73 protein-coding genes and 2 pseudogenes (2 of these 75 cut by a window edge) are annotated in these 115,343 nt (G+C 61.7%); 26 read left to right on the top strand and 49 right to left on the bottom strand.

Annotated elements, in window-relative coordinates:
- Positions 1-2,331: the 5' portion of an alpha-N-acetylglucosaminidase gene (locus KBB96_RS15540; RefSeq protein ID WP_211630412.1), read on the bottom strand. The gene continues 264 nt to the left of window position 1, outside the view; 2,331 of the gene's 2,595 nt are visible here — the first part of the coding sequence; it begins with the start codon at positions 2,329-2,331; the stop codon falls past the left edge of the window.
- 151 nt (positions 2,332-2,482) lie between these two features.
- Here KBB96_RS15540 and ald point away from each other — a divergent pair, with 151 nt between their 5' ends.
- Positions 2,483-3,592, top strand: a complete 1,110-nt coding sequence (gene ald, locus KBB96_RS15545) for an alanine dehydrogenase (protein WP_211630414.1) — start codon at positions 2,483-2,485, stop codon at positions 3,590-3,592.
- A 96-nt stretch (positions 3,593-3,688) separates the two neighbouring features.
- On the opposite strand, the gene KBB96_RS15550 is transcribed toward ald, so the two are convergent.
- The 7 genes from KBB96_RS15550 to KBB96_RS15580 form a co-directional block, all read right to left on the bottom strand.
- Positions 3,689-6,406 carry a glycosyl hydrolase family 95 catalytic domain-containing protein gene (locus KBB96_RS15550; protein ID WP_211630416.1) on the bottom strand — a complete coding sequence of 906 codons (2,718 nt, stop codon included), beginning with the start codon at positions 6,404-6,406 and terminating at the stop codon, positions 3,689-3,691.
- A gap of 173 nt (positions 6,407-6,579) precedes the next feature.
- Positions 6,580-7,359, bottom strand: a complete 780-nt coding sequence (locus KBB96_RS15555) for a dienelactone hydrolase family protein (protein WP_211630417.1) — start codon at positions 7,357-7,359, stop codon at positions 6,580-6,582.
- Positions 7,360-7,537: 178 nt separating this feature from the next.
- On the bottom strand, positions 7,538-8,047 hold the full coding sequence (locus tag KBB96_RS15560) for a type II secretion system protein GspG (RefSeq protein WP_211630418.1): 510 nt from the start codon (positions 8,045-8,047) through the stop codon (positions 7,538-7,540).
- Positions 8,044-9,615, bottom strand: a complete 1,572-nt coding sequence (locus KBB96_RS15565; protein WP_211630419.1) for a DUF1501 domain-containing protein — start codon at positions 9,613-9,615, stop codon at positions 8,044-8,046. The genes KBB96_RS15560 and KBB96_RS15565 overlap by 4 nt, the downstream gene beginning before the upstream one ends.
- A 16-nt stretch (positions 9,616-9,631) precedes the next feature.
- Positions 9,632-12,868 carry a DUF1800 family protein gene (locus KBB96_RS15570; RefSeq protein WP_211630420.1) on the bottom strand — a complete coding sequence of 1,079 codons (3,237 nt, stop codon included), beginning with the start codon at positions 12,866-12,868 and terminating at the stop codon, positions 9,632-9,634.
- A 140-nt stretch (positions 12,869-13,008) separates the two neighbouring features.
- Positions 13,009-14,082 (bottom strand): winged helix DNA-binding domain-containing protein, encoded by a 1,074-nt coding sequence (locus KBB96_RS15575; RefSeq protein ID WP_211630421.1) that lies wholly within the window; start codon positions 14,080-14,082, stop codon positions 13,009-13,011.
- Positions 14,079-14,585: a GNAT family N-acetyltransferase gene (locus KBB96_RS15580; protein WP_211630422.1), complete on the bottom strand. Its 507-nt coding sequence runs from the start codon at positions 14,583-14,585 to the stop codon at positions 14,079-14,081. The genes KBB96_RS15575 and KBB96_RS15580 overlap by 4 nt, the downstream gene beginning before the upstream one ends.
- Before the next feature lie 7 nt (positions 14,586-14,592).
- Here KBB96_RS15580 and KBB96_RS15585 point away from each other — a divergent pair, with 7 nt between their 5' ends.
- Positions 14,593-14,886, top strand: coding sequence for a hypothetical protein (locus tag KBB96_RS15585; RefSeq protein WP_226373556.1), 294 nt, complete (start codon positions 14,593-14,595; stop codon positions 14,884-14,886).
- Between the two features lie 19 nt (positions 14,887-14,905).
- Here KBB96_RS15585 and KBB96_RS15590 read toward each other — a convergent pair whose 3' ends face one another.
- The 4 genes from KBB96_RS15590 to KBB96_RS15605 form a co-directional block, all read right to left on the bottom strand.
- A complete protein-coding gene (locus KBB96_RS15590; protein WP_211630424.1) occupies positions 14,906-15,589 on the bottom strand; it encodes a hypothetical protein in 684 nt (227 codons plus the stop codon).
- A gap of 263 nt (positions 15,590-15,852) precedes the next feature.
- Complete coding sequence (locus KBB96_RS15595) at positions 15,853-18,114, bottom strand: carboxy terminal-processing peptidase (protein ID WP_211630425.1); 2,262 nt, start codon at positions 18,112-18,114, stop codon at positions 15,853-15,855.
- A 138-nt stretch (positions 18,115-18,252) separates the two neighbouring features.
- On the bottom strand, positions 18,253-19,572 hold the full coding sequence (locus tag KBB96_RS15600) for a homoserine dehydrogenase (protein WP_211630426.1): 1,320 nt from the start codon (positions 19,570-19,572) through the stop codon (positions 18,253-18,255).
- 56 nt (positions 19,573-19,628) lie between these two features.
- Entirely contained in the window at positions 19,629-19,907 is a 279-nt protein-coding gene (locus tag KBB96_RS15605) for a hypothetical protein (RefSeq protein ID WP_211630427.1), read from the bottom strand.
- Positions 19,908-19,973: 66 nt separating this feature from the next.
- Here KBB96_RS15605 and KBB96_RS15610 point away from each other — a divergent pair, with 66 nt between their 5' ends.
- Entirely contained in the window at positions 19,974-21,302 is a 1,329-nt protein-coding gene (locus KBB96_RS15610) for an OmpA family protein (RefSeq protein WP_211630428.1), read from the top strand.
- A gap of 48 nt (positions 21,303-21,350) precedes the next feature.
- Positions 21,351-22,148: an HAD family hydrolase gene (locus tag KBB96_RS15615; protein WP_211630429.1), complete on the top strand. Its 798-nt coding sequence runs from the start codon at positions 21,351-21,353 to the stop codon at positions 22,146-22,148.
- 150 nt (positions 22,149-22,298) lie between these two features.
- Here the strand turns inward: KBB96_RS15615 and tnpA (KBB96_RS15620) are convergent, their stop codons facing one another.
- The 3 genes from tnpA (KBB96_RS15620) to purE form a co-directional block, all read right to left on the bottom strand.
- Complete coding sequence (gene tnpA, locus KBB96_RS15620; protein WP_211630430.1) at positions 22,299-22,742, bottom strand: IS200/IS605 family transposase; 444 nt, start codon at positions 22,740-22,742, stop codon at positions 22,299-22,301.
- A 196-nt stretch (positions 22,743-22,938) separates the two neighbouring features.
- Positions 22,939-24,105 carry a 5-(carboxyamino)imidazole ribonucleotide synthase gene (locus tag KBB96_RS15625; protein ID WP_211630431.1) on the bottom strand — a complete coding sequence of 389 codons (1,167 nt, stop codon included), beginning with the start codon at positions 24,103-24,105 and terminating at the stop codon, positions 22,939-22,941.
- On the bottom strand, positions 24,102-24,608 hold the full coding sequence (gene purE / locus KBB96_RS15630) for a 5-(carboxyamino)imidazole ribonucleotide mutase (RefSeq protein ID WP_211630432.1): 507 nt from the start codon (positions 24,606-24,608) through the stop codon (positions 24,102-24,104). Before purE ends, KBB96_RS15625 begins: the two co-directional genes overlap by 4 nt.
- Positions 24,609-24,706: 98 nt before the next feature.
- On the opposite strand from purE, the gene KBB96_RS15635 reads away from it, so the two are divergent.
- The 3 genes from KBB96_RS15635 to KBB96_RS15645 all read left to right on the top strand — a co-directional run bounded on the left by KBB96_RS15635 (position 24,707) and on the right by KBB96_RS15645 (position 29,875).
- Positions 24,707-25,291: an archaemetzincin gene (locus KBB96_RS15635; protein ID WP_211630433.1), complete on the top strand. Its 585-nt coding sequence runs from the start codon at positions 24,707-24,709 to the stop codon at positions 25,289-25,291.
- Between the two features lie 281 nt (positions 25,292-25,572).
- Entirely contained in the window at positions 25,573-26,580 is a 1,008-nt protein-coding gene (locus KBB96_RS15640; RefSeq protein WP_211630434.1) for a ThuA domain-containing protein, read from the top strand.
- A 100-nt stretch (positions 26,581-26,680) separates the two neighbouring features.
- Positions 26,681-29,875 (top strand): PVC-type heme-binding CxxCH protein, encoded by a 3,195-nt coding sequence (locus KBB96_RS15645; protein ID WP_211630435.1) that lies wholly within the window; start codon positions 26,681-26,683, stop codon positions 29,873-29,875.
- A 192-nt stretch (positions 29,876-30,067) separates the two neighbouring features.
- Here the strand turns inward: KBB96_RS15645 and KBB96_RS15650 are convergent, their stop codons facing one another.
- Positions 30,068-30,673, bottom strand: coding sequence for a GNAT family N-acetyltransferase (locus KBB96_RS15650; protein ID WP_211630436.1), 606 nt, complete (start codon positions 30,671-30,673; stop codon positions 30,068-30,070).
- Between the two features lie 220 nt (positions 30,674-30,893).
- On the opposite strand from KBB96_RS15650, the gene KBB96_RS15655 reads away from it, so the two are divergent.
- The gene (locus KBB96_RS15655) at positions 30,894-31,064 is read left to right on the top strand and encodes a DUF1328 domain-containing protein (protein WP_211630437.1); all 171 of its coding nucleotides are present in this window, start codon (positions 30,894-30,896) and stop codon (positions 31,062-31,064) included.
- A gap of 65 nt (positions 31,065-31,129) precedes the next feature.
- On the opposite strand, the gene KBB96_RS15660 is transcribed toward KBB96_RS15655, so the two are convergent.
- From KBB96_RS15660 to KBB96_RS15690, 7 genes are all read right to left on the bottom strand, one after another.
- Positions 31,130-31,486, bottom strand: coding sequence for a hypothetical protein (locus tag KBB96_RS15660; protein WP_211630438.1), 357 nt, complete (start codon positions 31,484-31,486; stop codon positions 31,130-31,132).
- A 168-nt stretch (positions 31,487-31,654) separates the two neighbouring features.
- Entirely contained in the window at positions 31,655-31,846 is a 192-nt protein-coding gene (locus KBB96_RS15665; protein WP_211630439.1) for a CsbD family protein, read from the bottom strand.
- Between the two features lie 35 nt (positions 31,847-31,881).
- On the bottom strand, positions 31,882-32,076 hold the full coding sequence (locus tag KBB96_RS15670; protein ID WP_211630440.1) for a hypothetical protein: 195 nt from the start codon (positions 32,074-32,076) through the stop codon (positions 31,882-31,884).
- 208 nt (positions 32,077-32,284) lie between these two features.
- Positions 32,285-32,878, bottom strand: coding sequence for a response regulator (locus KBB96_RS15675; protein WP_211630441.1), 594 nt, complete (start codon positions 32,876-32,878; stop codon positions 32,285-32,287).
- Complete coding sequence (locus tag KBB96_RS15680; protein WP_211630442.1) at positions 32,871-34,712, bottom strand: sensor histidine kinase; 1,842 nt, start codon at positions 34,710-34,712, stop codon at positions 32,871-32,873. The genes KBB96_RS15675 and KBB96_RS15680 overlap by 8 nt, the downstream gene beginning before the upstream one ends.
- A gap of 15 nt (positions 34,713-34,727) precedes the next feature.
- The gene (locus KBB96_RS15685; RefSeq protein ID WP_211630443.1) at positions 34,728-36,107 is read right to left on the bottom strand and encodes a sigma-54-dependent transcriptional regulator; all 1,380 of its coding nucleotides are present in this window, start codon (positions 36,105-36,107) and stop codon (positions 34,728-34,730) included.
- Between the two features lie 194 nt (positions 36,108-36,301).
- On the bottom strand, positions 36,302-36,793 hold the full coding sequence (locus tag KBB96_RS15690; RefSeq protein WP_211630444.1) for a Dps family protein: 492 nt from the start codon (positions 36,791-36,793) through the stop codon (positions 36,302-36,304).
- A gap of 178 nt (positions 36,794-36,971) precedes the next feature.
- Between KBB96_RS15690 and KBB96_RS15695 the strand changes: the two genes are divergently transcribed.
- From KBB96_RS15695 to KBB96_RS15715, 5 genes are all read left to right on the top strand, one after another.
- The gene (locus KBB96_RS15695) at positions 36,972-37,838 is read left to right on the top strand and encodes a DUF6528 family protein (protein ID WP_211630445.1); all 867 of its coding nucleotides are present in this window, start codon (positions 36,972-36,974) and stop codon (positions 37,836-37,838) included.
- Positions 37,839-38,226: 388 nt separating this feature from the next.
- The gene (locus KBB96_RS15700) at positions 38,227-39,996 is read left to right on the top strand and encodes a hypothetical protein (RefSeq protein WP_211630446.1); all 1,770 of its coding nucleotides are present in this window, start codon (positions 38,227-38,229) and stop codon (positions 39,994-39,996) included.
- A 19-nt stretch (positions 39,997-40,015) separates the two neighbouring features.
- Positions 40,016-42,862 carry a TIM-barrel domain-containing protein gene (locus KBB96_RS15705; RefSeq protein WP_211630447.1) on the top strand — a complete coding sequence of 949 codons (2,847 nt, stop codon included), beginning with the start codon at positions 40,016-40,018 and terminating at the stop codon, positions 42,860-42,862.
- A gap of 7 nt (positions 42,863-42,869) precedes the next feature.
- Positions 42,870-43,598 carry a DUF6209 family protein gene (locus KBB96_RS15710; protein ID WP_211630448.1) on the top strand — a complete coding sequence of 243 codons (729 nt, stop codon included), beginning with the start codon at positions 42,870-42,872 and terminating at the stop codon, positions 43,596-43,598.
- Positions 43,599-43,748: 150 nt separating this feature from the next.
- Positions 43,749-45,164 carry a M60 family metallopeptidase gene (locus KBB96_RS15715; RefSeq protein ID WP_211630449.1) on the top strand — a complete coding sequence of 472 codons (1,416 nt, stop codon included), beginning with the start codon at positions 43,749-43,751 and terminating at the stop codon, positions 45,162-45,164.
- A 141-nt stretch (positions 45,165-45,305) separates the two neighbouring features.
- Here the strand turns inward: KBB96_RS15715 and KBB96_RS15720 are convergent, their stop codons facing one another.
- The 5 genes from KBB96_RS15720 to KBB96_RS15740 all read right to left on the bottom strand — a co-directional run bounded on the left by KBB96_RS15720 (position 45,306) and on the right by KBB96_RS15740 (position 54,338).
- Positions 45,306-47,798, bottom strand: coding sequence for a GcvT family protein (locus KBB96_RS15720; protein ID WP_211630450.1), 2,493 nt, complete (start codon positions 47,796-47,798; stop codon positions 45,306-45,308).
- A gap of 190 nt (positions 47,799-47,988) precedes the next feature.
- The gene (locus KBB96_RS15725) at positions 47,989-49,122 is read right to left on the bottom strand and encodes a 2-aminoethylphosphonate--pyruvate transaminase (RefSeq protein WP_211630451.1); all 1,134 of its coding nucleotides are present in this window, start codon (positions 49,120-49,122) and stop codon (positions 47,989-47,991) included.
- Positions 49,123-49,168: 46 nt separating this feature from the next.
- Entirely contained in the window at positions 49,169-50,644 is a 1,476-nt protein-coding gene (locus KBB96_RS15730) for an aldehyde dehydrogenase family protein (RefSeq protein ID WP_211630452.1), read from the bottom strand.
- A gap of 10 nt (positions 50,645-50,654) precedes the next feature.
- Positions 50,655-51,887 (bottom strand): phosphonoacetate hydrolase, encoded by a 1,233-nt coding sequence (gene phnA, locus KBB96_RS15735; RefSeq protein WP_211630453.1) that lies wholly within the window; start codon positions 51,885-51,887, stop codon positions 50,655-50,657.
- Positions 51,888-52,016: 129 nt separating this feature from the next.
- Complete coding sequence (locus KBB96_RS15740; RefSeq protein WP_211630454.1) at positions 52,017-54,338, bottom strand: beta strand repeat-containing protein; 2,322 nt, start codon at positions 54,336-54,338, stop codon at positions 52,017-52,019.
- 149 nt (positions 54,339-54,487) lie between these two features.
- Between KBB96_RS15740 and KBB96_RS15745 the strand changes: the two genes are divergently transcribed.
- The gene (locus KBB96_RS15745) at positions 54,488-55,681 is read left to right on the top strand and encodes a XylR family transcriptional regulator (RefSeq protein WP_211630455.1); all 1,194 of its coding nucleotides are present in this window, start codon (positions 54,488-54,490) and stop codon (positions 55,679-55,681) included.
- Between the two features lie 24 nt (positions 55,682-55,705).
- Here the strand turns inward: KBB96_RS15745 and KBB96_RS15750 are convergent, their stop codons facing one another.
- A complete protein-coding gene (locus KBB96_RS15750) occupies positions 55,706-60,700 on the bottom strand; it encodes an alkaline phosphatase family protein (protein WP_211630456.1) in 4,995 nt (1,664 codons plus the stop codon).
- Between the two features lie 202 nt (positions 60,701-60,902).
- On the opposite strand from KBB96_RS15750, the gene KBB96_RS15755 reads away from it, so the two are divergent.
- Entirely contained in the window at positions 60,903-62,117 is a 1,215-nt protein-coding gene (locus KBB96_RS15755) for a XylR family transcriptional regulator (RefSeq protein ID WP_211630457.1), read from the top strand.
- 5 nt (positions 62,118-62,122) lie between these two features.
- Here the strand turns inward: KBB96_RS15755 and KBB96_RS15760 are convergent, their stop codons facing one another.
- From KBB96_RS15760 to KBB96_RS15790, 7 genes are all read right to left on the bottom strand, one after another.
- Positions 62,123-62,935, bottom strand: coding sequence for a phosphatase PAP2 family protein (locus KBB96_RS15760; RefSeq protein ID WP_211630458.1), 813 nt, complete (start codon positions 62,933-62,935; stop codon positions 62,123-62,125).
- A 211-nt stretch (positions 62,936-63,146) separates the two neighbouring features.
- A complete protein-coding gene (locus KBB96_RS15765) occupies positions 63,147-66,980 on the bottom strand; it encodes a beta strand repeat-containing protein (RefSeq protein WP_211630459.1) in 3,834 nt (1,277 codons plus the stop codon).
- Positions 66,981-67,092: 112 nt separating this feature from the next.
- A complete protein-coding gene (locus KBB96_RS15770) occupies positions 67,093-68,001 on the bottom strand; it encodes an HAD family hydrolase (RefSeq protein ID WP_211630460.1) in 909 nt (302 codons plus the stop codon).
- A 34-nt stretch (positions 68,002-68,035) separates the two neighbouring features.
- Positions 68,036-68,926 carry an endonuclease/exonuclease/phosphatase family protein gene (locus KBB96_RS15775; protein ID WP_211630461.1) on the bottom strand — a complete coding sequence of 297 codons (891 nt, stop codon included), beginning with the start codon at positions 68,924-68,926 and terminating at the stop codon, positions 68,036-68,038.
- Between the two features lie 60 nt (positions 68,927-68,986).
- Positions 68,987-70,135, bottom strand: a complete 1,149-nt coding sequence (locus KBB96_RS15780; RefSeq protein WP_211630462.1) for an FAD-dependent oxidoreductase — start codon at positions 70,133-70,135, stop codon at positions 68,987-68,989.
- Positions 70,136-70,154: 19 nt separating this feature from the next.
- Positions 70,155-71,168, bottom strand: a complete 1,014-nt coding sequence (locus tag KBB96_RS15785; protein WP_211630463.1) for an alkaline phosphatase family protein — start codon at positions 71,166-71,168, stop codon at positions 70,155-70,157.
- 79 nt (positions 71,169-71,247) lie between these two features.
- Positions 71,248-72,234, bottom strand: coding sequence for an alkaline phosphatase family protein (locus KBB96_RS15790; protein ID WP_211630464.1), 987 nt, complete (start codon positions 72,232-72,234; stop codon positions 71,248-71,250).
- A gap of 258 nt (positions 72,235-72,492) precedes the next feature.
- Here KBB96_RS15790 and KBB96_RS15795 point away from each other — a divergent pair, with 258 nt between their 5' ends.
- Positions 72,493-75,942, top strand: coding sequence for a hypothetical protein (locus KBB96_RS15795; RefSeq protein WP_211630465.1), 3,450 nt, complete (start codon positions 72,493-72,495; stop codon positions 75,940-75,942).
- Positions 75,943-75,945: 3 nt separating this feature from the next.
- The gene (locus KBB96_RS15800) at positions 75,946-76,725 is read left to right on the top strand and encodes a hypothetical protein (protein WP_211630466.1); all 780 of its coding nucleotides are present in this window, start codon (positions 75,946-75,948) and stop codon (positions 76,723-76,725) included.
- A gap of 34 nt (positions 76,726-76,759) precedes the next feature.
- Here KBB96_RS15800 and KBB96_RS15805 read toward each other — a convergent pair whose 3' ends face one another.
- From KBB96_RS15805 to KBB96_RS15825, 5 genes are all read right to left on the bottom strand, one after another.
- Entirely contained in the window at positions 76,760-77,731 is a 972-nt protein-coding gene (locus KBB96_RS15805; RefSeq protein WP_211630467.1) for a metallophosphoesterase family protein, read from the bottom strand.
- 135 nt (positions 77,732-77,866) lie between these two features.
- A complete protein-coding gene (locus tag KBB96_RS15810; RefSeq protein WP_226373557.1) occupies positions 77,867-78,961 on the bottom strand; it encodes a sugar kinase in 1,095 nt (364 codons plus the stop codon).
- Between the two features lie 223 nt (positions 78,962-79,184).
- A complete protein-coding gene (alaS, locus tag KBB96_RS15815) occupies positions 79,185-81,965 on the bottom strand; it encodes an alanine--tRNA ligase (protein WP_211630468.1) in 2,781 nt (926 codons plus the stop codon).
- A gap of 214 nt (positions 81,966-82,179) precedes the next feature.
- Positions 82,180-83,319 (bottom strand): TIR domain-containing protein, encoded by a 1,140-nt coding sequence (locus KBB96_RS15820; protein ID WP_211630469.1) that lies wholly within the window; start codon positions 83,317-83,319, stop codon positions 82,180-82,182.
- A 290-nt stretch (positions 83,320-83,609) separates the two neighbouring features.
- A complete protein-coding gene (locus KBB96_RS15825) occupies positions 83,610-84,398 on the bottom strand; it encodes a DUF1287 domain-containing protein (protein WP_211630470.1) in 789 nt (262 codons plus the stop codon).
- 142 nt (positions 84,399-84,540) lie between these two features.
- On the opposite strand from KBB96_RS15825, the gene KBB96_RS15830 reads away from it, so the two are divergent.
- The 3 genes from KBB96_RS15830 to KBB96_RS15840 are packed head-to-tail and all read left to right on the top strand — an operon-like array spanning position 84,541 to position 86,994.
- Complete coding sequence (locus tag KBB96_RS15830; RefSeq protein ID WP_211630471.1) at positions 84,541-85,143, top strand: DOMON domain-containing protein; 603 nt, start codon at positions 84,541-84,543, stop codon at positions 85,141-85,143.
- Positions 85,140-86,075 carry a hypothetical protein gene (locus KBB96_RS15835; RefSeq protein WP_211630472.1) on the top strand — a complete coding sequence of 312 codons (936 nt, stop codon included), beginning with the start codon at positions 85,140-85,142 and terminating at the stop codon, positions 86,073-86,075. Before KBB96_RS15830 ends, KBB96_RS15835 begins: the two co-directional genes overlap by 4 nt.
- Positions 86,068-86,994 (top strand): glycosyltransferase family 9 protein, encoded by a 927-nt coding sequence (locus tag KBB96_RS15840; protein ID WP_211630473.1) that lies wholly within the window; start codon positions 86,068-86,070, stop codon positions 86,992-86,994. Before KBB96_RS15835 ends, KBB96_RS15840 begins: the two co-directional genes overlap by 8 nt.
- Before the next feature lie 101 nt (positions 86,995-87,095).
- Here KBB96_RS15840 and KBB96_RS15845 read toward each other — a convergent pair whose 3' ends face one another.
- The 3 genes from KBB96_RS15845 to ispG are packed head-to-tail and all read right to left on the bottom strand — an operon-like array spanning position 87,096 to position 90,375.
- Positions 87,096-87,554 carry a DUF2017 family protein gene (locus KBB96_RS15845; RefSeq protein WP_211630474.1) on the bottom strand — a complete coding sequence of 153 codons (459 nt, stop codon included), beginning with the start codon at positions 87,552-87,554 and terminating at the stop codon, positions 87,096-87,098.
- On the bottom strand, positions 87,551-87,829 hold the full coding sequence (gene clpS / locus KBB96_RS15850; RefSeq protein WP_226373558.1) for an ATP-dependent Clp protease adapter ClpS: 279 nt from the start codon (positions 87,827-87,829) through the stop codon (positions 87,551-87,553). The genes KBB96_RS15845 and clpS overlap by 4 nt, the downstream gene beginning before the upstream one ends.
- A gap of 17 nt (positions 87,830-87,846) precedes the next feature.
- The gene (gene ispG, locus KBB96_RS21080) at positions 87,847-90,375 is read right to left on the bottom strand and encodes a (E)-4-hydroxy-3-methylbut-2-enyl-diphosphate synthase (protein ID WP_226373559.1); all 2,529 of its coding nucleotides are present in this window, start codon (positions 90,373-90,375) and stop codon (positions 87,847-87,849) included.
- A 114-nt stretch (positions 90,376-90,489) separates the two neighbouring features.
- Here ispG and KBB96_RS15865 point away from each other — a divergent pair, with 114 nt between their 5' ends.
- The 3 genes from KBB96_RS15865 (at position 90,490) to KBB96_RS15875 (ending at position 94,045) form a co-directional block, all read left to right on the top strand.
- Positions 90,490-91,410, top strand: coding sequence for a TraB/GumN family protein (locus KBB96_RS15865; protein ID WP_211630475.1), 921 nt, complete (start codon positions 90,490-90,492; stop codon positions 91,408-91,410).
- A 132-nt stretch (positions 91,411-91,542) separates the two neighbouring features.
- Positions 91,543-93,330, top strand: a complete 1,788-nt coding sequence (gene sppA / locus KBB96_RS15870) for a signal peptide peptidase SppA (RefSeq protein ID WP_211630476.1) — start codon at positions 91,543-91,545, stop codon at positions 93,328-93,330.
- Between the two features lie 67 nt (positions 93,331-93,397).
- Positions 93,398-94,045, top strand: a complete 648-nt coding sequence (locus tag KBB96_RS15875; protein WP_211630477.1) for an HAD family hydrolase — start codon at positions 93,398-93,400, stop codon at positions 94,043-94,045.
- 149 nt (positions 94,046-94,194) lie between these two features.
- Here KBB96_RS15875 and tnpA (KBB96_RS15880) read toward each other — a convergent pair.
- Positions 94,195-94,662, bottom strand: a pseudogene (gene tnpA, locus KBB96_RS15880) (IS200/IS605 family transposase).
- Positions 94,663-94,801: 139 nt separating this feature from the next.
- Positions 94,802-97,279 carry a U32 family peptidase gene (locus KBB96_RS15885; protein WP_211630478.1) on the bottom strand — a complete coding sequence of 826 codons (2,478 nt, stop codon included), beginning with the start codon at positions 97,277-97,279 and terminating at the stop codon, positions 94,802-94,804.
- A 98-nt stretch (positions 97,280-97,377) separates the two neighbouring features.
- On the opposite strand from KBB96_RS15885, the gene KBB96_RS15890 reads away from it, so the two are divergent.
- Entirely contained in the window at positions 97,378-99,012 is a 1,635-nt protein-coding gene (locus KBB96_RS15890; protein ID WP_211630479.1) for a DUF1800 domain-containing protein, read from the top strand.
- 40 nt (positions 99,013-99,052) lie between these two features.
- Complete coding sequence (locus tag KBB96_RS15895; protein WP_211630480.1) at positions 99,053-100,348, top strand: DUF1501 domain-containing protein; 1,296 nt, start codon at positions 99,053-99,055, stop codon at positions 100,346-100,348.
- 37 nt (positions 100,349-100,385) lie between these two features.
- Here KBB96_RS15895 and KBB96_RS15900 read toward each other — a convergent pair whose 3' ends face one another.
- Genes KBB96_RS15900 through KBB96_RS15910 form a run of 3 tightly spaced genes read right to left on the bottom strand, consistent with a single transcriptional unit; the run spans position 100,386 to position 114,644 of the window.
- Positions 100,386-100,823: an SMI1/KNR4 family protein gene (locus KBB96_RS15900; RefSeq protein WP_211630481.1), complete on the bottom strand. Its 438-nt coding sequence runs from the start codon at positions 100,821-100,823 to the stop codon at positions 100,386-100,388.
- Between the two features lie 10 nt (positions 100,824-100,833).
- Entirely contained in the window at positions 100,834-111,693 is a 10,860-nt protein-coding gene (locus tag KBB96_RS15905; RefSeq protein ID WP_211630482.1) for an RHS repeat-associated core domain-containing protein, read from the bottom strand.
- A 14-nt stretch (positions 111,694-111,707) separates the two neighbouring features.
- Positions 111,708-114,644, bottom strand: coding sequence for an RCC1 domain-containing protein (locus tag KBB96_RS15910; protein WP_386780323.1), 2,937 nt, complete (start codon positions 114,642-114,644; stop codon positions 111,708-111,710).
- A 182-nt stretch (positions 114,645-114,826) separates the two neighbouring features.
- On the opposite strand from KBB96_RS15910, the pseudogene KBB96_RS15915 reads away from it, so the two are divergent.
- Positions 114,827-115,343: pseudogene (locus KBB96_RS15915) on the top strand (transposase family protein); it runs 163 nt beyond the window's last position.

Consider the following 115,343-nt stretch of genomic DNA (forward strand, 5'->3'; position numbering starts at 1 on the left):
ATCGAGATGTTTCGTGAGGTCGATCGTGATTTTCTTCCACTGCGTGGCATACTGGTCTGCGGACCAAGAACCCACTTGAACGGCCCCCTGCGGCAGCGCGTTCTGTTGTGGTGTTACTTTGGTGGACACCTGCGTCTGGATCAGTGAGCCATACTTTCCGAGCAATTCCTTGCCGATCGCGGCGGCATCTCCCTCCACCTTTGCAGGAAGCTGGTGAGCGGTCGTGATCCATGCCCATTCCTTGTCTGCAAGCACGCTGAAGTAGTCATTCGCCCTCAACGCCGGGCGCCCATGCGCCTGCTTGAGGCCCTCCTCGGTCCAGGTGCCGCCGGATTTGAGCACCTCCGCCAGATGTCGGTGGAAATCATTCCAACGCATGCGGTAGTAGCCGCCCACCAGACCGGACCATTCGCGCCACGCGTAGTCGAAAATAACCGGGTCGCTGCCGCCCTTCTCGGGTCCCCACCACGTCACCAGCATCACCGCATTGCGCTCATAAAGCGCGCGCTCCTCATCGGTCCTGCCGAAACGGCGGGCGTCCGAGATCCACTTGCCCAGCGAGTATTCGCCGCGGGTGGCTAGCAGCCGGTCGATGTCCGCGAGCAGTCCATCGAAGGTCTTCACGAGTTCCGCGAAACGGGCCGCATCCTTGTTGCGGAAGGCTTCGGCAATCTCACGTTGCAAAGGCTGGCAGGCATTCGACAGCACCTGACGACCGACATCGACCACATCGAATCGCCAGGCATCTGACTTCGAAAGCACGGGTGCGTCCTGCAACAGCAACTCCCAGGCTCGTAGTAATTCCGGTGCCGCGTAGGGAATGGAGAATCCGGCATTGGGTCCGGATTTCTTCGGGTCGAGCGCCGGACGTGCGGCAGGCATCGAGGAATTCTCCGTGCCCATGGTTCCCGGCTTGTAGGGACCGGCGAGCAGGATCTTCCATGCCTCCACCGCGGCAGCGGACTCCGCGCCATAACGGCGGCGCGCATAGGCTTTCAGCCACTCGTCGGGATCGACCGGGCCGCTGCGCCAAACGCTGTCGAAGGCCAGATCATACACCACCGGATTCTGCACGATGGCTTCCATGAAGAGGCCCATGCCGGTCGCGTTCGGCGCGGCTTCGCGGGTCTTGTGGAAGGGATTCGCCGCCAACGAGCGCAGGTCGCCGTGCAGATTGATGCGGCCGCCGAAGTTGTGAAGCATGCCGGTCACGAAGGGACGGCCCCAGAACTTCTCGGTGGAGTTCGCACGCGAACCATTGAGATCCAGCACCAGCAGGCTCTCCGCTGGCACGGCGGTGGCGATCGGCTTGCGGATCGACCACGACTGCATCACCCACACCGGCTTGTCGGCGGCCTTCCGCATGTTCTCGAAGATGGTCTTGCCGACATTGACGAGATATTCGTCACCCGGTTTCGGCGGCGAGCTTTCATGAAACGGATCGGCGGCGATGTAATGCAGGGGGCCGTAGAATTTACGAAGCTCCTCGTACCAAGTCGCCGCGATCTTTCCGAACAACGGATCAAGCGGATCCAATTGCGCGCTGCCCGGGAAGGCGCACCACGATGGCTGGTTCGCCACCCCCGCATCCGGGAACTTCCGCTTCAGCTCGCGCGGCACGAAGCCGGAGAACCCCTGGTAAATCGGCTCCATCCCCAGCTCGCGCTCGCGAGCGGAGATCTTGCGCGAGAGTTCGCGGCGCTGGTCGAGCCACGACTTCGGCAGGGGCCCGCAGTGGCTCTGGATGTTCGTCATCCACTGCCACGCGAAGAACGCCGGACCGACCAGGAACTTGCGCGCCTCCTCATCGCTGAAACCGTGCTTCAACAGCGTGTCATACCACACGCACTCGAGACCCGTGACATCGAGCGGACGGTTGATGCCATTGAGCGCGAGAAAATCGAGCACACGCTGCCAGTCGTTCCAATCCCACCATGCGCCGGTGTAGCTGAGCGTACACCAGTTGAAGAACACGCGGTGCTGGAACTCATTCACCACCCGCTCCTTCGCCCCCACCTTGGGCAGCGTGGCAGGGAGATTCATCTGATCACCGCAGAATGAGAGATGGCACTGCGCGCGGGTCTTCAGGTAGTGGCCCAGCGCGGAGGCGATGGAGACGCCATTGTTGCCGCGCAGCACGATCTTCCCTCCGGGGCCATCCTCGATTTCGAAGACATCCTTACCATCTTCCGTTGGGATTTCTTGGACGTGGAACTCGCCCGCTCGGTCCTTCGCAACGCGTTTAACGAGAGAACTGGCGGCAAATTCCGCCGGAGTTGCGGCGTGGAGCACAGGCACCACGAACAATAAGAGAAGCCAAATACGATTCATTGGGAAGGAGTGCCGTTTTCCGGATATTACTGACCATTTTTCTGCAGATTTAGATTCGATAATTGGCAAAATTGCGGAATTTGTACCCGATTTTGGCCAAACGGGGAGAATGCTCTGGAATGCACCCGTCGGGTGGAATAGTTCCGCGCCCATGGTCATCGGCGTACCGAAAGAAATCAAAGCGCAGGAAAACCGCGTCAGCATGATCCCCGGATCGGTCGCGGATCTCGTCAAGCGCGGCCACAAGGTCATCGTGCAAAAGCAGGCGGGCGAAGGCGCCAGCTATCACGACAGTCAATACGAGGCCGTGGGTGCCACGCTTGTGGACACTGCGGCGGATGTTTTCGCCCAGGCGGAAATGATCGTGAAGGTGAAGGAACCGCAGGCATCCGAGATCGCGATGCTGAAGCCCCATCACCTGCTTTTCACCTATCTCCACCTCGCCGCCAGCAAGCCGCTGACGGAAGGACTGCTCGCCACCGGTTGCACCGCGGTCGCCTATGAGACCATCGAGGTGAACCGCCGCCTGCCACTGCTCGAACCGATGAGTGAGATCGCGGGCCGCATGTCCGCCATCGTCGGCTCCTACCATCTCGCGAAGCATCGCGGCGGCCGTGGCACGCTGCTCGGCGGCGTGCCGGGCGTAGCTCCGGGCCGTGTGGTCGTGCTCGGCGGCGGTACCGCAGGCGTGAATGCCGCACGCGTGGCCACCGGCATCGGCGCGGACGTGACCATCCTGGAAGTCGATTTCGAGCGCATGCGCTTCCTCGACATCACCATGGATGGCGCTCACACCGTTTACTCGAACGAAGCCAACCTCACCGAACTGCTGCCGCGCGTGGACCTTGTCATCGGCGCGGTGCTCGTTCCCGGCGCGAAGGCACCGAAGCTCATCACCCGCGAGATGCTGCGCATGATGCCGAAGGGCAGCGTGTTCGTGGACATCGCGGTCGACCAGGGCGGTTGCTCGGAAACCACCCGTCCAACCACTCACGACGATCCGACGTATGAGGAGGAAGGCGTGCTCCACTACTGCGTGGCGAACATGCCGGGCGCCTACTCCCGCACCGCCACCCAGGCGCTGAACAACGTGACCCACCCGTGGACGATGCTGATCGCCGACAAGGGTCTCAAGGAAGCCTGCCGCATCCGCCCGGACCTGCTCAAAGGCATCAACACCGCCGGTGGCAGGCTCACCTGTGAACCGGTGGCGCTGGCGCACGACATGCCGTTCACCTGCGCGAAGGAAGCGGTGCTGTAATCCCACAGCCACGATCTGAAACAAAAAGGCAGAAGCCCGCGGGCTTCTGCCTTTTGATTTTTTCAGAGGCTCGACGGATAAAGTCCGCCGCCACGATCAAAGCTCGATGCTGTATTCCGTGCCCGCCTTGGTCGGGAACGAGAACACGCCGTTCTTCGCTGCAACTTGTGCGGTGCGGCCACCGGTTTCCTTCAGGGTGATGGTGGCGGGATTGCCGGGCAGACGCACGGAAGCAGGCTGGCCGAGGCCGGAACGGATTTTCGTGCCCGTGAGCTTGCCGTCCTTCCAGGCCGCATCGACCTCGAAGCCACCGCGACCGCGCAGGCCTTTCACCGAGCCGTCCTTCCATGCGGGCGGCAACGCCGGCAGGATCGAGAGTTCATCCGCGTGCGATTGCAGCAACGTCTCGCAAATACCCGCGGTGATGCCGAAGTTGCCATCGATCTGGAACGGCGGGTGGGTGGTGAAGAGATTCGGCATCGTGTTGTAGGTCAACAGGCCGCGGATCATTTCCCCGGCCTTGTCCGGACGATTGAGACGCGCCCACAGCGCGGTGCGCCATGGCCAGGTCCACGAACGGCGCGAGTCGCCGGAGGTGCCGCGCGCTTCCAGCGAAACCGCCGCCGCCTTCGCGAAATCCGGCGTGCCGCTCATGCTGATCTGCTTGCCGGGATACACGGCGTAGAGATGCGAGGTGTGGCGATGGCCGCTCTTCTCCTCGTTCGGCCGCTCGGTGGTCCATTCCATGAGCTGGCCCCATGAGCCAATCTTCGGGCCGAGCAGCTTGTCGCGGGCGGCGGCCACCTTGTCGGTGAAGGCATCCCTTTTCCCGAGCGCCTTGGAGGCCGCAAGGGTGTTGTTGAAAAGATCCCACACGATCTGCTGGTCATGCGCCACACCGTCCTCGCGCGGACCATGCTCGGGCGACCAGCCTTTCGGCGCGACGAGCTTGCCATCCTTCTCGACCAGGTGGGCGAGCCAGTATTCGGACACATCGTGAAGTACGGGCCATGCCGTTTTTTCAAGGAACGCCTTGTCACCGGTGAAGGCGTAGTGATCCCAGAAATGCTGGGCCAGCCATGCCGAGCCGGGCGTGTTCCAGTCCCAGCCATTGCCGCCGAAGATGTTCACCGAGGTGCGCATCGTCCAACCGGGTGTGTCCGCGCCGAAGGCCTTCTTCGTGGCCGCCACGCTGCCGGGGATCATGGCGGTGGTCCAGTTGAACAACGGCATCGCGCAGTCCGACAGGTTCGCCGGCTCCGCCAGCCAGTAGTTCATCTGGAGGTTGATGTTGATGTGGTAGTCGGAGAACCACGCCGGTTTGTTGCTGTCGTTCCACAACCCTTGCAGGTTGGCAGGCAGCACATCGCGCGAGCTGGAGATCAGCAGATAGCGGCCGTAGTGGAACATCAGCGCCTCCAGGTTCGGATCCGCCTCGCCTTTCTTGTAGGCATCGAGGCGCTCGTCGACCGGCTTGTCCGGAGCCGCGCCAAGGTCGAGATCGACCCGGCCCATCAGCTTCTGGAAATCGGCGATGTGGGAGGCGCGCAGCGTGGCGTAGGGCTTCGCGGCCGCCACGGCGATCTGCTTCTGGACCAACGCGTCCGGATCGACTCCGCTGCGGAAGTTCTTCTTCGGGTCGAGCGCGTAATCGGTCGCCGCACCGAGGATCAGCGTGGCCGCATTGCCGGACCACGAAACCTTGTCCGCGGTCGTGGTGACCTTGCCGCCATCGCACAGCACTTTCACGCGCGCGGCATAGCGGAGATCATTGGAGAGCTTGCCGGAAAACGCATCGTCCGAGCCGCTGGCGGCGGACTTCTGGCCGTGAGCGTCGGTCATGCCGATGCTGCCGCTCACCTTGCCGGGTTTGTCCGCAGTGATGCGCACCACGATCACATTGTCCGGATGGCTGGCAAAGACCTCGCGGGTGAACTTGGTGCCATCCTGTTTCCAGGTCGTGGTGTGGATGGCGGTGGACAGATCCAAGGTGCGGGAGAAATCCGTGATCGCCGCACCGTCAGCACCCGCCGATTCCTGGCCGTCGAGCGCGATGTCCGCGACCTGGAAGTGATTGTCATCCTTCGCCGGAGCGAAGACGAAGCGGTAGTAGCGGAACCTGGAACTCTTATCCGAAGCAACGGCGTAGTGCTTGGTTTCGCCGCGCTTCGCATAGGGGGCATCCCCCTTGTGCTCATCCAGCGTACGCCAGGCCTTGCCATCCTCGGAGCCCTCGAACTTCCACGTCCGCGGATCGCGGGCCGGAACGTCGTTGGCCGAAGTGAACGAGTAACCCGGCACGGCCTTCGCCGCTCCCAGATCGATCTGCCAGACGATGTCCTTGTCCTGGTGCTCCATGCACCACTTGGTGTCCGCCTTGCCATCCCCGGCATTGCCGATGTCTTGGCCGTTCGACGGCTCCTGGCCGCTCGTGCTGACCGGATCGGAACCCACCGGATCACTTGGACCACCGGACTCGAGAAACAGGTCGCCGAAATTCTGATACGCTCCGAACTGGGTCACGTCATATCCCCCCGAGGGATTGTCCGTGCCGGTCCAGAGCGTGATGTCATTGAACTGGATGCGCTCCTTCAGCGGATTGCCGAAAACCATCGCGCCGATCCGGCCGTTGCCAACCGGTTGCGCCTGGCTCTCCCAGTTCGAGGCGGGATACTTGTCCGCGTTGCCAAAGGACCCGGAGGGGCCGGAGCTGGCGCCTCCTTTCCCGACAGGTGGTTTTGTGAAACGGATTTCCAATGGCTGACCGGCCAGGACCGGAAGCGCCATTGCGGCGAGCACGAGCAAAGAACGCATAACGTGGACAATGGGAAACGAATGATCCAAGTCTTGGAAGTTCAATTCCCATCAAACGAAGGGAATTCCATTTTTCCAAAGAACCCCTCTTACCCCACGGACTGCGTCCTTCTTTCTCAAATCCGCCGCAGTGCCCGGCGATTTTCTGACCGCGGGGCATCTGAAATGGCATGCTATTTTTTGAAAAGTCCGCTGAAGAAGTCGCTCATGTCCTTCCATGAACCGGTATCCGCCGCCTCGTTGTAGGCGGAGCCTTTGGACGGGTCATTGCCCGCGCTCTTCTGGGTGAACGAATGGACGGCTCCCGGATAGAGCACCACCCGGCAATCCGCCCCGGCATCGGACATCTCTTTTTTCAACGCCTCCACCTGCGCCGCCGGCGCATGCGGGTCATCGGCTCCATGGAGGACCAGCACCTTCGCCTTCACGGTGCCTTTCTTCGCCTCCATGCCGGAAGCGGCATCCAGCGAACCGTGGAAAGACACCACGCCCTTGAGATCCACCTCCGCCCGGGCAAGCTCCAATACGGCTAGTCCGCCGAAACAGTAACCGATGGCACCGAGATTCGCCGTGTCCGTGTGCTCGTCTTTTTTCAGCGCGTCGAGTGCGGCATAGAGGCGTTCGCGCAGGAGCTTGCGGTCGTTCTTGTACTTCCCGGCTTCCTTGCCTGCCTCCGGTGGTTTGGGTCGGACACCCTGGCCGTACACATCGGCGGCGAGGACGTTGTAGCCGAGTTTGGCCAGCTTGCGGCTTTGTTCCTTCTCGTGCTCGCCGAGGCCGGTCCATTGGTGGACCACGAGGATGCCGGGACGCTTGCCGGTGACGGCATCGTCATAGACGTGGAAGCCCTCGAGCTTCACGCCGCCTTGTTCGTAAACCACGGGCTTTTCAACCAGTTCGGCGGAGGCGATCGAAAGCGTCGCGGCGATGGCGGAGAGGATGTGGCGGGTCATCCGGCACCAAGACACCGGAGCTGTTGGGTTGTCAAATGGCTCTTCGTACGTAGTTCCTCCTTCAGGAGGGTGTCTCGGACGGCACCCTTTCCCCCCTGCCCGCATCGTTCCAAACAGCCCGTGGGATACTTTGAAGTCATAGACGCCCTCCTAAAGGAGGAACTACTTACAAAGAACCTCAATTGGACGACTCTATATCGTCCTCCGTCCACATTTGACGATCCGGCCCGGCGGAGCGGATGTCGGTGCGTCCCGCCGTCATGGAGTGGAAGAAGTACGGCGTGCCCCAGCGGTCGATGAGCTGGCCCGAGGCATTCACAAAAGGGACGTTCGCGGGCAGATAGGCGAGGCGCTTCGGGTTGTTTCCCAACAACGCGGCGGTGATTTCCTCGTTCTCGCCGGTGGGATTCCCCCCGCTGTTTTTGCCGTATGTGGCGAGCACCAGGGACAAACTTGAAAGATCATCCTGCGGCAGAGTCTCCGGAGAATTCAAACGAGCCATGTCTGCGGCGATGGGAAGCAGGGTGACCGGCAGCTCCACGCGGGCAGGAACGGGCGGAGCCGTATTCAGCGAAGGAGGCTCCCCCGCAAGTGGTGCAACACCAGACATTGGATCGCGCCACTTCCAGATGACGATGCCCGCCAGCGCCGCGAGGACGAAGCCACCGATGACCTTCGCCTTGCTCACAGGAACGCGAGATTCGCCGAGGAAACGCTGAACGGACTGTCGAAGCGCCCGAGGTTCGGGAAGATCGCCGCCAGTTCGCTGGAACCCGCGCCCATCCAGGAAGCCAGCACCGACGAGTATTGGTCGACGGAGGTTCCCGGAATCCAGCGGCCGCGGTTGGTGGTGCCCGCGTCGATCGATCCCGCGACGGAGCCGGTCTTCAACGACGGGAACTGGCCGTAGAGATCACCGCCCTGGACCGCTCCCCCCATGACCAACGCATGACCGCCCCAGGCGTGGTCCGATCCCGCCTTGGTGGCGTCGACGTTGTTCGAAGTGAGGGTGCGGTTGAAATCGGAGGCGGTGAAGGTGACGACATTGTCCCACACACCGAGCGCGACCAACGTGTCGTAGAAAGCCTTCAATGAATTGTTCAGCTCGGTCATCAGGTTGCCGTGCGAAGTGAGCAAGGTCTGGTGGGTATCGTAGCCACCGACCTGGCAGAAGAAGATCTGGCGGTTGTTGCCGAGCGCGGTGCGGCCCGCGATGAGCTTCGCGATCATTTTCATCTGCTGGCCGAGCGAGGTGGTGGCATTCACGAACTTCGCATCGAAGTCCACACCGCTCGCGGCCGCCGCGGTGAGAGCCGCACCGATGGTGCCCTCCGTGGCACGGGCACGCGCGACCACGCGGTTGTATTCCTCCTCATGCAGGTTCGCATGGGTCAGTCGCATGATGTCCTCGAAGGCCTTCAAACGCCGCCCCTGGTCGCGATCGAGACGATAGCCGCCGGCATTGATCGCGCCATCGTAGGGGTCGTTGTCCGTCGCATCACTGACGCTGCTGAATCCGGAAAGCGGCACGGTGCCGGTGGACTGCACCACGTACTGCGTGACTTGGCCGGACGTGCCAACCTGGAACGAATTGATGCCCGCCAGCGAAACGGACATCGAGACCTTCGAATTGCTGGCATTGTACGAGGCATTTAGTAGGTCCGCGGCCCGGCCACCCCAGCCTGAAGTAAAGGGCTTGTCCGAAACGGAGGACTGCCACTGCGTCTGCTGGTCCGAGTGGGAGAAAAGCTGGGTGGGCAGCGGCACCTGTCCGCCGGAGTAGGCCGCACGGTCCGCTACCGGGAACGCCAGCGTGCCGACATTGCACAGCACCGCCAGCTCGCCGCTGTTGAAGAGGTTCGCCACGTCCGCCATGTTCGGGTGCAGGCCCATCGGAGCCACGTTTCCACCGTAGTACTTCGTGAAAGCCTTGGTGGTCGCAGGCACGGTGAGCGGCTGGAGCAGGGTGCGGTCGAGCGCGAGCACTCCGCGGCCCGTCTCGTAATCCTTGCGGGCGGCATCACTGGCCGGATCGCCGCGCGGCACCAGCAGGTTGTTCGAATCATGGCCGCCATTCAGGAACAGGCAGACCAGCGCCCTGTAACCGGTTCCTCCCCCTCCCTGCGCCATGGCCGCCGTCATCAGGCGCATCTGAGCCAGCGCATTGACCAGACCCGTCACGCCCAGTGACGCGCAGGCCGACTGGCGGATGAAATCGCGGCGCGTACGGAGCTCTTCCTTCTTGTACTGTTTCATGGCGAGGGAGGGCGATTCATTTGAGGGTCACGCATTCCGGCGAGGTGGACACCAGCCACAGGATCGCTCGGATGCGGTCGCGCATGTAGGTGGCCTGGTTGGTGGCGTTGTTCGAATTGTTGTTCTGCGATTGGATCGAAGCCGCGCCATCCAGAATGATCGCACGGGTCTGACCCGGCGTATCCCCATAGCGGACTTTCAAGGAACCGGCGCACAACAGGAAGTCCACACGATCCAGCACGGCCGCGCAGGCCTGCTTGATCGTGGCGGCATTATTGAAGGCCCCGGTGTCCAGATTGGTGAACTGCCCGTCGCCGTTCTTGTCCACCACCGCCATGTAGAGCGCGTTGAGCGGGGTGACATCGATGTTGAGATTCGCGGTGGTCTGGTTCGGAAGGTTGGAAGCGCTCAACGAACCGTAGATGGGACTATAGATGTAGTTGTGGGCCTGGATCACCGTGTTTTCGTTCGCGATCTGCATCTCAGGCGAAACCAACCCGTTCGCCGCCAGCGTTCCCGCCGGAGTGTAGTCGGGCAGGAAGAAATTGAACACGGTCGGCGCGGACATCGGATTCTGCAGCAGCGCGCTGGTAGTCGAGTTGAGGCGCGCCTGCATGGAGCCTGCCGGAAACTTGTCCAGCTCCGTCTGCGGATAGTCGTAGTTGATCAGATCGGCGATGGGCACCGCGGACTTGCCGCCGAACGCGCGCAGGAATGAAGTCGCGCGCAGCAGCGGCTCGCGGACCTTGCCCTCGCTGGCGATGGGCAGATCGGTGGACCGTGCCTCCGGATCCAGCAGGATCGCCTTCAGCGTCTCCTTCAGATCGCCGTTGGTCGTGCGGAATTTTTCCGAGACACGGTAGAGATAACCGGACGATGGATTCGCCGCGGTGAAGCGCTGGATCAGACGGCGGCAGATGAACGGCGGTGTGTTGGTATTCGCGGACAGATAGTCGAGCACATCCGCGAGATCCTTCTCGCCGGTCTGGTTCGCGGGAAGCGAGAGCCCGATCATCGACTTCGCGCCAACGTCGTGATACGCGGCGAACATCGCCATCGGCGCGGTCCATTGCGACTCATAGCGTTCATTGCCATTGCCGCGGTTGAATGTGGTGTTGGTGACCACCGTGTCCGAAGTCGAGGGATTGTTGTAGCGGCTGAACGACCAGCCGGTGAACACGCGCGCCATCTCGGTGATATCCGCCTGACCGTAGGTGGGGATCGGCAGGCCATCGGAGCCGAGCTTCAACGAGCCATCCGGATGCAGTTTCACCAGCCCGATCGAGAAGAGCTGCATGATCTCACGGGCGAAGTTCTCGTCCGGAGACACGACCACCACGCCATTCGTGACGACGGTCTTCTGGTTCCGCAGGTGCGAAAGATACCAGCCCATCATCGGATGGGTGGCGACGCCCTCCAGCAGGTTGCGATACGTGCCGGTGCCACGTGAGCACAGCATGTCATAGTAGTTCGCGGAGCCGTAACTACGGTCCGCCACCAGGCTGTCCGTATCCGAGATGACGAAGATCTCGCTCAACGCGAAGCCCATGCGCTGGCGGAGCTGATCCTGGCCGCTGAGCGCGAACAGCCACCAGCCGCGGCGGCGGTTGTTGTTGTTCGGATCGTAGGCGGCGTTGTAGTTGGGATCGCTGGTCGGCAGCGAGGAGCGGACCAGGATGTCCTGCTTGTTCGCGGAGATGGTGTAGAGCTCCAGCGAGGGTGAGGGCGTTCCCGCCGGAGTCGTCGCGGGTGCCACCGGAGGCAGGCGGAGTTGTTCGTCAATCCAATCGCTGAAGGCGGCGATGCGGTCGCCGTTCTTCGCCGCCACCCGCGCCTGCATGTCCGCGATGGAAGCGGGCGTGGGACCGAAGGTGGCCTGGAGCAAAAAGCGGCTGATGTCCTGATCCAGCGCGGAGCCGGACAATGTGGCGATGGGATCCGGGGCGGGCGGAGCCTGGAACTCGCTGGAGCCGTTGGCGGGCTGGAACTGGCCTTCGATCTCCCCGGTGACATTCGCCTGCGTATAGACGCCGAGCTTGACGCCACCGGCGAGCAAGGCATCGAGCACGGCCTGGTCGCTGAGGAAGTTCTGGCTCGCGCGGATCGACCATGCCTGCCCCCCGTAGTTCGCGGGCGGCACCGATTGCAGGATCGAGTTCGCGCTGTTGAGCACCTGGGTCGAGTTGACCGGTGAGTTCAGATTGGAAAACGACACCGTGACGATGGCGGCATCGTTGTCCCCCTGCAGGCGGACGGTCGCGAGGCCGGTACCGAGGGATGAAACTCCCGGCACGGCGCGCAGGTAAGCAAGAAGCAGCTTCTGGTTCGCCGTGGTGTTCGCGGCATCGCAGACGGTGACATCGCTGCTGCGGCTCGAGCCACCCAAGACAATGTGCAGACGCTCCGGCACTTCGGCTTTGGTGTCGGCGATGGGCTTGATGTTCAGCGTTGCGGTGGTCTGCGCCGCGGGAATCACCAGACGCTTCACCACAGCCGCACCTCCACCATCCGCGAGGGTGTAGTCCGTGGGCGAAGCGCTGGACTTGGTGGGATCGGTCGCGCCGCTGGTTTTCAGAAACAGCGTGAAGGGATAGTTCTTCGCGACGGAACGGGCGAAGGTGAGCACCGCGGGCGTATTCTCCTTTTCGTACGCCGCACTGGTGGTCGTCGTGAGAGAAACATCGCCATTCCGGAGCATCTGGATCATCTCCGTTGCCACCGCGAGATCGCCATCCGTCACGCCCGCGCCGAAGCTGTGGTCGCTCAAGCGGTCGAATCCCGCGAGCTGCATTTCCGACCAGTCGTTCAACCCATCCCCATCGCTATCCACATCGGTGGCGATGGCGCGGAAGAATCCGCGACCCGCGGACGCGGAAACCGTGAACTCGACACTGGCAGTCGTCGCCAGAATAGGGCTGCCGACCGGCGTCCACGCCCCGGTCAATGTCGATGAAGTGGTGAGCTGGTATTGCTTCCCCGGCTGGGCGGGCACGGTCACCTTCACCTGGCCGGACAATGGTTGGACACCGGCATTGAACCGTGAAGCGGAATCAAGAGGGTCGGTGCCCGCCAGGCACTCCGCGAGATTGCTCTGGCCGTCGCCGTCCGCATCGGCGGCGGGGTCGAGGCCGCTGGCGGCATACCGGGCCTCCCAGACATCATCCAACCCGTTCCCATCGAGATCCAGAGCCAGCAAGGGCAGGGTGGTCACGAGAAACGGCAGCGCGCGCAAGGAATGGAACAGCAGGGGCATGATGGTGGGTTTTTCAAGCCATCCCCGATGTAGCGTGGAACCGCTCCGGCGTCCCGTGGAAAATGAGGCTGCCTCTGCGTGAAATTGCGGAAGCCGGGACACAATCCCTCCGTGCAAAATGCAGATACGTGGGCTCTGTGTCAGGACATCGTGAGCTCCAATCCCAAAAACTCAGCATAGGCCGCGGCGTTCCTTGCTGCGGTCTTGCTTTCTCCCGCAGTGAGGGATGAGAACGGCTCGAAGGCCACCGTGACCGATTTCCGGCCAAGCGTCCTCTTCCACGTCCCGGCCACCTTGCCATCGATCACCAGCATCGGCATGAACATGCCGTTGTTGCCGGGGACGATGCGGCCCGCGTGCTCCGGGTCGAGCACCGCGGAGCGGTCCTTGTAGCCGAGAAGAAATTCATCGAAGCCCGGAAGCAGGTGGATGCCTTGTTTGGACGGCTTTACTCTGGATAAACTACGGGACATCCAGTAATTATCCCCTTCCGACTCAACCTTTTCCAAGTCGCCTGCCACGAGTTCCAACGCCTTCTTCGCGTCCGTGATCTTCAACCCGGTCCACCAGACGAAATCCGCGAGGGTGGCCGGGCCATGGCTGGTGAAATAGCGGCGGGCGATTTCCGCCAGCGCTTCATCGCCACCCAGGGAGCGCGATTCCGGCACCCATTCATCGAGCAAGGTGAAGGTCGGCTGCTTTCCTTCACGGGGTCCACAGCACAGCACAGCATCCTGGGCGAGCTTCCACAGGATGTGATAGCCGCGCTGGCCGGTGCAGGAGATACCCGCGCGCTCCAGCAGCTCATAGGCCGCATCGCGGGTGAGAAGCCTTCCACTCCGGAGGGTCTTTTCGAGCAGTTTGCGGCTGCGGCTGAAGACCGCTTCGTCCAACCCAAGCTGCCGGTGGCGGGTGGCGGCGCTCGCAACGATCCGCGGAGACAAAAGCGCCAGCATCCAGCGCACATCCTCCGGAGCCACGAAGTGAAGCGTGCCACGCATCGGCCAGGTGCGGACGATTTCCCGGTCGCGGACCGCCTGCTCGATGTCCGCTTCCGTCGCGCCTTTCACCCGCAGGCCGACCGCCCATAGCGATGCAAGGTAGTCCTGCGCCTGCATCGCGCCGAGCTTCCTCACCACGGCACCGGCGTTCTCTTCAGGAAGACCAATCCCCTGGGCGACCAACCGCAACCTGCGAAGTTCCACCGCCTTCATGCCAGATCGAGCGAATAGAGTGGCACCTTCACGCCATACAGCGCTTCCTCCGCCGCGAACGTGAAACCGACCTTTTCCATGACATGGCGGGACGCCTGGTTCTCCGGCAACGCGAAGGCATGAATGCGTGTGAAGCCAAACCACGGTGAGGCCACTTCGATCCAGCGGCGGCTCACTTCCGTGGCAAGGCCGCGGCCCCACCACGGACGGGCGAAACGGTAGCCGAGCTCCGGCCGCCGCCCATCCGGAAGCATCACGAATCCCGCATCCCCGACCGGCCTGCCACTCGCGCGATCAATCACGATCCACTTGCTGAATCCATGGGCCTCCTGATGCGCCATGTAGCGGGCGACCCGCGCGGAGGTCTGCTCCAAGGTTTCATCCCGGCCGTTCGGGATGAAGCGCATGACCTCCGGATCACTGAACCAAGCGAACGAAGCCGTGGCATCCGAGGCCTGGAACGGCCTGAGGAACGTGCGCTCGGTTTCCAATACGGAGTTCATCCCCGCCATGCTCGCCATCCTGCACCGGAGTCCGCAATCCGAATCGATGAACACTCGCCATCGGGCGCGGTTCCGCCCAGACTCCGGCATGGGTCTCCGGCTTCAACAAGATCAGGTCTGGCAGAAGGACGGACGCTTTCTCCGTATCACCACGCTGGAACGGCTGGCGGTGGAGTACAAGGAGATGGCGGATCTTGAAACCAAGGAAGGCACCCGGCACGTCCTGACCAAAAAGGAATTCTGCCGGATGCTGAAAGGGGCGGTACTGCTGCCGCCCAAGTCAAAAGACAGCGTGGAATAATCTCCGCGCTGAAGACCGGTTACTGGGGCTGCTTCTGGCCCTCGGTCGTGGTGGTCGTCTGGCCTGGCGTCACATTCGGTGTGGGAGCCACGCCATTCTGCTGGGCCAGCTTCTGCACCATGCCAAACTTGGACTTCAGGTCACGATTGCGGTCGGTGGTGCTGCGCGTTCCATCGCCGCCGAATTCCTGCATCTCCTTCTCCATGGAGGGATCGCCGGATTTGTCCACAGCCGTTGGATCGCCACCGATGGCGCGGGTGGCGCTGTCGATATCACCGGAGTGGACGGCGATCTTCTCCAGACTCTTGTCGTACTGCTTGGTGATGGAGCCGAGCGTCTTCAGGTCGCGCTTGCTCTCCGCCATCGCGGTTTTGAAGGTAGCGATCTTGGCCTTGGCGGTCGGAGAAACGGCGCACCAGGTACCGAAGGAGCCGAGGGCTGCGAGACAGACGAGGGTAAGCACGACGCTTTGGCGCTTGCGCTTGTTCGTCATCTTCTGCTCGCGGGCCTCGATCATGGACTGGAACTCCGCGTTCGGTTCATCCTTGAATGCGGGCTCTTCCGCCACAACAGGTGCCGGGATCTCCGCGGCAACGGGTGCCGCAGCCACCGGCATCACAGCCGCCGGCGCGGCTTGGGCGACCTGCTGCTGGACCGGCAGAAGATTGGCCTGAAGATCGTTTTCGTAAGACGGTCTGAACACCGCGGGCTTCGGAATGGACGGCTCTGGAGGACCGGAACGAAGAGCCGCACGCGTCAGTTCGTTGATTCTTTCCTGAGTGGTCATAGTGGGGAGTGGGAGAGGGGGTGAACCAATGACGCTTAACAACATCATTGTTCACACAACCTAACAAATCCCGCGCTCCGCGCCATTACGCCATCACGGAGGCGATGCCCCCTTTTGCAACTATTCCCTTATCCACCACCGCCGGAGGCTTCCAGCGGCAATCACAACTCCAGGCCATCTCAACGGATCTCCGCCGCCGCTTCCTTGAGGGGGTTCACTCCGGCGATGCGTGCCTTCTCGGTCGCATCGACGAGATCCGAAAGCACCTTGATCCCCTCGCGCTTGATCGGATCAAGACCGTTCGGCCACTCCGGAGCATCGTTCAATTCGGCGATCGGATCCTTGGCGCGGCGGATGTATTCCTCGTTCTCCTTGGAAGGATCGTAGGGATGGAAATCCGCGCCCTTGGCGAGATCATCGAGCGTGAGCTTGGTGAGCTTCAGGGTCTTGTCGTCCTCGGTCTTGAGAGTCTTGAAGCGCTCGCGGCGTTCGGCATTGCGTTGGTCGAGACGCGCGTCGAGATCGAAGAGTTCCTTGCGGCGTTCCTCAAGATTGAGGGAGACGGTGTTCTTCTCACGCTTCTCCTCGCTGCGGGTCGCGTCCTCGCCATAGTAGGCGAAGTCCCTGTCCGTCTTGAGGCGGGTGGCGCTTGCTTCCTTCAAGCGGGCCAGGAAGAGGCCGTCCTTGTTCAGCGGTGTGAGCCCGGGAGCGGGGTTGATGCGGTCATGCGGGAACGCGTGGTCGAGGAACTTCTCGCCGATCTCCATGGAGTCGGCGGGGCCGGGCAACACCACATCGGAGGCAACGCCATCGAGCTGGGTGGATGAGCCGGACGGGCGGTAGAACTTGCGGATCGTCAGCTTCAGCATGCCGGCACCATCGCGGTTCGCAAAGAAGGGCAGCATCTTCGCCACATCCAACGGCTCCTGGACGGTGCCCTTGCCGAAGGTGGAGGAGTCTCCGACGATGACGGCGCGGTTGTAGTCCTGGAGGGCGCCCGCGAGAATCTCGCTGGCGGACGCGCTGGCCTTGTTGATGAGCACCACCATCGGGCCGTCGTAGATCGGCTTGCGGTTGTCGGTATCGGAAACCTTCACCTGTCCGAGCGTGTTCTTTTCCTGCACGACCGGGCCGCTGCCGGTGAAGAAGCCGGTCATGCGGCGGACTTCCTCGAGCGAGCCCCCGCCGTTGTTGCGGAGGTCGAAGATGAGTCCGTCGATCTTTTCCGCCGTGAGGCGCTGGAGGAACTGCTCCACATCCGCCGAGCAGCGGACGCGGGCGGCGCTGGAGAAATCCGCGTAGAAGGACGGCAGCGTGATCCAGCCAAGGCGGCGCGGGGTGCCTTCCGGGGATTTGGTATCAATGATCCCGGCGCTGGCCTGTGCCGCCTTGATCTCCACCTTGCCACGGACCACGGAGACGATCTTGGTTTCGCCCGGAGCGGCGGCGGCCGGCTGGACCAGAAGGCGCACGGTGCTGCCCGCCTTGCCGCGGATCAGGTCCACCACCTTGTACTGCTCCATGAACTTGATGTCGGTCATGGTGCCGGAATTGTCCGTGTCCACGCCGAGCACGCGGTCGCGGAGCTGGATCGTGCCCTCGCGGTCGGCGGGGCCGTTGATCATGATGCCCATGATGCGGGTGGTGCCGTCATCCTCGGGCTTGAGCTCCGCGCCGATGCCGACGAGCTCGTTGCGCATGGCGTCGTTGAAGCGGTTCGCCTCGCGGTCGATCATGTAGTCGGTGTGCGGGTCATAGGACCGGGCCACGGCACCGAGGAGGCCGTCCGCGATGTCATCGGTGGCGGCATCCTTGACGGCGTGGAGGAAGCGTTCGTAGCGCAGCGCGATCTTCTCGCGCGGGGGAGCTTCGGCCAGAGTGGGGTCCGGCTTGCCCTGGTCCTTCGCCATCTTCGACTGGAGCTCGCGCACGACGGTTTCGGTAAGCACGGCTTCCTTGAGCTGGGCACGCAGCAGCGCGTCCGCCTCGGCGTCATCCTTCGGCCACGGCGAGTCCTTGCGGTTGGCCGTCACGGTTTCATGGCCGGAGAAATCGAGGGCGTCCTCCTTGAGGAACTTCTTGGCCATCTCGCCGCGGGCCTCCACACGCTTTCGATAGGTGCCGTAGACGTCGTTGGCCGCATCAAGGCCCTTGCTCTGGACGAGCAGCTTGAACAACTCGCCGCCGTAGGTGCCCTTGAAACGGTCCACGTCCGCCTGGGTGAAGTAGACCTTCGCCGGATCGAGCTGCTTCAGGTAGTCCTCCAGGAACCGCTGGCTGGTCTCCGCATTGAACGGGAGCCGCGCGAAGTGGGAGTTCTGCAGCATGATGGCGACCTGGCGGCCAACCTCGTTGAAATCCGCCTGCGCCGCATGGGCGCTGCTGGCTACAACACAAGCCGTGGCGGCAATGACCGCGCGGCGGAAGCGGGGAAGGCTCATGGTCTGGAGATATGGGGCTTTTGGCCACAGGGGCCAACGCGGAAACTAGCGGCATTGGGCCGCCGGAATCTCTAAAAAAATGCTAACGGTTGGGAGAAAGCAGCTTTCACGCCGCTTTCTCCTCCCCTTTTCAGCCCTTCAGAGCTTCTCGATCCGGAACACCACCGGGGCGCTGTTGATGCAATCGAGCGCCTCCACCTGGGCCAAGGCGGCCTGAAGCTTCCCAAACTTGCAGGTGTGCAGCAGGAACACCATATCCACGAACTCGGCGTCCGGAGCCTCCGGATTGACCGGGGAATGGGTGCCGGAAATGCCAATCCCGGATTCCGCGAGGATCTTCGCCACCTCGGCAATCACGCCCGGGCGATCGGTCACGTCGAAGCGGACGTAGTAGGCCGTCTCGGTTTCCTCAACCGGCAGCAGAGTACCGGAGTCCCGATACGGCAGGAAGCCGCGGTGCCCGGCGGTGTGGCGCAGGGCGCGGGCGGCTTCCACCAGATCCGCCACCACGGAGGAAGCGGTCGGGTCCTGGCCGGCGCCGCGACCGTAGAACAGGGCCTCGCCAACGGCGTCACCCACCACCGAGATGGCATTGAAAACGCCGTTCACGGAGGCAAGGATGTGGTTCTTCGGAATGAAGGAGGGCTGCACGCGCAGCTCGATCGCTCCGTCCGCGTGCTCGCGGATCACCGCCAGCAGCTTCACCACGTAGCCGAGTTGCTTGGCGAAGGCGATGTCGATCGGGCGGACCTGTTCGATGCCGGCGACGTGGACTTTCTCCGGATCGATGGAGAAGCCATAGGCCAGGGTGGCGAGGAGGATCGCCTTGTGGGCGGCATCCCAGCCATTCACGTCGAGCGCCGGATCGGCCTCGGCATAGCCGAGCGCCTGGGCCTCGCCGAGAGCGGGCGGATAGTCCAGACCGGCCTCGGTCATCCGCTGGAGAATGTAGTTGGACGTACCGTTGATAATGCCGACCAGCGAGTGCAGGCGATTGCCGACGAAGGAGTCCTGCACCGAGCGGATGATCGGGATGCCCCCGGCCACGGCGGCCTCGAAATGGATCGGGGTGGCCATCTCTTTGGACAGCGCGAACAACTCGGTGCCGCGCTCGGCGAGCAGGGCCTTGTTCCCGGTGACGACCGGCTTCTTCGCCCGCAGGGCGGCCGCGACCAGTTCGAAAGCGTCGGTGGTGCCGCCGATCAGCTCGACGACGATGTCCACGGCGGGATTTCCGACCAGCGAGCGCCAATCGGTGGTGAAAAGATCCTGCGGCACGTCCCCGGCGGTGGCGCGGGCCTTGGCCGGATCACGGACGAGAATGCCGGTCACGGCGAGTTCGACCGAGCCGCCGGTGCGGTCGGTAATCAGGACGCCATTCCGCTGGAGGGTATTCCAAACGCCGGAACCAACGGTTCCGAAACCCGCGAGGCCAATGCCGAGTGTGGAGCAATTCACGGGCGGACTGTGGGGCGTTTTGCCCGGCCCGCCAAGGCCGGAGAGCCAGCGGCGGGTTACTTCTTCGCCTTCTGCAAGGCCTGCTCGGCCTCAAGCCAGTCTTCCTCGTGGTTGCCCTCCAGTCCCTGCTCGACGCGGCGGCGATAGTTCAAGTAGGCGGCTTCCGCGATCTCGTCGGTGCTCGGACCGGATTTGGTCCGGGCGGTCTTTTTGGCGGCTTTTTTCACCACCTTCGGCGCGTCCCCGGGAGCAGCGGCGGTTTTTTTGACCGCTTTCTTCGCGGTTTTGGTCGGGGCGGTTTTGGCGACCTTCTTGGCAGCTTTCTTGGCAGGCATGGAAAGTGAAGGGTAAGGGATAAGGAACGGACTTCGGGAAATACGTAGCTCCTGATAGCACGGAAAATGCCAATCGGGAAGACCGAGCGTGGTGATTGTCATGGCAAAACCGTGACGTATAGTGCCGCCGTGCCCGGTGGACCAACATGGCAGGAACCCCAAGAATCCCCGAACTGGCGGTTGCCCAGCTCGGACCGGCTCGGACGTTGGGCCACCGCCGGGATCATCCTTTCACTGGTCCTGCACCTGATCGCCTTCCTCACGCTGAACCACATGAAGTTCAGCCTGCGGCTCGATCCGCCCGTGGAACTCAAGACGGAGCGGGTGAAGCTCAATCCGGTCGAGACCACCCCGCCCGATCTCCCGGACATCGCCCCGGAACCAACGGCGGTGAACCCGCCCCAGGATCTCAAGAAGCTGGTCGATGAGATGGAGATCCTCGACAAGCTGCCGAAGGACCCCGAACTGGAGATGCGCCCGGACGTCAAGGAGCTGGTGGTCAACGCCAAGACCGGAGGCAACCCGGCGGCCTCCGGCGATCCGAATGGGTCCACCACCGAACCGATCAAGGGGCCCGAGTTGAATCTCGATCTGCCGGATTTCGGCCGCACGGAAAGTCTCATGCCCTCCGCCGCCGATGGCCAGGTGGTGATCGACCGCGGCAGCCTGAAGGCCGATGAACTCGACACCAGCGTGGTGGACGATCTCTTGAAAAAGGGAGCGGGTGGCAAGGCCGTGCATGGCACCCTGGAGGGCTCCCTGGAAGAAGCCCTCGGGATGCCGTCCAATGTGCTGGTCGGCAAGACCACCGTGCTGCCGGGCGACCTGCTCTTCGAATACAACAGCTCGGAGCTCCGCCAGAGCGCCCGCGTCGGCCTGCTGAAACTGGGCACGCTGATCGACATGAACCCCGGGCTGTATTGCTGGATCGAAGGCTATACCGATCTCATCGGCGGGGATGAATTCAACTACGCCCTGTCCCAGCGCCGTGCGGAGGCGGTGAAGGAGTATCTGGTGAAATCGCTGCGGATCGATCCGAAGCGCGTCATCACCCGCGGCTTCGGCAAACAACAGCCGCGCGTGACCAGCGGCACCAAGGAGGAACAGGCGGCGAACCGCCGCGTGGAGATCAAGATGCGCAAGACGCTGCCGCCGGACGCTCCCAGGCCGAGCTCCTCGGCAGTGAACGAGATGCCGAATCCCGCCCCGGCCCCCGCACCGCCGAAGGCCATTCTCGTGAAGCCCGCCCGGGCGGTCCCCGTGGAAGATCTGCAACCGCCTGCCGCGCCCCGCGCCAAGCCGGTCGAGGAAGCCAGGCCGCCCCGTGCCCAACCCGTGGAGGAAACGCCACCGCCGCGTGCCACCGTGCCGCGTGCCGAGCCGGTGGAGGAATAGTTGCCTGCCTGGAGTTGCGGGTGGGCCATGCCCCGGTTAGGAGCGGGCATGCAGGTTCCCGCTCCGCTCGCGAAGGTTTCGGTGGTGTTGTCGTTCGACTTCGACGGCACGCTTCACGATCCATCCGCGGTGCCGACCGTGCCCGCGGAGTTCTTCGGGACGGTCCGGCGGCTGCGTGAGACGCATGGCGCGGTGTGGGGACTGAACACCGGCCGCTCGATGCCCTACGCGCTGGAGGGCCTGGTGGATGCGCGGTGTCCGGTGCTGCCCGACTATCTGGTGGCGCGCGAGCGGGAGCTTTATTTCCCGAACAAGTTCGGCCGATGGGTGCCGGACGAGAAATGGAACAAACGCTGCGCGAAGGACATCCACACGCTGTTCAAAAAACACCGCAAGGTGCTGGCGAAGATCCGCGAGGAGGTGCTGCACCACACCGGCGCCGAGTGGCTGGAGATGGAAGGCGAGCCCGCCGGCCTCATCGCCCGCCGCGAGGAGGACATGGAGTGGATCATGCCGCGGGTGATCGAACTGGCCGGGGACATTCCGGACCTCGGCTGGCAGCGGAACTCGATCTACCTGCGCTTCGGCCACAAGAACTACCAGAAAGGTAGTAGTTTGGCGGAAGTGGCGTCGCGTTACGGTGTGCCGGTGGAACGGCGCTTCGCGATCGGGGACAGCCACAACGATTTCGAGATGCTCGATCCGGCGAACACCGGCATGATCGCCTGCCCGGCGAATTCGGTGGAGGAGCTGCGGGGCCACGTGCGCGCGCTGGGCGGATATGTTTGCAAAGCGGGCCACGGCGAGGGAGCCGTGGAGGCTCTGGGGCATTTCTTCGGGGAGTGATGAGCCTCTGTCCTGCCGATTTCTTTCGGCCCATAGGATTTCTTCCGACCTCGAAGAGGTCGTAGATCATAGCCGGAGCGTCGCGCAGCGACCTCCGGATGGTGTCGTCCTTTAATATTGTCTCGACCCCGGAGGGGTCGCACGGGCGGCTCAATCCAGGTGCTTCGGATCGTATGGGATCCCCGCCTTTCTCAGCATGGATTCAAATTCTTCACTGAAAGACCGGATGCGATGATGCTCCTCCTGTCCTCTGATGTATTCGGCGACGGTTTCCAAATTTCCCGGGCTGACGGAAAATGCACCATAGCCTTCCTGCCAACGGTAGGCACCCATACGGATTTCATCATGCACCCACTTGGTGGACGCCTTTTTGAGTTCACGAATTGTATCCGAAAGATTGGTCGAGGGCTTGATTCCAATCAGCAGATGAACGTGGTCGAAGGTGCCGCCAATGGCAACGGGGGTGGCGCCCATGGATTTCAAGCTTCCTCCCATGTAACCATGAAAACGCTCGCGCCACGTGGGCATGATATGCGGCTCCCGGTTCTTGGTGGAGAACACGACATGGACGTTCAGGCTGGAGAAGGTGGACATGACCGGGCTGACAAGTCCACATTCTGCGACCCCTCCGGGGTCGAATGAAATAAAAACCACGTGGGTCCGGAGGTCGCTTCGCGACACTCCGGCTATGATCTACGACCTCTTCGAGGTCGGGAGAGGCCTGCGGACCAAAAGAGCCACATCCGTGCAAAGGCAGCCTCGCCCGCAATCGGGCGAAGCGCTCCACCACTCACCTCCCCGACACCAGCAGCCACTTCGCCTTGAAGGCTTCGGCGCGGGCGAGGGCGTCTTCGGCGGTGGGTCCTAACAGATTCGCATGGCCCATCTTGCGGCGGCCGATGGCGCGGCGCTTGCCGTAGAGATGCAGGAACGCCTCGCCATCTTCGAACAACGGCGTCCAGTCCGGCTGCACGGTTTCATCCGGCCAGAAATCGCCGAGCAGATTCAGCATCACCACCGGTGAGAGCAAACGCGTCGAACCCAGCGCCAACCCACATACCGCCCGAAGCTGTTGCTCGAACTGGCTGGTGGCACACGCGTCGATCGTGTGGTGGCCGGAGTTGTGCGGACGCGGGGCCATTTCATTCACCAGCAGTGTGCCATCCGGCAGGAGAAAGAACTCCACGCCAAGGATGCCGCGGTAGTCGAGAGCCTCCGCCACCTGGCGGGCGATCTGTTGGGCACGCGCGGCAACCTCTTCGGAAACACGCGCCGGCACGATCGACACATCGAGGATGTGATGACGATGGCGGTTCTCCGCCGGATCGTAGGTCACCATCGAGCCATCGGCACCACGGGCGACCATGACGGAAAGCTCCAATTCAAAAGGCACCCACGCCTCGAGAATGGCGCGGTCGGATCCGAAGTCCGCCCACACGGCGGCCGCATCCTCGCCGCCATTCAACTTGAGCTGTCCCTTGCCATCGTAGCCGAAGGCGGCGGTCTTCAGCACGCCGGGGCCATTCAGCTCCTTCAATGCGGCGGCCAGCTCTTCAGCGGAAGCCACCACGGCAAACCATGTGCATGGAATGCCATTGTGACGAAGGAAGCCCTTCTCGCGCTCGCGGTTCTGGCAGATGGCGATGGCATCCGGAGAGGGATGCAGCGGCATGCATCCGGCGACGGCATCGAGCGTGCCGCGCGGGATATTCTCAAACTCGACTGTGGCCAGAGTGGCCAGTTCGCAGAACTGCTCGCGCCCTTCCAAGGAATCGAAAGGCAGGTCGATGACGTGGTTCGCCAGCTCCACCGCCGGGGCTTCAAGGCCACCGGTCCATACCACGGTGCGGACGTTCATCCGCCGTGCGGCCAACGCCAGCATGCGACCGAGCTGACCCGCGCCAAGAATGCCGAGCGTAAAATCCGGACTGGTGGGAGTGGGAAGCGAACCGCTCATGCGTCCAAGGAAAGGGGCGGGAGTTTCGCGCCCTGGACCTGCGAGGTCTGGCGGGCGCGGAATTCAGCGAGCTTGGCGGCCAGTTCCTCGGACTCGTTGGCGAGTATCGCCACAGCGAAGAGGGCGGCATTCACCGCACCGGCCTTGCCGATGGCGAAGGTGGCGGTGGGGATGCCCGCGGGCATCTGCACGATCGAAAGCAGCGAATCGACACCCTTGAGCGTCTTCGATTCCACCGGTACGCCCAGCACCGGCAGATCCGTGATCGCGGCGGTCATGCCCGGCAGGTGGGCGGCACCACCGGCTCCGGCGATGATCGTCTTGATGCCGCGGCCGCGGGCGGACTCGGCGTAGGAATACAGCTTCGCGGGCGTGCGGTGGGCGCTGACCACTTCCGCCTCCCACGCCACGCCGAATTCCTCCAGCGTGCGTGCGGCGTTCTCCATCGTCGGCCAATCCGACGTGCTGCCCATGATGATTCCGACCTGCGGAGCGTCGCTCATGCGGGAGCGTGGGGAGGAAATGCCCGGCGCGTCAATGGCGGAGGCAGCGGGCGCTTGACAGCGGACGGCACTCGCGCGCCCATGGTGTCATGGTCAAAATGCTTTTCCTGTCGGTCATCGCCATGACCGCGCCACTCTCTGCGGTCGAACCAACCGTCGCGATCCAGCCCTTCGGCAAGATGCCTGGCGTGCAGGTGGAAAAGGTGAAGGCGGGCATCCTCGCCCTCTATGCCGTGAAGGTGGAGGTGCTCCCGGCCAAGCCGCTGCCGAAGGAGGCCTACTACGAGCCCCGCGAGCGCTACAAGGCGGACAAGCTGCTCGATTTCCTGGACCGTGAAACCAACACCGGATTCACCAAGGTCATCGGCCTCACCACGCAGGACATCTCCACCCGCAAGGGCGAGATCGCGGACTGGGGCATCTTCGGCCTCGGCCAGTTGGGCGGACGCGCCTGCGTGGTATCCACCCACCGGCTGCATGCGGGAAAGGCCTCGGAGCCGGTGTTCCAAAGCCGCCTCGCCAAGGTATCCATCCACGAACTCGGCCACACCTTCGGCCTCGACCACTGCCCGAACGCGGGCTGCTTCATGAACGACGGTGCCGGGAAAATCGCCACGGTGGACGCGGAGAGCGACCGACCCTGCCCGGACTGCGCGGCCAGACTGCCGCTGGCGCACAAGTAATGCGGCAAGTCCAACATGGCGATCCACGGACATATTTCCCAGTCGTGGAGAGGCGCAAAATTCTTCCAAATTGATTTTAATTGCAGAATTTTCCACCGATTGAAAACTCTCCACACAATGACGGTATTTGATCTTTTCTAACCTCTACCTTGCCCTGCCTCTCCCATGTTTTGGCCCGGAAAAACGCAAGTTTGCCGTGAAAGAACATTGAAAAGCCCCGGGTAATGGCGAACAAACAAAGAAAACCTCACAAACTCACAAGAATCCCCACAATCCCACACATGAAAGCCCTGACTTTTTTTGCAGCTCCGGCGTTGGCGCTCGCGACCCTCGTCCCCGCCCATGCCGACGCCACCGGCTCGGTGAGCTATCCCGCCGGCAAAGGTCCGGGCGCGGGCAAGAAGATCGTCCTGATCGCGGGCGACGAAGAGTACCGCTCCGAGGATTCGATGCCGATGTTCGCGAAGATCCTGTCCGAGCGCCAGGGTTTCCAATGCACGGTCCTTTTCTCCACCGGTGCCGATGGCAAGATCGACCCGAACGCGGGCAGCAATCTGACGAACCCGGAAGCGCTCGATTCGGCGGATGCCATCGTGATGCTGATCCGCTTCCGCAAGTGGCCGGATGACGCGATGAAGCACTTCGATGCGGCGATCAAGCGCGGCGTGCCGGTGGTGGGCCTGCGCACCTCCACCCACGCCTTCCAGCTCCCGAAGGGCAGCACCTACGAGACTTATAATAGTTTCGGCAAGCGCGTGCTCGGCGAGCAGTGGGTGTCCCACTGGGGCAAGCACAAGTCCGAAGCCACCCGCGGCGTGATCGAAGCCGCCAATGCCAAGAACCCGGTGCTCAACGGTGTGACCGATGTCTTCGGCGACAGCGACGTTTACGAAGCCGCTCCACCCGCCGATGCCACCATCCTGCTGCGCGGCCAGGTGCTGAAGGGCATGAATCCCACCGACGAACCGGCCGACTATTCCAAAAAGACCGCCAAAGGCGCCGAGCAGAAGATCAACGACCCGATGATGCCGGTCGCCTGGACCCGTGAGGTGAAGAACGACGCGGGCAAGACCAACCGCATCCTCTGCACCACGATGGGCGCCGGCACCGACCTGCGCAGCGAAGGCCTGCGCCGACTGGTGGTGAACGGTGTCTTCTGGGGTCTCGGCCTCAAGGTGCCGGACAAGGCAGACGTCACTCCGGTCGGCACCTACGAACCACTTCCCTACGGCTTCAACGGGTTCAAGAAGGACGTGATGCCCGCCGCTCACGCCCCGGCCACCCGCTGATCCGGTTTTCCCGCGCACGACAGTTTTCATCGCCCTCCGGGATCCGCGTCCCGGAGGGCGGCTCCGTTTGTTCTTTTTTCCCTCTATTGCAGACTATCGCATGAAGTCCCTCGCTCTTTCCCTCGCGCTCTGCGCCCTCGCCGGCCAGGCCTCCGGCGCGGCCCTGCCATCTCCGGCCAAGGACACGCACATCGTCCTCATCGGTGGCGGTCTCGCCGAGCGTTCCCAGTACGACGGCTACTTCGAAACGCTGCTGCATCTCCGCTATCCGGACCGCCAGCTCGTCGTGCGCAACATGGGCTTCCCGGGGGACACGCCGGGCTTCCGTCCGCGTGCGGGCCGGAAAACACAGTGGGCCTTCCCGGGTGCGGAGAACTTCCATCCCGAATACAAGGCCCACCGTGGCGATGGCATCGAGCCTTCCCCGGATGAATGGCTGACACTGTGCAAGGCGGACACCATCCTCGCGTTCTTCGGCTACAACGAGTCGTTCGACGGCCCGGATGGCGTGGTGAACTATGCCGCCGAGCTGGACGCCTTCATCAGTCACACGCTGTCCCAGAAATACAACGGCAGCTCCGCCCCCCAGCTCGTGCTGGTCTCTCCGATCGCCTTCGAGGACCTCTCCGCCACCAAGGACCTGCCGAACGGCAAGGCGGAGAATGCCAATCTCGCCCTCTACACCGAAGCGATGCGCAAGGTGGCGGAGAAGCGCAAGGTGGGCTTTGTCGATCTCTTCACCCCCACCCGCAATCCCCAGCTCAAGCCGGGCACCACGCTGACGACGAACGGATTCCTCCCCACCGATGACGGAGACCGCTTTCTCGCCCCGATCCTCGCGGAAGCCCTCTATGGTCCCGCGGGCATTCCTTCGAAGGCCAAGCCTGAAGCCCTGCGACAGGCCGTCGTGGACAAGGGATGGTTCTGGCGGAACGACTACCGCATCGTGAACGGCGTACACGTGTATGGCCGCCGCCGCGCACCGTACGGCGTGGTGAACTACCCTCAGGAAATCGAAAAGATCCGGCAGATGACCACCAACCGCGACAAGGCGGTGTGGGAAATGGCCCTGGGCAGGACCTACGACCTGAAAACCGCGGACGCCAACACCCGCAAGCTCGACCCGGTCGCGACGAACTTCCCCGGCAAGATCGTTTACAAGACCGGCAACGACGCCCTCTCCTCCTTCAAGATGGCACCGGGATTCAAGATCGAGCTCTTCGCCTCCGAAGAGCGCTTCCCGAATCTCAGCAAGCCGATGCAGATGAGCTTCGACAACAAGGGCCGGCTGTGGATCGCCACCATGCCGTCCTACCCCGGCTATCGTCCGGGCGATGCGCTGCCGGATGACAAGCTGCTGATCTACGAGGACACCAATGGCGACGGCAAGGCCGACAAGGAGACCGTCTTCGCCGATCATCTGCATCTGCCGATCGGTTTCGAGTTCGCCCCGGAAGGCGTCTATGTGGCACAGGAGCCGAACCTGATGCTGCTGCGCGACACCGATGGCGATGGCAAGGCCGACAAGCGCGAGCTGGTGCTGGAAGGATTCGACTCCCACGACTCGCACCACTCGATCAACGCCTTCTCCGCGGATGCTTCCGGTTCGGTTTACATGCCGGAGGGCACCTTCCTGCACACCAACGTGGAAACCGCCTATGGTCCGGAACGCGGCCTCTATGCCGGCGTGTGGCGCTTCAATCCGCGCAACCAGCGGCTCGACCGCTACAGCCAGGTGGACTTCGCCAATCCCTGGGGCATTGCCTTCGACAAGTGGGACCAGTGCTTCATCGCGGATGCCTCGCCGGGCCAGAACTGGTGGGGCCTGCCGCTCTCGCCGAAGGTCCCCTACAGCGTGCAGACCGGCAAGACCGCCGAATTCGCGCCGAAGCGCTCGCGGCCGACCTCCGGAGCGGAGTTCATCTCGTCCCGCCATTTCCCGGATGAACTGCAGGGCAGCTACATGGTGAACAATGTCATCGGCTTCCTCGGCACCACCGTGTGGGACATCAAGGAGGATGGCTCCGGCTTCTCAGGCAAGCAGCGCATGGACCTGATCTCCTCCAATGATCCGAACTTCCGCCCCTGTGACATGGAGTTCGCGCCGGACGGCTCGCTCTACGTGCTCGACTGGCACAACGCGCTCATCGGCCACATGCAGCACTCGGCGCGCGATCCCAACCGCGACCACGACCACGGCCGCATCTATCGCGTGACCTATCCCTCCCGCCCGCTGGTGAAGCCGGTGCCCGTCGCCGGCGCGAGCGTGACCCAGCTTCTCAAGGATCTGGAGGAGCCGGAGTACCGCACCCGCTACCGCGCCCGCCGCGAACTGCGCGGCCACAAGCCGGAGGAAGTGCTGCCGGAAGTCACCAAGTGGGTGGCATCCCTCGACAAGAACTCGCCGGAGTACGACCACCGGCTCTGCGAAGCCCTGTGGACGACCTGGGGCTTTGAGAAGATCGACCACGATCTGCTGGTGCGCTGCCTGGAGGCGAAGTCGCCGCAAGCCCGTGCCGCCGCGGTGGACGTGATCCGCTTTTCATTCCGCTACCTGCCCGATCACACCGCTCTGTTGATGAAGGCCGCGGTGGATCCTCATCCGCGCGTGCGTCTCGCCGCCATGGTCGCCGCCTCGTGGCTGAACAACGAGGATGGAGCAAAGATTGCTTCTGAAGCGCTCGAGCGGCCACTCGATTCCTGGATGACCAAGGCCTACCAAGCGTGCCTGATCACATTGAAGGAGGATTTCGAATCCCTGGCCAAGAACGGCAAGCTGGATCTCGCCTCAAAGCCGAAGACCAAGGACTTCCTGGCCGGAAAATTGAAACTCGAAGCCGGACCGGCCGAAATTGCCGAGCCCGAACCGAAGCTGCCGCCCGCCGAACTGGCGCTCTACCGTCTGGGCAAGGAGGTCTATCAGCGCGATGTCCACTGCTCCACCTGCCACCAGCCGAACGGCATGGGCGACACGACCTATCCGCCGCTCGCCAAGAGCGAGTATGTGACCGGCGATGAAACGCGCCTGATCAAGATCGTGCTCAAAGGCGTGTGGGGGCCCATCACCGTCCATGGCAAGACCTATGACCCGAAGAACGGCGTGCCGCCGATGACCCCCTTCGAGGCCCTGCTCAAGGATGATGAACTGGCCGGCGTGCTCACCTATGTCCGCAACAGCTTCGGCAACTCCGCTCCCGCGGTGAAGCCGGAGACCGTGGCCAAGGTCCGTGCTGAAACCAAGGACAAGGTCGGCTTCTACACGGTGGAGGAACTGCTCAAGCAGCATCCGTTCTAACGGCTCGCGACCCGACACGCCATTTCCTGAACCGCATGATCCCAAGCCTGTCCGGCTTGGGATTTTTGCATCGCCTTGGATCAGGCGGCTTGAACCCGGCTTCCGGATTTGGAGGGCGGCCCCAGCCGAATCGACATTCAACCGTCTTCTCTGGATGCTCCCCATCCAAAGCAAAATGAATGTCGATTCAGGCTAGCTCCCCCCAGCCAGCAAACCCGGAGCCAGCTTGGCCAGCCATTCCGCCAGCTCCATGCCCGCGCGCGTGGGCGGGATGGCATCGAGATCCTCCAGCTGCCAGCGGAAGGTGTTCATGTAGCCATCCCAGTGTCCGGAGGCTCCGGTGCGCCGCATCCATGCACAAGCGGTCAGATTCTCCGGCATGACATTGCCCACGAGGCTGGTGATGCCATTCCTGAAGGACGTCAGCCAGAGGATCGCGAGCAACAGCGTGGCAATGCCGCGGTTCTGCTCGTCATCCAGCACGGTCACGGAAAACTCGGCCTCTTCCGGCTCCGTTTTGCTCCGCCACCAGCTCGCCGCACCAAGCGGCGTGAAAGTACGGGAAGGATCGTACACGCACCAGATCTCGTGATTGCCCGGATCCTCGTTGAGAAGCCGGTCGAGCATCTTTCCCCCGATCTCGCCGGTAACCGTCCAGAAGCGGTGATAGCGGGCTTCCGGCGAGAGGCGGCGGTAGGCCTCGGCCACGTAATCGCGGTCACCACCGTCCAAGGGACGCACCCGCACCGGGGTGCCATCCCGTAGGACGAGTTCCAGAGGAAGATGCGGCCCGGGCATGGCGGAGGATGCGCCGGGGAGGCGGATTTGTCGCCGGTCAATTTGCGACCATGGATGCAATCCTCACCCAAGCCATGACCGCCCGGAGGCAGATTGCATGACAGGAACACCCGACCCACTCCGGAAACTCGACGCAATCCATTCATTTCCCATCACTTGCGGATCAACAAACCTACGGCGCGGCGCGTGCTGGACAACACTGTCAACCCACCTTACCGCCATGCTCAGTTGGTCATTGCTCTTTCTGATCCTCGCCGTCATTGCGGGACTGCTCGGCTTCATCTCCCTCGCGGGGACCGCCGCGCTGATTGCCAAGTGTCTCTTTCTCGCCTTTCTCGTGCTCCTGATCGTCTCCGCCGTCAGCCGGGCCTTGCAGGGAAAGACCCCTTGAAGAAACGAGGATACGAAGCAGCCTCCCGGAGCATGCACGCCCCGGGACTGGCAATCGCAGCGCGCTCAATCCTCCTCGACGGGGATGCCATCGAAGTCAACGAGGCCGCGGCCCGTGCCGCCGCCGTTGCTGAATTTCTGCCAGGCCAGATATGCCACTCCGGCGAGCGCGGCCACGCCAATGGCTCCGAGAACGTAAGGCGTGCGCTGGTCCTTCCGGATATTTTGTGAACCGGATGCCAGCCATGCACGACTGCGGCCCAGGCCGTCTGAAGCGCGGCGCATGATGCGCTGCCGTGCGGCGGGGAGTTCATCCGTGAGCGCCTGGCGGAGCAGATGCTTCGTATCGGCGGAAAGGAGGCGGAAATCTTCCCTGACCCGCTGGGCGAGGGAGCCGGTGCGCTGGTTGATCGGGAATCTCATGTCGGTGTCGGTTGAATTGGGAGCCGGTTCCGGAATCCGGAGCCAAGCGTTCCATTCTAGCCGATAGAGCCTCCGCGCACAAGTTGGCAGTTTTCCAGTGAAGACAAAACGGCACGGGTGAGGTCACCCGTGCCGTTTTGCCTTCATTCGGAAGGAACGTCGCCGGTGTCAGCCAAGCATGTCCTCCACCTCGCGGCGGATTTCCTCCTGACGGCGGCCGACGCGCTGCTGGATGATGCCTACCAGCTCGTCGAGGTTGCCCTCGGCATGCTTGAGATCGTCATCCGTGAGATCGGCATATGCCTTTTTGAGACGCCCTTTCAGGACGTTCCAGCCGCCTTTGATTTGTTGCTTGTTCATGACTGTCAGGGGTTGGTTTCGGTGCTGGTTGGAAACTATTTGCCGAGTGCCTTGTCCACCTTCTCCCCCGCCTTTTCGGCCGGTCCCTTCGGATCGACGGCGTCCTTCACCTCCTCCACCGCCTTGTCGAGTTTCTCGCCGGTTCTTTCGGCAGGGCCCTTCTTTTCACAGGATACAAGCGGGACGAAAAACGGGAAGATGCAGAAGGCCAGAAGCAGTCGGTGTCTCATGGTGATGGATGGTGGGTGGAAATCCCGGCGGCGACGCCGTCGCTTCCGGTTCGGAGATTCCTGTCGCAATGGGGATGCCAATCGCCAAAAACCATCCCAATACTCTTATTATCAACAGACTACCAACCCATCCCCCATCTCGAACACCAACCCTCTCGGAGCACTGTGCAACGCCTTCCCAAAAGGCAGATGCACGTTGCATCCCGTATCAGGAGGCCAGAACCAGCCGCTCCACCCGGGCCCGCCCGACGGAGGCGTCGAAGAAGCCGCCCGGCTGCTGCTGGTCCGGAGAGGCCAGCCAGCGGAATGTCTCCAGCCAGATCCGGATCTCCTCGTCCTCGGCGACGACCGGAAGAAGCGTCGCAAGCGCCTCATGGAATTCCATCCGCCTCGCACGATCCAGCGCATTCCACATCGGTCCCGAGCCGGGAAGAAGGACGCCATTCACCACCTCTCTCAACCGTGTGAGCTCGACCGGTTTCGCCAGGAAATCCACGACTCCATATCGCAGCGCGAGCAGGGCGTCATCCACCGTGAGGTACGCGCTGCACAGGATGACCGGGCAATGATTGCCACGAGCCCGCAGCCGCGCCACCGCTTCCAAGCCGCTGAGGAGAGGCATGCGGAGATCCATCAGCACCAGGTCGAATGCCCGCTCGGACAGCTTCAGGAGGGCCTGCGCGCCGTCCACCGCTTCCTCCACCCGGGTGTGTTCATCGGCCAGCGCAAGGGAGAATGCCATCCGCAGCGTGGGCTCGTCGTCCACGATGAGAATGGATCGGTGCTGACCGGATTCACTCATGTTCTTGCTCCTGGTAGTGGGCCATCGGCAGATCGACGTGGAACTCGGTGAAGCCGTCCTCACGATCGACCAGCCCGATGCGGCCATCATGGGCCAATACGATCTCGCGGGAAATCGACAATCCCAATCCGACACCATCCGCCTTGTCCTTGGAATTGGAAATGCGGAAAAACTTGTCGAAGATGCGCCCGCGGAGTTCCTCTGGAATGCCAGGCCCCTGGTCGATCACCGACATGCGCACAAAACGCCCGTCCGGGCGCGAGGTGAGCCGCACCGTCACCGGCTGCCCCTTCGGGCCATGTTTGAGGGCGTTGGAAAGCAGGTTCTGAACCACCTCGTCCAGACGGACGGAATCACCGTTGACCATCGGCAATTCATCCTCCTTCTCCACCACGATCTCGCATTCGCGTTCCACGGCGAGACTGGTGAAAAGCTGGCGGGCACGTTCCACCGACTCCATGATATCCATCGGGCGGAGCTGGAGCTGGCTGGCACCACTTTCAACCCGGACCAGATCGAGAAGACGCTTCAGGGTGACAAGCAGCCGCTCGCAATCGTCGCGGGCGGATCCCACCATGTTCTGCTGGATCGGGGTGAGTCCGCCGGTGCGGCCTTCCAACAGGAGGTGCAGCACCATGCGGATGCCGGTGAGCGGGGTTTTGATCTCGTGGCTGACCGTGGCGAGCAGATTGGTCTTCATCTCGTCCAACCAGCGGAAGCGGGTGACATCCATCAGCAGCACCGCCCACCACACGCCATCCCCCTGCTCCGCGGAAAAGCGGAAGATGCGGGGCAGGAAATAATGCTCCTCCTCATCGATGCGGAAGAGGGCCGCCTCGCGGATATCATCCGGCAGATAATTGCGGCGGTGGCGCACGCAGTCCTCGAAAAGGGATTGCAAGCCGGCGGGCAGGCGGCCCACGACACCGAGCCGTGCCTGAAGCACTTCCGCCGCCGGATTGAGCTGGTCGATACAGGAATCCTCGCGCAACACGAATACCGGCACCGGAATGGCCGTGAGGATGGCACGGTTCTGGAGGTTGGTGTGCAGCAGGCGCTCGTCCGTCTCGCGGCGGCGCTGGCGGAGTTCGCCTGCCATGTCATTGAACGCCGGAATCAACGACGAGAGTTCGTTCTGAACCGCGGGCTCCGGCAGGCTCAGCTCGAAGTTGCCGCGTTTCACTTCCTGGATCGAATGCGCGAGGCTCACCACCGGATCCACGATCGCGCGCGCAAGGTGGAAGTAGATGAGCACGGCGATGAACACGCCGAGCAACATCAGGAAGAAGACGAAAAAATTGCTGTCCGCCGAACGGTTGCGGAGGTTCGTCGTCGTGTTCTTGAGCTGTTGCTCGTACAGCTTTCCGACGATCTGCGACGCGTCCGTGATCTTCTGGGTCAGGCGGGAAACATTCTGCAAGGCTTCCGCACGCGTCTGCTGTTCGGTCGGGTAGCGGGCGAAGAAATTCTCGTAGAACTCCAGGTACTCCTCACACGCCGTGGTGAGCTGGCGCACCGCCCCATCCGTACCATCATCGCTCTGGGCATCCTGAAGCACCTTGAGCGATTCCCTCAGCAGCTTCGCGTGATCGTCATAGGACTTCCGTTCCGGCACCCGCGCGAAGGCGAACCCGAGGGGGGCGACGTAACGGCTGTTGATGGACGAGGTTTCGATCCGAAGCTGCTTCTCCGCATTGAGAAGACTGATCGACTTCCTGAGCTTGGTGTCGAACTCCGTCGAGGCTCCGCGCAACAGCAACAACCCCGCCGTTCCTACTCCGAGGAGAAGGATGACGAGGGCGCTGAGTGCGAGGAGCAGACGTTGGCGTAGCATCAGGGACGGAATCAATCAGTCGAGATCCAGCCGCTTGCGTTTGCGGTAGAGGGTGGCCTTGTCGATGCCGAGGATCTCGGCGGCTTCCTGGAGGCTGGGGGCCCAGCTCAACACGCTGCGGATGTGGGCCGCCTCCAGATCGTCGAGCTTCACCTGGTCACCCACCTTCACGCCATCCGGAGAGCCATTGGCGGAACCGTTGGTGCCGGTGACAAGGGTGGGGGCCGGAAGATCGACGGCCGAAATGGTTTTGCCGCGTGCCAGGATCACCGCACGCTCGATCGCATTGCGGAGTTCGCGCAGGTTGCCCGGCCAGCCGTGGCGGAGGATCGCATCCCAGCCGGTCCCATCGATGCCATCATAGGCGCGGCCGATCTGCTTCGAGAAGTGATCGAGGTAACGCTTGGCGAACTGCTTGAGGTCGCGCTTGCGTTCGCGGAGCGGCGGAATGGTCACCGCGATCACGTTGAGACGGTAATAGAGGTCCTCACGGAATGTGCCCTCCACGACGCACTGTTTGAGATCGCGGTTGGTCGCGGCGATGACGCGGACGTTGGCCTTGAAAGTCTTGTTGTCCCCCACCCGTTCGTATTCGCGCTCCTGGAGCAGACGCAGCAGCTTCGACTGGATCTCCATCGGCAGTTCGCCGATCTCATCGAGGAACAGCGTGCCGCCATCGGCAGTGGCCACCTTGCCGGTCTTGTCCTTCACCGCGCCGGTGAACGCGCCACGGACGTGGCCGAAGAGTTCGCTTTCCAGCAATTCCTTCGAAAGGCTGGGGCAACTGATCGTCACCAGCGGCTTGTCACGGAGCAGGCTGCGCTCGTGTACCTCGCGGGCGATCACGCTCTTCCCGGTGCCGCTTTCCCCGAGAATGAGTACCGAAGCCGGCGTGCCGGCCGCGCGGAACAGGATGTCGATCGCGTCCTTCGTCAACTGGTCCTCGGAATCGAAGTGGAGCGGCACGCGGTCCGACTTCACCTCGCTCTTCAGCGCCACCACCGTCTGCTTGAGCTCCCGGACCTCCCCCTGGGTGCGGAGGGCCTTGTCCGCCTTCACCAGAATGGCCCGGACCTGCTCAGGCAGGAAGGGCTTCTCCAGGAAGTCGAACGCCCCGAGCTGGGTGGCTTTCACCGCGGTCTGGATCGACGCATGGGCGGTGAACATGACCACCAGTTGATCGGGTTTGATCTCGAGAATCTTCTTGAGCACGTCCAGCCCGTCCTCGGCACCCAACCGGAGGTCAAGGAACACCAGCTGGAACGAAGCCTCCTTCACGCGCTTCAGCGCGGTGGCGCCATCCTCCGCCGATTCGACGTAGTGGTCCTCCGCCTCCAGGGCGAATGTGATCGCCTGTCGCACCGAGCGCTCATCGTCTACGATAAGAATGTCCATTGGGAAATTCTCTTATCAGCCTTCATGCCAGTGGCCGGATTTCGTATGGAGTGACTAGGAATCAAGGGATTGCTTGATCGACATCAGAACAAAATCGGCCACCATTCCAGTGCGAAATGCAAACCGGCTTCAGCATTGGTGCATTTTGCATCATTGTTGAAGCCGACTTCAAGGAACGATTCGTTACGGGGCGGTTACTCAATGAAGCTGCGGAGCATCCATGCGAGATTTTCGTGGGCGCGGATCAAGCCTGTCAGGAAATCCGCCGTTCCCACGTCGTGACATTTCTCATCGAAGGTGTCGATGGCCTCGCGGAGATCCCGGATGACGGTCTCATGGTCGGCATGAAGCAGCTTCAGGGCTTCCTCTCCATCGATCAGTGCGCCAGGCCGCTCGGCCAGCGTGGCAGCTTTCAGCATCTCCGCCATCGATCCAGGAGCCACCGCGCCCAGCATGCGCATACGCTCGGCGGTCTGGTCGATCGCCTTGGCGAGCGCCTCGTATTGCTCCTCAAAAAAAGTGTGGAGCGTCTTGAACCGGAAACCGGTCAGGTTCCAGTGGAAGTTGCGCGTCTTCATATAGAGGACGTGCTGGTTGGCGAGGATGGCGGCGAGAACATCGGCCCCCTTCTGACGTGAGTCTTTTGAGAGGCCGATCTTCACGGTTTCTTTTAGAATGGTGCTCATGGTTTCGGGATAGGGTTGTCCCCCTCCAAGCACCGGATGTTCCACCACAGCAATCGACACGACACCTTTATAGCAAACACTTTATAAAAGATGGAAAGAGGGTTTCCGTGCATGCTGCAACTCCGCGTATGACGTTCTGCACGAACCAGGCGGGAAGCTCCGTATCCGGTCCGCTCCTATGAAACGCCTGCTGCTTGCCTTTCTGGCCCTGTCTTGGACCGCCACCGCCGCCGAAAAGCTCGTGCTATGCGGTTGGGATGAAATCTTCATGATCGATCCCGCCGCTGGGACGCCTGCCAAGATCTGGTCGTGGAAGGCAAAGGATCATCCTGAAATTCCCGCCACGCTGGTGAAGAGCTTCGGCACCACCGACGAGTGCAAGCCATTGGATGGCGGCAAGCGGTTGCTGGTTTCATCCTCGGGCGGCGGGTGCGCGCTGTTGGAGCTACCGGGTGGCAAGGCCGTGTGGTCGGCGAAGGTGGCGAACGCCCACTCGATCGAATGGCTGCCCGGCGACCGCATCCTTGTCGCCTCCTCGGTGGGAGGGAACAAGCTGGTGCTCTTCGATCTCAAGCACGGCGACAAGGTGCTGTGGGACACGCCTTTGGTCTCGGCGCATGGCTTGGTCTGGGATGAAAAGCGCCAGCGGCTGTTCGCACTCGGCCTCACGGAACTGCGGACCTATTCACTGAAGGATTGGGACACGGAGACTCCCTCGCTGGTGATGGAGAAAACCACGCCGCTGCCCGACGACAACGGACATGACCTGCGTCCGGTGCCGGGCTCCGCGGATCTGGTGCTCACCACCGCGAAGCACGTGTGGCTCTTCAACCGGGACGAGTCCGTGATCCGGCCTCATCCGGAATGGAAGGACCGGATTCAGGTGAAGTGCATCGACATCCACCCCGGCAACGGCCGCGTCTTTATGAACCAAGCCGATGGCAGGAATTGGTGGAATGAATCCTTCGAACTGCTGAATCCGGACCAGAAGATCCGGATGGAGGGGGAAAAGCTCTACAAGGGTCGCTGGCTCGCGGAGCCGTGAGGCGGATGTCCGCCTGATTGCCGGATCAAGCCGCGCCGGAAATGAGGCGCATGGGGCGGAGCATGCTTTCATGGCACCTCCGGGTGCCAGAGCGTTTCCCGGAATGACATGCAATGAAGCTCCCGGCAACTCCGGCCATGAATATGACTGAGGCCTGAATCATATTATCTAACAGTATTCGTCATGTGTCGGTTGTGTTTCACACCTCCGCTCGCGATGGCCCGTACTTTCAAGCATGTGTGGCTCAATGGATAAACGTGTGAAGTTGTCATGAGGTGACAAAATCGGCCATTTCATCATAACCAAATGATATGCCTTTTTGCTTCATCATGGCATACCCCGCGCTTATCACGCCGTCCCCTGCTAGAAACCACACCCCAACCGAACCATGACATTTCCCACCCCACGCCGTGCGTGGCTGCTGGCGCTGGCGCCGCTTTTAACGGCCGCCCATGCCGCACCGGAAGAGCGCTACGCTCCCGCTGCAGGCGCTCCGACAGTAGCCGCCTATCCGACGCCGCTGAGCTCCGACCTGCCGTATGACGTCGACATCCCAAAGCTGCGCGCGCTTTCCGACACCCCGGCCAAGCCGAATCCGCCGTACACCATCCCGGACGACAACGTGCCGACCGCGCAGCGCTTGTTCGACATCTTCGCCTGGCAGTCCTTCATTGCCCTGAACTGGCCCGCCCTTCCCGACGGTGCTCCGGACAAGGTCAAGACTCCCGCAGACAACACCGCGCCCCGCGTGTGGGAACGCTTCGTGGAAATCAGCGAGGTCTTCCGCGAGGACGGTGCCGCGCCGAAAACATGGAAGGACGCCGTGGAGGCAAGCTGGAAGAACCGCGCCTTCTGGATGAGCGGCATGGGCGTGGGTATGCCGCCGGACGAGCCGAACAAGCCGGGCGGCCTCCACCAGCCGCTGCTCGATGAGAGCCTCCAGGCCTTCACCGGTCCGATGATCGACCAGGAAGGAAAGTGGGTCCGCTACCAAGTGGCGCTCAACCAGACCGAATTCGACTACCTCGTCCAGAACAAGCTCTACAATCTCGAAGGCCAGGCCGCTTTCACCGCCAAGAACAAGATCGAGTTCCCCTCCAACCAAGGCACCACCAAGCGCGGTGCCACGGAAATCAAGATGGCGTGGAAGCAGATGAGCGACAAGGACGACCGCTCGCGCTTCTTCATCCGCCACGCCCGCGTGATCCCGCTCAGCGGCAAGCCCTTCGAAGCCGACTTCGGCCTCGTGGGCATGCACATCTCGGTGCGCACCGAGTCCTCGCCAACATGGACGTGGGCGACCTTCGAGCAGGTGGACAACACCACCGTCAACGACCTGGAGCGGAACAGCAAAGGCAAGCCGCTGCGCCCGAACTTCTTCAACGTCGATAACTTCGTCAAACCGGTGAACATCCTCGCGCCGAAGAACGCGGGTCCGGTGAAGCAATACAACCCCGCCACCGGTCAGGACGACGGCAAGACACTCTACACCACCTGGGATGAGTCGAAGACCACCGACCCGACACAGACGCTGATGGTGCTGCCGATCCCGAAGGCCACCAACAACCTGAACGAACAGGTGCGCGGCCTTCTGAAAAGCATGGGCTCCGTGTTCCAGTACTACGAGCTCATCGGCACCCAGTGGCCGGTCGATCCGCCGTTCCCGGCCTTCCCGAACGGCGTCGCCGCCCAGCCGGACGGCCGCCTGCTGCCATCCTCGCCGGAGTCGATCCTCTTCAAGATCCCGGGCAAGGTGACGCCGGTCCATCTCGTGAACACCACGATGGAGACCTTCTTCCAGAACGGCAACCAACCGGCCGGACCACTGGCCGAGGATGACCGCCTGCCCCCCGGCTTGCTGGCCGATCCGTCCACCGTCTTCGCCACCGAAAGCTGCGCGGGCTGCCACTTCTCCGCCGGTGCCTGCATCGGCTTCAAAAAGGACAACAACGGCAAGTACCTCGTTCAGACCATCGACGGGAAAAACTACCGCGTGCCGATGTTCGGCAAGAATGCGAGCCGCGGTGTGACCGGAAACGCCGACTACAGCTGGCTGCTCCAGCTCCGCGCCCAGTCCGCTCCCTACGAGGGCACGGATGTGACCCAACTCACCGATTACATCATTCCCAATTCCCAGAAGGTGTGCCCCGCCAACTGACCCCCACCCTTTCTACCCCATGAGTAGTAGCAATAGTTTTCCTTTCGTCCCCGTCAACGGCTTCACCCCGAACAATCCGGGCTGGAGCAGCGTTGGCAACATCGACAGTTGGTCGGCGGACGCGAGCGGACAGAATTTCACGTTCGTCTTCGGCTCGCGCTCGCTGGTCATCCAGATCCTCGGCCCCACCGCCTACCGCCTGCGCTTCAATCCGGCCAGCGGTGCGACCTACAATGCCGAAACCTCCACCGCGGTCGTCAGCCGCGACCTCGGCCTCACTGGTCTCAACGTCACGCACAGTCTGGTGAATCCGGGCCTTCTCGTCATCGAGACCGGCTCGATCACCATCCAGATCGGTCTCGCACCGTTCGCGGTGCAGGTGCTGCGCAACGGCCAGCTCATCCATCAGGACGCACCGGGCCAGGGCGTGCTCTACATTCCCAACCAGCAGGTGATCGCCGTGATGAAGACCACGCCTCCGGGCGCGGGCTACTACGGCCTCGGCGAGAAGGCGGGCAGCCAGATCACGAAGAACAATTTCACCTACACGTTCTTCAACTTCGACAACTTCACCTACAACGGCCCGGCGCTCGGCGATCCGGGTCCGCTGAATCCGACCGAGCCGCTGTATTGCTCGATCCCGGTGCTGGTGGAGTTCAATCCGTTCCCGTCCGGTGCCTTCAGCGGCGCGGGCTTCGCCACCGGCGTGTTCCTGGACAACCCGGCGCAGACGTTCGCGAACATCGCCTCGAACGACTACTCGGACATGACCGGGAAGTACTACATGGGCGCGCTCTACAACGAGCTCGACTACTACTTCTTCGCGGGCAGCGCGGTGCCGGACATCCTCCAGCAGTACACCACGCTCACCGGCCGCAGCCCGATGCCGCCGCGCTACGTCTTCGGTCTTCACCAGGGCGCCTATGGTTACTACGACCGCTACAAGCTGGCGGCCGCCGCGAACTCCTACCGCGGCGCGCGCATTCCCTGCGACGGCCTGCACATCGACGTGGACTTCCAGGACAACTACCGGACGTTCACGCACAGCGAGATGAAGTTCCCGAACGCCCAGGAGCTGTTCAGCGATCTCCACGGCATCGGCTTCAAGATGAGCACCAACATCACGCCGATCATCACGGACAACCCGCTGAACCAGGAGGGTGTCAAAGCCCCCTACACCCAGCGTGACAACCTGATCGCCGCAAACGCGCTCATCTACGACAGCCGCTATCAGGACGGCGAGTCGCCGGATCTCTACGAAGGCGGTGTGAACTACGGCAACAACCGCGGCAACAACCCGTATCCTTCGCCGCCGCTCCAGTTCAACCGCAACGGCCTGATGCCGCTGGCCGCGCCGGGAAACTACCCGGACTTCGGCCTCGCCGCGGTTCGCGAGAAATGGGGCCAGCAATACCAGCACCTCATCGACGACCTCGGCCTCGACATGATCTGGCAGGACATGACCTGCCCGGCTATCGACCCGAACCTTCCGCCGGAAAACGAATACTATAAAACGTTCCCGCAGAACCTGATGATGGCGCAGGAAGCCACGGCCGCGGACGGCACCATCACGGTGAACTACCTGCCGAACGCCCAGCTCCACAATTCCTACGTCAACAACCTGCTCAACGGCACCTGGAACGGCATCAACACGCTGCGCCCGAACACCCGCAACTTCATCATCGCCCGCGGCGGCTACGCCGGCATGCAGCGCTATGCCGGACTGTGGACGGGTGACTCAGCCTCGAGCTGGGATTTCCTCAGCATCAACCTGCCGGAAGTCCTGAACCTCGGCATGTCGGGCGTGCCGATCAGCGGCTGCGACATCGGCGGCTTCGCCACCGGTTCCGGCACCACCACGCAGTCGAGCGTGATCGGTGGCTCGATCGTCGGCGGCATCACCAACTACGAGCTGCTCACCCGCTGGATGCAGCTCGGCGCCTTCCTGCCGTGGTACCGCAACCACTACGACGGCTACAACAAGCAGTTCCAGGAGCCCTTCGCCTACGGCGAGCCGGTGCCGACGAACTGCCGCAAGTATGTGGAGCTGCGCTACCGCATGATGCAGGTGCAGTACGATGCGATGTACCAGTGGACCAAGTCCGGCCTGCCGGTAGCGCGCCCACTGTTCCTGAATGATCCGCAGGACACCGGAGTCTACGGCCACCTGAACGACCAGTTCTTCGTGGGCGGCGATTTCCTCGTCGCGCCGATCCTCACCCAGCACGAGACGGCGAACCCGCCGACCTCGCCGGTGCGCGGCGTCTATCTGCCCGCGGGCAGCGACTGGTATTCCTTCACCGACAACACCGCCCCGCTCGCGGCGGCGGTGCCGGGCGGCACCTACATCAGCAACTACTATGCGGACCTGACTTTGGTGCCGATCTACATCCGCGCCGGTGCCATCCTCCCCTTCTCCAATCTGGAGCAGTGGGTCGGCCAGCTCCCGGAGAATCCGCTGACGATCAACTTCTACCCGGGACCGGACCGCTGGACGGACGAGGCCGCTTACGAACTCTACCAGGACGACGGCATCACGACCCAGGCCCAGGCCGGGAAGTTCCGCCTGTCCCGCGTTTACCAGCAGACGGTGAACTCGAACGGCTCGGTGCAGCGCCAGGTGCGCATCGCCCGCGTCACCGACAACTATGCACCGGGTGCGAAGTTCATCTACGTTGCCATCCTCGGCAGCATCACCTGCGCCAAGCAGGTCACCCGCGACGGCACCGTGTTGACCGACGTGGGCGATCCGCAATCGCTGGAATACGCCACCGCCGATGCATGGTATTGGAATCAATCCATCAACGTCGTCTTCGTGAAAATCTTCGACAACAAGTCCGACACCACCGTCGTCGCCTCCTACTGAGCCCACCATGAAACCACGCCAAAGCAAGGGCCGCAGGCCCCAGATCACCTTCACCCAGGATGGCCACGAGCTGGTTCAGGGCGACCTCATCCCCGGACCCTGCGTGCTGCGTTACGACCCGCTGCGCCTCATCTCCGCGGACGAGGCCGATGACGACAAGCACGAGATCCACGCCCACCTCCGCTTCCATCCTTCCGGCCAGACCTGGGAAGGAACGCTGGCTGTTCCGCAGGACGCGCCGCTCGCCGAGATGGCCAGCCCCACCGGACAGGGCTACATGCTGGAAACCAAGTTCGAACTGCCCGTCGGCACCGACGAAATCGAAGCTTGGTTCTCCTGCGCCCACGATGACGGCCAGACCCACTGGGACAGCGACGACAACAAGAACCACTGGCTGCGCTTCGCCCTGCACGACATCATTGAGGTCAAGGCGACCGTGAAGGAGCCGGACAAGGCAAACCCGGCGCAGTCGAAGCTGGAACTCGACATCGTCACCATCCCGCAGGTCACCGCGGTCACGGCGCGGCATACGCTGCCGTCGTTCCCGGACCGCCCCCGCGTCGAAATGCAGCTTGTTCCCATCGACGGTGCCAAGGACGGCAACAAGCGCTGGGGCGCACCGCCGGAGGGCATCCCGGTGCCTGTTGCCGCCGCGGTAGCCTTCGACCTCGTTTACACGGTGGGCGATCGCAAGTTCACGGATGACAATCAAGGCCGCTGGTATCTGGCGGATTGATTTGGTTACTGACCTGCAGCACCGGCCGCCTGTGGTGGGCGGCCGGTGCCCCGCAGGATGCCTGCCGAAGGTATTTCGTCAGTTTTGCAGGCTGCGGGAGTTTTGGCACGGAGGCTTGGTGGAGCTACTCAGGGTGGCCCCACCTCCGCCATGAGCCACCCCCGTCGTCTTTCACTGTTTGTCTCCGCGTTGCTCGCGGTTTGTCCTGCGCCGCTATTCGCCGCCGGAGTCGACTCGCCTGAATACCAGCAGAAACTGGAGGAAGCGAAGAAGGTGGTGGCGGATTGGAACAGCCTGCCGCCGGATCAGATCCACGCCGATCCCAGCGCCGCCGATTGGCCCGGTGCCGTGCCTGCGGATGCCGTGCGGCTCAAGCAGCAGCGCTTCGACCTCAATACCGATTTCCCACGCTGGCGCGGCAAGACCGACCGCGTGACCACCGGCTTTTACGCGCCTGCCGGTGAAGTGGTGACGGTGGAGATTCCCGAGAGCTTCGCGAAGCTGGGCGTGCAGGTCCGCATCGGTTGCCACAGCGATAATGCCAACAAAAAGTCGGTGGCGAAACGCTTCCCGTTCTCGATCTCAAAGGCCTGGCCGCTCAATGCCGCCGGAACCAAGGTCGCCTCGCCCTTCGGTGGCACGGTCTATCTGGAAGTGCCGAAGGAAGTAACCGGCAAGATCATTCCGGTGCGCTTCAGCGGTGTGGTGCAACAGCCGTGGTTCGTGCTCGGCAAGACCAGCCCGACCGAATGGCGCGACAAGATCCGCAACCATCCCGGCCCCTTCGCCGAGATGAGCTGCGGTCCCCTCACCCTCTCGGTGCCGTCCGCGGATGTGCGCAAGCTGGAGGACCCGACCGCGCTGATGTCCTTCTACAAAAAGGGCATGGCCTGCGTGCAGGAACTATCCGGACCACCGGTGCCGGTGGTGGAGCGCATCGTCTATGACGTGAGCATTTCCGCCGGATCGATGCACTCCGGTTATCCGATCATGGCCGGATCGAAACGCAAGGAAGCCACCGACCTCGCCGCCTTGGAAAACGGCCTGTGGGGATTCTTCCACGAAATGGGCCACAACCAGCAATGGGGCGGCTGGAGCCCTCCGGGCCAGGGCGAGACCACCTGCAATCTCTTTCCGCTCTATGTGATGAGCCAGGTGCAGGGCAAGAAGCCCAGGCATCCGTGGAAGTTCGACCGCTCCGTGCTCGCGAAACCGCTGGAGCGCGGCGCGATCGGCAGCAACCTCAATGGCAACCACGCGCTCTCGATCGCCTTCTGGATCCAGCTCATCAACGGCATCGGCTGGGAACCGGTGAAGAAGACCATCAACGAGTATCACGCCAAGGATGCACCGGAAGCTCCGAAGGGCGCGGAACCGATCTGGGACCGCCTGATGCTGGCGCTTTCGAAAAACAGCCGCAAGGACCTCACGCCATTCTTCAAAGCCTGGGGCGCGGAGTTCTCTCCGGCGGGCGAGGAAGCCGTGAAGAAGCTACGACTTCCCTCGTATCTCCCGGACGATGCACCCGGGCAGCCGAGGGCGACACAGGACACGGGGTCCATTTGATTGTAGTCGAAAGCTCCGCTTTCGAATTGTCCCGGATGGCTCCAGTCATCCGGCTGGGTGCAGCTCACAGTTCCAGTCAGCCACCGCCAACTGGAGCTGGCGGATACATGCTGAAAGCGGAGCTTTCAGCTACATTCCTGATCACACAGCCCGGGTGACAACACGCGCCGCATGGCGCTTGTCGAACAAACCAATCTCGAAAGCACCCTCCTTGATCGCAGCAGGAGAAAGCACCCGCTTGTCCGGCCGCTTCACATACCCCAGCGCGATGCTCCGCCCGATGGTCGGACTCCAAGCCGCGCTGGTCGTGTAACCCGCGGGCTCTCCATCCCAAAAGATCGGCTCCCCACCCCACAGGTTCGGCTCCGCTTCTTCCAACACCAGGCAAACCAGCCTCTGCCTCACGCCTTCCGCCTTCTGCTTGAGAAGCACCTCTTTCCCAAGGAAATCCTTCGACCAATCAATGGCGAATGCCAGCCCCGCCTCCAACGGCGTCTCGGCCGGGGATAGTTCATGCCCATACGCGCGGAACGCCTTCTCGATCCGCATCGTATTGATCGCCTGCGTTCCCGCCGGGCGGATGCCATGCGGCTCACCCGCTTCCATCAACCGCTCCCACAGCACGCCTGCGAACGGCTTCGCCACATGCAGCTCCAATCCCGGCTCGCCCACGTAGCTGATCCGCACCGCTCGCAACGGAATACCTTTCAACTCAATCACACGCGAAGTCCCGAACGGAAAATCCTCATCCGCAAATGAAACATCCGTCAGCATCCCGAGCACCTCGAACGCCTTCGGCCCCATCACGGACACCACGTTCCTCTCCTCGGTGATGTCCCGCAGCACAACCGAACCATCCTCCGGGAAATGCCTTAGCAGCCAATCCGCATCGCGGCTTTGCTGGGCGGTGGCGGTCACGATGTAGAACGATTCGTCTCCAGTGCGGATAACCGTCAGATCGCTTTCGAAAGTCCCCTTCGCATTGAACAAGCCGGTGTAAACCGTTTTCCCAATCGGCACGTCCACATTGCCGCCGCACACATACTGGAGCAGCCGTAGCGCGCCCGGGCCTGCGAGTTCGAACTTTGCAAAGGTTGATTGATCCAGCAGCGCCACGCCGGTGCGGCACGCCGTCACCTCCTCCGCGGCCCAAGGCTGCCAGTTCTGCCTCAGGAACGAATAGCCCATCTCCGGCCTCACGCCCGCAGGGGCGTAGGCCAACGGCCGCTCCCAACCGGCGGTCTCGCCGAAGAGCGCGTTCGCCGCCACATGCTTGTCATAGAGGCCGGATGCACGGATGCCCCGCGCGGTTTCCATCTGCCGGTTCGGCCACGCCATCTGATAGTGCAGGCCCAGCACTTCACTGACGCGTTCCTGTAGATACTTCCGCCCGTTCTGGAACGGCAGGAAGCGGCGGATGTCCACGGACGCGAGATCGAGCGTCATGCCGCCGTTCTCAATCCACTCGACCGCATACTTCGCCGCACCACCGGAACAGGCGATGCCCGCCGAGTTCCAGCCACCGAGCACGAACAACCCTTCGGTCGCGTGCGGCTGGCCCATGATGAAATTGTTGTCCGGCGTAAAGGCCTCCGGGCCGTTCACGAACTTCACGATGTCCTCGCGGGTGATGCCGCGCAGACGATGGAAGTGCGCCGCCAGCGGTTCCTCGAAGTCCTCCCAATCCGGCTCCAGCAGATCGAACGCGAAGGGATGCGGAACCGCATCGCCGATCTGCCACGGCTTCGAGCGCTTCTTGAACGCGCCGAGCTTCATGCCGCCGTCATCCAGCGCGCGGAAATACAGACCTGCATTCGGATCTCGGGTGCAGGGTGAATTCCGCGTCACGCCTTCGATCGGACGGGTCACCACGTAGTGGTGCTCACAGGGATAAACCGGAATGTCGATGCCTGCGGCGAGTCCGATCTGGCGCATCCACATGTTGCCCGCCAGCACCACCCACTCGGCGGCGATCTCGCCTTGGTCCGTGGTCACCCCGCTGATGCGCTTGATGCCACGACGATCGGTGGAGTGGATCAAGCCGGTGATCCGCACGCCTTCATGGATCTTCACGCCGCCCTGCATCGCGCCGGTTGCGAGAGCGAGAGTGCATTCACCGGGAAGCACGCGACCATCGCCGGGCAGATACACGCCGCCAGTGAGGTCCTCTGTATGGAGCATCGGATAAAACGAGCGGCACTCCTCCGCGGAAATCACCCGCGCCTCGACGCCGAACACCTCCGCCATCGCAGCATTGCGCTGGAGTTGCAGCAGGCGCTCTTCGCAGGAAGCGAGTTGAAGCCCGCCGCATTGAAGCCAGCCGGGATCGTGACCGGTCTCCTCCTTCAACCGTGCGAACAACTCCGCCGACGCTTTGTTCACCTTCGTCTGCGCGGAACTCGCCCGAAGCTGTCCCACCTGCCCGGCGGAGTGCCAGGTGGTGCCGGACGCGAGCTTCGATTGCTCCAGCAGGTGTACGTCCGTCCATCTCGCACGGGCGAAATGGTAAGCCGCCGCCGTGCCGGCAATGCCACCGCCGACAATCACGACGCGCGCGGATTTCGGAAGATCGCTGTGGGGAACTTCGAAGGACGCGCGAACCGGCGTGTTGTCGTGGAGGGTTTGAACGGACATGGATTCCCCAATTGAACCTAAAGAAAAATCTCCGGTTTCCATGATGCCGACCTTCTTCAGACAGAATTAACAGGATTTTACAGAATTCACATGAAGAGCCCGGGAACCAGCCACCTCTCTCCGATCCTGTTAATTCTGAAAATTCTGTTAATCCTGTCCCAAAAGGCCCGTGCCATGGAGGACTCTCGTTTTACACCGCCGCCGCTTCCTTCACCCAGTACATCGATTTCTCGATGGCGGTGATCAGGCGGGTGATGTCATCCGGGAACACGTGGCCGATCGTGCCGATGCGGAACGAATTGATGCCGGTGACCTTGCCCGGATAAATGACGAAGCCCTTTTCCTTGAGCAGCTCGTAGAACTTCATGAAGTCATACTCCGGCTCCTCCGGATTGTAGAAGCCGGTGATGATCGGGCTGTGCAGCGCATGCGGCAGCACGCACTTGAAGCCGAGCTTCTCCATGCCCACCACCAGACGACGCTGGTTCTCGGTGTAGCGTGCGAAGCGTGCCGCAACGCCGCCTTCCTCATCCAGCTCCTGCATCGCCTGATGGAACGCACGCACGACGTGGGTCGGGCTGGTGTAGCGCCACTTGCCGTGCCCCTTCTCCATACCCTGCCACTGATCGTAGAGGTCGAGCGACACGGAGCGGGAGTTGCCCTTGCACTTCTCCAGCACGCTCTTCTTCACGATCACGAAGCCGAAGCCGGGAACGCCCTGGATGCACTTGTTCGCGGACGAAACGAGGAAGTCGATCCCAAGTTCCGCCACATCGAGCGGGATGCCGCCGAAGGCGCTCATCGAATCGACGAGGAACAAGCGGTCATGGCGCTTCACGATGCTGGCGATGGCCTCCAGCGGATTGAGCATGCCGGTGGTGGTCTCGTTGTGGACGCAGACCACGTGGGTGATGCTCTTGTCCGCGCTGAGTTCGGCATCCAGTTTGCCAAGATCCGGCGGCGCGAGCTCGCCGGAGTCGTGGATGATGGTGTCGATCTTCAGCGTCTTCGCGATGCGGCCGAGGCGGTTGCCGTATTCGCCATTCGCCAACACCAGCAAGCGGCCGTTTTCCGGAACCGCGGAGCCGATCATGGCCTCGACCGAGAAGGTGCCGCTGCCCTGCATCAGGACGACGGTGTAATCCTCCGGCTTCGTCACGGTGGCGAGCTTCACCAGGCCCTCGCGGATCGGAGTGACCACGCCTAGGTTATAGTCGTCATCCCACGTACACCAGTCGCGCAGCATCGCTGCACGGACGGTGGGCGAGGTGGAAAGCGGCCCCGGGGTGAGGAGGATGTACGGATTTTCGAGATCGAGGTTCATAGCGGGAGGAATCTGAAATTTGAGATTTGAAATCAGCGGGGTGCGATCACCACGGCAGGCTGAAGGTCTTGACGTGGGTGAAGAACTTCATCGCCTCCACCACGCCTTCCTTGATGCCGAGGCCGGAATCGCGGACACCGCCGAACGGCGTGTGCTCAAGGCGGTAGCCGGGCACCTCGTTGACGTTGGTCGTTCCGGTCTTGAGTTCCTTCGAGGCACGCATCGCGGCCTGAAGGTTGTTGGTCACGATCGCACTGCTCAGGCCGAAGCGACCGGAGTTGTAATAGTTGATCGCGTCATCGAGATCCTTGATGGTCACGATCGGACCGAGCGGGCCAAAGCTTTCCTCATGCACCATCTCCGCATCGCGCGGCACATTGGCGATGACGGTCGGTTCCAGCAGCGCGCCCTTGCGGTTGCCGCCGAGCAGCACCTTGGCACCCATCTTCACGGCATCGTGAACGCGGCGCTCAAGCAGCTTCGCGGAGTCCTCGGTGATGACGGTGCCAACGACCGTATCTTCGGCTTCCGGGTCGCCGGACTTGTAGGTCTTCGCGAGCTCCACGAACTTTTCCGTAAAGGCTTCAAGGATGCTCTCCTGCACCAGGATGCGCTTCACGGCGGTGCAGCGCTGGCCGGAGTTCCGGAACGAGCCTTCGCACGCGAGCTTCGCGGCGAGATCGAGATCGGCATCCTCCAGCACGATCAGCGGCGAGTTGCCGCCGAGTTCCAGGCAGAGCTTCTTGTAACCGGCGCGCTTGGCGATGGCCTTGCCGATCTCCACGGAGCCGGTGAAGGTCACCACTTCGGTGCGCTCGTCCTCGATCATCGGATTGATGACTTCATCGAGGGTGCCGAGGAACATCGAAAGCATCCAGCCCGGCAGGCCCGCTTCATAGAGCAGGGCGGCGAATTTCAGCGCGGTGAGCGGCGTGCGCTCGGAGGGCTTCAGGATCGTAGGCGCTCCAGCGGCGATGGCCGGGGCGAGTTTGTGCGCCACCTGGTTGAGCGGATGGTTGAAGGGCGTGATCGCGGCGATCACATTCACCGGATAGCGGGTGGTGAAGATCTTGCGCGGCTTGCCCATCGGACTGATGTCGCAGGAGAACACCTGGCCGTCATCGCGAAGCGCTTCCATGGCGGCGAATTCCAGCACGTCCGAACTACGACCGGTCTCGTAGCGGGACTCCTTCATGCAAAGGCCGGTCTCGCGGGTAATGAGGCGGGCGAATTCCTCACGGCGCTCGGCAAGCAATGCGGCGGCCTTGCGCAGGATGGTGGAGCGTTCGTGGCGGGACAGCGGCTTCTTACCGCCTTCCAACGCGGCCTTGATCGCCTCGTCGAGATGCTCGTGTCCGATCAATGCCGCCGTACCGGTCAACGAACCGTCATAGGGATAGCGGACTTCCAGCGTGCGCCCCGTTTCCACCGCACGACCGGCGATGTAGGCGGGCATGTGAACGGGAGTGAATGTGGCGGCTCCGTTCACGGCGGCGGGAGTTTCGAGAGTGGTGGTGCTCATGACAGAAAGATCAGTTGCTGGCGTTGCAAGCGAAATCGAAGACATCGAAGTTGCGCGGATCACCCTGCGCTTTGCGGACGTATTCCGCATTGAGGGGCTCGGAGAGCAACAGCGGAACCATTTCCTCGTAACGGCCGCCATGGGAGCGCAGGCCACCCTTCAGCACGCTGAGATCGTGGTGCTCCGGCGTCTTGCCGACGACATAGTCACGGCCGCAGAGCACGGTGAGATCACCGATGCGATCGGGGGCGAGCTCCAGCTTCAGCGCGGACATCTCGCGGTTGTAGACCTCGGTGATGCCATCCTGGCGGATCAGGAAATCGGCGATCTCTTCCGTCTTGGAAGCATCCTCCAAATGAACCATCACCAGCGAACCGAGCGCGCCGTGATGCACTACATATGGATCGGTGATCGGGCAGATGACGCGGAGATTATCGCCGAAGGTTTCCTTCAGCAGCGTCTCCACGTAGATCACATTCGGAGAACCATCCGCCTTGTTCTTGGCATTCATGCCGTGGTCGGCGGTGGCGGCCACGATGCACCCGGCATCCAGAAGGCGGCCGATCTGCTCATCGAGCTGGCCGTAAAACTCCAGGCTCTCCGGAGCTTCCGGAGCATACTTGTGCTGCATGAAGTCCGTCAGCGAGAGATAGAGGAAGTCCGCCTTGCCCTGCTCGACGAGCGCCGCACCTGCCTCCAGCACATAAACGGAAGCATCCCCGGAATAAATCTCCGGACGTGGCTTGCCGATGATCGACTCGGCATCATCCACGCCATGGGTTTCTTTCTTCGCCTCATTCACCTTCTCCGAGGAGAAGACGATGCCTCCGCGTTCAACGATGCCGTCGCCCAGCACGGTGCGGAGCTTCTCCTTCGCGGTGATGAAGGCGACCTTGCGACCGGCATCCGCGGCAGCGGTCAAGAGGGTGCCACAGCGGCGGAATTCCGGACCGTTCATCATGACCTCCTCGCCGGTTTCCGGATTGAGAAAAAAGTTTCCGCAAATACCAGTCACGGCAGGCGGCATCCCGGTCACAATCGCCGAATTATTGACGTTGGTGAAGGACGGCAACGCCCCCCGGACCATACCGCGGTAGCCCTTTCTCACCATCGCCTCGGTGCGCGGCATTTTCCCGGCAGCGATTGAGGCTGAGATATATTCGTCGGCGCAACCGTCAATGCAGAGAACGGCGATGGGACGGGCGGGAGGATTGTAAGACCGGTTGTTGGCGGCAAATGACATGGTTCGGAACGAACGAAATGGATGGGATGAAACATCCCCATGCTCGTCCCGACCGGACTGCCTGTCCACGACAGAAACCCCAACATGATTGACAAATCGGCAGCCCGATCTGTCGGATTCGACACCACATCAACGACGGCGGCGCAGGATCAGGAGCAGGCCCAGACCACCCACGAAAGCAGTCCCCGGCTCCGGCACCACGGTGATCGCACCGGTGGTGTAGAGGGCGGACGTGTCCCAGCTCAAGCCGCCGTCCAAGGTCGGCAGATTGACCGCCGAAAAGGTGCCCGTGCCGGCCGAAAAATTGAAAAGGTCGAAGCTATCGTTCAAAGCCAGCGTCCCGGACAGATTGGTGACGTTCAATACGCCGCCGAACGCCAGATTCGCCGCCACCACCGCGAGGTCGTTGGTGTGGCTGGTGGCATCGATCTCGAAATCCGCTGAATTGTTGAGGGCCAGGCTGCCACCGACATTCAGTGATTCGATATTGCCCGCACCGGGTGCGAAGGAACCGTTCACGGTCACACTACCTCCGACCGAACCGGTTCCTCCGAGCGTCGCGCCGGACGCCACAGTCACCGCACCATTCCCGAGAGATCCATTCACGAACAGCGTGCCCGCGGACACGATGGTCGCACCGGAATAGGTGTTCGTGTTGGAAAGGGTCAGCGCACCGGTGCCCAGCTTGTTCAAGGCACCGCTTCCACTCATCACCCCGGACATCTCGACCGCATTCGTGCCGGTGCTGACATTGGTTTGGCCGGCGATCAGCTGCGCCGAATTCGCCAGGGTCATGCCGATCTCGAACCGCAGGTCGCCGAGCGTGGTGTTGTTGTTACCGTCCAATTTGAGGATATTGGCGGTATTGCCGAGACCGTTGGCATGCGCCACCACGATCGCGCCGCGGTTGAGCTGGATGCTCGACCGGAACGTGTTGTTCCCGGCGAAACGGAAGGTCGTGGTATTGTCGCCGGAGGTATTGGTGTTCAGGAACAGCGTGTGATTCGCGCTGCCGCCGCTGATCACGCCGGTGAGACTGAGCTGCGTGCCACCGGAGGCGGAGGAACTGTTCTTGATGAGATTGAAGGTCTGCGCGGACGTGGGAGCGGAAAGCGCGATGTCATTGGCAAGCGTGATCGCCGCGTTGTTCGTCACCGTCAGCAGGTCACCGCCCGTGAGCTTGGTCACGGTGACAGCGCCGGTGCCGAGGCCGCTGCCATTGGAAATGGAAACCGCGCCGGACGCGATCGTCGTGCCGCCGCTGTAGGTGTTCGTGCCCGTCAGGGAAGTCGTGCCGGTGCCGCTCTGGGTCACCGACCCCGCCCCGGAGATCACCCCACCTACGGTGAGTCCCGTATCCGTGCGGTTGAAGGAAAGCGAGGTGCCGGACGCCAGCGAGACGTTCCCGGTGCCAATCGAGCCTGTGGTTCCACCCGCCCCGATCTGAATGCCGCCCACGACCACCTGGATGCCACCGCTCCCGCTGCCCGCGCCATTCACGATGAGCGTGCCCGCGCCCCGTTTCACCATCTGGCCGGTCAGGGTCAGCGTGCCATCGATGCGGCTGCCGTTGAAGGTCTGGGTATCGACAACGGTGGTGGAGTTGACCGTCACCGAGCGCCCGCTGTTGAGCGTGATATTGTCCGCGCCGAAAAGCAGGCCGGTACCGGCATTGCTGCTGGTGACATCGAGAAACAAATCGTTCGCAGCATTGCCGAGAGCACCATCGCTGGTGAACTCCAGGCCGCCGCGGTTCATGAAAAAGCGGTTGATCGTGAAAGTGTTCGCCGCATTCGTGAACACGAAGCGCCCGACCCCGGCCGCGGTGTTGTTGTCCAGCCGCAGATCGGCGGAAGCATTTCCTCCGGAGATCACGCCGGAGAGCGTGGTGACGCGTCCTCCCGCAGTACCGGTCAACCAAGTGGCGGCGTTGCTGGTGGTCAGCGCGATGTTGTTCGACAAGGTGCCGGACGCGCCGAAAAAGAACGCGGTCATCGCCGAGGTATTCCCCAGCGTGATCGCACCGCTGCCGAGTCCGTTGTAAACACCACCGGTCAGAGTGCTCAGCTCGACCGCGCCACCGGTTTGCGACGCCGGGCCACCGGAGATGGAGACGGAAGAAAAATTGTTCGCGCCGCCAGTGAGGATCAGCCGGCCCGCACCCGTCTTCGTCAATGCTCCTCCTGCCGGGCCGGACGTGCTGTTGAGCGTCGTATTGCCCGTATTGGAGATCAGCAGCGTGGCCGGAGCCGTCACTCCCGCACCCATCGTCACGGTCTTCGCCGCGGTTCCGCCGATCACCAGATCATCCACGGCCGAGTACGCCTGGCTGTTGAAAAGCAGGTTGTTCCAGGCACCGCTGGCATCGCCTCCGTCCGTCCAATTGATCGTCGCGGCGGATGCTGTGGAGAAACTGCCGAGAAATGCGAGAAGCAGGAGAGAAGGTTTCATAGGGGAGCGATCGCAGACTGACGGCCCCACCGCTGGCGGCAATGGCCGCCATGCAAAACTCCTTGGCCTTTTTACCAGAAGACCCATCCGGCCCGTCACGCATCCGCCAATTTGATTGACATTAATGCAGACGGAACGATGCCTTGGACATGGCCGCGAAACTTCCCGATCCTGCCACCAAACCCTTCTTCCGGGTGGGCGTGCGCCTCACGGATTGGGCGCAGGGTTTCGGCAACCGGATCTTCGGCGGCGTGCTGGATTTCATCCGCTCCGGGGTGCAGTTCGAGCTGGAGTTCGAGCAACCCAGCGGCGGCGACATCGAACCGGTGAAGCTCGACAAGCACTGGGATGGCGATGGCCTGATGGTTTTCCGCTACACCCAGGAGGAAGCGGAGGCGTGGAAGGCCCGTGGCATCAGCGTGGTGAATCTCAGTTCCGAAGAACCATCGAAAGGCCCGGTGTTCCCGCGCGTGACGATGGACAACCAGCGTTGCGGCCGGATGGCGGCGGATCATCTGCTCACGCTCGGACTGAAACACTTCGCCTTCTGGCACGATCCGAACCGGGTCTATTCCCACGAGCGATTGGAGGGCTTCCGCCAGCGTCTGGCGGAGGAGAATCTGGAGGTGGAGGTGATTTCCATCCCCTCCAGCACGTTTCCCAAGAACCTGCGCGCACGCCAGATCGAGGAAATGGGCAAGCGCCAGATCGGCCGCCTGCAACCTCCCTGCGGCTTGTTCGCGAAGGATGACATCACCGCGGTTTGCGCGATCCGCGCGGCACGCCAATGCGGTCTGAGAATCCCACAGGACATCCCGGTGCTGGGAGTTTCCGATGACATCGTCTATTGTCACGCCACCCGGCCGCCGATCAGCAGCCTGCGCTTTCCCGGCCGCGCCATCGGCCAGGCCGCTGCGGAGCTGCTGCACCGGATGATGCGTGGCGAAACAGTGGCCCCGGACACGCGGATCAAGGTGCCCTCGCTCGGCGTGGTGGTCCGCGAATCCACCGGGCATGTCGAACTGCCGGACCCGATCGTCAGCGCCGCCCTCAATCTCATCCGCAAGGCCGATCCCAAGGAACCACTGACCGCGGAGGAACTCGGCCGCCGCGTGGGTGCGTCCCGTGAGGCGTTGCGCGTGCGTTTCCGTGAAGCGCTGGGCCGCACGCCGAAGGAAGAGATCGACCGCATCCGCGCCGAACACGCGTGCGAACTTCTGAAGCGGACGAATGCCACACTTCAGAAAATCGCGGCCGATTGCGGCTTCAATGGCAGCGACGAGTTCTGCCGCTTCTTCAAGCGCGTGAAAGGCGTGACGCCCGGCACGTGGCGGAACAGTTGAGCCGCTCCGCCACACCAGCACCCGCTACGGCAGGGTCACCGTGAGGCGCACGAAGAGTTTCGTGCGAGCCGTCTTGGGAATCGTGACGGTGACCATGTCCGCCGTCTCACCATCCGCTTGCACGGAAATGCCTGTCGTCACCGGCGTCCAGCTTCCTCCGGCCAGCGATTCGCTGGTTTCCACATGCGGATCCAGCGATTCGGAGTCATGGGTCCGGCGGAAGGTGAAGACGATGTTGTCGCCCGTATCCTGAAGCATCGGCAAACTGTTCGTGATACCGCTGCCGGGTTCGGTGCCGAGCACGAACTCAATGCCATTCATGAGACCATCGCCATCCGGATCTGCATTGAAAGCCGGGTCCTGGCCAACGGTCAGCTTGTTGGCCGCCCAGGCGGCGTAGCCGGACATGCCCGCCGGGTTGTAGGCCAGCACGAGATTGTTGCCGGAGGCCTGGAGCGTCCATGTGCCGGTTCCCGAGAAACCGCTCACGGCCACCGCCCAATTACCCGCCACAAGGCCGGTCGGCGCGCTGGCCGCGGAGGCAATGACGAAGGTCCTGGGTGATTCGGTGAAGTTCACGAGACCCGCGGCGTTCACGTTCACGGTGAGCTTCGATCCGCTGGTGGCGGTGATGTTCACGGCATTCGTACTAATGGTATCGTAGCCGGATCCGGCGGCTCCGGTCCAATTCGCGAGATCGAAGGCGACGGCGGAACCCGTTCCCAGCGTGAGCGTGTTTCCGATCGCCAGCGTGCCGATCGTCGCCCCCGGAGCGAGCGTGCCATTGATCGTGACCGGGCGGTTGATCGTGCCGGTGCCGCCGAGGGTTGCACCGGTTGAAACCACAACGGCATTGGAGGATGAGGCCAGCGTGCCGGTCACTTGCAGCTTGCCCACCGCGACGGCGATACCGCCCGTATGCGTGTTCGCGCCCGAGAGGGTCAGCGTACCGGTGCCGTTCTTCGTCCATGCGGCACTGCCGGAGAGAACGGCGGTCATATCCACCGCATTGGCCGCCGTATCGAATATCGTCTCGGTACTGAGTGCCACCGGATGGGTAAAGGACATCGGCGCGAGGAACGAAAGCTTCGATCCGGTGTTCGCATCGATCATCAGGCTGTTCGCGGTGGCACCGAGAGCCGCATTGGAAGTGATTGAAAGGCTGCCGCGATTGAGCTGGGTCTTGCCGGTGAAGGTATTCGTGCCGCTGAGCAGGAAGACCGCGGCGGTATCACCCGTGGTGCTGGTATTGAGATAAAGCGTGGTGTTCGCCCCACCTCCGGAGATCACACCGGAGAGCTCCAACTGCTTGCCCGCACCCGAGGTCATCAGCACGGTGCGGAGAACCCCGGCGGAATCGGAAGGCAGCACGATGGCATTCGCCAGCGTCGAAGTAGCAGGCAACGCGGTCGCATCGAGGAAGCCAGCGGCGGCCGTGGTGGAAACCGAAAGCGTGCCGGTGCCGAAGGCGGTGGCCACCACCGGTGTGAGGCTGCCTTCGACCAAGCTGATGCCGCCGGTTCCGGTGCCCGCACCCTCCAAACGCAATGCGGCGCTGCCACGTTTCACCAGTTGCGCTCCATATGTGATCGCTCCCTTGACGGTATCCGCGGTCGCCTGGGTATCGATCACGGTCTGGGACAGGATGTTGATCGGACGGGTGGAGCCAAGCGTGACGGCACCTTCCATTACCAGACCGGAGTTCGCAAGGTTGCTGGATACATCCAGCGCCAGACCATTCGATGCGTTGCCAAGGGCGGCATCCGAGGTCACCACCAGGCCTCCACGGTTCATGCGGATACGGGAAACGGTGAAGGAGTTCGATACATTCGTGAGCCGGATCTTGCCGACATCGCTCGAACTCGAATCGTTGTCGATCAGCAGCTCCTGATTCGCATTGCCGCCGGAGAGGATGCCGGAAAGCGTGACGGTCACGTTCGTCTCATCCGCGAGCAGGCGTGTGGTGACGGCGGACACAGGCGAAGACAGCACGATGTTGTTGGCAAGCGTGCCGCTGCCGAGCGCCGGTGCGAAATAGAATGCGGTCATGCTTGAAGCGTTCGCCAGCGTGACGGTGCCCGCGCCCAGCGCGCCAAACGAACCAACGTTCACCGCTCCCGCGCTCTGGCTGTCCGGCCCGGCGGAAAGCGAAACCGAAGGGAACGCATTCGCGCTGGAGAGTGTGAGCGTACCCGCACCGGTCTTGGCGAGAGTGCCGCCGAGTATCGAACCGCCGCTGAAAGTATAAGAGCCCGCTCCGGAAATCGTGATCGCCGCGGGAGTTACGCCACCCGCATCGACCGCCACTACCTCGCCGGTCGCTCCGGCAAAGAAGGCATCATTGCCATTGGCGAACACGGCGCCCTCCGTCCAATTCGCATCGGTGGTGTTCCAGTTGTTGTTGGCGTTGGCATCGTCCCATACGCGCTGATTGCCACCCGGGATGAACAGCGATTGCTTGAGCGTTGCTTCCGCGGTGCCAAGAAGCACGAGCTCGTAGTTGTTGGCGCCACCGTCCGGCGTGAGGTCGGTGGCGGAGGACTGCGCGAGTGTGTAGGTGCCCACGGTCGCACCGTTGCGCCGCAGTTCGAAACCGGTCAGGCCGGGGACGCCAGCCGCGGGCATCGTCCATGCGAGTTGTGCGGATCCACCGCTGCGCACCGCGGCAAAGGTCGGTCCGGTGATGAAGCCGTCTTCCGCCAGGTTCCAAGCGGCCGGAATACTGAGGCCGAGATAGCGCATCAGCGTGGCGGGCACCGCGCCATGCCCCGGGCTGGCCGTACTCACACCCACCGGAACACCGCCACCTGAAACGAGGAACGTGATCGTTCTCTCCCCCGCCGATTGTCCGCCGTGCGAGACGCCATTGCCACCATGGTCCGCGGTGATGATGACCATCCACTGCTCGGACGCGTAGTTCGGACGAGCGGCAATGGCACCAAGCACATTGCCGACCAGCGTATCCACATTCTGGATCGCGGTCATGTATCCCGGAACGGTGGGCGAGAACCCGAGCGAATGGCCCGCGCCATCGACCTGGTCGAAGTGCAGGAACATCACATCCGGATTCGCGGACGAGAGATTCGCCACCGCCTTGGCTGCCACATCGTTGTCACGGAGTGCGTAGCTCGATCCGCTGCCTTTCGCATGGTAGCCGAAGTAGCCCGGCTGCGCCGCCACCGTGTAGTCCTCGATCCAGCTCCAACTCGCGATCGAGCTGACATAGGTGCCCGGCTTCGTCTCGACCAGATGCCGGGCGAAGTGGGGTGCCTGGCTGACCATGTAGGAGCCCACCGTCGCCGGCTGGTCATAGGGTGGCGAGGAGTTGTCCACGACATGGTGGACGTTCGTATAGGTACCGGTGAGAATGCTGGTCCATCCCGGCCCCGAAATGGTCGGCTGCTGGGTCGGGGTGCCGAGGTCGCCACCCGCGTGCGCGTTCCAGGTGACGGTGCCGTTCGCCACCAGTCCGGCGATGTTCGGCGCATTGCCGGTCTCCACCTGCTGCTTGAGCGCATCGGCGCGGCAGCCATCCATGCCGATGACAAGCACATGCTTGTCATCATAGAGATTCAAGGGCGGGCCACCGGGCGTATAAACGAGCACCAGATTGTTTCCGGATGCCTGCACCGCCCAGGTGCCGGTGCCGCTGAAGCCGGTGGTGGTCACAGTGACATTGTCCGCCGTGAGGCCGGTGGGCACGGCACTGGCGGCGATCAGCGTGAAGCTCTTCGAAGTCTCGCTGAAGCCGGTCATGCCGGTTCCATTGACACGCACGGTGAACTTCGAAGCCGTGGTGGCGGTCAGGGACAACGCGCCGGAGGTGAGCGTATCGGAACCGGCGCCCGCACTGCCGTTCCAATCCGTGATCTGACAATCATAAGCCGACCCCGGGGCCAGCGTCAGCGCACCGGTGGTGAGCGTGCCGGTTCCCGTCACGCCGGGAGCCACCGAGCCATTCACCACCACCGGGCGGTTGATCGTGCCGGTGCCTGCCAGCGTCGCTCCGCTCTGGACGGTGACGGCATTCGCCGAACTGGAGAGCGATCCGGTGACAACCAACGTACCCGCACCGACCGAACTGGTGCCGGACCAGGTATTTGCCGCAGACAAGGTGAGTGTGCCCGTCCCCGACTTGGTGAAGGTATTGCTGCCGCTGATCACGCCGCTGGCGGTCACCGCATTGGCACCGGTGTCGAAGACTGTCGCGGTGCTCAGTGTGGTCGCATGCGTGTAGGTCATCGCATTGCTGAAGATCAGCTTGGACCCGCTGTTGGCGTTGTAGGTCACCGTGTTGGAGGTGCCTCCAAAAGCCGCATCCGAATCGATCTGCAGGCTCCCGCGGTTGACCTGGACCTTTCCCGTGAAGGTGTTTGTGCCGCTCAGGCGGAACAGGCGGCTGGTATCACCGGAAGTGCCATTGTCGAAATACAGGATCGTGCCCGCACCACCGCCGCTGATCGTGCCGGAAAGCGTGTAAACGTCCGTGCTGCCACCCGCATTGGAGAACCGGCGGTTGGTGGTGGCCGAGTCATTCGGCAGGACAATGTTGTTCGCCACCGTCTTGCTACCCGCGGTGAAGTGTACGAGGTTCGATCCGGTGCCGCTCGCCGCGCCGCTGCCGATGGTGAGCGTACCGCCGCCGAGAGCCCCCGCATTGCCCACGGTGATGCTGCCGCCGTTCAGAGCAACAGAGGTGAAGGCGTTCGCCGAGTTCAGCGTCAGCGCGCCGGTGCCCGCCTTCGACAAAGTGCCGCCGATGCTTCCCCCGGAGAATGTATAGGCGCCGTTCGCCGTGATGCTGGTGGAGGCGGGGGAAACGCCACCTGCCACCACGGTCACCGTTTCACCGGTGGTTCCGGAAAAGGTGGCATCATTGCCGTTGGCAAAGATGGCTCCACCGGTCCAGTTGGCGTCGGTGGTATTCCAGGCGTTGTTGGAGTTCGCATCGTCCCAAACCACCGTGGCGGCCAGGAGGGGTTGGAAAGAAAGGGCAACAAAACAGAGGATCGAGCGCATGAACGTGGGGTTTTGAAAACCTGTCGCCGAACAAACCTTACGGAATCGTCACCGTGAAGTGGCAGGAACGCCTAAAGCATTGACATATTTGCTCCCACCCATCGTCCATACCACAAGCGGTTGGGCTTCATACGGCACCCGCATCCGTTCCCGATTTGAGAACTTGGCAAGAGTGTTTGGCAAATTTACAACCCGCCCGCACATGAGACGCCGCAACTCCAGCCTGCCGGAACTGAAACGCCGCTACCGCGTGGGGGTGCGGTTGATCGACTGGTCGCAGGGTTTCGGCTACCGGTTGTTCCCCGGCATTCTGGAGGTCGCGCGTTCCGGCAATGATCTCGAACTCGAATTCGAGCAACCCAGCGGAGGGGATCTCGCGCCCGTCCGTATCGACGAATCCTGGGAAGGCGACGGCCTGCTGGTGTATCGCTATACGGCTGCCGAAGCGGTGGCGTGGAAGCGCAAGGGCATCTCGGTGGTGAACCTGAGCGCGGAGCATCCGCTGAACTGCCCGGTCTTCCCGCGCGTGACCCTCGACAACGATGCCGCCGGCACGATGGCCGCCCGCCATTTGCTCACGCTCGGTCTGAAGCGCTTCGCCTACTGGCACGATCCACACCGCCGCTATTCGACGGAGCGGCTGGAATCTTTCCGCCGGGAAATCAGCCGCAGCGGCTATGACGTGCAGGTGCTGGAAGTTCCCGCTTCCCACTATCCCGATGCCAGCCGCGCGGCGAAGATCGAGGATCTCGCCTGGCGTCTGCTGGCAAAGCTGGAGCCGCCCACCGGGCTCTTCACCAAGGATGACATCTCCGCGGTCTGCGCGGTACGGGCGCTGGCCACCTTGGGACTACGCTGTCCGGAGGACGTGCCGGTGCTCGGCGTGGCGGATGACATGGTACACTGCAGCATCACCCGCCCGGCGCTCAGCAGCGTACGCTATCCGGGCCGCCTGATCGGCAGCCAGGCCGCCCAGTTGCTGGTGCGCATGATGCAGGGCGAGGTGGTGCCGGAGGGCACCCGCATGCTGGTCAAGCCGGTACAACTGACCCTGCGGGAATCCACCGGCCTGGTGGAGCTTCCCGATGAAGTGGTGACCAAGGCGATGCGTTTCATCCGCGCGACGGTGCCGGAGCGCGGAGTGAGCGTGGAGGAACTGTGCCGCACCGCCGGTGTCTCCCGAGAGCTTCTGCGGCAACGCTTCCAAGCCGTCCTGGGACGCACTCCGAAGGAAGAGATCGACCGCCAGCGCGCACAGATCGTGTGCGACAAGCTGCGGCGCACCGATTGGACGATCGACCGCATCGCCGGTGATCTGGGCTTCGGTGCGGCCGATGAACTCTGCCGCTTCTTCAAGCGCACCACGGGCACCACTCCCGGAGAATTCCGGCGCGGAGGATCGGCGAAGATCGCGTGACGAAATCATGCCGCCCGGCAGGCGGCGATGCGGCGGGCCCGCTGGGTCAAGCGCCGCAGACGCATGCCGGAAGTGCAGCCGATCATGGCACCGAGCCAGATTCCGGCGACTACATCCGACGGATGATGATACATTCCGACCGCACGTGAACCGCCGATCACCAGCGTGCAAGCGGTCAGGGGAATCCCCGCCCATGGCGCGGCCATCAGGACAGGGCCGGATCCGGCGGCGGCGAATGAGGAATGACCGGAGGGGAAGCTGTTGTAGTTCGCATCCAAGGCCGGACCGACACAGGACCATGGCTGAAGATGCTGGCGTGTCATTTCGCGCGGCCGCACCCGGCCCACGCCGATCTTCACCACCCGGGCAGCGGCACCCACAACCAGGGAGGAGACCAGCACGCTCACCGCCAGGCGACGGATGAACGGCGAACGCTTCACCGAGTGAATGGCGGAAAGGATCACGAAAATGAGCAACGAGAATCCGAAATCTCCCGCCACATTCACCCAGCGGCAGAAATTGATCGTCCCGAGGGCCTCGGGGGGAGGACAGCTGCGGAGATGGGTGAGGATCCCCTGCAGCCACGGACCATCCACCTTCCACATCATCAGCAGGCTGACGACCACTCCGGCAAGGGTCCACTGCTTGAGAGAGCCGCTCGTCCACTCTTCGACCAACCCACGCCACTCGCGGAGCACATCCCTGCGGAATCGCCGGTAAGCACTGGTGCGCACCACCGGGCGCTCGGGAGCGAACACGCCGGGAATCGGTACGGCGGAGGCGAGAAGATCAGGTTCCGGGGGGTCGATGGTGTCCATTTCCAAAATGGATTTACACCAATGCAAAACGCCCTCTGCCAGTGCAGGAGTATGACAAAATGGTAATACGCCCGGGCCCTCACAACGTCCCTTGCCCTCTCTCCCCCCAACCGCAGGTCCGAGAACGGACCACCTTGGCAAAAAAGGCCGGGCCCGTCCCCCTGAAAGGACCGGCCCGGCGCGTTTCATCCATGAAAAATCCGAAGGGCTCTCAGGAGCCGCTCTTGGTTACCTTGAGACGGACAAAGAGTTTGGGGTTGCCCGTCGTGGGGATGGTCACTTGCACCGTGTCCGCGGCCACATCATTTTCCGCAATCATCACCATGCCGCCGCTGGTCGCGCCGATCGGCACGTCGGTCCAGCCCGTCAGATCGCTGCCATATTGGACGGTCTGGGTGGTATCGAGCTCCGAGGCATCGCTGCGGCTGTAGATGAAGAGGAGGTTGGATCCGCTCTGCTGGGTGGTGGGGGCGATGGCGGTGCCATCCATCAAGGTGGGATTGCCGCCCAACACGTACTCCAGAAGGTTCGGCGTGCCATCGTTGTCATAGTCATCGAGCACGCCGCGCTTGTTCGCCGGCAGCGAGCCGAAGCTGTTCGCCCAGTTGTCGAAGGGAGTGCCCAGCGCATACACCAACTCGAGCTGGTTGCCGTTGACCTGCAGCTTCCATGTGCCGATTCCGCTGAAACCGGTGGTAGTCACCGTCCAGTTGTCCAGGGCGAGGCCGCTCTGGGTGCCGGTGGCGATGACGAAGGTCTTGTTGGCATCGGTGAAGTTCACCATCGTGGAAGCATCCACAACCACGGTCAGCTTCGATGCGGCCGTGGCGGTAATGGCCACCGCGGTGGAAGCAAGCTGGTCGTAGCCCGTGCCTGCGGCACCGGTCCAATCTCCGATTTGGAAGGCATAGGTGGAACCCGCACCAAACGTGGTGGTGTTTCCTACCGTCAGCGTGCCCACGCCATTGCCCGGAGCGAGCGTGCCATTCACCGTGACCGGACGGTTGATCGTGCCGATGCCCGCGAGTGTGCCGGGTACGGCCACGGTGAGGGCGGACGCCGAGGTGGACCAGGTGCCATCCACCTGGAGGGTTCCCGCGGCAATGGAAGAAACCGCCGTGGTCGTCATGGCGGCGGGCATGATCAAGCGGCCGGTGCCTTGCTTGACGAAGCGACCCGCACCACTGACCGGGCCGAGGATCGTGCCCGTGAATGCCTGCACGTCGATCGGATCGTCATTGCCACCCAGTTCGATCGCGCGGGTTGCCGCGAGCACGATATTGTCAGCGCCAAAGCGCAGGGCTCCGTTCAAATTCTCCGACTCGTGACGGATGCCGTTGGCAGGATTTCCCAATGCCTCGTTCGAGGTGAAGACCAGCGAGCCGCGCCAGATTTCCACCCGGCCCTGGAAGTCGTTCGCCGGGTTTTCGAGGGTCAGCACGTTGTTGTGGTTTCCGCCCACATTGGAGTCCACCAGGCGGTAGGTTTGTCCGGCGGTTCCACCGCTGATCTTTCCAGTCAACCGCACCGTGGTCGCTGACGTGGGAGCGGTGGTGATGAACTGCTGCTGGCCGGTCGCGGGCAACGTGAAATCATGCGAAACGGTGGTTGTGGTGCCGTTGCCGAAGTTGAACGCGAGCTGGCCGCCATTGAAGACCACCGGGCTGCCAGCCAGCGCATCCGGATTCGCCATCACCACGGACCCCGCGGTAATCGTCGTCGCACCCGTGAAGGTGTTCGTGCCGGACAAGGTCAGCGCACCCGCCCCGAGCTTGGTCAGGGTGCCGGCCCCGCTGATGGGCGCTGCAATGGTCGTGGCCGAGCTGCGGTTCACAATCAGGCTGGTGTCCACCTGGAGGCTGCTGGGATTGGCTCCGATGGAGCCGGTGGTGCCGCCATTGCCAACCTGCAGGGCACCCGTCGCGACCCAAATGAAACCGGAGGAGTTGATGTCCCCCGTCAGCACCGTGGTGCCGGTGCCCGATTGGGTGATGGTGCCCGAGCCCGTCACCGAGTTTGGAAACACGGCCGTGTCCGACCGGTTGAACACCAGGCTGGCGTTGTTTGCGACCGGCCCCGTTCCCAGGCTGCCGGACGTTCCTCCATTGCCGATCTGCAGGATGCCCGCGGTGATGGTGGTCTGGCCCGTGAGGGTGTTGGTATTGTTCACCACCACGGTGCCACCGCCGGTGATGCTCAAGGTGCCGTTGCCATCAAGGCTGCCGGATCCGGAGAGCGTGTAGGTGTTGCTGGCGTTGCTGAATACCACGCTGCTCGGCTGGAGCGTGCCGGACAGCACCGGCGTGAAGTTCGACGCGCTGTCATCGAAAAACACGGCGTCCTGCTGGAAGAAGGCATCCCCGCTGCCACCATTGAGCCAGTTCTGCGCGGTGGTATCCCAGGACGTCCCATTCGCTCCGGTCCACACGAGGTTCCCGATCACGCCATTGAAGGTCACGCTGATCACGCTGTTGGTGCCGGTGCCATAGTCCACCGTCCCGGCGAGACGGCTGCCGCCGAGTCCGGTGAAGGTCACCGGCGGATGCGCGGAAAGGGTGCCGGTGTAGTTCACCAGATTGTACGGCACGCCGACATTGGGGGCCGCAAGCACGTTCACCATGATGCCCCCGCCGGTGGTGGTGTAGTTGCCGGTGAGATTGAGAGTGTCCTTGCTGCCGGCCGAGACATCCAGGGACAGGTTGCCAGCGGACTGCGTGAGCGAAGCGGCGGTGTAGGTGCCGATCGGATCGGCGGCGGCACCGAATTTGAAGGTGCCTCCGTTGATCGCGATCGTTCCGGCCGCGGCCGAGGATCCCGTCACGTTCAAGGTGCCTGCATTGACGGTGGTGGCACCCGTAAAGGTATTCGCAGCGGAAAGCGTCAGGGTGCCGGTGCCACTCTGGACCAGGCTGCCCGTGCCGGACAAAACCGCCCCATAGGTCACGGCATCGCTCCGGTTGAACGAAAGCGTGGTGGCCGCACCGTTCGCATTCACCGGAGTGGTGATCGAGCCGGTGGTGCCGCCGTTGCCGACCTGCACGGTGCCGGCATTGATCTGCAATCCGCCGGTGCCGGAGCCCGTGCCGTTCAGGATCAGATTGCCGGTACCGGTCTTGATCGTCTGGCCGGTGACGGTCATGGGACCATCAATGCGGCTGCCGGTGAACGCCTGCGTGTTGATCACCGTGGTCGTGGCCACCGTCACGGCGCGCGCGCTGTTCAGGGTGATGTTGTCCGCGCCGAAAATCAGGCCGGTGCCATCCGCGGTATTGGTGACGTCGAGAGTAAGGTCGTTGTTCGCGTTTCCGAGCGCGCCGTCGCTGGTGAATTCAAGTCCGCCCCGGTTGATGAGGAAGCGGCTCATGGTGAACGTATTGGAGGCGTTCGTGAACTTGAACCGACCCACACCCGCAGCCGTGTTGTTGTCCAAGCGGAGGGTGGCCGAAGCATTGCCTCCGGTGATCAATCCCGAGAAGGTCGTGATACGGCCGCCGGCACTTCCCGAAAAGCGGGTCTCCACGTTCGCGGTCGGCAACGTGATGGCATTTGTCAGCGTGCCGGTCGCACCGAAGAACAGCGGCGTGATGCCCGCCGTGTAGGTAAACGAAATCGGACCGGCGCCGAGCGCGGTGTAATTGCCGCCGCTGACCAGCGCGGTGGAAATGGCACCCGTGGTCTGGGACAGGGTTCCGGAGGAAATCCCCACCGAGGAGAAACTGTTGGCGGCGGAAAGGGTCAGAGTCCCGGTGCCGCCTTTGGCAAGGGTTCCACCCAGGATCGAGCCACCGCTGAGGGTGTAGCTGCCGTTGCCGGTGATGGCGGTGGACGCGGGGGTCACGCCCGCGGCATCAACGGTGACCGTTTCTCCGGTGGCCGCGCCGAAAGTGGCGCTGTCACCGTTGGTGAAAACCGAGGCACCACCGGTCCAGTTCGCATCGGTGGTGTTCCAGTTGTTGGTAGGCCCGGCTTCGTTCCATGTGACACTGGCGGCCATGGAGGGGGAAGCGGAGAGAAGAAAGCAGAAGAAGAGGCGGGAAGGTTTCATGAGAGAAGAGCGCTTTGGGAAGGCTCCAACCCTGCCCAGCTTGCTCCCTTCCCCACAATGGTCATTCCGCAAGATCTATTGGCCGTATCGCCAAGCGACCGGGACCTTATTGTCAGGATCGTGACAAGCCGCCGCGGACGGCCTGCTGGCTGACATGCAGAAACGCGCGGCTCTTCGGGATCTCATTGATCATCACCGCCAGCGGTTGGCCGGCAGGCAGGATCTGATCCGCGATGTGATCGAGGAACGGACCATCGGTGTGATGGCTGTTGCCGAAGCCGGCCAGCACGAAAACCTGTTTCTCCGGGTGCTCGCGGCGCGCGCGTGTCACCTCATCCATGACCGCCGCCGTCTTGCCGCTGCCGTAGGTGACGGGGTGATCGAGGCGGGCGGTGAGCAGACCGTTCTCAATCTCCGTGCGGATGCCGCGGCTGCGGCCCACATCCAGGCCCAGCTCGGCCGCAATGGCCCGGATGAAGACATCCGGACTGGCGGAAACGACATGCACGACGACACCCATGGCACGCAGCCCCTCGATCATCCGGAACGACGAGTCAAACACATGCGTCATCTGGCGGGTGCGGAAATGCCGGGCGGCAAGCTCGAACACCTCTTCCTCCCGGGCACCGCTCATCATCTGCGCCAGAAACGCATAGGCCGTCCCGGCACCGTTTTCCCGCTCCAGACGGCGGTAGTCGGAAATGCCCTTGGCCACCCCTCGAGGGGTGGCGGGATAACCGGCCGCGAAACCGCCCAGGATGATTTCCTCCAGCAGGCCGCTGTAGATCACCCGGCCGCCCTCGGCATGGCCCTCGCAACAATCCCCATGCAGGATGGTGCCATCGAAATCCCAGAAGCAGAGGAAGACGCAGCCGTCCTCCACCAGCGGCGTGCCACCAGGGCCGCCCTTGGCAAGGATGGCCCGCCGGGTGTCATCCACGCACTGGAGAATGGCGGTGACATGGGCCTCGCCTGGAGTGCCGGTGACACCGGCGTTCGGATCGGAAATGGAAGAGATCAAAAGTGATGGAAGGGCTGTTGCTTCGTCCGGCGGTTCAACGGACCTGGAAATCGGCGACCAAAGCGGAATGGTCGGAAGGAAACTTCACGGCGTGCTTCTCGTCGGTCACGCAGGAGAGCGCCTTCAAATTACGTCCTTTATAGTAGATGTAGTCGATCCTGTCCTGCTGTTGCTCCGGGAAGCGGGGCGACCAGGTGCGGTCCTTCATGCGGTCCACCACCGGATGGAGCTCGCGGTAGGAATCGGTGAACCCGGCCTTCGTGATCGCCACGCTGGTGGGCCAGCGGATGACGGTGCCATATTGGCTCCTGGCAGCCGGAATATAGTCGAAATGGGACATGCTGTTGAAGTCCCCGCAGATCAGGACCGGCACGTCCGCATACTTCGGATCCTTCAGCCGCTCCTTGATGCCGGAAAGGATGCCGTCGATGTCGGTCTCGGAGGCCTTGCAGGCGGCGATGAGCTGGTTGTCGTCCAACCCTTCACGGGTTCCCTTCTCCCAGATCTCCTTGCTGTACCCGAGCCACACCGCATAGAAGGCGATCTTTTTGCCACCCGGCAGCTCCAGCAGCGCGCCGGAGCAGCAGAATTCCTTGTAAACGGAAATATCCTCCACCACCGGATAGCGGGTGTGGATCGAGACATTCGTCCCGCGCGGATGGAAATGGAACCCCAGCTCCTTGCTGATGAATTCGCCGGAGCCGTAGGTTTCCTGCATCGAGACGATGTCCGGCTTCGCGTCCCGGATCACCTCGACCACCCGCTTCGGGCCTTCTTCTTTTCCATCATCGCGGCCGCCGTGGAGAATATTCCACTGCATCACCCGCAGCTTCGATGGGTCGTCACTGAAACGTCCGAGGGGTTCCGCCGCACAGGCGAGAACGGGAGCGGCAAGAGCCGCGATCAACAAGGCGCGTGGATTCATGAGACGGACAAAGTGAAGCACCGCATATGTGACGGAATAATGGTAAAATCGCCAGATGATTTACATTTTCGACAATTGCCGCCAACCGGCCACCTGTTGCTCGGCGAAGGCCGGTCCCACGGACATTCCGATGGTGAGCCCGCAGAGGACGGTGACGCCGGGCAACGGATGCTCCTCGATCCACGGCTTTTCCGGGTGCTTCGCATAGTAGCCGAGCCAGCGCTTCGACACGAGGAACGGACAACCTCTCAAATGCCGGTGCGCGAGCCGGAACAGCAGTTGCTCCACCTCAGCGGTCTGGTCGAAATCCGGTGGTTCATCCGGCGCGGTGTATTCATGCGAGTCCCCGATCACCAGCGAGCCATCCGGTGCGGGCTTGACCAGCAGATGGATGCCGAGACGATCGGAAGCCGCGTCACTGGGCTCCGCGAGCATGTTCGCAAACGCGGGCGAGCCGGAGAACACCGGGTAATGGCGCAGCGACCTCCCGAATGCCAGGCCGGGGATTCCACGCGGAAGACCCAGTGGCTCCGTCTGGAGCATGGACAGCTTGCACCGGCGGATGCCACTGCGGATGAAAGTTTCCGGAAACAACGTCTGGAACTCCTCGCCCGCGCACACCAGCACGTGCGGAGCCTGGAAGCGATCCCCGGACGCGGTATGCACCGTGCAGCCTTCCTCAATCCGCACGACGGTGGTGGACGGAAAATAACCGAGCCCTTTCCGATCCCGCAGCCACTCCAGCCAACAGGCGACGAAGATCCGCGGCTCCAACGCGGCCGCATCCGGAAACGCCAGCGCGCCCTGCATGCCATCCTTCAACAAGCGGGGATGATGCCGGATCGCATCCCGCGGTTCCAGCATCCGGCAGTTCAACCCGTAGTCTCCGGCTTTGGTTTCAAAGTCCGCGAGCACGGCGGCCTCCACAGCCGTCTCCGCCACCAGCAGCGAGCCGCATGGGTTCCAGCCGAAATGGAATTCATCCGACAGCGTCCGATAGATCTCCGCCGTCCTCAGACCGAGAGGGATCGATGCCAGATCCGGCGCGATGAACGGCCATGCGAGGCCGAAGTTCCGCACCGAACCACCATTCGGACGGGAGAAACGCTCGAACAAGGCGACACGCTTCCCCTGTGCAAGCAGCGCCGACGCGAACGAAGCTCCAAGGATTCCGCCGCCGACAATAATGTGATCCCAAGACTGCTTCATGCGGATCGGAGAAGCCGCATCAGGACTTCGGTTTTTCCAATGGCGTCCCCACGGTCGCGGGCTTGCCGAGGCCGAAGGTGCCCGGCTCCCAGCCCCACTCCGCTTTCACCGGCACTCCGAGGAACTCGAAAACCGTGGCCGGAACCACGTGCTGGCCCGGCGTTTCATCGACGATGCCGCGGCCCGAGCTGCCCTTGCCCGCCACGATCATCGGAATGGTGCGCTCGCCTTCGGATTGGCCGCCGTGCGAGCGGCCGTTGCCGCCGTGATCCGTGACCACGATCACCAGCCAGCTCTCCTTGGCAATCTGCGGCCGCGCTTTCACGGCATCCATCACCTGAGCGACCAGACCATCAACGTGCTCGATGGCGGAAAGGTAGGCCGGATTGTCGGTGGCGAAGCCGGTGGAGTGTCCCGCGCCATCCACCTGCGAATAGTGGAGGAACATCACATCCGGATTGCCGGTCTTCAGCAGCTCCGCGGCCTGGCGGGATACTTCCTCATCCTTCACGAGGTAGTCCTTGCCCGGAGCCGCCACGTGCATGTCGAAGTACTGGGTCTGGGGCGCGATCATGTAGGTCTCGATCCAGGGCCAGCTCGTAATCGAAGCAATGCTCGCCGAGGGAACGGCTTCCTTCAGATACTTCGCGAAATGGGGGGCCGCCTTGGATTGGTAGGAGCCACCCTTCGGCACCGGCTGCTGGTCGCAGGGATTGGTGCCATTGCCCACCACGCCGTGTTTGTTGGTGTAGGTGCCGGTGAGCAGCGTGGTCCAGCCGGGACCGCTGATGGTCGGCTGCTTGGTCGGACCGTTCAGGTCGCCACCAGCCACCGACTTCATCGTGGCCGTACCGGTCTTCGCGAGGTTCTGAAGGACCGGAGCCTTCGCCGCCTGGAAGGCATCCGAGCGCAGGCCGTCGATGCCAACGATCAGCACGTGCCTGCCTTTGAAATCGTTGGCCGTGCCCGGCCCTGGAGCCGCCGCAGCCAGTGTCGGAAGAAGCGCGCAGAGCGGAACAAGAAGGTGTTTCATATTCATGGAACCATAACTACGGGATTCATGGTAGATATTCGCTGGCAAAAACCCCTTTGTGATTGGCAGGGAAAAGGAATCAGGACTTCGGCTGGCCCTTTGCCGAGGAGACGATCACCGGCTTCTGGAGCCCGAAGGTGCCGGGCTCCCATCCCCACTCCGCCTTCACCGGCACGCCGAGGTATTGGAAGGTGGTGGCAGGCACCACGAACTGACCCGGCGTTTCCTTCGAGACACCCAGCTTCGGCACGGAACGCCCGGCCACGATCATGGGGATGGTGCGCTCTTCCGGCGATTGACCGCCGTGGGACGTGCCCTTGCCGCCGTGGTCGGTGGTGAGGATCACCATCCAGCTTTCCTTGGCATACTGCGGGCGTTTCTTCACCGAGGCCATGATCTCGCCCACCAGTCCGTCCACGGTGGTGATCGCGGTCATGTACTTCGGATTCTCCGTGGAGAAGCCGGTGGAGTGCCCCGCGCCATCGACCTGGTCGAAATGCACGAAGATCACATCCGGGTTCGCTTTGGCCAGATAGTCGAGCGCCTTCGCTTTCACGTCGGCATCCCGCTCGGGATACGCCTTGCCGATGCCCTTCTCATGGTGATCCACCGCATCCGGCTGGGCGGCGATGAGGTAGTCCTCGATCCAATTCCAACTGGTGAAGGACGCGACGCAGGCGGTCGGCACGGTTTCCTTGAGACGCCTGGCGAAGTGGGGAGCCTTCTCGACCTGGTAGATGCCAGGCTTCATCGAGTTGCCGGAAACACCATGCTTGTCGATGCAAGTGCCGGTGAGAATCGAGGTCCAGCCGGGGCCGCTGATGGTCGGCTGATGGGTCGGGCCTTCTTCCGCTCCACCCGCCACCGCGGTCCATGTGACCGAGCCCGCCTTGGCCAGACCTTGGATGACCGGTGCCTTCGCCGCCTTGAGTGCATCGGATCGCAGGCCATCGATGCCGATGATGAGCACGCGCTTGCCGTGGAAGTCGTTGGCATCGCCGGGACCGGGATCGGCCCACACGGCGGGAGCAAGTGCCACGAGGCAAGGAAGAATGCGGTTCATCATGGCCCGAGGATACGGAACACCGGAGCAGGGATCGCTTACGATGTTCCCCAATTCATTGACATTTCCGCCACACCAGCATGCCAACCTGCTTGCAATAGTCACTATTGCGTGGCGTTTTAGCCAATACCTTTCGCAAGGCTGCCATGGTCATACTCCTGCCACACCGGCATACCGGAGAGCATGATGACCTCTCGCGTTCATGCCATGCCTCCACGGCGTGTGGTTCCAAGACGGGGATTCTCTCTGGTAGTGGTGCTCATGATGATGATGCTTCTGGCGGTTCTCGCCCTGGGCTTGTTATCCTTGTCCACGATCGAGCTGCGACGCAGTGCCGCGGGGACCGCCAGAGCCATCGCGAGAGCGAACGCCCGGCTCGCCCTGCAACTGGCGATCGGCTCCTTGCAGAAAAACCTGGGGCCGGATGGCCGGGTCTGTGCCACTGCTTCCCTGTTCGACAGTGATCCCGCTTCACCCGGAGTCGAGGGCGTGAATCATCCCCACTGGACCGGGGTCTGGTCCGCCTCAAAGCCGGATACCAAGGGCGGCATGGTCACGCCAATCAAACGCGACGACTCCGATGGCGGCCTGCGCGATGAACGCGCCACCGGCGGCTGGCCCCGCACCGAGACGCTCGACTGGCTGGTGAGCCGGCCCGCAGGCATGGCGACACCGGACCCCCGCACCATCAGCCGGGAGGGCGATTGGATCCGCCTCGTATCCACCGGCACCGACAAGGACGACGTGTGGGTTCCCTCCGTCGCGGTCGGGGATTCATCCGCCGGCCGCTATGCCTGGTGGGTCGGAGACGAGGGAGGAAAGGCCAAGGTCAACCTCCCCGATGGCTGGGCTGGCAAGCTTCCCGACCCCGCCAATCCCGGCAATGGCGGCTACAACCATTGGCTCGCCTCCCAGAAGAACGAGCCGGTGCTGGTCGATCCTTCCCTCCACATCGAGGAAGCGAAGAAGGCCAAGGTGGTCACGCTCCGCAACCAACAGCTCGGCTCGACCGCCACCCCGGAAGCGATCAAGGGGAAGTTCCACGACTTCACCACCACCTCGCTCGGATTGCCGGTGGACGTGGCGCACGCCCGCCTGAAACGCGATCTCACCGCGTATTTCGCCAGTGATGGCTCGATCCCTGACCTGGGCGGCAGCGGCAAGGTGACTTCCCCCGGCATCGCGGATGACGATCGTCTCGTCGGACCTGCCAATCCCGCCGCCGCGGCGCGCGAGGGAGTCAACTGGGCCGACACCCGACACCAGACATCGGCACCCCGTTTCGGCCTGCTCCGCCGCTGGTCCCGATACGCCTCCATCTATGCGATGGAAGCCGGGAACATGGCCATCGCCCAACCCAAGGCGGAGAACCCTCCGCTGCTCAACAGCGACGATTCCTACGACGGCACCAACAAGGTTCCGGTGGCGATCGGCCAGTTCGACACGCCCTCGGTTTCCCCCGTGCTGGTGGAGGGCTCGATCTACTACCAGCTCGTGGCCGAAAACTCCGGCACCGCCACCGCGGCCTCCTGGCAACTCCGTGCGCACATCTATCCGCGTGTGGTGATTTGGAATCCCTACAATCTCGCCCTGCAGATCCCGGCGAGTTCCCTGATGCTCCACACCAACGGCGGCAAGACGGTGGAACTCACCATGGCGGATGGCACCAAGAGCAGCCGCACGTTGAGCTGGGCCTCAGGCGGCGCCCTCGCCGGGGCCTTCTACTTCGGTCTCAATGCGATCACCTTGAAACCCGGTGCCTGCGCGGTTTTCTCACCCACGCAGCAGACGGCCTACAACGGTGGCAATCCCGGGGCGAATCTCTTGTCCGCCTCGGTACCACCCTCACCCGACCGCGGGTTCACCGTGGCAATCGGTTCTCCGGGAGCGGTCCAACCCATCCAGTTCCGCGAGGCACCCACCGGCTTCCAGGCACAGGACTACCGGATGCTGTGGAAGAACGGGTCGTCCGGTTCCACGGCGGCATTCCAATCACTGCCGCAGCTTTCCTTCGTCTCCTGCTCAATGCAGTACGGGGATGACAACGAGGTGCCGGTGGAGTGGAGCAACAGCACGCCGGTACCGATCCAAGCCGTCACCGGCACCAGCTATCCGGTCGTTTCCATCCCTGATGTCCGCACGCGCGATGGCTTCCGCCTGCGCTGGTTCACGGAAACGCCTTCGAACAAGATCGGCTCCGGCTCGCTGGCGAACACCAACCACTTCGACATCGCCCCGCTCGGCAACTGGAACCCGCGCGCGACCTACACGCTGCGGACGCCGTATGAGAACGTGACCGATGTCGCGCCGCAGTTTTTCGGAGCCTATACCCGGGATCTCTTCGATGGCGCCGTGTCCTGGGGTGAGATGATGCCGGTGCCGAAAGACGGCATCCAGCAGACTTGGCCCTTCGGACAGGCGATCGAGTCTCCTGGTCCGCTGGTGCTCTTCGATGTGCCACGCAAGGAAACAGGGATCGCGTCGCTCGCCCAGTTCCAGCACGCGAAGCTTTCCGAATTCATCTGGCATCCCTCGTATGCGGTAGGGAACTCGCTGCCGGATCCGAGATTGGAGGACCGGACCGACCGCTCCGCACCGGTCGCCCGGGATGGCTCCGAGAAGGCGATGAATGGCTGGACCAAGGCCATGCTGGGCTATGCTTCCGGACGCACGGGCGGCAGCCAGGGCAACGAGCAGTGGGCCTTCTACGCCCGTTGGAGCATCGGCAACCTTCCCGCCACCGACGCCGTGGTCCACGATCTGTCCTACGAGGTGAACCGTAATTTGTGGGATGACTTCTTCCTTTCCACCGGCAGCCAGGCGGAGAAGCAGTCATTCATCGCCTCCGGTGCCGCATTGCCCAATGGCCGCATGCGGCTGGTGAACCGGGCCGGCTCCGCGGACCAGGTGCGCGCGGACCTCTCCGACTTCCACCGCGCCGCATCCCGGCTCGCCATCGACGGAGCCTTCAACGTGAACTCCACGAGCGTGGCGGCTTGGAAAGCGGTGCTAGGCGGCACGCGCGGCACCAGCACCTCCGCGGAGAGCACCATTTTCCCACGCCTGCTCAATGCTCCGGCCGGAGAATGGAAAACCGGAACCGCCGCCAATGGCAAGGAGGCCTGGGGCGGCAGCCGGATTCTCGATGACGGCGAGGTGGGCCGCCTCGCGGAAGCGATCGTGACCGAGGTGAAGAAGCGCGGCCCGTTCCTCTCGCTCTCCGACTTCGTCAACCGCCGGCTCGCCAAGGATGACACCGGCAAGGCCGGAGCACTGGAAGCCGCGATCCGGAGCGCGGGGCTCAATTCGTCCTTCGAACAGGCCTACCCACTGGTGCGCGACAAGCTGAAGGACTATGCGGACACGCTGGACAACATCCCCGACGGCACCCGCCTCGATCCGCAGCTCATGCCCTCCAGCAAGGCCTGGGGAGCACCCGCCTACCTGACCCAGGCGGACATCCTCCAGCCGCTCGGCCCGCAGCTCAGCGCCCGTTCCGACACGTTCGTGATCCGCAGCTACGGTGATTCCCGTAGTTCCTCCGGCACCATCGAGGCTCGCGCCTGGTGCGAGGCGGTGGTGCAGCGCCTGCCCGAACCGGTGACTCCGGACAGCACCGGCCTGAACCCGCTCGATCCCGGCGGCCGCAACGACTTCGGACGCCGCTTCATCATCACCGGCTTCCGCTGGCTGAACTCCTCCGACATCTGATCCATGAAAGCCACCCTGTCCCTGCTGCTCGTTTTCACCGGTCTTCTGCACGCGGAAGAAGCGCCTGCCGAGGCCGCCAAACATGGCCCGCCGATGCGGTTGCTCGCACTCGGAGAGCCGCCGCCCTTCCGTCAGGAGGTGCGCGGTGACCGGCGCGTGGAGTTGGAAGCGGAGAAAGGCGCGTTGCCTCCCCACCAGATCTCCATCGCCGAATGCCCAGTGGTACCTCTCGCGCTCTGCCAACCCGCTCCGCTCGCTCATGTGCCACCGGCTCCAACCGTGACGCTTCTCGACAAGGCGGCCAAATGGATATCCCTGGACATTCCGGAAGCACTGCGCGCGAAACCAAAGCTCGCCCTCTTCTGGCGTGATCCCGGCAAGACCTGGGACACGCCGCGCAGCCTGCTGCTCGATGACAGCGCGGAAGCCTTCCCCGCCGGGCAGGTGCGTTTCGTCAATCTGCTGCCGACGGTCGCCGCCATCAAGATCGGTGAGACGACCCAGGAACTTGCGGCTGGAAAGGTTTGGCTGTGTCCCGCACCCTCCGCAGGCAAGGCCCTTCAGATCGCCTTCCGTTCCTCCGATGGCACCTGGATGCCGATTCATGCCGCCACCTTCGAGCCAGCCCAGGCGGGCATGCGGATGGAGGTGATCGTCTATCGCGCGGACACCGATACCGCCCGCCGTCCTGCAAAGGCGCTGGTCCTGCGCGGTCCTGCCACCACCGCGAATGACAAGGCTGCGGCCAATGGTGGAACGATGACGGCGGCCAACGGACAGTGAAGACTGAAGAACGCAAGGCGGGAGCCTCACGCTACTAGGAAATGCGCTCCTTCACCTCGGTGATGGAGGGCTTGAGCCAATCGTTCTCCACCTCGTCGGACTTGTAGCCAAGCTCCTGGGGCGAGGGGCCGTCCCACTCGCCTTTCATGCCGCGCATGGTGAACGTGCCTGCGGCCGGATCGATCTCCAGCATGGTGAAAATGGGCTTCTTGTAGCCCGCATTGTAGGCGTAGAGCGGGAAGGTCTTCGCCAGCTCCGGGTCCGCCTTGCCCTTCTTCCAATTACCACCCATGTAGTAATAAGAAGCGGAGTTCACGTGGATGTAAGGGATGCCGTTGATCACGCGCTCGTGGTCGATGTGCCAGTGGCCGTTGAAGCAAGCGGCCACCTTGCGCCTGCCGTCCGGCGTCTTCGCGGCTTCCAGGATGGCGCGCACCGCCTCCTGGTTATCGATGCACATCGGACGCTCGAAGCTCTGGTGGGAGAAGATGAAGGTGCTGAGCTTCGTTTTTTCCAGATCCTCCTTCAGCCATGCGACCTGGTCATCGGCGAGGTAGTGCGGATAGCCGCCTTTCCAACCGGCGGGGCGGTCGTTGCCATCGAGCACGATGAAGTGGAACCCGCCGAGGTCGAAGGAATAGTAGCGGGCCTGCATGCTCCAGAACACCATGGTCTGCTCGCGCTTGAAGCCGCCGTCCATGTCGTGGTTGCCCAGCACGTGGTACTTCGGCCCGGTGAAGGCATTGAAGATGTCGGTGAAGGCGCGGTTCGCGGGCTTCGGCTGGCAGAAGTCGCCGAGCTGCATGATGGCATCCGCCTTCACCTGATCCATCGCCGCCATGAAGGCCTTCAGGCGCTCATCCGCATCCGGCACCAGGTCCTTGTGGATGTCCGTGATCATGCCGATTCGGATCTTCTTCGCGGAAGATCCCGCGGCCAGCAGCGGCAACGGATAGGTGGCCGAGACAGCAAGGGCGGCTTTGAGAAACTGGCGGCGGGTGTTCATGGCGTTTCCTGTTTTACGGCAGGATATCACTTCCCTCGCGTGCATTTTCACGATTCCCGATGGCAAAACCGCCGGAATGCAAAAAGGCCGCCGTCACGGAGGACGGCGGCCTTTTGAAATCCGAAGTGGAAGAACTCAGCGCACGACGCGGGCGCCGCCGCCGGAGATCTGCTTCTCCACTTCCTTGCGCGTCGCCATCGAGGTGTCGCCCGGGGTGGTGGAGGCCAGCGCGCCGTGGGCCGCGCCGTAGTCGACGGCCTTCTGTGCGTCATTGAACTCGAGGAAGCCGAACTGCACGCCGGACGCGAAGCTGTCGCCGCCGCCGACGCGGTCGAGGATCTCCAGCTTGTCGTATTTGCGGCTCTCGTGGAACTTGCCGTCGTGCCAGAGGATGGCGCTCCAATCGTTGATGGTGGCGGTGATCACGCCGCGCAGGGTGGTGGCGGCGACCTTGAAGTTCGGGAACTCCTTCACCGCGGTCTCGATCATCTTCTTGAAGGCATCGGTCTCGATGTTGGAGATGTTGTGGTCCACGCCCTCGACCTCGAAGCCGAGCGAGGCGGTGAAGTCCTCTTCATTGCCGATCATGACATCCACATACTTCGCGATCTCGCGGTTGACCTCCTGGGCCTTGGCGAGACCGCCGATGGTCTTCCAGAGGGACGGGCGGTAGTTGAGGTCGTAGGAAACGATGGTGCCGTACTTGTTGGCGGCCTTCACAGCCTCCACGGTGAGGGCGGCGGTGGTTTCCGAAAGGGCGGCGAAAATGCCGCCGGTATGGAACCAGCGGACGCCGAGCTTGCCGAAGATGTGGTCCCAGTCGATGTCACCCGGCTTCAGGTGGGAGGCGGCGGTGTTGCCGCGATCCGGATTGCCGACCGCGCCGCGGATGCCGAACCCGCGCTCGGTGAAATTCAGGCCGTTGCGGACCTTGCGGCCGATCCCGTCGTCCTCGCGCCACTGGATGAACTCCGTGGAGACGCCGCCCTGCATGATGAAGTCCTCGATCAGGTGGCCGACCTCGTTGTCCACGAAGGCGGTGACGACCGCAGTCTTGTAGTTGAAGACCTTCCGCAGCCCGCGCGAGGTGTTGTACTCGCCGCCGCCTTCCCAGGCGGCGAACTGGCGGGCGGTGCGGATGCGACCTTCGCCCGGATCCAGGCGGAGCATCACTTCACCGAGGGAAATCTGGTCGAACGCGCATTCGGACGCGGGCTTGATCTGTAGCATGGCGATTTTTGACTGAATTTCGGATGATGCCCGGGTCACTCGGGCGAGAACACTCTGGTAAGTCCGAGTCGATTTGAAAAGCCCTCAGTCGAAAAATTGCCTGCAAATTTTCAAGTCGCGCGAAGCCTGGCTTCGCAAGCTCGGACAAGCGACACCTCTTGTGGAAGGCACCCCTGTTCGATAAAAGCCGTCAGCTGCACGCGAAGCCAAGCTTCGCGCTACCTCAGAGCTTCGCCTTCGCAGCGGCTTCGAGTTCGGCGATTTTTTCGCGCTCGGGAGCACCGCCGCGGGCTTGGTCGGCCTTGCCGCCGCCCTTGCCGCCAGCGAGAGCCGCGAGGTCACGGAGCAGATCGCCGGCCTTGAGGCCGCGGGCTTGCGCTACGTCGCCGCAGTAGGTCGCGAGCTGAAGCTTCTCGCCATCATCGACGATGAAGAAAGCGGCTTCGCCGAAGTTCTTTTTCTTCAGGCCATTGAGCAGCTCCTGCACCAGCGAGGCATCCGCCTCGAAAGTGCGGATGATCGGCTTGCCCGCCTCGATGAGTTCCGCAAGCTCGGCATCCGCCTGTTGGGCGGCGGCACGGGCCTGGGCTTTCTTGAACGCCTTCTCGGCCTCGATGGAGACTTCCTTGAGGTGCTCGAGGTGGGCCTTCAGCGCGGACAGTTCATGCGTAGCCGGAGCCGCGGCAAGCGCGAGCGGGGCCTCGATGGCGAGCTGCTTGAGCTTTTCGAGCGTGACGGTGGCCTTCGCGGTGGCGGCTTCCGCCTCGGCGATGAGGAGTTGTTCCTGCTCGGCGAGCCAGGTTTCAGCGGCCTTGCCACAGACGGCCTCGATGCGGCGCACGCCGGCGGCGATGGCGCCCTCGCTCTTGATCTTGAAGAGGCCGATTTCTCCGGTCTTGCGGACGTGGGTGCCGCCGCAGAGTTCCATGGAGTAGCCGTCGAGGCTGTTGTTGCCGCCGCCGATTTGTACGACGCGCACTGTATCTCCATACTTGTCGCCGAAGAACTGCATGATGTCGGTGCGGCCCTTGATCGAGGCGTGCGGGACTTCCGTCCACGAGACGTTGCCGTTCTCCGCGATCTTCGCGTTCACCTTGTCCTCGATGGTCTGGAGCTGCTCCGGAGTGACCGCGCCGCTGTTGAAGTCGAAGCGCAGGCGGTTCTCGTCCACCGACGAACCCTGCTGGGCCGCGTCCTTCGACACGACCTCGTGCAGCGCCCAGTGAAGAAGGTGGGTCGCAGAGTGATGAGCCTCGATCGGACGGCGGCGGGTGGTGTCGAGCTTAAGCGTGACAGTATCGCCAACGGCGATGGAAGCATCCGCGGGCACGGCAACCGCACGGGCCTTGCCGATCTGCTGGACGGCGGACACCGCATACTCGTTGCCGTTGATGGCGAGCGTGCCGGTGTCCCCGGCCTGGCCCCCCATCTCGGCGTAGAACGGCGTTTTGTCCGTAATGACGAAGAGCGCATCTTCCTGCGGATGAAGCTCGAGCACGGTGGCCTCGGACTCATCGGAATCGAAGCCGGTCATTGTGGTGACGGCGTCGGTGGAAATTTCGAGCGCGCGGACCACGGTGGTCTTCTGCGCGGCACGGGAACGCACCTGCTGTTCTTCCATGAGCGCCTTGAAGCGATCTTCATCCAGCTTCAGGCCGCGCTCGGAGCAGAGGAGTGCGGTCAGGTCGACCGGAAAACCAAAGGTATCGTAGAGCTCGAAAGCGAGATCGCCGGAGAACACCGCGCCTTCTGAAAGCGAAACGGCACCGTCTCCGAAACGCTTCAGACCACGGTCGAGTGTCAGGTTGAAGGCGTTTTCCTCGCGGTTCAGCGTCTCACGGATCGCGGCCTCACGGTCCTTCAGTTCCGGGAACACGTCACCCATCTGCGCGACGAGCGTGGACACGAGACCGTCGAACAAAGGCTTGTCACCGGAGAAGCCGAGCTGGCGTCCGTACTTCACCGCGCGGCGCAAGATACGGCGCAGCACGTAGTTCCGGCCGTTGTTGCCGGGCATGATGCCATCGGCAATGGAGAAGGAGAGCGTGCGGAGGTGGTCGGCGATCACGCGGAAGGCGATCGCGTCCTTCATGCCGTCATCGAACTTGGTGCGATCCGCGCCGAGGTCCGGGTAGATGTCCACATACTTCTTGCCGCTGAGTTCCTCGATGCGGTGGAAGATCGTGCGGAAGACGTCGGTGTTGTAGTTGCTCGGCTTGCGCGAGAAATCGGTGAAGCCCTTGGTGTTCTGGATGATCGAGCAGGCGCGCTCGAAGCCCATGCCGGTATCGACGTGCTTCGCGGGCAGCTCGCGGAAGGTGCCGTCCGCCTCCGCATTGTATTGGATGAAGACGAGGTTCCAGATCTCGATGCAGAGGTCGGAGTCATTGTTGACCAGTTTGCGGCCGGTCTTGGGATCGCCCTCGGGAGTCAGGTTCACATGCAACTCGGAACACGGGCCGCAGGGACCGGTCTCGCCCATCATCCAGAAATTGTCCTTCACGTTGCCGTGGACGATCTGCACGGCAGGATCGCAGCCCTTGGAGGCGAACAGCGCCGCCCAGAGGTCATAGGCTTCCTGGTCGAAGTTTCCGGGATCGCCTTCCTTCGGCGCATAGACGGACGCGTGAAGACGGTGCGCGGGCAGGCCCCAGCGTTCCACCACGAGATCCCACGCCCACTGGATCGCTTCCTTTTTGAAGTAGTTGCCGAAGGACCAGTTCCCCAGCATCTCGAACATCGTGTGGTGGTAGGTGTCGTAGCCGACATCCTCGAGGTCGTTGTGCTTGCCGCCGGCACGGATGCACTTCTGGGTGTCCGCGGCGCGCGGCGGATCGTAGGGCGCCTTGTCGGTGCCGAGGAAATAGGGCACGAACTGGTTCATCCCCGCATTGGTGAAAAGCAGGCCGGGGCTCTGCGGCATCAGCGAGGCCGAAGGCACGATGGTGTGCTGCTGTTCGCGGAAGAAATCGAGGAAGCTGTTGCGGATCTCGGCGGAGGTCATGGGCGCGGGGGGACGAGAAACCACGAATCCGGGGAAAGAACACGGATTTTTTTCCCAAAGGTTGCTCACCTTGAAGGAGTTTTTAGAGCAATTCGCCCGTCCAGCCGAATTCCGATCAAATCCTTGGGTGAGCCACCTTTCCTCAATTTCATGACGTGGTGATCCAGCGGAATCAGCGGCTTTTCCCACGGGCAAGAGCCTCCTTCATCAACAATTACGGTCTTGGACCTGCTTTTATGTAGTCTTCGGCAACTTCAAGAATGCTGAAAAAATCGATCCCAAGTTCTTTTCCGATTTCTTTATATAACCCCCCTTTTAGAATAATCGCAACGACCGCTACTATTTCCAATCCCGATCTTCTCAATTCCTTTGTCAGCAACTGCACTGTTCCGCCGCTACTGACGACATCATCAATGATCAGAACACGCTTTGCGCGACTCCTCTCATCCGTTTTGAAATAGAGCTTTCGTTCATAGAGAAGCGACTTCTGCCAAACCATTCGCTCTTCTTCCGTTCCAGACTCCGTGTCCCGAATGATCTCAACTGGAATCCCCAGTTGATCCGCGATCAAAAGTGCCCATGGGTTCCCTCCGGGAACGACGGTCACCAACCAATCAATTCCAGGAAGAAGAGGTCTTACGATTTCAGAAAGCCCTCTCTTCACTTCAGAAATAAGCAGATGAGAGAGCATGGTCCCGCGCTCGCCGACACTGAACACATGGAACTGATATTTGCCGTTCGGAAGCGTGACTTCTGGCGCAGCTTGAACATCAGCGACAAGATTCGGGAAATTAGCCAAGGCATTTGGCGGTCTAACCTGTTTGAGCTCGGGAACGCTAACTCGTATTGTCATCAGGTGCGCCAATTCATCCCATAGCTCGCGTGTATGAGATTTTATCCGACGGTCGAACACCTCCGGTCTGGTTGACGAATTGACATGCTCGTGAATCTCACGAGCCAATCGGATAAGATTCTGCTCAGATGCTTCGATTGATTGAAATCCGGCGAGATGGCTGGGCAAATCATGCCGTTCGATTCCGAATAGCAATGGAACCGCGCGACAAGCGTTTCGCCCCTTCATGGCAATCGCACCAGCCTCCATGGCAATCCAAGGCGAATCCATGTTCTGAGGTGTAATACAGAGAATAGCATAACTGGAAGATTCCAAGGCATCCCCGAGTGATTCTCTCCATTGTTCTCCCAGTTGGATATCTTCATCAGATATCCAAACATCGACTTCATCCATAAGGGTGAGGAGCCAATTTTTGATTGCTGAAGCAATCGCTTTGCTCGGACTCTGTGACCAAGAAACAAATATCTTTGGGGATTTAGTTGGAGATGTTCGTCGCGGCATTACAAGCAAGGTATCTTTGCTGGCAATGACAATTCAAGACAAAGACGTCTCCAGATCGTTGATTCTGGTATCTCCGTGGAGCCTCAAAGCGGAATCCATTCCTCGAAGATGACATGACCGATATGGCTTGCCGACTTTTGCGCGATATCTGCCAGATAGGCCATCAACCTCATCCAAGCCTTACCGCGAAATTTATTCTTCAAGAATCTGGAAGCTCAAATGCTCCCCCTTTGGGGTTCTCCGGGATGCAGAAACCCAAGTACCGCTCAAACGTTCGGAGCGATGATGGCCTACTTCCCGTAGCGATAGTGGCCGATGATCTGGTAATTCAGGAGCACATCCTCCCACTTCACCCCGGAGTCGAGGTTGTGGACCAACCAGGAATCGGTGCCGCGGTCGCCGGGACCCGGGACCACCATCGCGATGTGCATGTCGACCTGGGTGTGGGCATCCCCTCCGCGGGTGCTGGTGCCCGGGCGGGTGAGGACCACGACGTCGCCCGGCTGGTACTCGGAAATGTTCCGCGAGGTGGTCAGGGTCTCGCCATGGCGCTCGAAGAAGCGCTTCAGGTTGGGGGCGCGGCGGTGGTCGACGTTGGTGTTCAGGCCGCCGGCTTTGGAGAGCTGCTCGTATTCGCGGTAGCTCTTCTCCATGTCCTCATGGACGAGCTGCTGGAGGTCGATGTTCACTCCCCGGTAGGCGCGGACGATCACATCCTCCGCATTGCCCTTCCCGGCGGGAACATCGCCGCCGGGGTAGGAGATCTTGAATTCCGAATTGTCGTAAACGCCCGGGGTGCGGGCCTGGCCGAGAGCCGAGGCGGCGAGACGGTCCCCGAAGGACTCGGACGGAGTGAGGCGGGCAATGGTCCGCTCAACGCTCTCCAGCGAGGTGCCTTCCTGCTCGGCCTTCAAGGTCGGGACCAGCTTGCGGAAGAACAAAAACGGAATGCCGACGGCGATCAGGATGATGACCCAGCCACCAAAAAAGCGGCGCTTTTTCTTCGGCTTCTGGGGACGCGGGCCCACATACTCGATGGTATCGAAGAAACCGTTGTTGCGCTGGGATCGGCGTGGCATTGGAACGCGAAGCGGATGAACCACATACAGCCGGAAATGGCGATAGTTTTCCACCCATGTTAGGATCTTTTTCACGGAATCCCGCGGACAATCATGTCTTCCCGCTCGACCGCTCCGCGCTACGGGGCTAACGGGGTGGATCATGATCGTCTTCAACAGCCCGCGTCCACTGCAATGGGGAGCCCTCGATGTGCCCCTACTGGGCATCGGCAAGGACTGGCATGGCACCCCTTTCGAACCTGCGGCGGGCTACGCGCTGGCGCAGGACGGACAGCGGCTGTGGTTCATCGCCTCCCACACCAAACCGGCACAAATCCACCCCTCCGCGCGACCGGGCCGGTTCCAAGCGGAGCTGTGGCGCTACGACGTGGCGGAGCTGTTCCTGGCCGATCCGGTGAGCGGCCGTTATTTCGAGTTCAATCTGGCTCCGAACGGCGCGTGGTGGTCCTGCGAGTTCACCGCGCCGCGGGTGCGGGACCAGGAGGAGGATTTCCAGATGCCGGAGGTGGGGGCCTTCGCGGAACTGGCGGAGGATGGCTCATGGGCCGCCGCGCTGGCGATCCCGCTCGATATCCTGAAGGCGCGCATCAACTACAGCCCGGAGACTCGGGGGAATGTGACCTTCATCCTGAACTCCCCGGACCAGAAATTCCTCACCGCCGCGAAGTTGTCGGACGGCGAACCGGACTACCATCTGCCAGGCCAATTCCCCACGCTCCAACCGCGGGCACTACCCCAACTGTGACCCCGAAGCCCAAGCGCTGGTCTTTCTGGCTGGTTTCCGCCACGGCGCTGCTGAGCATCGGCGCCTGGCAGGCGGCACAGATCGCCGTGGATGCGAAGACCCGCGCCATGGCGGCGGTGAAAGTTCCTCCAAAGAAAACGCGCTCGGACGGGAGGAAGCCCTCGGCGAAAGAACTGGCGCAGATCGATCCGGTGGGAACCTACATCGCCCGGGCGAAACGGGGAATGACCGATCAGGAGATCAACTGGATGATCGAGGATTTCCACAAACGAGGATTGGACAAAGACTTGGTGCCGGATACTGTGGAACACTACCAAAGCCTTCGGCAGCGGCAGGCAGCATGGTATCTACAGGCTCTCGCGGAAGGGTTTTCGCTGTCGCCCTCGCAAAAATCGGAGGCGGCGGCCAGACTACGGAGATGGCGTTTGCAGGGTGACGAGGAATACGCGGCCAAAGCAAATGAACCGGACCCGATCACGAACAATGAATTAAAAGTGGGTGACAGGGCTGCAGATTACGCCTTTGCCAGCCAATGGCTTTTCATAGGCGACCACGCAGATCCTTCCGTATTGTGTGATCTCACTCCCGAACAAAAGCGCCTGACCTATCAGGATATGCCTTCCGGGATCTACCGGAACTACGCCCATGATCTGGCGGCGGACCAGTGGATCATGCCTCCCAACGCGACACTCGAGCCCAAATCCTCGCCCGTGGCCGTTCCGGATATCTTCCCCCTGATGCCTTCCCAGCTGGTTCCTCCAGGTCAGCGGTCTGGCGGTGAGTTGGCACAGGCTCGGAGACTCCAACCGGCGCAGTTGCGGATCATTCTTTTGTTCCACCGGGAAATCGCGGCCTGGCTCTCAGATAGTCTGGAAAAGAATACACCGGTTGTCACAGACCCTTTGGAGCCTCAAGCTCCCCACAATGAGTGACGCGGGACAGAGCATGCTGGTGACGGCACCGGAGCGATGGGACGAGGTGTGTTTCGCCGTGCCTGCGATCCGGGCGCTGGTCGCATCCGGTCTGCCGGTCACGGTGCTGTGCTCCAGCGCTCAGGAAACCTTCTGGAAGACGCTACCCGGCCTTACTCTCCTCCCCTACCCACCCAAAGCCTCTGCCGGAGCCATTTCCACACTCATCGCCGGGAAATTCGCCGCCGCCATCGTATGGGAGGCGGGCGTCTCCGCGGATGCTTGCGCCAAGGCCGGTATCCCGCGCCGCACCGGCCCGGGGGGTGACAAGGCGCTTGTGAAACGCCTCACCGACCCGATGCCGCTGCCCGCCCCCGGCCCGATCGAGCACCGGGTCCGGCATTATCTGGCGCTGGTGGAAGCCATGGGCATCGACACCCGGGTGGCAGCGTATTTCGAGCCCGCCGATCTCGGCATCGCTCGGGAGCCTGACAACGTGCTGCTGGCACCGGATTCCGACTATGGCCGCAGTCACGAGTGGCCGTTGGATCGCTGGGAAGCGGTCGGTCGGTCGCTGTTGGAAAGCGGCGCGCGCATCACAGTCACAGGTAGCGGAGGCTTGACCGCCAAACTGGCGAAAACACTCGAAGCCCGAACCGCGGATCTGCCGCTCTCAGGGGATGCGTTGCCATTGCTCGCCGCCTATGAGCGGGTGATCGCCGCAGACGGTTCGCTGCCCCATCTCGCCGCCCACGCGGGGGCGACCTGCGTGGTGCTCTTCGGCCCCAATGAACCGGCATGGAAACGTCCGCTGGGCAAACGTCACACCGTGCTGCGCCAGCATGTGGAGTGCTCACCCTGCTTCTCTCCGAAGTGCGCAATGGACCTGCGCTGCCAGAACGAGCTGGAATTGGCGAGAGTGCTGGCGGCGGTGAAGTAGCGTCAGTTTCCAACTTGCGCCGGTGAGGAACCGACACGGGAATAACCCGCAGGCCTACCCTCCAAATCCACCCCTCCCACTCACAAGCAGGAGTGCTTGTGCTATCTCAACACCCGCTTCAGCAGGAGGATCTGGATCTCCGTGTAAAACTGGTAGCGGAAGAAGGCGGCGCGCCTGGCATTGGACATGCCGGACATGTCCGGTTCGTCTTCCGAGAAATCATACCGCGAATGAAGGGCCAGCCGTGCCTGGTTCAGGGCACCGAACCACGCTTCCGCATCCTCCTTTTCGATGAACACCTGGCCCGGTCCCCCGGCCGAGGCTTTCGCCGCCAGCTCGATCGCCCGCCCGACCTCACCCACCTGGCCCTCGAAGGTCTCGCGCAAGTCCGGCATCACCAGTTCCTCCCAATCCTCCGCCTCCGCTCCGGCGGTTCCGGCCAGACGCTGGGCCAGCCCGGCGGGTTCGGCATCGGCCAGGATGTAGCGCAGGATGATCCAATCCTGAAAATCCTCAGCATCGATCCGCAGACCGCCCTTCAATGTCGGTCCTACCATCATTCCGGTTTCTCCAAGGACGTGGTGAGCTGGTGGGCCTGGAGCTGGGCGACGAACAACTCGGCCTTCTCACGCGTGCCGGTCCAGACGATGGAACGTCCGGCGGTATGCACTTCCAGCATGTGGCGGTTGGCGCGCTCCTCGCCGTAGCCGAACACCTTCTGGAACACCCACGAGACATAGCCCATGAGATTCACCGGATCGTCATGTACGACCACGTTCCAAGGCTCGTCGAGCGCCTCGGCCTCGCGTGTCCGGGTTTCGGTCTTCGTCGCCATGGCCCCTCCCATCAGAATCAGACTTCCACGGGCTCCCCGGCGGGAGCGTCGATCCACTTGCCGTGCTCCTGGATCAGATCGATCAGGCGTTCCACGGCCTCGGCCTCGGGAATGTTGAACTTCACCGGCGTCTTGCCGACGTAGAGGTTGATCTTGCCGGGCGCGCCGCCGACGTAGCCGAAGTCGGCGTCCGCCATTTCCCCGGGTCCATTGACAATGCAGCCCATCACCGCGATGCGCACGCCCTTGAGATGGCCGGTGGCGGCGCGGATCTTCTGGGTGGTGGATTGCAGGTTGAAGAGCGTGCGGCCGCAGCTCGGGCAGGCCACGTAGTCGGTCTTGAAGATGCGGGTCCCGGCGGCCTGGAGGATATTATAGGCGAGGCGCAGCGATTGGCCGGGGGCGGTCTCGCCGCGGACCAGGATCGCATCGCCGATGCCATCGCAGAGCAGCGAGCCGATCACCCGGGCACCTGGCAGCAAGGCCTGCAGGAAATCGGTATCGCCCTGCGGTGGGGTGAGCGTGTCCTTCAGCAGGATCGGATGGCGGGCATCGATCACGAAGGCGAGCTGGCGGAAGGCGTGGATCGGTTCGAGATCGAGGCCATCCTTCACGGTCACGAGCTTCGCCACCGGCGAATGGTTCAGCTCAGCCACGGCGGCTTCGTCGCGCGGATCAATCTCCAACACGCCGGACTTTTCGATCACGATCTCCGGCTTGAAGTCGCCGAGCTTGTTGATCTTGTGGGCCAGCGCGTTCCAGTTCTCCTGGGTGGTGAAGACGCGCACCGTGCGGTCGCCGCCCAACTCGTGGCCTTCCACGGTGAGAACGTCGGTCTTGCGGCGTTCGTAGGAGAAGGGATCGTAGGACGGGACATACTCATCAGTGGCTGCGGCGTCCCGCCGCAGGCCGTGGTCGTGGCGTCCCGCCGCGACATCCTCGCCATCGTAAGCACTCCCCACCCATGTCCATCCGGAAAGCCCTGCCGTCTCAGGATTCCGCAGCGCATAGCGGATTTGGTTCCTGAAATCGTCCCCGTCCCGGATCAGATGGTCGTAGCTCTCCTTCTGCCACAAGGGGCCGGTGCGACTCAGCCGCTTGTTGATTTCATGTGCTGTGAAGCTCTTCCAAGAATGAAGGATGTCCTCCAAAGCGAGCCCGCCCCGAGGATGGACCACGACATGGACGTGGTTCGGCATCACGCACCATGCCAAAAGGTCATACCGATCGCCGTCGAAGTGCCGGAGAGCACTGTCGACGACCCCGGCGATATCAGGTTCCCGAAGCAAACATTCTCCATGACCTTTCTGGAGAGCGGGTTCCAACAAGGATTCCTGAAGAGCTGACAACTGGGCGCGAACCTCCACCAATTGTTTCAACACGCTCCGGGAACCGGCTTCACGCGAAAGGTGTCCCAACTGGCGGACAAAGACTTCCCTGCGATCCCGATGTTCTTCGAGGATCTCCTCAGGAAGGGAATCAGCCAAGCGGAAGGTGACCGCATAGGTTCCGTCTTTAACGGCCCAATGAGGAAGATAGCTGGCTTCGGTCTTCTCGACCTCATCCCAGTTGATTTGGATCGCTGCGGCATCCTCCTCCAAAGACCTGCGGCGGGACGCCACAGCCACGGCCTGCGGCGGGACGCCGCAGCCACAGTTAAATGGCTCCGCCAAAGCCTGCGCGACCGGGATTTCATACACCGCATCCTCGGTGAGCGAGACACGGATGGTATCGCCGATGCCATCGGACAACAGCGAGCCGATGCCGATGGCGGACTTGATGCGGCCGTCCTCGCCATCGCCAGCCTCGGTCACTCCGAGGTGGATCGGGTAATTCCAATCCGCACCTTCCAGATCGAGGCGGGCGACCAGCAGGCGGTAGGCCTCGATCATGACCTTCGGGTTCGAGGCCTTCATCGAGAACACGAAGTTGTGGTAGTTTTCCTCGCGGGCGAGGCGGGCGAACTCCAGGGCGCTCTCGACCATGCCGTGCGGCGTGTCGCCGAAGCGGTTCATGATGCGGTCGGACAGCGAGCCGTGGTTGGTGCCGATGCGCATGGCGCGACCGAGGTCCTTGCACAGATGCACCAGCGGAATGAACTCCTCGCGGATGCGCTCGAGCTCCTCCTCGTATTCGGCATCGGTGTATTCGCGGACCTCGAACTTCTTCTTGTCGGCGTAGTTGCCGGGATTCACTCGGACCTTTTCGACCCACTTGGCGGCCTCCATGGCGGCGTCCGGTTTGAAATGGATGTCCGCCACGATCGGCACCCCGCAACCGGCGGCCCGGACCTCGCGGACGATGTTCTCCAGATTCGCGGCGTAGACCTTGGTCTGGGCGGTGATGCGGACGATTTCACAACCGGCGGCGTCCAGATCCAGCACCTGCTTCACGCAGGCCGGAGTGTCGCGGGTGTCCGAGGTGATCATCGATTGCACCCGGATCGGGTTGTTTCCGCCGATGCCGACGCGGCCCACCAGGACCTCGCGGGTCGGACGGCGGGAATAGCTCAAAAGGGAGGGACAGTAGCGCGACGGCACGTTCATCTGCGGGCGATATAGCCGAAAAGCCGGATGGGGGCAACGGGTCCGGCAGCCCCGGGGCACAAATCCTGCTTTCCGTGCCGCTTTCCCGGTGTTTCCCTGCCATCTCCCTCCACCATGAAAGCCCTCCTTTCCGCCCTCGCCGCCGTCTGGCTGGTCATTCCGGCCCTCGCCGCGGACGAACCGAAGGCCACCGATTTCATCCGCGTGGACGAGGACGCGCAGGCCGCCCGCCTCCAGACCGCCGTGACCCGCTACAAGAAAGGCGGCGTGACGGTGGACCTCATCGGCGCCGTCCATATCGCGGATGCGGCCTACTACAAGGCGCTGGGAGGAAAGTTCGACAACTACGAGGCCGTCCTCTTCGAAATGGTGGGCGACGACAAGGCGCTGGCCAAAGCCAACCTGGAAAAGGTCAAGGCCAATGCGGCGGGAGCCGGAGCGGCCAAGGACAAGAAAGACCTCAGCGGCCTGCACCAGATCTACAACATGGCTGCGAAGTTCCTCGGCCTGACCGGCCAGATGGAGTCGATCGACTACACCCGGAAGAATTTCGTCCACGCGGACATCACGCTGGAGGAGTTCCAGAAGCTCCAGAACGAGAAGGGCGAATCGATGATGAGCCTGCTCTCGAAAGCAGAGGAGTCCGGCGTGAAGGAACCCGACTCCGCCAAGCTGGTGCAGGCCATGCTTTCCGGAAACTCCAACCGGATGAAGCTGGAAATCGTCCACACGCTCGGCAGCGGAGACGACCAGATCGCCACCTTCGCCGGCAGCAACAGCGTCATCATCGGCGACCGGAACGCCAAATGCATCAAGGTGCTCGATGCCCAGGTGGAGAAAGGCCGCAAGCGCCTCGCGATCTTCTACGGAGCCGCGCATTTCCCGGACATGGAGAAGCGCCTGCTGGAGGAGGGCTACAAGAAGGTCTCCCACGAATGGCTCACCGCCTGGGACATCCCGAAGCCCCAGCCGAAGGCCGCGCCCGCTCCGGCCGAACCCACCCCTGCCGCGGAGCCGAAAAAGAAGGCCGCCTGAGCCGGTTTCGCGAAGTTTTTCCGAAAATCGCTGTCCCGGTTCTGCTCTTCCGGGACATTCCCATCGTGTGAAGCCGCTTCATCCGGGCGTTCCCGGGTTGAGCCGCGGTCCAAATCTGCTACCAGTGCCATCATGCGTGCCCTGCCTTTGCTCGCCGCCAGTGTTCTCGCCGCCTCCGCGGCCGATGACAAGAAACCGATCGTCGCCGTGTACGATCTGAACGATCCCGTCACCGAGTCCGGAAAGGCCGCGCCTTCCCTCTTCGGCGGATTCGATATGGACGCCAGCCGCCCGCTGACCACCTTCGACATCACCCGCAGCCTCGAAAAAGCCGCCGCCGACCCACAGGTGAAGGCGGTGGTACTGGACGTGGCCGGTTCCGGCCTGGGCCTCGACCAGATCCAGGAAGTGCGCCGCCGCCTGCTGGCCATCCGCACCGCGGGCAAGGACGTGTGGATCTACAGCGAATCCCTCGGGAATGGCACCGCCATCCTCGGCAGCGCCGCCAACCATTTCACGCTGCTGCCGGAGGCCGACTGCGAGTTCAGCGGCATTCATGCGGAATCGATGTATTTCAAGGGCCTGCTCGACAAGGTCGGCGTCCAGGCGGACGTGATCCACATCGGCGACTTCAAGAGCTTCGGCGAAAACTACTACCGCACCGGCCCCAGCGAGCCGGCGCAGCAGCAGGAGGAGAAGCTCATCGACTCGATCTACAACACCATCGTCAAGGATGTGGCCGCCGGCCGCAAGCTCCCGGAAGCGAAGGTGAAGGAGCTCATCGACCGCGGCGAACTCACCGCCGCCGAGGCGAAGCAGGAAGGCCTCGCCGACGACCTGCTCTACCGCACCACCTTCAATGCCAAGATCCGCGAAACCTATGGCGCGGACGCGGAATACAAGCATGACTACCAGCTCCCCGAACGCGATGGCCCGGAGATCACCGGCATGATGGACATCATCAAACTGATGTTCAGCGCCGACAAAAAGTCGAAGTCCCGGAAGGACTACGTGGCGGTGGTGGCGCTCGATGGCGACATCAGCGACGAGTCCATCGCCCCGGTCCGCGAGGAGATCCTGAAGCTGCGCAAGGACGAAAAGGCCAAGGCGCTGGTGCTGCGCGTGAATTCCCCCGGCGGCTCGGCCCTTGCCAGCGAAGTGCTGTGGGAGGCCACCAGCCAGTGGAAATCCAGCGGCCGCCCCTTTATCGTCTCGATGGGCGGGGTGGCGGCCAGCGGCGGCTACTATGTCTCTAGTGGAGCGGACCGCATCTTCGCGGAGAGCGGCACCATCACCGGCTCCATCGGCGTGGTCGGCATGAAGTTCGTGGTCGGCGGCGCGATGGAAAAGCTGGGCATCACCAGCCACGTCACCCAGCGCGGCAAGAACGCCGGGGCCATGAGCATGACCCACGCCTTCACTCCGGAGGAATCCGACCTGATTCGCAAGTCGATGACCCGCGTTTACGGCACCTTCAAGCAGCGCGTGATCGACGGCCGCAAGGACCGCCTCAAGGGCGACCTCGAGCCGCTGGCCGGTGGCCGCGTTTACAGCGGCGAGAAGGCGCTGGAGATCGGCCTGGTCGATGAAATCGGCGGTCTTGCCGAAGCGATCGACTACGCCGCCAAGCAGGCCAAGCTGGAAACCGGCGAGGCCAAGCTGGTGCCGGAGCCGAAGAGCGCCTTCGAAGGCATCTTCGCCAAAAAACACGACAAGGATAAGGACGACGACGAACTGGTCCGTGCCGCCAGCGCGCCCGCTCCGTCCGCCCAACTCCGCCAGAACCTGATGCAAAGCGGCCTGCTTTCCACCCTGCCCGCTCCCGCGCGCGCCGGAGTGGACCGCCTGATGTCCCGCATGGATGCCTTCCAGCACACGGAAGTCCTGCTGCTCGGACCGGATTTGAAGGTGGCCCCCTGATCGGACGCGACCACCTTGCCACGCGCTTGGACTTGCCCGGCGGGGCCGATTGGCCCATGTCCGGGCGATGTCATTCAAGGCGGTCCTTTTCGATTTCGACGGTGTGCTGGTGGACACCGAGTGGGCAATCTACGACGCGTGGCACCGCACTTTCCTCGCGCACGACCACCCGCTGCCGCTGGAGATCTACACCCGCTGCATCGGTTCGGACTTCGACACCTGGTCGCCGAAGACCCATCTGGAGGAACTCACCGGCCGCTCGTTCGATTGGCATGAGCTGGATCTGAAACGGCAGGAGGAAATCGTCCGCGATCTGGCGGGCGAAGGCCCAATGCCCGGCGCAGTGGCGCTGCTGGAATCGCTGATCGCCCGCGGCATTCCGCGTGCGGTCGTTTCCAGCTCGTCCCACCACTGGGTGGATGGTTGGTTGGATCGCCTCGGGATGATGCACCTGTTCGACACGGTGGTCTGCCGTGGCGATGCCCCGCGGATCAAACCCGCGCCGGATCTATTTCTGGAAGGCGCGCGACGTCTGGGCTTCGCACCGGAGGAATGCCTGGTGATCGAGGATTCCCTCAACGGCGTGAAAGCCGCGCGCGCCGCCGGGTGCCCCGTCTGGGCCGTGCCAAACCGGGTGACGGCGTGCCTGGATTTCTCCCTCGCGGATGCGGTGCTCCCGAGCTTGGAGGCGGTGGGTGGGGCCATGATGTGTTGACGGATGCAGCTCTGAATTTCCCACCCCCAGCTCGAGCTATCTTCATCGTCCCAACGGGACGACCCATACCAGCCAGGGGTGAAACCCCTGGTCAGGCCCGCCAAAATGATCGCGCCCTGTAAGGGCGCCCCATGTGGGCTACGCTTTGTTTAGTCCCAAAGATACCGTTCGTCCCCTTCCAAGCCATATTTCGCCAGCAACCCTCGGAACTCATCACGGAAATCCATCTCCCGATGATGCTCTTCCTGGCGATCAATGTAATCGATCAGCTTGGGAAGCTGCGACTGCCCGACAGAAAAAGCTCCATAGCCCGCCTGCCATTCGAACGACTGGTGTTCGCGTGATTGATCTCTGAGCCATCCCGAACTCGACAACTTCACCCGTTTGACGAAATCCGCGGCCGTAGTCGTTCATCCGAGATCGATCGCCAAATGAACGTGATCAATCACGCCGCCAACACGATAGACCTCGCAACCCAGACTTCTGCCAACACTGGCCATGTAGGCAAAAAGGCCGGGTCGCAATGAATCGTCCAACCACCGTTCGCGGTTCTTGGTCGAGAACACGACATGGATCAGCAGGCGCGAAAGGGACTGGGGCACGATCCATTCTAACACGGTCCGCAATACGCATGGGGCGCCCTTTCAGGGCGCGATCCTATGAACGTGCATGACCAGGGGTTTCACCCCTGGCTGGTATGGGCCGTCCCGTTGGGACGAAGAAAGAAAACGGGCACCTGATTCAAAAGAAAAACCATCACGCCTGCTGCAACGTCCCTTCCGTCACACCGAGCTTCTCCAATGCTTTCACATGACGCAGCAGCGTCACGGAATCGCTCTCGCCGCGAAGGAGCGCCTGATACGCGCGGATGGTCCGCTTCGCCGAGTCCTTGTCCTCATCAAGCAACTCGATGCGGTAACGCGATAGGCCCGTCGCCCGCAGCTCATCGAAAAATCGCGCGCCGGTCTGCGCCCGTCCGTTGAAGAGCGTGTTGCGGCAACCGACATCCGCCACCAGCCGGTGCAACTGCCCGACACGATCCCGCAGATGCACCACGTGCTCCTCGCACGGCCTTCCGCAGTCCTTGTAGCTCGTGCCCTTGCTCAGGAAGGTGCAGAACACGCAGTGCTCCATGTGGAAGAGCGGCATATGCTGGTGAAGCGTCAGCTCGAACCACTCCGCCGGAGCGCCGCGCAACAGATCGAGCACCTGGGAGATGTTCAGGTCATACGACACCGTCAAGCGATCCAAACGCGCGGCATCCTTGAGCAGCTTCGCCGTGATCGGATTCGCCACGTTCAATGAGAAATCCCCGAGCTTCTCGAACTCAGTACGATCTTTGTAGTACTCAAGCGAGGAGAGATTCCGCAACAGCACCGCATCCGGCTCCGCGCGCTCGATGAGCTTCAGGTAGCCGCTCTCCCCCGGCTTGAGAATACGCGGTGTCGCCAGCGAAATGCGGGTGCCGGTATCGGAAGCACGCGATCGCACCATCGCCACCGCATCCTTGTAACGGCGCGGGTCTTCGAAATCGCAGTGAACGAGCGACACCCGGCTGTCGAGTGCCGCATCCACCTGCGCGAGACTGCGGCAGAGTACACTGAGGACCGTTTCGCTGGAGTCCGCGGACGCCCGCTCCGGCATCAACTCGCGATAGGAAATACCCGTGCCCTTCACCACCGCCGGACCGGATGAAGCCTGCGAATCCAGCGCCTCGACCAAGGCACGACGCACGCGGTTGAGCTCCGAAACCGCGAGGTGGCAATCACCCTCGAGCTGGTTGTCGAGCGAAGCCAGCTCATAGGAGGTATCTCCGAGCCGACCGAGCTGGGCGATCAATGTCTCAGCGGAAAGCGCATGCTTCGAAGCAGCTTGGAGCGGCGACGACGAACCCGCCGTTGCTCCGCCAGACGCAATCGCCACCACCAGCGGCTCACCCGGCTGCCCACTCACCACCAGATGCAGCGGTGTCTTCTTCTCCTGGAGCTTCGCATTCTGCCAGAAGCGACGGATCTCGGACTCCAGCTTGGGATCGGAAGTTTTGTAGAGCGTCTGACCGGGACGGATGCGATCAAAGTCGAGGCCACTGTGGCTGCGGTGGAACAGCAGGCAGCCGTTCTCGATCTTCCAGATGCGCGCGCCCTGCTCCTCGTTGCGATCCTCCCCGGCGTCGAACACCACGCCATCGCCGGGCGTGAGCGGGATTGCAGGCTCATCCTTCAGCTCGACCCAGCCCGGACCGCAACGCGCGATCTCACCGAGCAAGGGTCCACGCTTCTTCCCGAAGCGGCCATGGACGAGATACGGATGATCCGTGCCCGCCAGCCAGCCGGTGGTGAGGCCGCGGGAAAAAGTCATCTCCAGCTCGTAGCGATCTTCCGCCGTCACACTGGAGGCGGCACCCGCGATCGCATCGTCGATCGCCTTCCGATATACGCGCGTCACTGCCGCGACATACTCGGGCGACTTCAGGCGGCCCTCGATCTTGAACGACTTCACGCCCGCCTTCACCAGCCCGGGGATGATGTCCACCGCCGCCAGGTCCTGCGGCGAGAGCAGGTAACGGACCTCTCCCAATTCGCGGACCTCGCCATCAACCATCAGCTCGTACGGCATGCGGCAAGCCTGCGCGCACTCGCCGCGGTTCGCCGAACGCTGGCCCAGCGATTCGCTGGTCAGGCACTGGCCGGAATAGGCGACGCACAGCGCGCCATGTACGAAAACCTCCAGCGGCGCATGGACGTAGCCCTCGGCAGCCGCTTGGAAACGCTCGATCTCTTTCAACGAAAGCTCACGTGCCAGCACCGCCCGCTCCATCGGAAACAGCGTCTCGATGAACGCCAGCCCTTCCGGTGACGTGATCGTCATCTGGGTGGACGCGTGCAGTTCCACGCCCGGCGCGATCTCGCGGGCCATCTTCGCCAGCCCCAGATCCTGGATGATGAGGGCGTCCACCCCGGCGGCTGCGATCAGGCGGAGCTGCCGTTCCGCCGCCTCCAGCTCATCGGTGAAGACCAGCGTGTTCATCGTCACGAAGCCTTTCACCCCGTGCTTGTGCAGGAACTTCATCAACTCCGGCAGGTCGTCCTCGGTGAAATTGTCCGCGCGCAGACGGGCGTTGAACTTCGGCAGGCCGAAGAAAATCGCGTCCGCCCCGGCGGCCACGGCGGCACGGGCACAGTCCCAGTTTCCGGCGGGACTGAGGAGCTCGGGGGTGGCGTCGGACGGCTGCATGCGCGGGAGGTGGGGAAACGATGCGCTGGATTCAAGCAAAAGGCAGGCGAAACTTTCTCCCGGTGCGAGGGTTATCCCCATTGCAACCCCTTCCGACCATGCTTCCGCAAGCCCCTGACCCCTGGACGATCTATGAAGCCGCGCACCTGCTGAACCGGGCCGGATTCGGCGGCAGCCCTTCGGATATCAAGACTCTCCACGCGCTGGGCCGGACCAAGGCGGTCGATTCCCTGCTGAAACCCGCCGTGGGGCCGGACGAGTTCGCGATGCCGGAATGGTGTACTCCCGCGAAAATGGCGGAGGACATGCAGGAACGCATCGCCCAGTTCCGCAAGCTCCGCGAGGAGACGAAGAACATGACCCCGGAGGAGGCGGAAAAGGCGAAAAAGAACGTCAACCAGACCGAGCAGAGGGAAAACCGCCAGCATGGCATCGAGGGCCAGGGCTGGTGGTTCCGCTCCATGCTTCACACCCGGGCGCCGCTGCGGGAGAAGATGACGCTCTTCTGGCACGATCACTTCGCCACCTCGATCCAGAAGGTGAAGCAGCCGGTGCTGATGATGATGCAGAACGACCTGTTCCGCCGCAACGCCACCGGAAATTTCCGCCAGCTCACCCACGAGATCGCCAAAAACCCGGCGATGATGCTCTACCTCGACACCCAGAATTCGAAAAGCGGCAAGCCGAATGAGAACTTCGCCCGCGAGGTGATGGAACTCTTCACCCTCGGCGAGGGCCACTACACCGAGCAGGACATCCATGAGGCCGCCCGCGCCTTCACCGGCTACCAGCTCAACCGCCAGAACGGCACGGTATTCCATAACCGCCGCCAATGGGACGATGGCGAGAAGACCGTCTTCGGCAAGACCGGCAAGTTCGACGGCGATGACGTGGTGAACTTGATCTTCGAGCAACCGCAGGCCGCGAAGTTCATGGCCGCGAAGCTCTGGGAATACTTCGCCGCGGACAATCCGCCGCCCGCTGCCGTCGAGTCGATGGCCGCCACCTTCCGCTCCGCCAACTACGAGGTCGCCCCGCTGCTCCGCGAGATCTTCCTTTCGAAGCAGTTCTATGCGGAGGAGGTAATGCGCAACCAGATCAAGTGCCCGATCCAGTTTCTGGTGCAGATGCTGAAACAGCTCGATCTCAACCAGGCACCGCAAGGCTACACCATGATCGCCCAGCAGCAGCTCGGCCAGGTGCTCTTCAATCCGCCGAACGTCGCCGGCTGGGACTGGGGCAAGGCATGGATCAATACCAACACCCTGCTCACCCGCTACAACGTCGCCGGGTTCATCACCAAGGGCGCGGAAAAAGCCCCGGGCCAAGCTTTGCCAGTGGACGAGTCCATGGCCATGGCCCGCAAGTCCGACGATTCGGAGATGATGGACGACGACGACAAACCGAACGCAGGCAAGCGCAAGGGCGGCGGCGTTCAAGCCGCGCTCGGCAAGAAAGCCACGCCGGAGAAAGTCGCGATGGTGACCGAGGTCGCCGCCCGCAACTGGCGCGGCCCGGATTACGACCGCATCGCCCCGCGCGAACTCCGCAAGCGCCATGAGGATCTCGTGGATTCGCTGGCCTTGCGCTTCTTCCAAGCCCCGCTCGCCGACAAGAACCGCAAGCGCTTCATCGCCTTCGCCGAAGAGAAGGAAGGCGTCGTCTTCACCAACCACGAGGTGGCCGAACTCGTCCATCTGATGCTCAGCACGCCCGAGTACCAACTCACCTGATCCCTTTCTCTCAACTCCCAACTTTCATCTCTCGACCGCCATGAAGACCCGCCGCGATTTCCTCCGTGCCACCCTGCTCGGCGCATCCGCCACCTGGACGGTGCCGATGTTCGTGGAGAACACGTTCGCCCAGCTCCACAACGATACCAAGGATCTCGCCGTCCAGCCGGTCACCGGCAAGGATGGTCCGATCCTCGTGGTCATCCAACTGGCAGGCGGCAATGACGGCCTCAACACCCTGGCACCGTTCGCCGACGATGCCTACCACAAGGCCCGCCCGCGCCTCGCGAAGAAGGAGAAGGATCTCATCCGCCTCTCCGACTACTGCGGCCTGAACAACTCGATGCCGTGGCTCGGCTCCCAGTTCAAGGAAGGCGATCTCGCGATCGTCCAAGGCGTCGGCTATCCGAATCCGAACCGCTCGCACTTCGTCTCCACCTCGATCTGGGAAACCGCCGATCCGGCGAACCGCTCGAACACCGGCTGGCTCGGCCGCTACTTCGACAACGCCTGCTCCGGCAGCGATCCCACGGTGGGCATCAGCTTCAGCAAGACCCAGCCGGAAGCCTTCGGCGCGGCCCGCAATCCAGGCATCTGCCTTTCCACGCCGGAACTCTACCGCTGGATCAACGGTAACGACGACTCGAAGACCGCCGAGGAATTCTTCTCCGATCTCAACCGTCCGGACGCTCCGGTGGAGGGCGGCTCGATCGCCATGGCCGCCGGTGGCAAGACCGGCGCGATCCAGGGCGAAAGCAATCTCTCCTTCCTCGAACGCGTGGCGCTCGATGCCCAGGTCAGTTCCGCCAAGATCCTGGAGATCGCATCGAAGCACAAAACCAACGTCCAGTACGACGGCACCCCGCTGGCACGCAGCCTCAACCTCGTGGGCCGCATGATCGCCGGTGGTCTGCCGACACGCGTTTTCTACGTCTCCCACGGCGGCTTCGACACCCACAACAATCAGATGGGCACGCAGGACCGCCTGCTCGGCCAGCTCGACAGCGCGCTGAAATCCTTCATGGCCGACCTCAAGCAGCAGGGCGCCGCCGACCGCGTGGTGGTGATGACCTTCTCCGAGTTCGGTCGCCGCGTGGGCGAGAACGCCAGCGGCGGCACCGACCACGGCCAAGGCTCCTGCCTCTTCACCCTCGGCCAAGGCGTGAAGGGCGGCCTCTACGGCAAGTATCCGAGCCTCACCGACCTTTCCCAAGGCGACCTCAAGTTCACCACCGACTTCCGCGGCATCTACGCCACCATTCTGGAAAACTGGCTGAAGACCCCGTCAAAGCCGATCCTGAAGGGAGCCTACGAGAAGCTGAGCTTCATGGGATAACTATGATTGCTTAATTTAGAGCAATCATAAATTGCCATCACTCTTCAGGTTGAAGTTCTTTCCAAAATTGCTCTAGCGATTCACTTATCTGCTCTAAAGGTTGTCCAGAAGAAAATATACTGTCTGATCGGTAGTAATAAACCGGAGCCTCCATTTTTTCGCAATCTACAAAGAAATAATCCCCCCCCGGATCTACAGCAAAGGGAAAAAACTTCTTAGGCGCAATCATCTTTCGCAAAATCAAATTCCGATAGGTATCGAGAGCAGCTACCCTCCCTTTGCTTGATACCAATGGGAGAGTCTCATTCACCAAGGTATCTAACGTATCGCTTTTAAATACATATGGATCTGGATCTCCTCCATTATGTTGCAAAAAAAGTAGCCGCAGTGCCTTTGGGAAAGCAAATCCCAATTCTTTCTCCGCATCCGCCACTTCTTCTTCTGTTAGAATTTTGTCAACATTGATAAATTTCATACATTTGGAGTTATTTCCCAGGAATCGCTAGACCCGCAGCCCTTATACTTGCACGAGCAGGGTCACTCAAGTCGTAAGGAACTCCAAACGCTGATTCATATTGCGAAACACCACCCCTGTGAGGATAAGTAGCTTCATGTGCGGGTCGCTCAACAAGCTGCATTGATCCGGTGTTAGTAACGGGATCGTAATCATCGAGGTGATGCCATGTGTAACCTTGAGGTGCCTTACTTGTTTCACCTAAACCTGCAGCTATGTTCGCGGCTTTGTAATCTCTGCTCCTAGTTCCAGTATATTCAATTTGAACAATATTACTCTGCCCTTCACCCACAGGGTATAGATGAGGAGAATTAGAAAAGTCTACTCCACCAGTGGCATTCCTGAGATGTCCCACCTGATTTGATGTGGCACTGCACCCACTCTCGTTGTGGCTTAGTACCTTGGCATCCCCAGCAAAGTAGCTGTGAACCGTCTCGACCTCCAGGTTGTAGACACGATGGATACCCGTCACGGGCAGGACGGACTCAACCTTCTCGACTCCCTCTCGGGTGCGCAGTTCTTCACCCGGCTTGAGCTCGGAGGTCGCCACCCAATCCTGACGGGTGGCTGAATAGAGACGGTGACGGTCCGTAAGGCGCAGGGTATCCGCGCGGCCCTGCATCCGGACCTCCATGACGAAGGTATTGAGATGGGTGATCGTGGAGAGCACCACACGGCCGGTTCCCTCGGAAATCCGCGGGCAGGGCGCGATTTCGCGGACCTCCGCAAATCCTTGCAGCCCCATTTCCTCCAGTGCGATCCACACCTGTCTGCCAGGTGCTGCTCCCGTGAGGGCGATCCATTCATCGGAACGCAGCAACGAGAGGTCGACCAGGTCGGACGGGCATTCCGGATTCGGCATCCGCAGCGTGATCTTTTTCCACGAGGCCGGATCCACCTCGGTGGTGGAGGCATCGTCAGTCGTCAGCACGCGGTCACCCACCTGCAGGGATTCGATCGTACGGGCTCCCGCCGCCGTGGCGATTTCCGTACCGCCCACGAAACAGAAGCCGGGAACCGCCGGCATTTTCTCCACCGCCGAGACCGGGCTGTAAGGGTTCGACGCCGAATTCTGGAACCCGACCTTCGGTCCATCGGGATTCACGGTAAACACGCTGCCCGCTCCGACGCTGCTGCTGGCGGTGGATTCCCACAGTCCGATCGACGTGCTGAGGATCGCCGTGCTCGCATTGAAGGTACTGGAGATCTGCTGGGCAGCCGTCAGGTCCGCTCCGGTGAAGAAATTCCGGCCGGTGACCCCTTCGACCGCCCATTTCGCCACATTGACACCGGGGATCCATTCAAACGCGAGATCCAGCTGCTGGGCATGGAGCTGCCCGGCAGGACTGAACATATAGTTGGTGTAAATCTGGGAACCCGTCAGTCCGCCGGGACCGGAATAGCCCGTCAATGCCTGCGCCACACCGGCGGAAATCGCATTGCCCGTACTGGCCACCCACGCTCCGCCCCGTTCGACCGCCTTGCCAAACCGCCCGTCGGGGTCGGCCTGGTTGATCGGGTCGTTCCCGCAATAATCGTAAAGAGAAAGTGATCCGGCATGTCCCATCGGATCCGGCGCCAGCCAGGTTCCCGAGACAGGCTCGTAGGGTCTCAAACCCATCTGCAGGAACCCCGGAGGATCCGTGGTCAAACCCCGATAGCCGAGAAGCTGATGAAGCGGGACGGCACTGTCCTGGACGGCCGTATTCCAGCCCGCCATCGCGCCCCACGCTCCGAACCGCACGTTGCTCCATTGGAGGGCTCCTCCGGGAGTATCGAACCAGCCGACGGTATTACCCCACCAATCGCTCGCGATGCCACGCCAGATTCCGGCGCTGTCCCGCACGGCCTGAAGGCCGCCCAGACCACCGAGTCCACCAAACGATCCGGAACGGTCGACACTGTAGGCCTTCCAAGACCATCCCACCGCACCGGAGCCGGTGGAGACACCTTGCCCGATCGAGAGGAACTCGACATTCGGGTCGTAAACCTCGCGGACGGTGAAGGTTTGGCTACCCTGGGGCGTGAAAGTCGTGCGGATGCGGCGGTTCAAGCCGTCATAAAGGGCGGTCCAAACCGATGGATTGACTCCCGTTTGCACGACCTTGACCAAACGGCCGGCCGGATCCCAGGTAAGGGCCTGTGCCATGCCGCTCGTCCATGAACGGGAGATCACCCGCCCGATCTCATCGTAGCCCACCGTCTGGACATCATTCTGAGGAGCGACGGTAAACTGGGAAGTAGCGGCAGGCGCGGTCCAACCGCTGGGGTGGGTGGCGACCGCCGTGAGGGTATGGCTTCCCTTTGCCAGAGCAACGGAAGCGGACCATGCGCCCACGGAGTCCTGCCAGCCCGGGAAAGTTACAGCGGCTGGGACTCCATCCACATCCACCCGCACGGTCTGGGCACCGAACGCCGTACCGGAAAGGGCCACCGGTCTCGGCTTGCCCTCGTAAGTCACGGATTTCTCCCGCGCGAAGTCTCCCGAAACAGGCAATTGCGCGCTCTTCCAAGCCAGGCCATCGCTCTGACGCTTGCGGCCGACAAGAACACCCGCGCCTCCGGTGGATTTGAAAGTATTGGAGTCGTAGTAGAATTGATCGACCTCGTTGCCCGAGGCCCCCGGACGCTGGGGATACGACTCGGAGACGAGACGATAGCTGGCGTCGTATTCATACTTGCGGAGCTCGTTCCACGCTCCTGCGCCCCAGCGGTTGATCTGCAGTTGGTTGACCTTGTCCAAAGCCGACCATCCCAGTGTCGTGCCGATCTGCGGAGTGGTCTCCTGAAGAGCCAAGGAGCCAGCCACGCGAAGGCCACGCGAAGTGGTTCTCCCAAGCGTGTCACGACCGATGGCTTCGTTCTGATAGGGTCCGGAACGTGAAGCGAGCAAGCCGGCGGTCGAAAATCCGGAAGCAAAGGTCTGGGACCCGACTGACGTGGAAATCATCCGTCCATCCGCCCGGTAGCCGAAGGTCTGGGTGAAATCGGCAATCGTACGTCCGGTACGCCTGCCTGCCGCATCCAGCGTCTGCGAGATATCCGATTGAACGGTTCCACCAACCGAGACGGTCTCATTGAGCAACAATCCGGAGCTGTCCGACGAGCGCGTCACCACGGTGGTTCCTCCAATCCCTGTTTCGGAAATCGAGTTGGGATTGCCGAGTTCGTCATAGGTGATCGATTTCGTCAGGGCATCCTCCGGATCTGGACCTGTGCTGGTCGATGACGCCAACCTCAGGCAATCATCATAGGCATTGGTCGTTATCACGTTCGCGGCATTGGTGCTGGATTTCAGCATCCCCGCCCAAGCATGGCTCGCAGGATAGTAGTCAAAGGTGGTCAACCTCGTGGTGGAGGTTCCTTGCGCCAATTTGTTAGACGTCAATCTTCCAGCGGTATCGTAGATGGATTTCTCGGTCATCCCTCCCGGCATCTGCCTTTCCAACAGATTGCCAGCTCCGTCATACACCATGTTGACCTGCAATGCGCCGGGCCGGACCTCGGACAAAACATTTCCCTGCCAATCGAACGTGCGGGTCGTGATATTGCCCGCGCGATCGCGTTGGACGATCGGCGTTTCACCTGCCTCGTAAGTGGTGGTGGAATAAGTGCCGTCCGCCATCGATTGGAGGACCACGTTACCCGCGGTATCGGTCCACGTGTGGCTGACCAACGCATCCGCCCCGGTTCCAACCGTCGTCGTGGTTCCGTTGAAATCCGGCGTGTAGGAAGTGGTGGCCTTGCTTACCGTGTGGCCCGCCGAATCCTGGATCTCCACGGATTCAACCCGGCCGAGCGCATCACTCAGACTGATTGTCACTTCATTCAGAGCATTGGTCATCCGCGTTTCCCGGCCGAGCGGGTCGGGATAGCGGAAGATATCGATTCGACGGGCGGCCTGTGAAGTGGCAGGAGGCCCGGTGATCGTCCTCGGACGGCTCAAACCGTCGTAGGCCGTCGTCGTGGTAAACCCTCCCTTGGTCTCGCTGGTGAGGTTGCCCCGGCGGTCGAAAACGCTCACGGCGGTCTTCAACACCGTGCCAGCGGAGGACTTCAGTCGCTCCGTCACCGTCCGGTTCGCGTCGTCATAGACCAGCTCCTTGTAGGAGCCATTGGGCAGGATCTCCTTCGCCGGCCGACCGTCCGCATAGTAGCGCCATTCGTGGATCGACCCATCCGAATTCTCCCGCTTCCGGAGCTGACCGCGGGCATTGTAGTAGCACTTCGTAACTCCTCCGAGCGTGCTGGTCTCCTGGGAAACCTGACCTCCAGGCTCATAGGCGAGCCAGCGTGAAGCCTTCACCACACCACCGGAACCCTTGTAGCCACTGTAATAGTCCACCCGGGTGGCCCGCCCGATGCCGTCATACTCGGCGGCAATGGAATTGCGGCGGGGAGTGCGGACCTCGATCAGGTTGTTGAATTTGTCGTAGCTGTAGAAAGTAGTCGCTACCGCCGCATCGCCCTGCGGGGTTTCCACTCCGCTGCCATCCGCTTTCGCGGCACTGAGCCACTGCAGGCGCTCGGACAAACGCCCATTCTTGTCATAGCGGTTCAGAACGCGATCGTTCACGCCCGTGCGCATGCCATCGGTCCACTCGACCTCTCCGTTCAGAGTGTAGTAAGTCTGAACGATCGACTTCAATGAACCCGCCTGACGCTGGGCAATGGTCCGGCGTCCCATCGCATCATAGGTGTAGCTCCACTTCTGATCAGGTCGATCGCCTGCTCCGGTCTGCTTTTCCTCAATCAGCTCACCACGCAGGTTGTGTTTCAGGAGAACCGCCACGTCCGGATCGTCCGTACCGGTTCTGGAGGTCTTGACGGTCGCAAAACCGCGATCGTCGTAGTCCCAGTCGATGCGGGACTCATCGGCGGAGCCTTCCGCCGTCTTTTCCCACTCGACCAAGCCCTTGGCATAGCGCGAGGTGCCGGTACGTGCTCCGAACTGGCGCACCACCTTGGAAACAAGCGTGGCCCCGACCCACTTCTCCACTCTGCTGGCGAGATAAGGATAAAGTGAATCATCGTAAAACCACTTCGTGGTCATACCGGAGGGATCGGTCTGTGTCACCGGCAGACAGCGGTCGTTATAGGTCCATGTCGTGACGGATTTCTCCCCAGAAGAAGCCACTCCATCCCCATCGATGTCGGCAGGGGTTGCATCGGTCCCCAGCGACTTCTCGATGACATTGCCCTTCGAGTCGTACTTGAATGCTTTGACGACACCCCGGCGGTCCGTGATCTTCTTGAGGCTCCGGGGATAAGCGCCAGCCCCGGTTTCGTTCGCACCATACCACTCCCGGGTCTCAGCCGGAGTCTCGGGATCATCCTCGGAAGTGATCAGTCCATCCACATAGGTGAATACCGTGGACCGCCCGTAAGCATCCTTGACGGTGGTCGTGCCACTCAAGGTCTTGGTGGTCTCGTTCTTGGTATTGGCGTAGATAAACTCCGCGTTCTGTACCGGCACGGCACTGGAATCCACGATCGCCCGTTGCTTGATGACGCGGCGGGAATCGTCGTAATCGTTCTCCAGCATCCGACCCTCCGGCTTGCTCTCGCGGATCAGAAGGTGATTCGAGGTTTGGACGGTTTCCCCGGAAGCAACCGTGGTCTCCTGACCGTAGGCATACTGGTGCGTGGCACCGTCCGGCAGGGTCACTTTGACCAGATCGCCCTGAAGGTCATATTCATATGCCACCCGCCGCCCATCCTGGGTCCACGCTTCCGCGATGTGACCGTAGGTATCGTAGTTGAACCCGAGAGCATTGCCGTTGCTGGCGGAGATTTTCGCCAATTGGCCGTAATCGGCCGCGCCCGTATCAGGACTGGGTCCATCGCCATAGTAGGTGAAGGACAACATGTTGCCCTGGGCATCCTTCCAAGACTCCAGATAAGGTCTCTCACGAGTAATGGCATTCGCACCACTCCCGATCGGGAAGGACTTCACCTTGAACCGGCGGACTCCTCCGTTCGGACCGGAGAGCGTGTAAATCGTGCTGCTTCCCTCCGTGCTCTTGACGATCCGGTTGTTCATCGGATTCGAAGAAGTGCCTGCCCCACCTTCGTTCAGGTTCTTCAGCGACGGATTATCAGCCATCGTTGGAACGAAAGCCGTTGGATCGGCGGCATCGACCCGGTAGGCGATGACCGAGCCATCGGCCTCCGCAGCGTAAAGAAGATCCGAATCCTCGGACACTCCGATGAACGGCATGATCGAGGACTTCCACCCATGACCAAACTGGCTGTCGGACGTCGACAAGCTGGAATAATTCCGCCGCAACTGCAGGGGCATCGGGCCCGGCAGGGTCAGGTCGATTGCGTCGACATAGAAGTCCCCTCGGACGACATCCACCGGATCCGAGACCCACCCACCCACGGTGGAACTCATGTTGTCGCTGATGAAGCGGCCAACGCTGTCAATGCCTCCTCCGACCGAACTGATCGCCCCCCCGATACCATTGTAGACTGCCTCATAAGTACTGAATCCAGTGACCATGATGGATCCGAAGAAACTGCTGGACCCCATCGCACCACGGGATTCCGTCTCCCGGAAGTAGTCCGAGATCCCCAAAGAACTGAATCCGTAATCGGTCGCCTGCTGTGTCCAAGCATATGTCTGGTAATTCGTAGGGGAATAGATGGAGCTGGAGAGATTGGAATAGGTCGAAGAATAGTCCCAAGTGCTGTATGAGGCGGGTGCAACATACGATGAACCCGAATCAAAATAACTATACGAGTAGCCAGATGACCCCAATGACAAGGTCCCGCCACCTATATAGTCGCTTCCATAATATGGCGTATCAAACGTGGAGCCGAACCCACCATTCGTATAGTTTGGCCCCGACGTAATGTAGGCTCCCGTGACAGATGGCTGCAGCACCATCGCGCCAACTCCATCATAGGACAAGCCGGCACTATTGACGTTACCCGGCGTGATGTAAGCTTTGGCGTAATCTCCTTCCTGCGGGTCGTTGAAAGCTGTTTGAACCTCGCTCCAGATCGACGGCGCCCAGTCTTTGAGCTTCTTGGAGACAGCTCCTTTCGTGTAAGTCTTTTCGCCTTCGCTGGCATAGTTGTTCTTGGTCAAAGTAAGAACGCCTGTGTTAGGAGAAACTCGCTCTGGAAGAGCTTGCGCACGCTGAAGTAATTTCACAGTGGAAACCGACGCGGCCTCTTTATAATAATCATTGATGACCTGATGCTCTTGAGCGGATATTTCCGAGATCATCAGCTGCGTCATATCGGTCCGATGAGGATCTTGTGGAAGATCATTATCTGTATGCACCATGCCTCTGCTTGCCGATGCCACTTCGCTGAAAAACATGTCAACGCTGGCCCGAACATAGGCAGGAGCTTCGGTGTAGCCTCCTGGTGGAATCTGGTTTGGTGGATACGGGCCAGCCGAAACAGGAACATATTTACCCGGAAAGACGCAATTGAAAGCATGAAAACTTTTGCCGTTTGAATCGACGTCCAGAAAATAACTGCCGATGCTTGCCTGCAGCTTACTCAAGCCTGCAGCGTAATATGAAAACACCTGATGCTTGTGGAGGCGAGAATTATTGACAGCAAATTCACCGACTCTCTTATAATATTCCATTCCCATCAAGTAAGCGCTTGCGGCAGATTTGAACATATCGCTTTGCTGCGTGGGAGCACCTGGAACCTGCCTGTAGCACTCTGCCAGATAATCCAGCATCCGCTGGCTGACGCGCCCAAAAGTCAAACAAATCGCCCCGAGATCGCCATCCGCGATCACCGGGCGGCTGATGATAACCTGCTTTGGATTTACTCCCAAAGGACTCGTCCAGACACCATTCGAATCAACCGATCGAGGCTGGGAGGGTGTCGATAGATGAACCACGCCCGTGGCGTTGGCTCCGCCCCCGCCTTGGAAGGTAATTTTCGGCGGCGCAACATCATAGTCATATCCATAGCCTGGGTCGGAGATGGTCACCCCCGTTACAGCACCATTCGAAATCGTCGCAATCCCCACGGCGTTGCGATAGCCTGCTATTTTCTCGATATTTGCCGGAGGATCAATAATGACGGTTGGCGCGGATGTGTAGCCAGCCCCTTGGGAAAGCATCTCGACACTCGCCACATCACCTCTCAGATATCTGGATTGCCTCACATGAATCACTTCTATATTTATAGTCGGATCATTGATGAAATCCTTGGTGACGTGAGAATTTGGATAGTGGTATGGAGCCACGTAGCCAAAATAGGCTGATTGAACCTGCATCCATGTTCTGTTCCCGGAATTATGAAAATCCCCGATTTCCGGATTAGGATTAACGAATTTGGAAATAGGTAGCTTGCCACGGTAAGGAAACAACCAGAGGCCTAATTTGAAACCATAAGAGGGTTGAGATTGACTGCCGATACCTCCTCCCGTGTGAACGAAAAATGGCCGACAGTGAAGATCCATGGAAAACCATTCTTCGCTATCAAGCTTAATGGCAGGAATGTTTTCGGCGGGGTTCGCAACCCTGTTCACCACCACCCTGACGGTATCAAACGTATTCGGCCGATCAATCAAACGGCCGTAGACGGTATGTGCAGCCGCATTCAGGCGATAAGGTCGCGGAAACTCATCAAACGAAGTGCGATTGAGTTTACGATCGAGATATTTCATCCCCACATCCTCGTAGTTGACCCCTTTGGACGCCAACTGTTGCGTCGCAAACCTTTTGAATTGGAAGGAGGGGACATTGGGAAGTACTGATGTACGTTTGCTGCCTTCACCGCCATCTCCCGTCGGGGTGAAGCTTGAATTGGTTGTCACCAAAATCTTGTCCACACCGAATCCAACGCTCTCAACGCCGATGCGGATTTTATGCCTTCCAGTGCTACTTGCGGAAAATGAAATTTTCCCTCCGGTCGTCTTGGTTCCGGCCCAATTCCAGCCAGCGCTGTTGGGAAGATCGGCGCTACCAAGCAATGTGCCATCGAAGAAGATGCGGCATTTGTCGAAACGGGGAGGTGCTCCAGCCGCGCTCGACGCATTTCCTTTGATCCAAACGTAGTAGGTTGTCGCAACTGGTATATCCAGAACGTATTCCAACACCGGAGCGGTATCCAAAGAAAGGTTTTCTGGCGGACCATTGTAATCCTTTAAATTATCCCTATTCACCGCCTGCATCCACCCCCCCACATCGTCCGTATCTCTATTGAACCACTGAGAGGCAGGGGCCGCAGTCGAGGGGATGTTTTCGTTGAAATTCTCTGCTTCAATAACGAAATCCCCATTCCCATTTGGCAGATTTGAACTAACTTGGTCTGTTAAAATATTCGAATCATTTCCTTTTAGGTATTTGGCGACCCACTCAACTCCGGATTTGCAGTCATCGGGAAAATAGTCGTAGAGATTTTCCCCTTCGACTACCGAAGTGTCCTTGATCCAAGGATACAAGTGAACCCAGCGATTTTCCGACTGAATCCACGCAGCCACCCAGGGATAATGCACGGGCACTTCTACCGGCATCCTGGCCTGACCGGCATTGTCCACTGCCCCTTGAACTCGAAGACCGAGTATTTTTTCGAGCTGGGTGTCCAGCATCAGGAGATCATCCTTATGAGGCTCGACATATACCGCTGGTACATTGGCCTTCCGCAACATGTAGACAAGCAAAGCGCATTGCTCCCAGGGATTCCCCGCACCCTCCATGTAGGTGCCGAACGCGCTTCGATTCATGCCGCCGGCCCAGATTCCTCTGGGGTCCGTTTGCCCATCCTCGTTGTATCCCAAGGGATCAATCAGGGCGATCTCATTGTGAACGTAATTCGCAATGGCGACAGGATCGTTGTTCAGATCATCCACCAGCTTGTCCAGCTTCGGATGTTGCCGCAATTCGGGAGTGTCATCCAGGACCGTGGCTGATTGATAGCTTGAAGGGATTGCAGGAGGCGCGTAACCTCCAACTCCCGATAACTCCTGCTGGGACAGCCCCAGGTACTCAGATGGCAGAGGCTCACCGGTGAAGTGAGGGAGATCGATATACTTTGATTTCCATGGCGAACGCGAAGTGAAGTTGATCGCGTACATGGGTTGAAAGGCCGCGTTGGCGGCAAGCACCGGATTGGAGGTGGACGCCATCGGCGTTCCCGGCAGGATCCAACCCTTGTAGTCGATGATATAGTAATAGTCGGGATCGCTTCCCCGATGGGTGATCACATATGGCGCGAAGTTGCCTGCTTGTTGAGCTTGCTGGGTAATCTCGCTATAAATTTCAACGAATAGTTGTAATCCATGGAAAGAGATTTCCTTTTTGCCACCTGCAGCCAAAAAATCGCTCCAAGCTGGTTCCCCGGGAACTGGAAGTTCAAATTCAGTCGTGTCGGAGGGCAGCACTCCTACCGCAGTTCCCGAAAACTGCGATTTTTGATAAGCCCGGATGCGAAATACTCCCTTGTTGGTCGTACTTCTGCCGCCGCCATATACGCCAAGCCGGTATTCACGATCCGTGTAAAGAGGCGTACCACCTCCCGCATCGCCATAGGCGGCCGCGGGATTTTGCAAAGTCATCGTGATCCCGGGCCCCGGTGAAACATACAGATCGGTCCTTTGCGTCCTGCAGAACCACGGAAGTGTGGATTCCGCGGCATTTGGATCTCCGAAAAGATCCGCATTGTTACCCGTTTCTCCCAAAGCGATCCCTTTTTGCTGATCGGCCGGGATGATAACGCGCTGGGCCGGCACCAATCCACGGGTAATCCTCGCGCCCGTGGCATTGGAGTTGGTCTGCGCAAATGTTGCGCCGATGGTGAGGATGGCAGCGGCGACACATGCGACGCCTCTGAAAAGGCCAATGAATTTCATACTCAGGAATGAGGTCAGGGAACCGTGCTGCCGTTGGCAGGAGAGGTGATCGTAATCGTAAGGGCGCCCGAGCTCGCGCTGTTCGGGCGGGTGTCGTGGGAATTGGGGACGCCATCTCCGTCTGAATCGCCCGAAGGACCATTCGCTCCGGAATCAGAATAGGGATCCAGCCCATGGGCGATTTCCCAATCGTCGGTCATGCCATCACCATCCTTGTCGTCCACTCGGTCCGAAACCAACGCCCGGACGTAGATGACGGATGGCTCCGATCCTGCTACTGCAGAAACAAGCCGCGAAATTTCCTGGTTCGCCCCGACATAGTAGTTCGGCTCGTTGGTCCAGGTCGTCATATTGGTGCTCCATTGCAGACGATAGTATTTGTCCCGGACAGCGAACCACTTGATAGCCTTCGGAGAAGTGGAGGTGACCTGCAGATACTCTCCCGCGCTGTTTGCAATCCGCCCTTTTTGCGCTTCCTGCAGATTGGTAAGTCCATCTCCGTCTTTGTCGTCGCCCGGGCCGTTCTTCAGAACCGGATCGTTGGCTGCGGATTTGGGAGCGAATTGATAATAGACTTCATAGCCATCCGGCATGCCGTCTCCATCCGTATCCGCGTTCACGGGATTGAGGCGCAAGGCATACTCCTGGGCATTGGTCAGCCCATCCCCGTCCGGATCGGCATCGGGATCTTGAGAGGCGCTTCCGAACCAAAATATCTCCCAGTCATCGGCCATATGATTCCCATCACCATCGGCATCGCTTGCAGGATTGAGTCCTAATGCATATTCGTCGGCATTGGAGACGCCGTCCTGGTCGTAATCGTCCCCGGGGTTGGTGGAGACTCCCGTGGTGAAATAGTAATTCTCCCAATCATCCGGCAAGCCGTCGCCATCGCTGTCAAGTTGGGCAGGCAACGATTTGACGGTCGTTTTGTGATGGAACTCCCACGAGTCACTCAGACCATCGTGGTCGTAGTCCTCCGTCCCATTCCGTGAAAGATTTCCGAAATAATAGATTTCCCAATCGTCCGGGAGACCATCTCCATCTCCGTCGGCGGGGGACAGGGGATTGGTTCCTTGGCCGTATTCCTGCGCATTGGTCACTCCATCTCCATCCGGATCCCCACTGCCGCTTTGCGAAGTGGTGTTTCCAAACCAGCTTGTCTCCCAAGCATCCAGCAAGCCGTCCCCATCCGCATCGGAACTGATGATGGAAAACGTCGTCGGAAGTGAGAAGCCCTGGTTGCCGTCACTATCGGTGACCACCGCATAGTTGTAATAGGATCCGGCGGAAAGTCCGGTGAGGCCCAGCACCCACGGCGCTGCGGTTTTCGTGCCCACCAAAGCTCCCGCGGAATAGAACTCGACCTTCTGGATATTTCCCGTCCCGTCGGGATCCGTGGGAGCCGCCGTCAAGGTGGCGGCTCCGGGAGAAACCGATTGGGAGACGGTTGCAGACAAGGTGGTGTCCGGTGATCCGGGCAGCAGCTTCAAATTCGCCACTGCGGCAGGCAGAGATCGGGAACCGGTATTGCTGCCGTTGGCGAGCTGGCCGTTGTTATTCACGCCCCAAGTGTAGACCGTGCCATCGGCAGCGACCGCCACGCTGAAGTTGTTGGCTGTGATACCACCAGCAGAAATCCAAACGATATTTTGCAAAGCCCCGGTGTCGGAAGGGTTGCGGACTTGGGTGGCGAAGGCGGTATTATTGGCAGCGGAGGGATTCCCGAGCGCGCCTAACCCGTTGTAGCCCCATGCCCAGACATGCCCGGAAGCATCCAGAGCCAAGGTATGGGCTGATCCAGCGCTCACCTGGACGATATTGGTCAAATAGGTGGGGGTGGAACTCGTCTTGACCTTGGTCGGATAACCGACGTTGCCACTCGTATTGCCATCCCCAAGACGACCGTTCCCATCGTTACCGAATGTCCAGACGGTACCCTGCTCGCTGCCATTCCAACGCACAACGGCGGAATGATTGTCGGCAGACGAGATATCCGTGACGTCTGTCAGGTCTCCTCCACTGGATGAAATCTGGACCTTGGCGGCGTATGCTTGGTTGCCTCCCACTCCCGTGCCAAGCTGGCCATTGGTATTCGCGCCCCATCCCCAAACCTTGCCATCCGAGGCCAAAGCCAAGCCCTGCGTGTCTCCAAACTCAATCGCGCTGATACCTGTAAGATCCGTATTCAATGCGGTTCTTACCGTATCGGCATAGCCGCGTGATCCTGTGGTCATGCCAAAGCCCAATCTTCCATTCGCATGAGAGCCCCATGTATAAACCTTGCCATCGAAGCTCAAGGCCCCGCTCATGTATTGGCCGGCGGCTACCGCAATGCATCCTCCGAGATTGCCCGAACTCTTCACTACTTGTACCGCAGTGGAAGAATGGGAACTACCATTGTTGCCTAATTCCCCAAAGGAATTGTAACCAAAACACCATGGATTTCCGAATGAATCCAGCACCACGCTCTGGTAGTACCCCGCAGCGAGGGCCACTCCATTCGTGATCGCTCCCGAGGAACGAGCCGACGAAACGGGAGAGGTCGCATCCGTATTGGTGGTGACAGCGACTCCATTGCCCAATCTACCGTACAATTGCGGCCCCCAAGCATTGACGACTCCATTCGATTTGAGCGAGAGCACATGTTGGGCACCCGAAGATATCTCCCCAGTAATGCCGTATGCCATGGATGCGGTCGAACTGACATCGGATGACACCCACGCTTTGGCCTTGAGGGTAAGCGAGCGTTTCAGCAGCACAGAATTGCCCGACGACACCACCGGATCAAATTCAGTCGGTTCCGCGCCGTTCAACGTGTAGTGGATGACCGCGCCCGGAGTTGCGCAAGTAACGGTCACCGGTAAATTCGTAGCAGAAGAGCTGGAAGACGGAGCCAATGTCGGAGTTGATACAGCGACAGCCCACGCGGAGGAAGTTGCCGCGATCATTCCAAGGCTACCAAAACCCAGTAAGCGAATTTGCACACGCACATCCCAATCCGCTCCCGCAATTCGAGTCAATTTTCAATATGTGAAAATTACGTGAACCTCAAAAAAATTTCATACTCTAGATGTTCAGTCCCACGGAGAAGTGGCACAAGGAAAGGGAAGATGCCAATCTCCGAGCAATTTTGGGACACATACTTCACGGCAGCGCCAGAACGACGGCGGCAGTGCGTCGCACGATCCAGAATAGTTAAAAGAGCCTGAGAACACTCGTCGCTCGCTATGGCATCAATCTGAAAACCGTCGTGAAAGTGGCGCAAAAGGGCTTCGGTGGAGGACGCTCCCATGGGCCCGCCTCCGCCCTCCACGATTCTCACTACCGAACAGGAAGCGGTCGTGGTGGCCTTTCGCAAGCACACCCTACCCTCCTGCCACTCGATGACTGCCTGTATGCCTTGCAGACAACCATCCCTCACCTGACTCGTTCCTCGCTTCACCGTTGCTTCCTGCTCCATGGCATCAGTCGGCTCGGATGAACCGGACGATCAAGGAAGCCACTGTGAAGACCTACCCCTACGACAGCCACGAGCAGCTCAGCTGCCATCTTGATTGCTTCCTGGATGCCTACAATTTCGGCAAACGGCTCAAAACCTTGGCTGGCCTGATGCCCTACCAGTTCATCTGTCCTTGCTGGCAAAAGGA

The organism is Luteolibacter ambystomatis, from assembly GCF_018137965.1.
In the GTDB taxonomy this organism is placed as follows: Bacteria; Verrucomicrobiota; Verrucomicrobiia; order Verrucomicrobiales; family Akkermansiaceae; genus Luteolibacter; species Luteolibacter ambystomatis.

Bases quoted from the DNA above. Each gene is read 5' to 3' on its own strand.
- ald (WP_211630414.1), top strand. From the start codon at position 2,483: ATGGTCATCGGCGTACCGAAAGAAATCAAAGCGCAGGAAAACCGCGTC.
- KBB96_RS15550 (WP_211630416.1), bottom strand. From the start codon at position 6,406: ATGCGTTCTTTGCTCGTGCTCGCCGCAATGGCGCTTCCGGTCCTGGCC.
- KBB96_RS15555 (WP_211630417.1), bottom strand. From the start codon at position 7,359: ATGACCCGCCACATCCTCTCCGCCATCGCCGCGACGCTTTCGATCGCC.
- KBB96_RS15565 (WP_211630419.1), bottom strand. From the start codon at position 9,615: ATGAAACAGTACAAGAAGGAAGAGCTCCGTACGCGCCGCGATTTCATC.
- KBB96_RS15570 (WP_211630420.1), bottom strand. From the start codon at position 12,868: ATGCCCCTGCTGTTCCATTCCTTGCGCGCGCTGCCGTTTCTCGTGACC.
- KBB96_RS15575 (WP_211630421.1), bottom strand. From the start codon at position 14,082: ATGAAGGCGGTGGAACTTCGCAGGTTGCGGTTGGTCGCCCAGGGGATT.
- KBB96_RS15580 (WP_211630422.1), bottom strand. From the start codon at position 14,585: ATGAACTCCGTATTGGAAACCGAGCGCACGTTCCTCAGGCCGTTCCAG.
- KBB96_RS15585 (WP_226373556.1), top strand. From the start codon at position 14,593: ATGCTCGCCATCCTGCACCGGAGTCCGCAATCCGAATCGATGAACACT.
- KBB96_RS15595 (WP_211630425.1), bottom strand. From the start codon at position 18,114: ATGAGCCTTCCCCGCTTCCGCCGCGCGGTCATTGCCGCCACGGCTTGT.
- KBB96_RS15605 (WP_211630427.1), bottom strand. From the start codon at position 19,907: ATGCCTGCCAAGAAAGCTGCCAAGAAGGTCGCCAAAACCGCCCCGACC.
- KBB96_RS15610 (WP_211630428.1), top strand. From the start codon at position 19,974: ATGCCAATCGGGAAGACCGAGCGTGGTGATTGTCATGGCAAAACCGTG.
- KBB96_RS15615 (WP_211630429.1), top strand. From the start codon at position 21,351: ATGCAGGTTCCCGCTCCGCTCGCGAAGGTTTCGGTGGTGTTGTCGTTC.
- tnpA (WP_211630430.1), bottom strand. From the start codon at position 22,742: ATGTCCACCTTCTCCAGCCTGAACGTCCATGTCGTGTTCTCCACCAAG.
- KBB96_RS15625 (WP_211630431.1), bottom strand. From the start codon at position 24,105: ATGAGCGGTTCGCTTCCCACTCCCACCAGTCCGGATTTTACGCTCGGC.
- purE (WP_211630432.1), bottom strand. From the start codon at position 24,608: ATGAGCGACGCTCCGCAGGTCGGAATCATCATGGGCAGCACGTCGGAT.
- KBB96_RS15635 (WP_211630433.1), top strand. From the start codon at position 24,707: ATGCTTTTCCTGTCGGTCATCGCCATGACCGCGCCACTCTCTGCGGTC.
- KBB96_RS15640 (WP_211630434.1), top strand. From the start codon at position 25,573: ATGAAAGCCCTGACTTTTTTTGCAGCTCCGGCGTTGGCGCTCGCGACC.
- KBB96_RS15645 (WP_211630435.1), top strand. From the start codon at position 26,681: ATGAAGTCCCTCGCTCTTTCCCTCGCGCTCTGCGCCCTCGCCGGCCAG.
- KBB96_RS15650 (WP_211630436.1), bottom strand. From the start codon at position 30,673: ATGCCCGGGCCGCATCTTCCTCTGGAACTCGTCCTACGGGATGGCACC.
- KBB96_RS15655 (WP_211630437.1), top strand. From the start codon at position 30,894: ATGCTCAGTTGGTCATTGCTCTTTCTGATCCTCGCCGTCATTGCGGGA.
- KBB96_RS15660 (WP_211630438.1), bottom strand. From the start codon at position 31,486: ATGAGATTCCCGATCAACCAGCGCACCGGCTCCCTCGCCCAGCGGGTC.
- KBB96_RS15665 (WP_211630439.1), bottom strand. From the start codon at position 31,846: ATGAACAAGCAACAAATCAAAGGCGGCTGGAACGTCCTGAAAGGGCGT.
- KBB96_RS15670 (WP_211630440.1), bottom strand. From the start codon at position 32,076: ATGAGACACCGACTGCTTCTGGCCTTCTGCATCTTCCCGTTTTTCGTC.
- KBB96_RS15675 (WP_211630441.1), bottom strand. From the start codon at position 32,878: ATGAGTGAATCCGGTCAGCACCGATCCATTCTCATCGTGGACGACGAG.
- KBB96_RS15680 (WP_211630442.1), bottom strand. From the start codon at position 34,712: ATGCTACGCCAACGTCTGCTCCTCGCACTCAGCGCCCTCGTCATCCTT.
- KBB96_RS15685 (WP_211630443.1), bottom strand. From the start codon at position 36,107: ATGGACATTCTTATCGTAGACGATGAGCGCTCGGTGCGACAGGCGATC.
- KBB96_RS15690 (WP_211630444.1), bottom strand. From the start codon at position 36,793: ATGAGCACCATTCTAAAAGAAACCGTGAAGATCGGCCTCTCAAAAGAC.
- KBB96_RS15695 (WP_211630445.1), top strand. From the start codon at position 36,972: ATGAAACGCCTGCTGCTTGCCTTTCTGGCCCTGTCTTGGACCGCCACC.
- KBB96_RS15700 (WP_211630446.1), top strand. From the start codon at position 38,227: ATGACATTTCCCACCCCACGCCGTGCGTGGCTGCTGGCGCTGGCGCCG.
- KBB96_RS15705 (WP_211630447.1), top strand. From the start codon at position 40,016: ATGAGTAGTAGCAATAGTTTTCCTTTCGTCCCCGTCAACGGCTTCACC.
- KBB96_RS15710 (WP_211630448.1), top strand. From the start codon at position 42,870: ATGAAACCACGCCAAAGCAAGGGCCGCAGGCCCCAGATCACCTTCACC.
- KBB96_RS15715 (WP_211630449.1), top strand. From the start codon at position 43,749: ATGAGCCACCCCCGTCGTCTTTCACTGTTTGTCTCCGCGTTGCTCGCG.
- KBB96_RS15720 (WP_211630450.1), bottom strand. From the start codon at position 47,798: ATGTCCGTTCAAACCCTCCACGACAACACGCCGGTTCGCGCGTCCTTC.
- KBB96_RS15725 (WP_211630451.1), bottom strand. From the start codon at position 49,122: ATGAACCTCGATCTCGAAAATCCGTACATCCTCCTCACCCCGGGGCCG.
- KBB96_RS15730 (WP_211630452.1), bottom strand. From the start codon at position 50,644: ATGAGCACCACCACTCTCGAAACTCCCGCCGCCGTGAACGGAGCCGCC.
- phnA (WP_211630453.1), bottom strand. From the start codon at position 51,887: ATGTCATTTGCCGCCAACAACCGGTCTTACAATCCTCCCGCCCGTCCC.
- KBB96_RS15740 (WP_211630454.1), bottom strand. From the start codon at position 54,338: ATGAAACCTTCTCTCCTGCTTCTCGCATTTCTCGGCAGTTTCTCCACA.
- KBB96_RS15745 (WP_211630455.1), top strand. From the start codon at position 54,488: ATGGCCGCGAAACTTCCCGATCCTGCCACCAAACCCTTCTTCCGGGTG.
- KBB96_RS15750 (WP_211630456.1), bottom strand. From the start codon at position 60,700: ATGCGCTCGATCCTCTGTTTTGTTGCCCTTTCTTTCCAACCCCTCCTG.
- KBB96_RS15755 (WP_211630457.1), top strand. From the start codon at position 60,903: ATGAGACGCCGCAACTCCAGCCTGCCGGAACTGAAACGCCGCTACCGC.
- KBB96_RS15760 (WP_211630458.1), bottom strand. From the start codon at position 62,935: ATGGACACCATCGACCCCCCGGAACCTGATCTTCTCGCCTCCGCCGTA.
- KBB96_RS15765 (WP_211630459.1), bottom strand. From the start codon at position 66,980: ATGAAACCTTCCCGCCTCTTCTTCTGCTTTCTTCTCTCCGCTTCCCCC.
- KBB96_RS15775 (WP_211630461.1), bottom strand. From the start codon at position 68,926: ATGAATCCACGCGCCTTGTTGATCGCGGCTCTTGCCGCTCCCGTTCTC.
- KBB96_RS15780 (WP_211630462.1), bottom strand. From the start codon at position 70,135: ATGAAGCAGTCTTGGGATCACATTATTGTCGGCGGCGGAATCCTTGGA.
- KBB96_RS15785 (WP_211630463.1), bottom strand. From the start codon at position 71,168: ATGAAACACCTTCTTGTTCCGCTCTGCGCGCTTCTTCCGACACTGGCT.
- KBB96_RS15790 (WP_211630464.1), bottom strand. From the start codon at position 72,234: ATGATGAACCGCATTCTTCCTTGCCTCGTGGCACTTGCTCCCGCCGTG.
- KBB96_RS15795 (WP_211630465.1), top strand. From the start codon at position 72,493: ATGATGATGATGCTTCTGGCGGTTCTCGCCCTGGGCTTGTTATCCTTG.
- KBB96_RS15800 (WP_211630466.1), top strand. From the start codon at position 75,946: ATGAAAGCCACCCTGTCCCTGCTGCTCGTTTTCACCGGTCTTCTGCAC.
- KBB96_RS15805 (WP_211630467.1), bottom strand. From the start codon at position 77,731: ATGAACACCCGCCGCCAGTTTCTCAAAGCCGCCCTTGCTGTCTCGGCC.
- KBB96_RS15810 (WP_226373557.1), bottom strand. From the start codon at position 78,961: ATGCTACAGATCAAGCCCGCGTCCGAATGCGCGTTCGACCAGATTTCC.
- alaS (WP_211630468.1), bottom strand. From the start codon at position 81,965: ATGACCTCCGCCGAGATCCGCAACAGCTTCCTCGATTTCTTCCGCGAA.
- KBB96_RS15820 (WP_211630469.1), bottom strand. From the start codon at position 83,319: ATGCCGCGACGAACATCTCCAACTAAATCCCCAAAGATATTTGTTTCT.
- KBB96_RS15825 (WP_211630470.1), bottom strand. From the start codon at position 84,398: ATGCCACGCCGATCCCAGCGCAACAACGGTTTCTTCGATACCATCGAG.
- KBB96_RS15830 (WP_211630471.1), top strand. From the start codon at position 84,541: ATGATCGTCTTCAACAGCCCGCGTCCACTGCAATGGGGAGCCCTCGAT.
- KBB96_RS15840 (WP_211630473.1), top strand. From the start codon at position 86,068: ATGAGTGACGCGGGACAGAGCATGCTGGTGACGGCACCGGAGCGATGG.
- KBB96_RS15845 (WP_211630474.1), bottom strand. From the start codon at position 87,554: ATGATGGTAGGACCGACATTGAAGGGCGGTCTGCGGATCGATGCTGAG.
- clpS (WP_226373558.1), bottom strand. From the start codon at position 87,829: ATGGCGACGAAGACCGAAACCCGGACACGCGAGGCCGAGGCGCTCGAC.
- ispG (WP_226373559.1), bottom strand. From the start codon at position 90,375: ATGAACGTGCCGTCGCGCTACTGTCCCTCCCTTTTGAGCTATTCCCGC.
- KBB96_RS15865 (WP_211630475.1), top strand. From the start codon at position 90,490: ATGAAAGCCCTCCTTTCCGCCCTCGCCGCCGTCTGGCTGGTCATTCCG.
- sppA (WP_211630476.1), top strand. From the start codon at position 91,543: ATGCGTGCCCTGCCTTTGCTCGCCGCCAGTGTTCTCGCCGCCTCCGCG.
- KBB96_RS15875 (WP_211630477.1), top strand. From the start codon at position 93,398: ATGTCATTCAAGGCGGTCCTTTTCGATTTCGACGGTGTGCTGGTGGAC.
- KBB96_RS15885 (WP_211630478.1), bottom strand. From the start codon at position 97,279: ATGCAGCCGTCCGACGCCACCCCCGAGCTCCTCAGTCCCGCCGGAAAC.
- KBB96_RS15890 (WP_211630479.1), top strand. From the start codon at position 97,378: ATGCTTCCGCAAGCCCCTGACCCCTGGACGATCTATGAAGCCGCGCAC.
- KBB96_RS15895 (WP_211630480.1), top strand. From the start codon at position 99,053: ATGAAGACCCGCCGCGATTTCCTCCGTGCCACCCTGCTCGGCGCATCC.
- KBB96_RS15900 (WP_211630481.1), bottom strand. From the start codon at position 100,823: ATGAAATTTATCAATGTTGACAAAATTCTAACAGAAGAAGAAGTGGCG.
- KBB96_RS15905 (WP_211630482.1), bottom strand. From the start codon at position 111,693: ATGAAATTCATTGGCCTTTTCAGAGGCGTCGCATGTGTCGCCGCTGCC.
- KBB96_RS15910 (WP_386780323.1), bottom strand. From the start codon at position 114,644: ATGATCGCGGCAACTTCCTCCGCGTGGGCTGTCGCTGTATCAACTCCG.